63 protein-coding genes are annotated in these 94,744 nt (G+C 36.8%); 37 read left to right on the forward strand and 26 right to left on the reverse strand.

What is annotated here, in order from left to right:
* Positions 1–359 (forward strand): hypothetical protein (locus NK356_RS09385; RefSeq protein ID WP_253316825.1); only part of this gene is annotated, 359 nt, incomplete at its 5' end.
* Between the two features lie 104 nt (positions 360–463).
* Here the strand turns inward: NK356_RS09385 and NK356_RS09390 are convergent.
* The 12 genes from NK356_RS09390 to NK356_RS09445 form a co-directional block, all read right to left on the reverse strand.
* Complete coding sequence (locus NK356_RS09390) at positions 464–1,831, reverse strand: alginate export family protein (protein ID WP_253316826.1); 1,368 nt, start codon at positions 1,829–1,831, stop codon at positions 464–466.
* Complete coding sequence (locus NK356_RS09395; RefSeq protein WP_253316827.1) at positions 1,828–2,259, reverse strand: DoxX family protein; 432 nt, start codon at positions 2,257–2,259, stop codon at positions 1,828–1,830. The genes NK356_RS09390 and NK356_RS09395 overlap by 4 nt, the downstream gene beginning before the upstream one ends.
* A gap of 205 nt (positions 2,260–2,464) precedes the next feature.
* Positions 2,465–4,237, reverse strand: a complete 1,773-nt coding sequence (locus NK356_RS09400; RefSeq protein ID WP_253316828.1) for an amidohydrolase — start codon at positions 4,235–4,237, stop codon at positions 2,465–2,467.
* Between the two features lie 59 nt (positions 4,238–4,296).
* The gene (locus tag NK356_RS09405; protein WP_034696951.1) at positions 4,297–4,986 is read right to left on the reverse strand and encodes a hydrolase; all 690 of its coding nucleotides are present in this window, start codon (positions 4,984–4,986) and stop codon (positions 4,297–4,299) included.
* A 45-nt stretch (positions 4,987–5,031) separates the two neighbouring features.
* Positions 5,032–5,907 carry a pirin family protein gene (locus tag NK356_RS09410; RefSeq protein WP_034696950.1) on the reverse strand — a complete coding sequence of 292 codons (876 nt, stop codon included), beginning with the start codon at positions 5,905–5,907 and terminating at the stop codon, positions 5,032–5,034.
* A gap of 483 nt (positions 5,908–6,390) precedes the next feature.
* On the reverse strand, positions 6,391–6,975 hold the full coding sequence (locus tag NK356_RS09415) for a Crp/Fnr family transcriptional regulator (RefSeq protein WP_079242424.1): 585 nt from the start codon (positions 6,973–6,975) through the stop codon (positions 6,391–6,393).
* A gap of 10 nt (positions 6,976–6,985) precedes the next feature.
* A complete protein-coding gene (locus tag NK356_RS09420; protein WP_034696947.1) occupies positions 6,986–7,297 on the reverse strand; it encodes a hypothetical protein in 312 nt (103 codons plus the stop codon).
* 299 nt (positions 7,298–7,596) lie between these two features.
* Positions 7,597–9,207 (reverse strand): Na+/H+ antiporter, encoded by a 1,611-nt coding sequence (locus tag NK356_RS09425; RefSeq protein WP_034696945.1) that lies wholly within the window; start codon positions 9,205–9,207, stop codon positions 7,597–7,599.
* Positions 9,208–9,468: 261 nt separating this feature from the next.
* Complete coding sequence (locus NK356_RS09430; RefSeq protein ID WP_253316829.1) at positions 9,469–10,089, reverse strand: alpha/beta hydrolase; 621 nt, start codon at positions 10,087–10,089, stop codon at positions 9,469–9,471.
* A gap of 5 nt (positions 10,090–10,094) precedes the next feature.
* On the reverse strand, positions 10,095–11,048 hold the full coding sequence (locus tag NK356_RS09435) for a VOC family protein (RefSeq protein WP_253316830.1): 954 nt from the start codon (positions 11,046–11,048) through the stop codon (positions 10,095–10,097).
* A 210-nt stretch (positions 11,049–11,258) separates the two neighbouring features.
* Positions 11,259–11,555, reverse strand: coding sequence for a GNAT family N-acetyltransferase (locus NK356_RS09440; RefSeq protein WP_034696941.1), 297 nt, complete (start codon positions 11,553–11,555; stop codon positions 11,259–11,261).
* A gap of 201 nt (positions 11,556–11,756) precedes the next feature.
* Complete coding sequence (locus tag NK356_RS09445; protein WP_034696963.1) at positions 11,757–12,689, reverse strand: ring-cleaving dioxygenase; 933 nt, start codon at positions 12,687–12,689, stop codon at positions 11,757–11,759.
* A gap of 551 nt (positions 12,690–13,240) precedes the next feature.
* Here NK356_RS09445 and NK356_RS09450 point away from each other — a divergent pair.
* The 5 genes from NK356_RS09450 to NK356_RS09470 all read left to right on the forward strand — a co-directional run bounded on the left by NK356_RS09450 (position 13,241) and on the right by NK356_RS09470 (position 19,432).
* Positions 13,241–14,236, forward strand: coding sequence for an EamA family transporter (locus NK356_RS09450; protein WP_156106478.1), 996 nt, complete (start codon positions 13,241–13,243; stop codon positions 14,234–14,236).
* A gap of 16 nt (positions 14,237–14,252) precedes the next feature.
* Positions 14,253–15,281 carry a methionine ABC transporter ATP-binding protein gene (locus tag NK356_RS09455; RefSeq protein WP_253316831.1) on the forward strand — a complete coding sequence of 343 codons (1,029 nt, stop codon included), beginning with the start codon at positions 14,253–14,255 and terminating at the stop codon, positions 15,279–15,281.
* A complete protein-coding gene (gene metI, locus NK356_RS09460; RefSeq protein WP_114822506.1) occupies positions 15,274–15,930 on the forward strand; it encodes a methionine ABC transporter permease MetI in 657 nt (218 codons plus the stop codon). The genes NK356_RS09455 and metI overlap by 8 nt, the downstream gene beginning before the upstream one ends.
* Before the next feature lie 128 nt (positions 15,931–16,058).
* The gene (metQ, locus tag NK356_RS09465; RefSeq protein ID WP_253316832.1) at positions 16,059–16,868 is read left to right on the forward strand and encodes a methionine ABC transporter substrate-binding lipoprotein MetQ; all 810 of its coding nucleotides are present in this window, start codon (positions 16,059–16,061) and stop codon (positions 16,866–16,868) included.
* Between the two features lie 299 nt (positions 16,869–17,167).
* Positions 17,168–19,432, forward strand: coding sequence for a glycoside hydrolase family 3 C-terminal domain-containing protein (locus NK356_RS09470; RefSeq protein WP_253316833.1), 2,265 nt, complete (start codon positions 17,168–17,170; stop codon positions 19,430–19,432).
* 647 nt (positions 19,433–20,079) lie between these two features.
* On the opposite strand, the gene NK356_RS09475 is transcribed toward NK356_RS09470, so the two are convergent.
* The 8 genes from NK356_RS09475 to NK356_RS09510 form a co-directional block, all read right to left on the reverse strand.
* Entirely contained in the window at positions 20,080–22,266 is a 2,187-nt protein-coding gene (locus NK356_RS09475; protein ID WP_034696934.1) for a TonB-dependent receptor, read from the reverse strand.
* Positions 22,267–22,647: 381 nt separating this feature from the next.
* The gene (locus NK356_RS09480; RefSeq protein WP_034696933.1) at positions 22,648–23,199 is read right to left on the reverse strand and encodes a DUF2652 domain-containing protein; all 552 of its coding nucleotides are present in this window, start codon (positions 23,197–23,199) and stop codon (positions 22,648–22,650) included.
* 59 nt (positions 23,200–23,258) lie between these two features.
* On the reverse strand, positions 23,259–24,671 hold the full coding sequence (locus NK356_RS09485; protein WP_253316834.1) for an efflux transporter outer membrane subunit: 1,413 nt from the start codon (positions 24,669–24,671) through the stop codon (positions 23,259–23,261).
* Between the two features lie 17 nt (positions 24,672–24,688).
* On the reverse strand, positions 24,689–27,829 hold the full coding sequence (locus NK356_RS09490) for an efflux RND transporter permease subunit (protein WP_253316835.1): 3,141 nt from the start codon (positions 27,827–27,829) through the stop codon (positions 24,689–24,691).
* 9 nt (positions 27,830–27,838) lie between these two features.
* On the reverse strand, positions 27,839–28,984 hold the full coding sequence (locus NK356_RS09495; protein ID WP_253316836.1) for an efflux RND transporter periplasmic adaptor subunit: 1,146 nt from the start codon (positions 28,982–28,984) through the stop codon (positions 27,839–27,841).
* 216 nt (positions 28,985–29,200) lie between these two features.
* Complete coding sequence (locus tag NK356_RS09500; protein WP_253316837.1) at positions 29,201–30,115, reverse strand: AraC family transcriptional regulator; 915 nt, start codon at positions 30,113–30,115, stop codon at positions 29,201–29,203.
* A gap of 77 nt (positions 30,116–30,192) precedes the next feature.
* Positions 30,193–30,939 (reverse strand): metallophosphoesterase, encoded by a 747-nt coding sequence (locus NK356_RS09505; RefSeq protein WP_253316838.1) that lies wholly within the window; start codon positions 30,937–30,939, stop codon positions 30,193–30,195.
* A 120-nt stretch (positions 30,940–31,059) separates the two neighbouring features.
* A complete protein-coding gene (locus tag NK356_RS09510) occupies positions 31,060–32,448 on the reverse strand; it encodes an MFS transporter (RefSeq protein WP_253316839.1) in 1,389 nt (462 codons plus the stop codon).
* Between the two features lie 142 nt (positions 32,449–32,590).
* Here NK356_RS09510 and NK356_RS09515 point away from each other — a divergent pair, with 142 nt between their 5' ends.
* The gene (locus NK356_RS09515; protein ID WP_034696927.1) at positions 32,591–33,061 is read left to right on the forward strand and encodes an Lrp/AsnC family transcriptional regulator; all 471 of its coding nucleotides are present in this window, start codon (positions 32,591–32,593) and stop codon (positions 33,059–33,061) included.
* A gap of 330 nt (positions 33,062–33,391) precedes the next feature.
* Here the strand turns inward: NK356_RS09515 and NK356_RS09520 are convergent, their stop codons facing one another.
* Entirely contained in the window at positions 33,392–33,907 is a 516-nt protein-coding gene (locus NK356_RS09520; protein WP_253316840.1) for a hypothetical protein, read from the reverse strand.
* A gap of 17 nt (positions 33,908–33,924) precedes the next feature.
* The gene (locus NK356_RS09525; RefSeq protein WP_253316841.1) at positions 33,925–34,941 is read right to left on the reverse strand and encodes a hypothetical protein; all 1,017 of its coding nucleotides are present in this window, start codon (positions 34,939–34,941) and stop codon (positions 33,925–33,927) included.
* 480 nt (positions 34,942–35,421) lie between these two features.
* Between NK356_RS09525 and mnmE the strand changes: the two genes are divergently transcribed.
* The 7 genes from mnmE (at position 35,422) to NK356_RS09560 (ending at position 45,497) form a co-directional block, all read left to right on the forward strand.
* Positions 35,422–36,807: a tRNA uridine-5-carboxymethylaminomethyl(34) synthesis GTPase MnmE gene (gene mnmE / locus NK356_RS09530; protein ID WP_253316842.1), complete on the forward strand. Its 1,386-nt coding sequence runs from the start codon at positions 35,422–35,424 to the stop codon at positions 36,805–36,807.
* Positions 36,808–37,565: 758 nt separating this feature from the next.
* Positions 37,566–39,002 (forward strand): caspase family protein, encoded by a 1,437-nt coding sequence (locus NK356_RS09535; protein ID WP_253316843.1) that lies wholly within the window; start codon positions 37,566–37,568, stop codon positions 39,000–39,002.
* Positions 39,003–39,110: 108 nt separating this feature from the next.
* Complete coding sequence (locus NK356_RS09540; RefSeq protein WP_253316844.1) at positions 39,111–40,172, forward strand: DNA cytosine methyltransferase; 1,062 nt, start codon at positions 39,111–39,113, stop codon at positions 40,170–40,172.
* 6 nt (positions 40,173–40,178) lie between these two features.
* Positions 40,179–41,258, forward strand: coding sequence for a hypothetical protein (locus NK356_RS09545; protein ID WP_253316845.1), 1,080 nt, complete (start codon positions 40,179–40,181; stop codon positions 41,256–41,258).
* Positions 41,239–43,026, forward strand: a complete 1,788-nt coding sequence (locus NK356_RS09550; protein ID WP_253316846.1) for a hypothetical protein — start codon at positions 41,239–41,241, stop codon at positions 43,024–43,026. Before NK356_RS09545 ends, NK356_RS09550 begins: the two co-directional genes overlap by 20 nt.
* Positions 43,027–43,029: 3 nt before the next feature.
* Positions 43,030–43,989: a hypothetical protein gene (locus NK356_RS09555; protein ID WP_253316847.1), complete on the forward strand. Its 960-nt coding sequence runs from the start codon at positions 43,030–43,032 to the stop codon at positions 43,987–43,989.
* Positions 43,990–44,237: 248 nt separating this feature from the next.
* On the forward strand, positions 44,238–45,497 hold the full coding sequence (locus NK356_RS09560) for a hypothetical protein (RefSeq protein ID WP_253316848.1): 1,260 nt from the start codon (positions 44,238–44,240) through the stop codon (positions 45,495–45,497).
* Between the two features lie 65 nt (positions 45,498–45,562).
* Here NK356_RS09560 and NK356_RS09565 read toward each other — a convergent pair whose 3' ends face one another.
* Positions 45,563–46,153 (reverse strand): DUF4840 domain-containing protein, encoded by a 591-nt coding sequence (locus NK356_RS09565; protein ID WP_253316849.1) that lies wholly within the window; start codon positions 46,151–46,153, stop codon positions 45,563–45,565.
* Between the two features lie 221 nt (positions 46,154–46,374).
* On the opposite strand from NK356_RS09565, the gene NK356_RS09570 reads away from it, so the two are divergent.
* Positions 46,375–46,932, forward strand: coding sequence for a TetR/AcrR family transcriptional regulator (locus NK356_RS09570; protein ID WP_253316850.1), 558 nt, complete (start codon positions 46,375–46,377; stop codon positions 46,930–46,932).
* Entirely contained in the window at positions 46,932–47,780 is an 849-nt protein-coding gene (locus NK356_RS09575) for a sialate O-acetylesterase (RefSeq protein WP_253316851.1), read from the forward strand. Before NK356_RS09570 ends, NK356_RS09575 begins: the two co-directional genes overlap by 1 nt.
* A gap of 37 nt (positions 47,781–47,817) precedes the next feature.
* Here NK356_RS09575 and NK356_RS09580 read toward each other — a convergent pair whose 3' ends face one another.
* The 3 genes from NK356_RS09580 to NK356_RS09590 all read right to left on the reverse strand — a co-directional run bounded on the left by NK356_RS09580 (position 47,818) and on the right by NK356_RS09590 (position 55,473).
* Positions 47,818–48,516: a DUF1826 domain-containing protein gene (locus NK356_RS09580; RefSeq protein ID WP_253316852.1), complete on the reverse strand. Its 699-nt coding sequence runs from the start codon at positions 48,514–48,516 to the stop codon at positions 47,818–47,820.
* Between the two features lie 151 nt (positions 48,517–48,667).
* Entirely contained in the window at positions 48,668–50,533 is a 1,866-nt protein-coding gene (locus NK356_RS09585; RefSeq protein ID WP_253316853.1) for a T9SS type A sorting domain-containing protein, read from the reverse strand.
* Between the two features lie 71 nt (positions 50,534–50,604).
* Positions 50,605–55,473 carry a PKD domain-containing protein gene (locus NK356_RS09590; RefSeq protein ID WP_253316854.1) on the reverse strand — a complete coding sequence of 1,623 codons (4,869 nt, stop codon included), beginning with the start codon at positions 55,471–55,473 and terminating at the stop codon, positions 50,605–50,607.
* Positions 55,474–56,002: 529 nt separating this feature from the next.
* On the opposite strand from NK356_RS09590, the gene glsA reads away from it, so the two are divergent.
* The 21 genes from glsA to NK356_RS09695 all read left to right on the forward strand — a co-directional run bounded on the left by glsA (position 56,003) and on the right by NK356_RS09695 (position 94,507).
* Positions 56,003–57,016: a glutaminase A gene (gene glsA / locus NK356_RS09595; protein ID WP_253316855.1), complete on the forward strand. Its 1,014-nt coding sequence runs from the start codon at positions 56,003–56,005 to the stop codon at positions 57,014–57,016.
* Between the two features lie 1,309 nt (positions 57,017–58,325).
* The gene (locus NK356_RS09600) at positions 58,326–65,351 is read left to right on the forward strand and encodes a type I polyketide synthase (protein WP_253316856.1); all 7,026 of its coding nucleotides are present in this window, start codon (positions 58,326–58,328) and stop codon (positions 65,349–65,351) included.
* A 19-nt stretch (positions 65,352–65,370) separates the two neighbouring features.
* Positions 65,371–69,624, forward strand: a complete 4,254-nt coding sequence (locus NK356_RS09605) for a type I polyketide synthase (protein ID WP_253316857.1) — start codon at positions 65,371–65,373, stop codon at positions 69,622–69,624.
* Positions 69,612–69,911, forward strand: coding sequence for an acyl carrier protein (locus NK356_RS09610; protein ID WP_034696900.1), 300 nt, complete (start codon positions 69,612–69,614; stop codon positions 69,909–69,911). The genes NK356_RS09605 and NK356_RS09610 overlap by 13 nt, the downstream gene beginning before the upstream one ends.
* On the forward strand, positions 69,902–70,684 hold the full coding sequence (locus tag NK356_RS09615; protein WP_253316858.1) for an alpha/beta fold hydrolase: 783 nt from the start codon (positions 69,902–69,904) through the stop codon (positions 70,682–70,684). Before NK356_RS09610 ends, NK356_RS09615 begins: the two co-directional genes overlap by 10 nt.
* Complete coding sequence (locus NK356_RS09620; protein ID WP_253316859.1) at positions 70,677–73,079, forward strand: glycosyltransferase; 2,403 nt, start codon at positions 70,677–70,679, stop codon at positions 73,077–73,079. The genes NK356_RS09615 and NK356_RS09620 overlap by 8 nt, the downstream gene beginning before the upstream one ends.
* A gap of 3 nt (positions 73,080–73,082) precedes the next feature.
* Positions 73,083–74,366 (forward strand): condensation domain-containing protein, encoded by a 1,284-nt coding sequence (locus tag NK356_RS09625; RefSeq protein ID WP_253316860.1) that lies wholly within the window; start codon positions 73,083–73,085, stop codon positions 74,364–74,366.
* Positions 74,363–75,616 (forward strand): hypothetical protein, encoded by a 1,254-nt coding sequence (locus NK356_RS09630; protein WP_253316861.1) that lies wholly within the window; start codon positions 74,363–74,365, stop codon positions 75,614–75,616. The genes NK356_RS09625 and NK356_RS09630 overlap by 4 nt, the downstream gene beginning before the upstream one ends.
* Positions 75,613–76,161: a hypothetical protein gene (locus tag NK356_RS09635; protein WP_034696894.1), complete on the forward strand. Its 549-nt coding sequence runs from the start codon at positions 75,613–75,615 to the stop codon at positions 76,159–76,161. The genes NK356_RS09630 and NK356_RS09635 overlap by 4 nt, the downstream gene beginning before the upstream one ends.
* A gap of 207 nt (positions 76,162–76,368) precedes the next feature.
* Positions 76,369–77,199, forward strand: coding sequence for an AraC family transcriptional regulator (locus tag NK356_RS09640; protein WP_034696893.1), 831 nt, complete (start codon positions 76,369–76,371; stop codon positions 77,197–77,199).
* 46 nt (positions 77,200–77,245) lie between these two features.
* On the forward strand, positions 77,246–77,662 hold the full coding sequence (locus NK356_RS09645; RefSeq protein WP_156106475.1) for a hypothetical protein: 417 nt from the start codon (positions 77,246–77,248) through the stop codon (positions 77,660–77,662).
* Positions 77,663–77,976: 314 nt separating this feature from the next.
* Positions 77,977–78,498 (forward strand): hypothetical protein, encoded by a 522-nt coding sequence (locus tag NK356_RS09650; protein WP_253316862.1) that lies wholly within the window; start codon positions 77,977–77,979, stop codon positions 78,496–78,498.
* Between the two features lie 75 nt (positions 78,499–78,573).
* Positions 78,574–79,377, forward strand: coding sequence for a molecular chaperone (locus NK356_RS09655; protein WP_253316863.1), 804 nt, complete (start codon positions 78,574–78,576; stop codon positions 79,375–79,377).
* Entirely contained in the window at positions 79,370–80,398 is a 1,029-nt protein-coding gene (locus NK356_RS09660; protein ID WP_253316864.1) for a hypothetical protein, read from the forward strand. The genes NK356_RS09655 and NK356_RS09660 overlap by 8 nt, the downstream gene beginning before the upstream one ends.
* A gap of 41 nt (positions 80,399–80,439) precedes the next feature.
* A complete protein-coding gene (locus NK356_RS09665) occupies positions 80,440–83,196 on the forward strand; it encodes a hypothetical protein (RefSeq protein WP_253316865.1) in 2,757 nt (918 codons plus the stop codon).
* Positions 83,197–83,348: 152 nt separating this feature from the next.
* Positions 83,349–84,908 carry a type I restriction-modification system subunit M gene (locus tag NK356_RS09670; RefSeq protein ID WP_253316866.1) on the forward strand — a complete coding sequence of 520 codons (1,560 nt, stop codon included), beginning with the start codon at positions 83,349–83,351 and terminating at the stop codon, positions 84,906–84,908.
* The gene (locus NK356_RS09675) at positions 84,898–86,148 is read left to right on the forward strand and encodes a restriction endonuclease subunit S (RefSeq protein WP_253316867.1); all 1,251 of its coding nucleotides are present in this window, start codon (positions 84,898–84,900) and stop codon (positions 86,146–86,148) included. Before NK356_RS09670 ends, NK356_RS09675 begins: the two co-directional genes overlap by 11 nt.
* 388 nt (positions 86,149–86,536) lie before the next feature.
* The gene (locus NK356_RS09680) at positions 86,537–88,072 is read left to right on the forward strand and encodes a reverse transcriptase/maturase family protein (RefSeq protein WP_253316868.1); all 1,536 of its coding nucleotides are present in this window, start codon (positions 86,537–86,539) and stop codon (positions 88,070–88,072) included.
* 30 nt (positions 88,073–88,102) lie between these two features.
* Positions 88,103–91,237 (forward strand): type I restriction endonuclease subunit R, encoded by a 3,135-nt coding sequence (locus NK356_RS09685; protein ID WP_253316869.1) that lies wholly within the window; start codon positions 88,103–88,105, stop codon positions 91,235–91,237.
* 43 nt (positions 91,238–91,280) lie between these two features.
* The gene (locus NK356_RS09690; RefSeq protein ID WP_253316870.1) at positions 91,281–93,041 is read left to right on the forward strand and encodes an McrB family protein; all 1,761 of its coding nucleotides are present in this window, start codon (positions 91,281–91,283) and stop codon (positions 93,039–93,041) included.
* On the forward strand, positions 93,041–94,507 hold the full coding sequence (locus NK356_RS09695; RefSeq protein WP_253316871.1) for an McrC family protein: 1,467 nt from the start codon (positions 93,041–93,043) through the stop codon (positions 94,505–94,507). The genes NK356_RS09690 and NK356_RS09695 overlap by 1 nt, the downstream gene beginning before the upstream one ends.
* Positions 94,508–94,744 lie beyond the last annotated feature (237 nt).

The following is a 94,744-nucleotide window of genomic DNA, read 5'->3' on the forward strand; positions in this document are numbered from 1 at the left end:
TGCTCCAGCTATTTTTTATTTCTTTTCCAAAGTTTGTTGCGAGATGCGGGATTCGAGTTGCGGGTTATTTTTGTTGCGGGTTATTTTTGTTGCGGGTTTTAATTTTTGTTTGTTGGAATAACGCAAGGGCGCAAAGTTTTTTTAAGGTTAATGTTTTTAAGGCGCAAGTCGCTTTGCTCCAGCTATTTTTTATTTCTTTTCCAAAGTTTGTTGCGAGATGCGGGGTTCTGGTTGCGGGTTATTTTTGTTGCTTGTTATTTTTGTTGTGGGTTTTAATTTTTGTTTGTTGGAATAACGCAAGGGCGCAAAGTTTTTTTAAGGTTAATGTTGTTAAGGCGCAAGTCGCTTCGCTCTGGTGATTTATTTTTTCAAAGGTAGTTTCTGTGATGGAGAGGTGCATTGATGTGGGGTAATTGTTTAATTTATTTTCAAATGATCTCATTTTCAAATTCCCTGTATGTTTTTAAAATTTAAATACGATTCTGGAGTTGATGAAGAGTCCGTCTTTATGGTTGTCGATTACGTCGTTGATGAAAGCTCCGGTATTGAAATATTGTATTCCTGTGTTAAAGGTTAAAAATGGATTGATCTTATAATTGAAACTTCCTAAAAATGCAGTTCCGATGTATCTCTTTTTTGAGTTGGACGACGGCAGGTTCAATGTTCCGCTGGGTCTGTAAATTCCGTCCTGGGTAGAATATCTCCAGTTGAAAACTACGTCTGCCTGCACTGTTATTTTTTTACCTAAATCAATGGTTGCATAAGGATGGATATCAATTAAATTCACCGGACCGATCTGAGGATTAAATCCAAAATAGCCTCCTTTCGGATACAAAGGGTTGAATGTTCCCAATGTACCATCTCCTTTATTGCTGTCTCCTGAGATATAATCGTTTCTAAGGTTGATGGTCGGTTTTCCTTTTACATTTTCAAACATGTATCCGATGTCTGCAGAAGCCGTCCATGCGCTGATATTTCCTTTATTAAAGTTACCAAACTGATAGGCTGCTTCAAAATTGTAAATAAACCCTCCTCCATATTTCCAGAACCGCCCGCCAAAAGTGTGTCTGTTTTCATCGGAAAGTCCGTCTTCAAAACGTACATCTTTTCTATGGATTCCCAGATAATACAGCTCCAGATTTCCGCTTTTGGGAATAATCCATGTGTTGTAGCTTCCCCAAAGGTTGATTGATTTTGAAGATTTGTTATCAAAAGCTCCCGGGCTTATTTCACTGGCAGCCATCATAAAGGCATCAGATCTGAAGTTTCCTCTTTTGTACATGAATTTTAATCCATCAAAATAGAGTCTTAAATTCGGACCTTCTCTTACTGAGATCAGTCTTCCACTTCCATAATCAAGTTCCTGTCTTCCTGCACGCACCGTCAGTTTTTCTTTTTCATTTTTCAGAATATCAACATCAATGAAGAGATTCTGGATATTCAAATGGTCCTCATCAATAGGTCTTGGTCCATTTTTTCTTCCATTTTCCCATGCACTCCTCACCTGTCCGAAAATTCTCACTCTTGAGCCCAGATGCAGATCTGCATGTACATTGTATCTTTGAATCAGAAAAGGATTGCTTCCAATGTCCATTCTTCCCCAATCTTCATTGTTAAAGTCTACAAATTCCATTCTTGCTTCTCCTCCAAATGAAAGATAATTGTTGCTTTTTTCTGCAATCGGTATGTATTTGATAGAGTTGTAAAAAGTTTTTGCAGAGTCTTTATAGGAAGCATAATCTTCATCAAACCTCATCAGCTTGAACTGAGCAGAAAGCTGAGCCGGAATAAAAATCTGTAGCAACAGTACAATGGCAATCAGTTTTTTCATGATGATTTCTTTGTTAAATAATTGTCCACGGAATATTTTCCAGCTCCCATAAACAGTAAAAACAGGTAACACAAACTGTACATAAAGGGAGTGTCTTTTACCAGTAATGTATCATTCCAATGGAGAATAAAATATCCTGTAAGAGTCACAGCCAGGATTGGTAATACAGCAATTCTTGTAAAGAATCCAAAGATTACAAATACCGGAAATACCAGATTGGCAGCATCAGCGAAAAGACTGTTGAATGCTTCAGGAAGATGCAACGGGTTGGGTACCTGCTCTGCTTCTGAAACGCCCACTCCTATTTTTTTTAATCCGTGAGCTACGATTAATTCTACGGAAAGTAAAACTCTGAACACTAAAAGTGCTGCATCGGTTAATTTTCTTCCCGGATTGGTATTAGTGATGATATGGATTAACTTTTTCATGATTGGAATGAATTTTTAAGATGATTTTGTTTTTTTACCCGCAGATTGCACGGATTGACACGGATCATTGGTGGTATTTAATACTGTTGATGGCTTTGCGTGTAAGACCACCCCGTCAAAAATTCTTTGAATTTTTGCCACCCCTCCAAGGGAGGGGAATTTTCACCCCTTCAGTTGGAATGCTCGTGGATTTTGTGGTTTAAAATTATTTTGTCTGATAGCCTCCGTAATATTTTACAGGTGACCAGTCTGGAATGACTGGAAGTGGTGCTGGAGCTGCGGTTTTGTAGGTTTCATCTCCGTATACTACTTTTCCATCTACGATAGTCAGTTTTGAAGTGATATTTTTGATTTCTTCATCATTGACTGTGAAATAATCTTTATCCAAAATAGTAAGGTCTGCAAAATATCCTTTCTGGATTTTTCCTTTCTGATAGTCTTTGATGAGTTCATATCCTCCGTAGGTAGAAAGTGATAAGGCTGTTTTTCTGTCCAGCGTATTTTCTTTTCCCATCACCTGAGTTCCTCCTATTGTTTTCCCTGTGGTGATCCAGTATAAAGCAACCCATGGGTTATAACTTGCCACTCTTGTTCCGTCTGTTCCCAACCCCACCGGAATTCCCATTTCCAGCATTTTTTTCACCGGAGGAGATGCCAAAGCCGGCTTTTTACCATATCTGTGAATGAAACTTTCGCCCTGATATGCCATTCTGTGCTGTACTGCAATTCCTCCGCCCAAAGCTTTGATTCTTTTCATATTATCTTCGGTAACAGTTTCTGCATGATCAATAAACCATACTAATCCGTTCAAGGGAGTTTCTTTATTGACATCTTCAATAACATTTAAAAATCTTGTGATACTTTCATTGTACGTCGCGTGAATTCTGAAAGGCCATTTGTTTTTTACCAGAAGACTTACTACTTCTTTCATATTTTTCTCCATGGTAGCTGGAAGCTCAGGTCTTGGGAAAAGGAAATTTTCAAAATCGGCTCCGTCGGATACCAGGTTCTCCCCTCCTCCGTTGACATGATAATCGATTTCATTAAAATCATTGTGACCATGGTCGTCAATTTCTACCATTCCTATCCATTTGGTGTAATCTGCAAGTTCAGCTCCTTTTTTCTGGGCAAATAAGTAGTAAGGAAGACGAACAGTAATTTTCCCCTGTTTGTTCAGTTGATCTGTTGTTCCGTAATCGTCAGGAAAATTCTGGAAACCTCCACCTGCATCCATTACAGCAGTCACTCCTAATCTGTTAAGTTCAGTCATGTATTGAAGGGTAGAATTTACTTTTTCTTCTTCTTTCAGCTCTGGTAGTTTCGCCAATGTTGAATAAAGGATAAATGCATTGGGTTCTGCTACCAATAATCCTGTGGGATCACCGTTATTGTCTTTTTCAATTAAACCCTGTGCAGGATTTGGGGTATCTCCGTTGATATTCAGCTCTTTTAATCCGGCTTTATTTAACCATGCTTTTCCATAGAGATACATGACAAAAGTGGGTACATTTCCTGTAGCTTCATTAATTTCAGCCAGTGTAGGAAGTCTTTTTTCTTCAAACTGATATTCATTCCAGCCTCCGATGACTCTTACCCATTGCCCTTTCGGTGTTCTCTGGGCCTGTTCTTTCAACATTTCCAAGGCTCTTTTCAAAGATTTCACGCCATCCCAGCGAAGTTCTGTGTTATAAAATCTGCCTCCGCGAATCACATGCAAATGACTGTCAAACAATCCTGGAATCACTCTGTTTCCTTTGGCATCAATAACTTTTGTGTTTCCGTTTTTTAATTTTAAAATCTGGGCATTGGTTCCTACCTTTAAAATTTTGTGGTCTTTGATGGCAACAGCCTGTGCTTCAGGATTTTTATCATCCATTGTGGTAATCTTTCCGTTGGTGATGATCATGTCTGCTTTCTGAGCATGCATAATTCCTGTAGCCAAAACTGTGAAAAGTGTAAGTATATTCAGTAGTTTCATTATTTCAATATTTAAGTTTGAAGGTTTCGGCAGGCTTTCAGCCTGCCGAAACAGCCCCATTAGTGTTTTAACATTTCCTGAGCATACTGAATTCCAATACCATAAGCTCCACCATGTTTTTTCATTAGGTCATTAACCGGTTTGTATGTTTCTTTTCTTGCCCAGTCTCTCTGTAATTCCAATACATACTGAACTGATGTGATAGGATGTGCTCCTGCCTGAACCATACGGGTGATTGACTGATCGTGCGCTTCTTTAGAAATATCCCCTGAAGCATCTGTTACTACGTAAACATCATAACCTTCGTCAATCGCTGACAATACAGGACCTACAATACATACACTTGTCCATAATCCGGCAAAAACCAGTTTCTTTTTATTTTTTCCTGTAATGGCTTTGTGGGCATTAACGTCTTCCCATGTATTCATTGTAGTTCTGTCTACATATCCGCTTGTTGCTTCCGGATATACTTCTGAAATTTCCGGGAAAACAGGTCCGCTGAATGATTTTTCCGCCACTGTCGTTACTACTGTAGGAACATTGAATATTTTTGATCCACCTGCTACCAGTGCTACATTATTTCTTAATTCTTCCATGCTGATGCTTTTTGTGGCGAAAGCCATTTGTCCTTCGTGGTCTATAAGTACTACTGCATGATTGGTAGGATTTAATAATGATTTTCCAGGGTTTTGAGCTGTTGCTGTTAATGATAATAGGCCAGCTGCAAATGATAGGATTAATTTTTTCATAATAATTTAAAATTTAAGGGTTGTTATTTCTGTTGAATTTTTTATTTATAATGTCATAGGTACTTCCATCAAAAGGATTTCTGTACCTTCTTTAAGGGCTTTGATGTTAATTTCCTGAATATCCCAGACTCCGAATCCATCACGTTCTTCTATGATCTCTCCGCCTATTTCTGCGCTTCCTTTAAGGATGAAAGCATAGACTCCGTTTCCTTTTTTTCTGATCTGATATAAGGTTCCTTTATTCTGATCAAAAGTTCCCAGGTGAAACCATGCATCCTGATGAATCCATACACCTTCGTCATCTGCATTAGGAGAAAGAATCTGTTGAAATTGATTGTGACCTTTGGTTTTGTCTAAAGTGATCTGATCATATCTCGGCGTCACATTCCTTTTTTTCGGATAAATCCAGATTTGAAGGAATTTCACCAGTTGATCACTATTTTTGTTGAATTCGCTGTGCATAATTCCGGTTCCTGCACTCATTACCTGAATATCTCCGCTTCTGATTACTGCAGTATTTCCCATGCTGTCTTTGTGTTCAAGGTCACCTTCCAAAGGAATACTGATGATTTCCATATTGTCATGAGGGTGTGTCCCGAAGCCTCTTCCTGCTTCCACTTTATCATCATTCAGGACTCTTAATACTCCGAAGTGCATTCTTTCAGGGTTGTAATAATTGGCAAAGCTGAAAGTGTGCTGGCTCAGCAGCCATCCGTGATCTGCTTTCCCTCTTGAGTCTGCTCTGTGGATCACAGAGTTTTCTTTTATTTTTGATTCTGTATTGGGAAGATGATTGTATCCGATCGGTTCTAATGGTTCGATCTCGTCGATGTCATTTTTCATAGCGCTGGCCAAAGAAGCTGATGCTACAAACATTCCTGTTCCCAATAATCCTTTCTTTAAAAAATCTTTTCTGTCCATATCAGATTGTTATTTGTTCTTGTTTGATAGGACAAATTTAGAGAGACCGGAAACCCTGTACATTTAACTAGTTTAATAAATGGCTTTGCAGCAAAAAAAAAATGCCGGATACTTTTGTATTCGGCTGTATAACTATAATGGATTGCTGTTTTTTTTGGAAAGTACAAGAGTCTTTATTACTCTTAGGAACTATTTAATTTGAAAGAATGATTTAAAGAATAACTCTATTTAAATTCTACGGAATGACAAACTGTGTGGGTAAGGCCATCATTGCAATTGTTTCATTCCATAGGAACCTCTGTATGAATGACAAGCCAAAAAATAGTTGGAAAACGCAAAGACGCAAGTTGTTTTCTAAGCTAAATATTTTTATGACGCAAGGATTTTATCTCCGATAAAATGGGTGAATATAATTTCACAGAAATATTCACACCTATAAAGCCCATGCAAATCTCTGCAATCTGCAAGTATAAAAACTAAGATTTATTTTTCTTTTGAAGCGAGACGCTTTCTGATGGTACTGACAAATTCTTTTGAAACCCCAAGGTAAGAAGCGATGTAATACTGTGCTACTCTTTGTGGAATTGAAGGGTATACTTTGATGAACTCAAGGTATCTGTCTGATGCGGTTTTGGAAATGGTATTAACCAGTCGGCTCTGCAGGGTTGCCAGGTTTCTCTGAACCAGCATTCTGAAAACTCTTTCAAATTTAGGAACTTCCTGCAGTAATTTTTCTTTCGTTGAAGGGTTCAGCATATAGATTTCCGAATCTTCCAGCGTTTCAATATACACTTTAGAAGGTTTCTGCTCCTGAAATGAGGCAATATCACTGATCCACCAGTCTTCGATGGCAAACAACAGTGTTACTTCAGAACCATTATCATCCAAACAATACATTCTTACACATCCTTTATGAATATACCCTTCAAACTGGCAGATCTCTCCTTCTCTGAGCAAAACCGTTTTCTTTGGAAACGACTGGCAAACAAGCAGATCTGTAAAAGTTTTTTCTTCTTCCGGAGTGATTGAGATAAATCTTGTAATATTTTTGATGATATTTTCGAACATAATGTCAGGTTTATCCCTGCAAATTAGGAAAAAGACTGTAAACTTCATTCTTTAAAAGTCCACTTCCTCCTCCATAATGATCAATTACTTTAACATCCTTATCTAAACCGGCACAGAATATTTTTATATGTTTCTCAAAATCATCTTCTAAGCCAGAGCTTAAAAGGACAAGATCTACTTTATTATTTTTTATGTATTCATAGCAGAAATTTTCATCGCTTTGGATTTCTGCTGTCCAGCCTTCATTGTTTTCTATAATTCTTTTTAAAGTATCCAGAATTTCCTGGTTTTTTCCAATGACTAAAAAATGTAATGTTTTCATGTTGTTAAAAAGGTTTACTGTTTAAAATTCAAGGTTCAGAGTTTAATGTTCAATGTTTATATTGTTTGCGTAAAGGGTAAAATGACGATCTAGATTCCTATGGAATGACATAGTGTGTGGATAAATAAAGTGCTTAGTTTGTCCATTCATAGGAATGTAAAAACTTTTACTCCCAAATGCTCCCACTCCATAACCCGAATCTCGAAACCTACCTCCACACTAACAACTCTAATACTCTCAAACCCTCCGACTCTCTAACGTATTAACCCGAACCTCGAAACCCGCATCCAGTAACCAACTTACAAATGCTTATTACCTGTAATTTTCAACTCATTCAGATCCAGTTGAGATTCTGCTTTTCTAATCTCGTCATCACTGAAGAGTTTTTCACGTTTTATTGTAAACAGTTCTTTTCGCTGTAAGGCAAATATATCCAGCATTACTTTATGATATTCTGCCATATCATTTTGCCTGTTGGTACACATTTCAATAGAGCTTAAATGATTCTGGTGAAGTTTGATGTCGCTTTCCAGCGCCTTTTTAAGATTCTCCAGCAAACTATTACTGTTCACCGCTTCATTGTATTCGTTATCAAGTTTATGAACGGCAAGTTTATCCAGTCTCATCTGAATTCCGGCCTGTTGCTCATGAGAAGGAAGGATATGATCAATCTCTCCTATTTTGGTTAATTTAATCACTAAAGGCAAGGTAAGTCCCTGAAACACCAAGGTTACAAAAATGACAACGAATGTTATAAAAATGATCAGGTTTCTCATCGGGAATTCAGCTTGTGAATTCATCATAACCGGTATTGACAAAGCTGTTGCAAGGGAAACCACTCCCCTCATTCCTGCCCAGCCTATAATCAACGGATTTTTCCATCCCGGACTAGGATCACGGCGGGCTTTTTCACTGAACCATCTTGGAAGATGAGCCACAGGATAGATCCATAAAAGACGTACCACAATGACAATCAAACTTATAATCAAACCATATTTGATGCCTTCCATTACTGAAATATCACCTAATCCATTGATGATATCCGGAAGTTCAAGACCTATTAATACAAAAACCAAAGCATTCATCACAAAAATCAGCGTGTTCCAAACTCCTGTCATATTGATTCTTGTGGTTCCTGTTTTAAAAATCTCATGAGCACGGAAAGACATAAACAATCCTCCGCTCACCACAGCCATCACTCCTGAAAAATGAAAATGCTCTGCTGAAAGAAACAAAATATAGGGAGTCATTACAGTAAGTGCCGCATCAATAGCGGGTGTAGTGGGTAAAAAACGGTGAATGGCATAAAAAACATGAGCCCCTGCAATTCCTACAACAACACCCATTCCTGCTACCAGAAAAAACTGTCCGGTCGCTTCATGCATTGAAAAAGCCCCTGTCATTACTGCAGCCAGAGCAAATCTGAAAACAATCAGTGACGAAGCATCATTAATCAAACTTTCTCCTTCCAAGATAGCAATCGTACGTTTAGGAACTTTTAATCCTTTTAAAACCGTTGTGGCAGCCACAGCATCCGGCGGTGAAACAATTCCACCCAATAAAAACCCTAATGCCAAGGTAAACCCCGGAATCAACATTTGTGAAGTATAAGCTACTACCAGAGAAGTCAGAAATACCAATCCAAATGCCAATAAGCTGATGGGACGTTTCCATTTCCAGAAGTCGTTCCATGACGTATACCAAGCCGCTTCGTATAAAAGAGGAGGTAAAAAAATCAGAAATATAATCTCCGGATCCAGCTTTAAAACAGGAACTCCGGGAATAAGGCTGATTCCCAAACCGGCAAGTACCAGAAAGATAGGATAGGCAATTTTAATCCGCTGTGCCAGCATGACCAGCATCATAACGAGTAATAAAAGTCCAAGGATTAAAAGGAGTTGTTCGTGCATGTTTTTAGAAGTTAGAAATTAGAGGTTAGTTTTCAGGTTCGGATTATTTAGGTTTGGGCTAAAGCCAGTGATTTTTTGTTTTTTGTTTGGCGGGCTAAAGCCCACCGCTATTGAATGCTAATTGATGTATTGAGACTCCTACGGAGTGATAAATATTACGCTTTATCTATCCGTACACTTTGTCATTCCGTAGGAATCTCCACTTCACTTAAACACCTAAAGGATCATTAAAAATTATAAATACATTCAAAGTTAAAATACTTATTTAAATATAACTGAATTAGCGATTTCAATTTCTTCCTCGTTAATAGAGTGCCCGAAATTGGCATATACTTTTTCTGTTACCTCCGCATTCATTTCTCTTAAAATATTGGCTGTAGCATATACTCTTTCTATGGGAACATGAAAATCAGGATTACTGGTTCCCAGGAAAATTGGAGTTCCTGCAAAATCGCCTTTATAATTTTCACGGTTGATTTTATCTCCAATCACGCCACCAATAATGGCTGCTGCTCCACCAAACTTCTGAGCGTTTCGGGCTAAAAATTCAAGGGTAAGACAGGCTCCCTGGGAAAATCCGAAAAAGTAGATATTTTCAGGTTTAATTCCTGCATTGGCAGCTGCTTTTACCGTTTCTTCAACCATTTCAAGGGCTGATGATAACCATGGTTCATTTTGTTCTACCGGAGCTATAAATGAAAAAGGATACCAGGTATGATTCAAAGCCTGTGGGGCTAGCAATGCATAATCTTTCACATTCAAATGCTGGGATAAACTCAGAATATCCTGAGCACTTCCTCCGCGTCCGTGAACCATGATTAAAGCTTTTTCTGCCTTATTCAAGGGTATTCCTGCTGTTTTTATATTTAAAATATGACTCATTATTTTTATCTGAATTTTTCTGTTGGATAATCGATTTTGGGAAGAACTTCTTTCAAACGTTCTCTTCTTTTTTCAAACTGTAGCGGCAATTGCAGATCTTCTCCTAAAAATGCAGCTTCTTCATCTACATCGAATCCGGGACCTGAAGTTGCTATTTCAAACAAAACGCCTCCCGGTTCTTTAAAATATACAGAAGTAAAATATTTTCTGTCTTTCACTTCGGTATGCTCCAATCCGTATGCATTTAATCTTTTTACCATTTCAAGCTGGGATTCTGCATCGGGAGTGGCAAAAGCTACGTGGTGAACCGTTCCTCTTCCGGCTAGTCCTTTCAAAGCGTTGGGAGTAGAAAGCAGATCTACATATTTCCCCGGCATATTTTCTGTTCCTAATCTCAATCGGTCAGGACTTTCTTTAATGACTTTATGATCCATCTGAGTAGTAAGAAGCGCAGCCGTTCTTTCATAAGCATCCTGCCAGATTTCCACATGATGGATTCCTTTTATCGCATAATCTTTAGGAATATAGCCGTTGTAATATCCTTTTCTTTCGTCTTTATCATTAAAAACCAATTCCAGTCCCAATCCGTCAAAATCTTCCAGATAAATGAAAACTTCATCAGAAAATCTTTGCTGCGGCTGTTTGAAAGGAATATTGAATTGTTCCAGACGGTTCATCCAATAATCCAAAGCATCTAAAGAAACTGAAAAAGCAGTGGTATTGAGCATTCCTTTACCATGTCTGCCATTGATAAGGTCTTTGCCATAAGGAAAAGTAGTCATGATTGTTCCCGGTGTTCCGTATTCGTCACCGAAATAAAAATGGTAAACATCTGAGTAATCAAAATTGACTGTTTTTTTAACTAAACGAAGTCCTAAAACTCCGGTATAAAAGTCTATATTTTCCTGTGCATTGCCGGTAATTGCCGTAACGTGATGCAATCCTGTAATAAGTTTCATTGTGTTGAAATTGTTAATTGGTTATTATGATAACATGCGAGATTTCGAGATTCGGGGTTCGGGATCTGAGTTGATAAGCGCGAGAGAGCTTTATTCATCTTTTGTCTTTCACTTCTGTTTTTTAGCTCAAGACTCTCAAACCCTCTTACCCTCCGACTCTCAAACTCGAATCCCGAAAACCCGTATCCCGAAACCCGACTCTCAAACTCACTACAGTTCTTCCTTCAACCATACATCATTATATTCTTCCGGATGACGTTTGAACTGAGCGTGAACATAAGGACATAGCGGTAGAATTTTTAATTCGTTTTCTCTTGCGTAGGAAACCAGCCTTTCCAGTAAAATTTTGGCAAAGCCTTTTCCTTCATATTCCGGGTTCACTTCGGTATGGTAAACAGTCAGTTTTTTTCCAATAACTGAAATATCCATTTTACCTGCTTTATGATCGTCTGAGAAAAGCTGAATCTCTCCTTTTCTTCCTTCTAAAACTATTTCTGTTCTTTCCATTTTTTATTTTTTTAGTATTAAATCGTGTTTTTTTTAACGCAAAGATTTAATAATGATCCTTCATATTTTAAGTTGACTTAAGAATGAATCAACAAGTTGATTCGATCAAGCGTCCTGCTACAATTACCTAAAATAAGTTTATATTCTGGATGTTTAAATCTTTATTCAAAATTAGCATCTTTATAAAATATGACCGATGATCTATGATAAGTTCGGCAATACTCCTGCTATTTTTTCTCTCATTCCTTCGTATTGAACGGGTAGTTTAAGATTTGTTCCCAACTCATTCAAAGGTTCATCCACAGTGAATCCCGGATTATCGGTTGCTATTTCAAACAAAACACCGCCGGGTTCACGGAAGTACAGTGAGTAGAAATAATCTCTGTTGATTTTTGGAGTGATGCTTAGTCCTGCAGATAAGGCTTTCTCACGATATTCCATCAAAACATTATCATCTTTTACTCTGAATGCAATGTGGTGATTGGTTCCCGCAGCATTTCTTCCAGCTGGAATTGTCTCATTTTCAATAATATCAACAAGATTAGCCGTATCAATGGCATCAGTAGCCAATCTGTATCTTTCTCCCTCCTGTTTCTGTAAGTCATATCCTAAAATATCAGTCAGAACTTTGATGGTTGGATCCGCTTTTTTTAGTGTTAAAGTGACATTGTGAAAACCTTTTAATGCATTTTCATCTTTGATATCATCTGTTGTCCATACTTTTCTATTGTCTTCAACTGATGGTTCGATCAGCTGTAGCTGAAGGCCGTCCGGATCTTTAAAAGAAATCATCTTTTCTCCAAATATTTCACCATCTTCTGTTGTCACATTCAAGCTTTGTAAATGGTTTTTCCAGAATTCAAGACTTCCTTTCGGTACTGAATATCCAATATGAGTAGCCATTCCGCTACCATTGGTTCCTTTTCCTATTCCTTCCCATGGAAAGAATGTAAGAATTGTTCCCGGAGTTCCATTTTCATTTCCGAAATAGAAGTGATACGTTCCCGGATCGTCAAAATTTACAGTTTTCTTTACCAGTCTTACGCCTAAAACTTTGGTATAAAAATCTAAATTTCTTTTGGCGTTGTCTGCAATAGCAGTAATATGATGCAGACCTAAAATTCTATTGTCCATGTCTTTTAATTTTGATGCTAAATTACAGTGAACAGAAATCCTGTACATTTAACTAGTTTAATAAATGCAAAAGCTTCATTTCGGATAAGACCTTCAGTCAAACTTTACACAATTCTCAAAAAATTCAATTTATTTTATATTTTCCACAACCCCAATTACCAGTCAATTTCTATAGTATTTGAATTAAAAAGCATAAAATATTGATAAACAGATTCAAATAAGCAAAAAATAAAAACACATAAAATACTGATAAACAATAAATTAAATCATTAACGATAATTTAATATTCAAAAAGCCTACTTTTTTAGTGGACTAATAAAAATTATATTATATATTTGCAAACGTATTCAGGAAATAAGACAAAATGAAGGCAGAATTAAAATATAATTCAATTAAGAAACATACCATCAAAAATATGATGAAGGATATGTGTATGCCTATACATCAAGAATACTGTGGTTGACCTTACTTTTATTTAGATATATTTTCAAAGGCTTTACCACGTGGTAGAGCCTTTTTTCATTGAACACAACAACATTAAAAAAATAAAAATGAGCAATTCTAAAAACAAATGGTTGATTCCATTGGCGTTTACAAACATCTATGTGATATGGGGAATTACGTTTTTAGCTATTTCATTTGGCTTAAAAGGTTTTCCGCCATTCATTCTTTCGGGATTAAGATTTCTGGTAGCCGGGATTCTGATGATGGGATATCTTCTGTCTAAAGGAGAAAAAGCAAATTCTCTGATCAACTGGAAGAAAAATGCCATTACCGGTATTCTTATTCTTACCGGAGGAACCGGGCTTGTAGCCTGGGGAGAACAATATGTAACGGCTTCTGAGGCAGCCATTTCAATTGCAACGGGACCATTCTGGTTCATTGCTATCGATAAAAAGAACTGGAAATATTATTTTTCAGATAAATTCATTCCGATAGGATTGATTATCGGTTTTGTAGGATTAGTTATGTTTTTAAAAGGCAGCGTAAATTCTAATGCTCATGCGATCGCTGACGGAAACCTGCGTATTACGGCATTTATAGTATTAGGATTAAGCTCCATTGCATGGGTATTGGGTTCTTTATATTCAAAGAAAAATCCGGCATCCCAATCTACCTTTATGAATATTGCCCAACAGCTTATCGTAGCGGGATTAGCTTCTTTTCTCATCGCTTTTTTCAGAAAAGAATGGTCTGATTTTTCAGTTTCTGCTGTTCCGTTATCGGCATGGTTTGGAGTCCTATTTTTGATCTTCTTTGGATCGATAGTCGCTTATTTGTCGTACATTTGGCTTCTGTCCGTAAAACCCGCTGCCTTGGTAAGCACCCATACCTACATCAATCCTATTGTAACAGTGATTGCAGGCTGGATTGTTGCCAACCAAAGCATCAATGGAGGTCAGTTGTATGGTTTATTCATTATATTACTGGGAGTACTTCTAACAAATGTCACTAAGTATTTCAGACTTTCAAAACGGGCCAAGGTCAAAATCAGAAGAGTAAGGAGATTTTTTAACAGAGCAGGCAGACGATATCAGCCTATTTAAACAGTATAAAATCAGAATGATAGAAATCAGAAACATATCAAAAACATTTCATCAGAAAAAACAGTCTTTCAAAGCACTGGATAAGGTGAGTCTTAATATAGAGAAAGGAGATATCGTAGGAATCATAGGATTTTCGGGTGCAGGAAAAAGTACGCTGATCCGTACCGTTAATCTCCTGGAAAGACCGGATGAAGGGCAGATCATTATTAATGGAAAAGATTTCACCAAGCTGAGCTCCAAACAATTGGCTGAGGAACGTAAAAAAATCGGAATGATCTTCCAGCATTTCAATCTTCTTTCTTCAAGAACTGTTTTTGATAACGTAGCTCTTCCTCTGGAACTGGATCATACCAGTAAGGACGAAATCACCAGAAAAGTAAACGAATTACTGAAAATCGTAGGACTTGAGGACAAAGCCAATGATTATCCTAAAAGCCTTTCTGGAGGACAGAAACAAAGAGTTGCCATTGCCAGGGCTTTAGCCAATGATCCTCACCTTTTGCTTTGTGATGAAGCAACCAGCGCACTGGATCCGGCTACCACGCAGTCTATTCTGCAGCTTTTAAGAGATATCAATCAGAGACTGGGAATTACCATCCTTTTAATTACCCACGAAATGGAAGTCATCAAAGCGGTCTGCAACCACGTTGCTGTGATCGATAAAGGAAAATTATTAACAAAAGGAACGTTAAGCGAGATTATTTCGGATAAAGAAAACCCGATCATCCGCCAGTTCATAAATTCAGACATCATGACCCTGCCACAGGAACTCAGCAACAGACTACAGAAAGAGCCTAAAGAAGGCTTATTTCCGCTGGTCGAAATAGAACTTAACGAAAACATCAGTGTTGAACAGATTCTTTCAACACTATACAACCAATATAAAATCCCTTATAAATTGTTAAAGGCAGATGTAGAATATTTTGGAAATTCCAATTTTGGTAAACTACTTTTGCAACTTCAGGGTGAAGCTGAAGAAAACCAACAGGCGATCTATTATTTCAACCAAAATAAAATTCAAAATACAGTAAAAGGATATGCTTAGTGATACGGTAATTGCCCTTTTGGCAAAAGGAACCTGGGAAACGGTTTATATGACATTTTTATCCGGATTTTTTGGATTTGTACTTGGACTTCCGGTAGGAATCATGTTATTTTTAACCAGAAAAGGACAACTGCTGGAAAATGCAGCCTACCATAGAGGATTATCTATTTTGGTTAATATTTTCCGTGCCATTCCCTTCATTATTCTGATTGTATGGATGATTCCTTTCACCAGAATTCTTGCAGGAACTTCTATTGGAGTGAATGCCGCTTTGGTTCCTCTAAGTGTGGGAGCTGCCCCTTTTATTGCAAGACTTGTAGAGAACAGTCTTATTGAAGTTCCTCATGGCCTTATAGAAACAGCCAGAGCTTTGGGCGCTTCTCCATTACAGATCATCAGAAAAGTTTTGCTTCCTGAAGCACTTCCTTCATTAATCAATAATGCAACCATCACTTTGATTACCTTAGTAGGTTACTCTGCAATGGGTGGTGCTGTAGGAGCTGGAGGACTTGGACAGGTAGGTTACCAGTATGGTTATATCGGATATGATATTGTTATTATGAATACCGTTTTGATTCTGCTTGTTCTTTTAGTTTTTATCATCCAGTTTATGGGCGACAGATTGTCAAAAAAGTTTGATCACAGGTAGTTTTTGGGTGAGAGGGTTTGAGAGTCGGAGTGTTTGAGAGTGGGAGATTCGGGGTGCGAGCTTCGGGATATGGAAAAGATAAAAACTTTTTGCTCTTTTGCTTCAATAGTATTTAAATAAAAAATAGAATGAAAAAAATAAAGATTTTTGGTGTATTGGCTGCAGGAATTTTGTTATTCAGTGCCTGTTCGGGAAGAAAAGATGACCCGAACTTTATCCGCGTAGGAATTACTTACGGACCGGAACAGGAAATTGCCGAAGTGGCAAAAAAAGTTGCTAAAGATAAATATAATCTGGAAGTGGAACTGATACCTTTCAATGACTACGTAGTTCCCAATGAAGCTTTGACCAACGGAGATATTGATGCCAATGCTTTTCAGCATATTCCTTATTTAACAGAGCAATCAAAACAAAGAGGATATAACCTTGTGCCTGTAGGAAATACATTTGTGTATCCTATTGTTGCCTACTCCAAAAAGATTACGAATATCAACCAATTACAGGAAGGCAATACGATTGTTATACCCAACGATCCTACCAACGGAGGACGTTCTTTACTGCTTCTGCAAAAAAGTGGTCTGCTGAAATTGAAAGATGGCGTCGGACTTCTTCCCAAAGTAACGGATATTACAGAAAACCCGAAACAACTGAAAATCATGGAAATTGAAGGGGCTCAGATTCCACGAGTTCTGGAAGACAGAGATGTTGTTGTGGGAGTGATTAATAATAATTTTGCTGCTCAGGCAGGGTTGGATCAGGAAAAACAAGGTATTCTTGTGGAAGATAAAGACTCACCTTATGTGAATGTAGTCGTTGCCAGACCAGATAATAAAAACAGCCAGAAAGTAAAAAACTTTGTAAAAGCCTATCAGTCTCCTGAAGTGGAAAAGAAAGCCAAAGAAATTTTCAAAGGAGGCGCTGTGAAAGGATGGGATTGATGAGTGAGAGGGTTTAAATGTGGGAGAGTTTGAGGGCTTGAGAGTATTAGAGTTATAAGAGTGGATTCTAGATTCGGGATACGAGTTTCGAGTTATGGGATGCGAGGTTTCGGGATTTGGGTTTTCGCTTTTCACTCGCTAGATTCTCTACACTTTTTCCGCATTTACAAATACAATATTTAATAATAAGCTGTCTGCAAATTGGTAGACGGTTTTTTATTCGTTAAAATTTTATTTTCTCAATTTGAGATAATAAAAAATTTTCTTTATTTTTGCTGTAAATCAAATAGAAAGGCATTATGTTAAAGAAAACCGTCATTATAAGTTTACTCACCTTTATTTCTGCTTCTTATATGGCTCAGACAAGTAGTACTCTCCCCGCTTATTTAGATGAATCAAAACCTGTAGAACAGCGTATTCAGGATGCATTATCAAGAATGACACTGGAAGAAAAAGTGGCCATGCTTCATGCACAGTCGAAATTCAGTTCACCGGGTGTTCCGAGATTGGGAATTCCTGAATTCTGGACAACAGATGGGCCTCACGGGGTTCGTCCTGAAGTAATGTGGGACGAATGGGATCAGGCCGGATGGACCAATGACTCTATTATCGCCTACCCTGCCCTGACTGCTTTATCCGCAACATGGAACAAAAAAATGTCATGGAACTATGGAAAAGCGTTAGGTGAAGAAGCCCGCTACAGAAAAAAAGATATTCTTCTGGGACCTGGAGTTAATATTTACAGAACACCACTGAACGGAAGAAATTTCGAATATATGGGTGAAGATCCTTATCTGACTTCAAAGATGGTGGTTCCTTATATTAAAGGAGTGCAATCTAATGGTGTAGCCACTTCTGTAAAACATTTTGCCCTGAATAACCAGGAAATGTTCCGCCATACCAGTAATGTAAATGTAGATGACAGAGCGCTGTATGAAATTTATCTTCCTCCTTTCAAAGCAGCTGTAACAGAAGGTGATTCATGGACCATCATGGGAGCTTATGACATGTACAAAGGTCAGTATGCCAGCCAGAATCAGTATCTTTTAAACGATATTTTAAAGAAAGAATGGAATTATAAAGGTGTAGTGGTATCTGATTGGGGCGCTGTAAACAATACAGAACAAGCCATCCACAATGGTCTTGACCTTGAATTCGGGTCATGGACGAACGGACTTTCTGCAGGAACTAAAAATGCCTATGACAATTATTATCTGGCAAAGCCTTATCTTGATTTGATTAAAGCAGGAAAAGTAGGTACGAAAGAATTGGATGACAAAGTAACAAGATTACTTCGTCTTGCTTATAAAACAACAATGAACCGTAACAAACCTTTCGGAAATATTGCTTCTGAAGAGCATAAAGCGGTTGCTAAAGAAATCGGAGAAGAAGGAATTGTTTTATTAAAAAATCAGGGGAATATTCTTCCAATTGATATTAATAAAGCTAAAAAAATAGCAGTTATCGGAGAGAATGCTATTAAAATAATGACTGTTGGTGGAGGTTCTTCTTCATTAAAAGTAAAATATGAAACACTTCCGCTGGACGGAATCAAAACCAGATTTGGAAAACAGGCAGATGTACAGTATGCAAGAGGTTATGTAGGAGATATCGGAGGTGAATACAATGGAGTAAAATCCGGACAGGATTTAAAAGATTCCCGCTCTGAAGCCGAATTACTGAATGAAGCTGTAGAATTAGCTAAAAAATCGGATTACGTAATTTTCGTAGGAGGTTTGAACAAAGCAGACTTCCAGGACAGTGAAGGAAACGACAGAAAGAGCTATGGGCTTCCATACAGTCAGGATCAAGTGATTACTGCTCTTGCAAAGGCAAATAAAAATCTTGCTGTGGTCTTAGTTTCAGGAAATGCTGTGGCAATGCCGTGGATCAAAGAAGTTCCAACAGTTTTACAGGCCTGGTATCTGGGTTCTGAAGCCGGAAATTCTATTGCTGCCATTTTAGCCGGAGACGCCAACCCGTCAGGAAAGCTTCCGTTTACCTTCCCTTTAAAACTTGAAGACAACTCTGCCCATCAGCTTGGAGAATATCCGGGACAGAAAGATGAGTTCGCTGCAGGAAAAGGAAAAGATCAGAAAAATCCTATCAATATTACTTACAATGAAAGCATTTTTGTAGGCTACCGTTGGCATGACACTAAGAATATAAAACCTCTTTTCAGTTTCGGACATGGATTGAGTTATACCACTTTTGAATTCGGAAAAGTAAAAGCAGACCAGACTATTATTTCACAGGACGGTAAAATCACATTTACAGTAACCGTTAAAAATACAGGTAAAAAAGCAGGAGCAGAAGTGGCCCAGCTTTATATCAGTGATTTAAAATCTTCTGTACCACGCCCTGCAAAAGAGTTGAAAGGTTTTGAAAAAGTATATCTGAACCCGGGAGAGCAAAAAGAAGTGACTTTCACGATTGATAAAACAGCTCTAAGTTATTTTGATGCTCAAAAACACGATTGGGTAGCTGAACCGGGAGACTTTGAAGCACTGATCGGGAATTCTTCTGATGCTATTAAAACTAAAGTGAAGTTTACCCTGAAATAAACGGGAAATTCATTTGAGAATATGCTCTCAAAAAGAATATCTCACATTATATTAATTTATTTGGTTGAATGAAACAGATCCCGAATTGGGGTCTGTTTTTTTTTTATTCTCCAACAGATTTCTTAAGAGCTGCTGAAATTTTTTCAACCATTAAGGAGACTTAAGGTTTTAAGGAACATGAAGGTTCAAGTAAATTTGAATGAAGCAGTATACCTAAAAAATGTCTTTAGACATTCCCTTAATACTCTTAACAGCTTACTATTTTCTTAATGGTTTTAAAATTTGAATGTAGATATTTTCCCACAGATTAAAGAGATCTCACAGATTTCTCTTAAACCATTAAAGAGGTTTAAGTTTTTAAGGTACATTAAGTTTCAAGTAAATTTGAATGAAGCAGCCTCTATAAAAAATATCTTTAGACATTCCCTTAATACTCTTAACAGCTTACTATTTTCTTAATGGTTCAAAAATTACATATAGATTGTTTCTCGCAGATTTAGGAGATTTCGCAGATTTTTTTAAGACAAACATAAAGATCATCTTTCACGAGTTCCCGCTTCTTGCTTCTTGCTTCTAGCTTCCAGCCAAAAATAAAAAGCAGATTCCAATTTGAAACCTGCTTTCATTTTTATCTAACAAATCCTGAATTATTTTCCGCCGCCGCCGTTTTTCTCAACGTCGGTTTTTGTATTTTCTTTTACTTTCTGGTTTCCGAAACGTTTTACGAAAGTAAGGGAAACACCGTACCAGTCCCATTTTGAGTATTCTCTGAAAGTTCCGTCCGGGCTATAAGTCGTGTTATCACCATAAGGTCTTTTAAAGATATTCATCAGCTGCATGCTTAGTTCCATCTGAGTTTTCGGGAATATTTTCGTCACTGAAATATTATGGAAAACATTGGTATTGTTGGCATATGAATTTCCGTTATTCTGATTGGCCAATTCTACCCACGCACTTAGATTAATATTTTTATTGAAAAGATTCGTGTAGGATACGTTGGCAGAAGCTCCCCAATAACTGATATAATCTTTACCCCTTAGATCATTCTTTTGGTTGAAGTCCTTATTATTAATGTAATACCATCCGAATCCGGCATTCACATTCAGTTTATTTTTCAGGAAGTTCTGGTTGGTATTGGCAAACAGGTAATATTTTTCAACCTTTCCATCGAAGTTCCCTGGTAATGAAACTGTTCTTCCGTTTTCCGTAACATAAGTTGTCCAGTAATCCTGATTCGTATGCATATATCTTGCAGAGATAAAATACTTTTTCAGGATTCCTAATTTCAGATAAAGTCGGTCATTCGGATTGGGGTTCAGATAAAGATTTCCTCTGGAATAGGTTCCGTTAATTTCTGGAACGAGGAAAGGATTAAACTCAGAATACCAAGGTCTCCAGATGCTTCGGTTATAGGTAAGACTTAAGTCAAATTTTTCTGAAAAATTGTATTTCAGCAATAGATTGGGAAGAAAAGTTCCGTATGAATCTTTTCTCTCTGTCCCCGCAACATCCTGTCTTACTTTATAATCAATATATTCATAACGTACTCCGATTCTTGTTTCCAGTTTTTTGAAGAATGTCTTACTATAGTTGGCATATAAAGAGCTCAGATTGTCCTCATAATGAAAGGTATCATTTCTCGCAAGATTGTAATATTCTGAATGACTATCATTCATACTGAATCCATACAGGCTATTGGGAATAATATGATTGTTAATTTCCGTTTTCCCTCCTACTTCCATCGTACCGCCGGATTTCCCTAAAGGCTGTGTATAATCTACTTTAAGATAATAATTACGCATCTGATTTGAACTGATAACTCCTAGCTGCTGATTTGAGCTGCCAGTCTGATTATTAATTTGTTTATCAATTAAATTGTCATTGTCATTGCTGGAGTAATTGGTTCCTAAATTAATATCTAAAATTCTGTTCTTTTCTTTATCATAATATTTGTAGAAAGCATTGGTTCCCAGATTACGGTTAAATCCCCATGTATTCTGAGTCTGAAGGAAAGAGTCTCCAGGCTCTCCGTTATTGAAGATCATCCCATTAGATTCTGACAAAGACAAATTTCTGCTCTGTGAATATTCTGCTACAAATCCGATATTATTTTTATCATTCAGTTCAAATTCTGAAGTGGAAGAAATAGAGGGACTTTCGTTTCTCATCACGTTCTCCAAATTGAACTGAGTCAGTTTATTTGTTGCATAACGGTTATCCCATGTTTGAGTCTTTTGTACATAATTTCCGCTATTGTAACCTCCGATAAAGGTTTGGGTAAACTTTTTCTTATGATAGTTTAGGTTGAAGTTCGTGTATTGTGAGTTCTTTGTACTTTGTCTGTTGTTGAGAGAGATGCTTCCTTTTATTCCTTCATCATCTCTTTTTTTAAGGACAATATTGATAACGGATCCTGAAGTTTCATAACGGGAAGACGGGCTTGTAATCACTTCAATTTTCATCAGGTTATCAGCTGGAATTGTTTTAAGGTATTCTTTTAATTCCTTTCCTGTAAAAACCGATTTCCTGTCATTGATGTATACCGTTACCATTTGCCCTTCGGCTTTTACCTCATCATTGTTATCAATACTTACCAAAGGGGTCATTCTAAGAACATCCCATGTTGTATTTCCTGCCAGAATTGCACTATTGGCTACATTAAATACAGTTCTGTCTATTTTCGATTCTACTGTTGGTTTTCTGGCTACCAGTGTAACAGCTTCTATTTCTTTTGCATTTCCTTTTACAGTATCACTGGCTGCAGGAGCTGGAGCTTGCTGAGCCATTGCTAATGAGCCTGTTAATAGTGCTATTGGAAATAATAGTATTTTCATGTGAAATTATAGTTTTATCTATAAGACCACTATCTTGATAATTTCGTTACATCAAAAAAGAAAAAAATTAAAATAAATACTTAACTACCAACAAGATATAAGTACCCAACTTAAACATAAATTCAAAAAAAACTACACATTATTCAATAAAAAGACACAATATAAATCACTTTCATAATAAATATTCTTAAAAAAGCTTTTTACACATAATTTAAATTTAGCGTAAAAAAGTTTTAAAATCCATGATAATTATATGAATATTTTACTTCCAGTTTATATAAATCAATTTTATTCAAAAGGTATTCCCATAAAAAAAGCCCGGATCTCACCCGGGCCGCTAGCAATAGCAAATTTACAAGGAATAATATTAAAAAATATATGCTAGTTTAAATTTTCAAAATAATGGATAACGCCTACTTCTGGTAAACGAAGCGGATCTTTATTAAAATCAGACTCCTTATTTTTACTGCTTTCCAGGAAAGAATTACTGAAAAGTGCATAAGAAGGCTGTTCTGCCACTCCGTTTTTTAAAAGCTGATGAGCTTCCACAATCGTTTTTCCATATAATTTTCTGAAGTTTCCAATATTGTACTGTGAGAAGGATCCGTAATGAACAATAAATTTAAGCGCCAGATCAATTTTTGTGCTTAAACTTTTACTTAACTCCTCTATCTTCCTGTTGAAGGCACTTCTCATCTTCCACAACATGGTTGAAATACTCTGGTAGGATGGATTTTCATCATAACGGTAAAATAAAATGGCATCTCCCTCAATCTCGGAAATTTCAAAATACTGATCGTTCACATCAATCAGTGTAGACAATAATTGCCGCACAATATACTCGCCTGTATACAATTTTGTATTGAACACAAATTCGGTAAATCCGCTGAAATCCGGAATGAGAATGATCCCCTCTTGTATATTTGTCTTCATAATGATAATGGATTAAAAACCTGCTTCGTCATTAGAGACGAAGCAGATTCAATTTTACTTTATTGCCATCCGCCTCCTACAGAACGGTACAGCGCTGTAATGGCATTCAACCTCTGAGTTTTCAGAGAAGCCAGTTCCAGTTCTGCCTGAAGTTTATTCGTTTGTGCGATAATCACTTCTACATACGTTGCTGAATTATATTTAAATAATAAATCAGCTTTCTTCACTGCTTCACCAGATTTTACGGCCAAACCTTCTGCAATCTTCTGCTGTTCTTCCAGCTTTTGAATCTGTACCAATGCATCAGAAACTTCGCCTACCGCTTTTAAAACAGACTGCTTAAAGTTGATTTCCGCCTGATCAGCCAATACTTTAGACTGCTCATACTGTGTTTTCAACTGTTTTCCATTCAAAATAGGCTGTGCGACAGCTCCTGCCACCATTCCGAAAAGTGATCCCGGAACACTGAACCATTTGCTGATCTGGAAGGCATTCACTCCGCCCTGTGCCGTAATATTTAAGGAAGGATACATGCTCATTTTTGCCACATGAATGGCTGCTGCACTTTTTCTGACTTCAAATTCTGCCGTTTTAATATCCGGTCTGTAGCTTAATAATTCAGAAGGAATCCCTGCAGCCATCTGATCCGGAGACTGTACATTGTTCAGGCTTGCACTTCTTTCAATTTTTCCGGGCATAGATCCCGTTAACAGGCTCAAAGCATTTTCCTGGGTGGTCACAGAACTTTCAATGGCCGGAATTGATTTCAGAATCTGATCTTTTACAATTTCCTGCTGCTGTACCGCCAAAGCTGTTGTCAAACCAAGTTCCTGCTGTTTGGTCAAAAACTTCAAAGTATTATCCGCATACGCCAGATTGGATTTTGTAATTTCCAGCTGAGTATCCAGCATTAGTAAATTATAATATCCTTGTACAACAGCAGATACAACTTGTGTTTTTACCGCTTTTGCCGCTTCCTGTGTTTTAAGGTATTCTACCAAAGCCTGTTCTTTTCTGCCTTTGATTTTACCCCAGATATCAGCTTCCCATGAGAAACTCAGAGAAGTTGTATAATCTTCCATATACCTTTTTCCCATAAACTGTCCGGCCATCATCCCGTTCATACTGTTGTCTGAAGGACGGTTGATATTGGCATTGGCAGAAGCACTGATCGTGGGAATATTTGCCCATTTGCTCTGATTGTAAGCCAGCGAGGCAAATTCTATCTGTTTTAAAGCCACCTGAAGATCATTATTCTGCACCATTGCTTTATCAATCAATCCTACCAGAACAGGATCTTTGAAAAAATCTTTATAACTTATTTTAGCAATATTCTCCTGAGAATCCACCACAATACTGTCTGCTCTGAAAGCTTCCGGCATTTTTATTTCAGGCTGTTCATATTTCTGAACCTTACAGGAGATTGCTGTTCCGGAAATGAATGCGATATATGCTATATTTTTAATTTTCATTTTTAAAATCATTTGAATTAATATTCCCAATCTGCATCGGTTACTACTCTTCCGTTGATTCTTTCATGCAATGCCTGGAATACCACAAAAAGAACAGGAACTACAAAAATCCCCAGAATAGTTCCGAAAAGCATCCCTGAAATGGCTGCATATCCGATGGAATGGTTCCCCATCGCTGAAGGACCTACCACGAACAACAATGGAAGTAATCCTGTTATAAATGCAAGAGAAGTCATTAAAATAGGTCGTAAACGAGCTTTTGCTCCTTCTACTGCAGATGCGATAAGGCTTTTCCCTGCTCTACGTCTCTGAATGGCAAATTCTACGATCAGAATACCATTTTTTGCCAGCAATCCGATCAGCATCACCAAAGCAATCTGTACATAAATATTATTGGAAAGCTCCGCAAACGTAATTCCTACAAACACTCCGGAAAGTCCTACCGGAATCGCAATCAATACTGCCAATGGAAGAATATAACTTTCATATTGAGCAGATAAAAGGAAGAAAACAAACACAATACATAATCCGAAGATCATGACAGATTGTGAGCTTGAACCTGCTTCTTCACGGCTCATTCCTTTGTAATCATAAGTATATCCCGGAGGAAGCACCTGCTTACTCACTTCTTCAATAGCTGCCATAGCCTGTCCGGTACTGTATCCCGGTGCTGCCATAACCGTTAAGTTTGATGAGTTGAATAGATTGAAACGGTCTACTACTTCAGCGCCTGTCACCTGTTTCAGACTTACCAATGTATTGATAGGAACCATCTGACCCAGATTATTTTTAACGAAAATTCCGTTCAGGGATTCTTTATCCTGTCTTGTTTCCGGCGTAGACTGCACCAATACTCTGTAATATTTCCCGAATCGGTTGAAATCAGAAGCCTGAATACTTCCATAATAGCCCTGCATTACTCCCAAGACATCGGAAACGTTTACTCCAAGCTGAGCAGATTTCACCTCATCTACAAGCACTTCAAACTGTGGATAAGTAACATCAAACGTAGTAAATGCTACCGCTACCTCAGGTCTCTGCATTAAAGCGCCCATCATTCCGTAAGAAATATTTCCTAAATTCTGAAGTTCTCCGTTGGTGCGGTCCTGAAGCACAAGTTCCATTCCACTGGTATTTCCGAAACCATCTACCGTTGGCGTATTAATCACAAGGAAATTGGCTCTTTTGTCCTGAGAAAGCATTCCCTGTGTTTGTCCTATGATGTCGTTGATATTATTGACAGGGCCTCTCTCACCTCCTTTTTTTAATTTAACAAAAATAGAAGCAGCCGAAGATGACATGGAACCACTGAATAAGTTCAATCCGTCTACTGAAATTACTTTATCCACTGCCGGATTTTTCATCAATAAATCTTCCGTATCAGAAACCACTTTAGAGGTTCTGTCCTTTGAAGCTCCGGGAGCAAGGTTAGCCGTTACAATAATGAAACTCTGGTCTTCATCCGGAATAAAACCTTTAGGCGTTGTCATAGACATCCATGCAAACAATCCTCCGAAAGCTACAATAATAACCAAAGCCACCCATTTTCTTTTTAATAGGAACAATACAGCTTTTCCATAACGGAAAGTCAGTTTATTGAAACTTGCATTGAAACCTGCAAAGAATCGGTCTTTAAAATTCATTTTTTCATGCGTTCCCGGATGGTGTTGTTTTAAGAATAAAGCACACAAAGCCGGACTCAACGTCAATGCATTGACTGCTGAAATCACAATGGCAATCGCCAGCGTCAGTGCAAACTGCTGATAAAACAACCCTGTAGAACCACTCATAAAGGCTACCGGAACGAATACTGCAGACATAATCAACGTGATGGAAACAATCGCTCCTGTGATTTCACTCATTGCCGACATGGTAGCAGCTCTCGGATTAAGTTTTTTATGTTCCATTTTAGCATGAACAGCTTCTACGACTACAATCGCATCATCCACCACGATACCAATGGCGAGTACTAATGCAAACAAGGTCAGAATATTGATAGAGAATCCGAAAACCTTCATAAAGAAGAATGTTCCCACAATCGATACCGGAACTGCAATTGCCGGAATCAGCGTAGAGCGGAAATCCTGAAGGAAGATATACACCACAATAAATACCAGAATAAAGGCTTCTATCAGGGTATGAATTACCTGTTCTATGGATTGATCCAGGGCATCTTTTGTAGCATAAGGAATTTCATAATCCATTCCTGCCGGAAAAGATTTTTCCAGCTCCTTCATTCTCTCCTGAAGCGCAATCTGTACTTCATTGGCATTGGATCCTGCCATCTGGAAGATCGCCATCGTTACGGATGCTTTTTTATTATAATTCGAAGAAACTGTATAACTGTACGCTCCGAATTCTACTTTGGCGATATCTTTTAATTTTAAAACAGAACCATCGTTCAACGCTTTGATCGTGATATTTTCATATTGTTCAGGCTCTGTAAATTTTCCCTTGTAACGAAGCACATATTCCATCACTTCTTTACTTCTTTCTCCTAATCTTCCGGGTGCTGCTTCAAGGTTTTGGGTCTGAATAGCACGGGAAACATCAGATGGCGTAAGATTATACGAAGTCAGTTTATTCGGATCCAGCCAGATACGCATAGAATAATCTTTATTTCCGTATACCATGGCATCTCCTACCCCTTTTACCCTTTTTAATTCCGGAACGATATTGATTTTCGCATAGTTTTCAAGGAAAAGATCACTCATCGTACCATCTTTACTGGTCAAAGAGACCATGGCAATCATACTGTTCTGTCTTTTCACCGTAGTGATTCCAGCCTGAATTACCTCAGCAGGAAGCTGGTTGGTTACCTGAGCCACTCTGTTCTGAACGTTAATGGCTGCCTGATCAGGATCTGTTCCCAATTTGAAAATAACCGTAATACTCAACGTACCATCATTACTCGCCGTGGAAGTAATATAATCCATATTCTCCACTCCATTGATGGCATTTTCCAATGGTGGCGCTACAGACCTGGCAATGGTTTCAGCATTAGCTCCCGGATAAGCAGCTGTCACCATAACGGTAGGAGGCGCAATGTCCGGAAATTTTGTAATCGGAAGGCTTACCATCCCGACGATCCCCAGAATAACAAGCAATACGGAGATAACCGTTGCCAGTACGGGTCTTTTTATAATTTTCTTTAACATGATTTCTTCTTAGGATTTTTTCTGTTGAGCATTTTTCTTTTGTGCCACGACAGGAGTTCCCGGATGTAGACGGTCAAAACCGCTGGTGATATATTCATCTCCAGCCTTAAGTCCTTTGGCTACAATGAAATTGTCCCCGGCTTTTCCATTCACTTCTACAGGTAGCATGGCTGCTTTCCCACCCTGAATGGTAAATACAAAAACTTTATCCTGAATGGTTCTGGTAGAGGCAATCGGAAGTAAAACAACATTGCTGTAGAACTGATCCAGTACAATTTTCCCGGTGTTTCCGCTTCTCAAAAGATTGTTGGGATTGTTGAATTTTGCTCTTAGCGTGATAGATCCGGTTGTTTTATTAAACTGACCTTCCACCGCATCAATCTTTCCTGTCTCTGCATATTTTTCACCTCCTGAAAGCAATAATGAAACTGCCGGAGTATTTTTGATCACCTCATCAATACTGCTTCCGGTGTACTGTTTCTGGAAATTATTAAAATCATTTTCACTCAGACTGAAATACGTATATACCTGATGAATATCTGACAATAAAGTAATCGCCTCCTGATTACCCGGCGTCATCAAACTTCCCAGACGATAGTTGAATCTTCCGATAAATCCGCTTACCGGAGCTTTAATGGTAGAGAAGTTTAAATTAATTTTTGCAGATTCAATGGTTGAGGTAGATTGACTTACCGCTCCTCGTGCCGCATTATAAGCTGCCTCAGCTTCTTTTACCTGAATTTCTGAAACCATTTTGTTCCTGAACAGTTCTTTTTTTCTGTCCAGATCAATTTTAGAAGTGGAAAGATTCGCCTGAGCGGTAATCAAAGATGCCTGAGCACTTTTCAGCTGCTCACGGAAAACCTGATCTTCAATTTTGAACAACGGTTGACCTGCTCTTACAAAATCACCTTCATCTACAAAAATTTTGCTTAAATATCCTGTTACCTGAGGTCTTATTTCCACATTGGAAACACCCTCAATAGATGCTGCATATTCTCTGGAAACAGAAGCGTCTCCCTGTGTTACTTTTGCCACAGGTAATTCCGGCGCCTGCTGCTGATAGCCCTGGTTTTGATTATTTTTCCTGCACCCTGCCAATACGATCAGTGAGAGGAAAAGTAGAGTTGATTTTTGAATAAAAAATCTTTGCATAACAATAGTCCTTTTAAATTTCCGCACAAAAATCGAACGAAAAAAATTCAATAGGATTATTCGAAAAACTCCTTGTTTTGTCAAAAAGACTCCTTATTTAAAGAAACATGAGAAATATCATTTATAGGCAATATAAATAACAATATTTACTATTTTCAATCATATTACAATATAATTTTGGTGAAAAGACACCTTAAAACCACAAACCATTGATTATCAATACAAATCATCTTTCCTGTATTCCAATGGAGATTTCCCGGTGTGTTTTTTGAAGAATTTACTGAAAGAAGCCTGATCTGAAAAGCTAAGTTGTGAAGCGACCTCACTGATATTGAGGTTGGGATTTTTCAGCAAAAGCCTGGCTTCAACGGCTAAAACCTGATGAATAATATCTCTTGGTGATTTAAAAATCGCTTTATTAATCACTTTTGTAAGATATTTGCGGCTTATAAAGAGCTTATCTGCATAAAACTGCACATTATGTTCGTCTTTAAAATGTTCCTGAACAAGCTTGAAGAAACTGGTTGAAAGCTCATCTTCTCTATGAGTTACCACATGGGGTTTTTCTATCTTTTTAAAATGATTATCAATCTCAAAGATTACCAAAGAAAAGTGATGCCAAATCATTTCATTGAAATAATAATTATCTTTTTCTTTATTATTCAATGCCTTAAGTTCATCGAGATGAAAATTCAATTTTCTGTATACATCCGGTTCCTTTCTGATGATGTGAGTAGGATCTGAAGACAGGCTTTTGAGAACATTATTTGATTTATAATTAAAACCTGCGTCAGAAATGAAATCCAGTGAAAAGAAAATATATTTTGCCTGGTAATCATCAGCAATTCTATTCACCCAAAACGTTTCTGAAATAGGACAAAATATAATATCGCCCTTAGAAACTTCATAGCTTTTATCATCCAGCGTAAATCCCACATTTCCTTCCTGTACCATAAAAATACAGAAATAATCTGCCCGGTAAGGCATATTAGGTTGTATGATATAGTTTGCCTTATCAATTTCCATCACCACAAATTCCTTGATTCTAAGATCAAACTCCACTTGCTGAAGCACTTCATCAAAAGCCAGCTGTGAAACAAAATCAGGTTTTGGTTGGGATTTTTTAGGCATTGGAAAGAAAATTAAACACGAAGGTAGTGGAAAAAGAGCCAAAAAGCCCAATAATCGATTTCACTTTTTATTGTTTGCTAAACAACAATAAGCAATTCCTTATCATATCCGTTATATTTTTCATCAATATAGCCATGAGGATTACAAATCACTTCTGTTTCGTCGATCTTATATCTGCATGGCGTATGAATATGCCCATGAATCCAGTATAAGGGTTGGTATTCTTTAATTACATCTTCCAAATCTGAAGCATAGGCCGCTGTTAACGGATCTTCTTTGTAATGTTCAGGAACTGATTGTATGCCTGGTGCATGATGGGTAACGACAATATTTTTAAGTCCTTTTGAGTCTTCAAGACTTTCTTTTAACCATTGTTTTGAAAGCTGATGAATTTTAAAGGTATCCAAAGTTCTCATTTTCGAATAAGAAGGATCTCTTTTGATCATTTTATAATCGTTCATTTTGGGCTGACAAAGCATTCCGTACTGAACAGGATTTCCAAAGATTGAAAAATCCGTCCATAAGGTTGCCCCATGAAAACGAATTCCATCAATATCTACAAATGTATTTTCCAGCACATGAACATTGGTATCCAACGCTGCGTCCTTAATTTTATTGAGTGTTTTAGGGTAAGAACCTTTATAGTATTCATGATTGCCCAAAACATAGATTACAGGTTTATTGGATATTGTTTCTTTAATCCATTCTATTCCTTTGATTCCCAGATTGACATCGCCTGCCAACACCACCACATCCGCTTGATCAAAACATAATTCCGTACTTCCAAATTCCCGATGAAGATCGCTGATGACCCGTATTTTCATGATATATAGTAAACAGCAAAGGTAATGAAGGGAAACAGAATAACAAAAATCAAAAAAAAGAACCGACACCTAAGCACCGATTCTTTCCTCATATAGTTTGTGTATTTTTAAGGCCGCTTGTTATAAAACGGCTACTTCTGTCTGCTTCACTTTTACGCTTTTCAATATAAAATAAAATAACATTCCGAGCGCCAATAAAGCATAGCTGATCAAAATAATCAGATTCAGGCTTCCGACTGAAAGTTCTGATGGAAAGATCTGACTCATCAACGTCATGAATGACAATCCAATACCTGCTCCCAGAAAGTAACTAGTAGAGCTCAAACTTGATGCCAACCCGTAATGCGCAGGTTCCACGTCCTGAATTCCCATCACTGAAAGTGCGGTAAAACAAAATGTCATTCCTACTCCGGAAATACATGCAGCTCCCAATAAGACCATTGTTAACGGATGTCCGGTATAAACAGAAATCAAGAGTAACAAACCTCCAGTCAGCATGAAAGACCATCCTAAAACTCCCATCTGGGAAGAGCTCAGGCGTTTTGATACGTGTGGCAGAATAAATTTAGCCGTCAAAGCAGAAAGAATACTGAACGGAACAAGCATTAATCCTGCAGAAGCAGCACTATATCCCATATCTTTCTGAAGCATCAGTGAAATCAGGAATAAAAACCCGATAAAAAACGCTCCCAAGGTAAAGAATACCGCATTGGAAACCACTAAAGATCTATGTTTAAACAATTTTAAATCTACCAAAGGCTCAGCAACAGATTTTAAACGGTAGTACACCATAACAAGCAGTACTAATGCTAAAACCAAAGAACCTACTACCAGGAAAGGCTGTTCTTTAATATGAATCAATTCATGAGTTCCGTAAGTCAGACTTAAAAGACCTAATACCATCAATATTCCTGAAACCATATCTGTTTTCTGAGCGGTTTCGCTTTTTTCATCTTTTGGCAGATAATAGTATGATAATATCAATGTAATTAAAAGAATAGGAACGTTAATCAGGAAAACCCAATGCCAGCTTAAATAAGTACTGATAATTCCTCCTACGGAAAGTCCGCTTCCGGAACCAATAGCTGCAAATGAACTGAAAATTCCGATAGCACGGTTTCTTTCCTGTTCTCCTCTGAAGGTATTGGTCACAATCGATAATGCAGAAGGCATCACTAATGCAGCTCCCAATCCCTGCAAAGCACGGAATATAGCCAGCACTTCAAAGTTTTGAGATAATCCTGCTCCTAATGAAGTCAGCATAAAAATCAGTGCTCCAATCAGAAACATTTTCTTTCTTCCGATCTGATCTGAAAGCTTTCCTCCAATGATCAGAAATCCTCCAAAGAATAACACATAAAGCGTCTGCAACCACTGAACGGTCTCTGCTCCGATCTGAAACTGCTGTTGAATGGAAGGAATGGTTAAATTAATAATGGCAATATCCAACGCCTCTACAAATGTTCCTACCGATGCTAAAATTAATATTAAATTCTTCCTTGTATCCATGTTTCAAATTTCCTGCAAAATTAAAATTAACAGAACGTATTTAAAAATTTAACCTTAAATTTGGAACAATGTTAAATATTTAAAATATTTAAAAGAACAAATCACCTGATCTATCAGAAAAAAACTATAAAAACAGAACAAAATGGCAACTGAAAATTATATTCCTGATGAAAAAGACTTATCCATCCTCCGTCTGCTTCAGAAAGATGCGAAGATGAGTGTCCGTGATATTTCGGCAAGGATCAATTTGAGTCCTACGCCTACGCATGAGCGTATCAAACGTATGGAAAAACAGGGGATTATTAAAGAATATACTGCTGTGGTAGATCGTAAAAAGGTCAATAAAGGGATGATGGTAATTTGTATGATCGCCTTGAATGTCCACAATAAAAAAACTGCGGGAAAATTTATTGAGGAGGTTGGAAAACTGAAGGAAGTGGTAGAGTTTTACAATATCAGTGGAGATTTCGATTTTATGCTGAAAATCCTGGCTCCCAATATGGATGAATTTCATGAGTTTTTTGTCAACAAATTGTCAGAAATTGAGGGAATTGGGCAGACTAAAAGTATTTTTGTGATGAACAGCATCAAGGAGAGTGCTCAGATTGTTTAAGCTGAAAAGGCTGCAATGTGATTCAGAAATAAGTAAGGAATGTTACACATTAGATTTCTATGAGATTCTTCCTATGTCAGAAATCAAAGATTCAACGTAGTCAATAAACTTGTTTAAATTTTTTTGAACCATTAAGATTGCATTAAGGTGTTTAGAATATTAAGATGAGCTTCGCTTTAAGCTTAAAAATCAGGATGATTTATCTTAACTAGACTTTATTTCTTAAATCCTTCTTAATGGTTCAATATATATATTGAGCATTTTGATAAGTTTAAACAACTCCAATGACAAGAGCCAAATAATTTGGCTCTTGTGACATTCTATTTTAACTTATTTCCAGTAATTCCAGACTGAGCCGTCAAATACTGCCAATGTCTTACTGGTCGTATCATAGCAAAGCATTCCCGGATAAGGATTTTTTACATTAAGATGTGGTGCAGCTATTTGGGGAAGAATCATCGCTTTATTCTGAGATTCCAGAACCAATACGCCATCTGCCGTACTTGTAGCTTCTCCCATAATGACTCCTTTCCCTGTTTCTGCAGAATTATTAGCAGCAATTGCACCTGAACTTCCGGCATCTGATAAGGATTTCCAGACATCGTTTTCGTAGACTTTTACTTTGTTGTCTGTCATATCAAAGATAAATGTTCCGTTCACCAAAGATCCTGTAGGAAATCCAGCTGTGGCAGGAAGAATTAATCCTTTAGTATTTCCGGACACATTATTAAAATCCAATACTGTACTGTTTCCATCTACCGTCTGTTTACCAATGGCTACCTGAGCAAAAATTGAATTGAAAACAACCAAAGCAACTGTTATACTTATATTTCTTATATTTTTCATACTATTTATCGGTTAGATTAATCATTGCAGCTTCTTTGTACACATCTCCATTCGGTTCCGTTGTAAAGCTTTATACATTTATCCTGAATATCGTATAGAAGCATTCCCTCTTTCGGTTCTGCGATGGCATCTCCAGGTTGTGGAGTCTGGCTTACATGCTGAACTCTGGTAATAACAAAACCTTGACTTTTTGATTCCATAGCCAGGAATCCATTGGGTATATTTTCCGGCCAGGAATCGCTTTTCTGCTGTACAGTAATTCCGAATTTGGTAAAACCATCAGGCGTTCCTGAAATGCCGGGTTTTGTACAGAATCCGTCGATTTCATCAATAATAAGAGGAGCATTTCCACAACTAGATTTATCTTCAGACAGTCCTTCAGGCCAAAGAGAAGGACACATTGCTTTGGTTGCATTCGGTCCACAGAAACTGGAATTCCCCATTCCTAATCCTGTTACAGATCCCATGACAATAGCTACGATCTGGCTGTCATCACTGATAATGGAAGCTCCACCTCCACCACTTACGTCTGCTTTTGCAATACAATACGCTCTTCCGGTAGGAATACCTACATATTCAACAGAAGGATAAGTTGTAGACTGCTGGGTAAATGTTCCACAAATTTCTACTACACTGCTTGTACCCATTTCAATAACAGAAGTTGTTCCGGGATAAAAACCGCCAAAGGTTGGATCTTCCTGAACTACTGATCCTACAAGGGATAAGAAGGATTTAGCTCCTAATTTAATTTTTGAATTTTTCTGAGATCCGAAAGTTCCTACTTTCACTGTTCCTGTAGATTTAACACTTGCTCCGTCACCAATTTCCAATACTCCATCTACCTGAATGCTATTGGATTGCAATTGTCCGGATTGAATGATTAGTGATGCTCCGTTGGGGATGCTGATATTTGTACTTACACTAAGGGTTCCGTTGAGGCAATAGGTATTTCCGCTTGTCATCGCCTGTCCGGTATAAGGAATGCATTGTGCATAGCCCAAAATACTAAAGACGAACATCAATAAAAAAGACATTTTTTTATTAATGCTTAAAAAAAATAAGTTATTCATGTATATTTATAATATTTTAACAGATTATCATCGTTTTAATGAAAAATATTTAAATTTTCAACATCATCGACGGACTATTAAACAATTAACATACCAAACAGGTGTTTAATTTTTTTACATTTATATGATATTTAAACACTATATATGACTGCCAAGGTTATCAAAAAACACTTATAATTGTTACACCACAACAAATTATACTCTTCGCATGGCACTTATATTCGACAGAATTATTTTCTAGATTTTATATTTCAAATGGTGTTTTCTTTACATGTTTAATAGAAATAATTCTGCATTTATTGATAGAGTAAGTACATCTTTCATACAACATCCTCAAAACATAGCCTGTTTTAAACCTTAGCTGTTTTTAACTGAATAAGACAATAGATAATCTGAATAACAGACCTGAATGCAAATTCACATTAAAAAACGTAAATTTGCAGCATGAATAACGATACGATATGTGCACTGGCTACGGCCAATGGAATAGGTGCTTTAGGCATCATCCGTGTTTCAGGAAATGAAGCTTTATCTGTAGTTCAGAAAAGTTTTCCGGCCAAAAATCTGGAAAAACAGAAATCCCACACCATTCATTACGGTTATTTTATGGATGAGGAGGAAGCTATTGACGAGGTAATGCTTTCTATCTTTCTGGCTCCGAAAAGTTTCACCACTGAGAATTCTGTGGAGATTGCTTTTCACGGCTCTCCGCATATCGGAAAACGTATTCTTGAAACCCTGATCAAAAACGGGGCGAGAATGGCCAAAGCAGGAGAATTTACTCTCCGCGCATTCATCAACGGCAGAATTGACCTTTCCCAGGCGGAAGCTATTGCTGATGTGATTGCATCTGAAAATGAGGCTTCCAGAAAAGTAGCCATCAACCAGCTGAAAGGAGGAATTACCAACGAAATATCTGTATTAAGAACTGATCTTTTAAATTTTGTTTCTTTAATTGAACTGGAACTTGATTTTGCAGAAGAAGATGTGGAATTTGCTGACAGAAGTGCCTTAAGCGGATTATTGGATAAAATTGAAATCAAATTAAGCTCTCTGATTGAAAGTTTCCAATACGGAAATGCCATTAAAAACGGAACTGCTGTTGCCATCATCGGAAAACCGAATGCCGGAAAATCTACACTACTGAACTCCCTTTTGAAGGAAGAAAGAGCGATTGTGAGTAATATTGCAGGAACAACGAGAGATACGATTGAAGAAGTTCTTCATATTAAAGGTCATGCTTTCCGATTGATTGACACTGCCGGACTTCGTGAAACAGTGGATGAAATTGAAGCAATCGGGGTAAAAAAAGCTAAAGAAAAGGTAGAAAACGCCAACATCTTGGTGTATCTGGCAGATGCGGCTACCGAGGATTTTTCTGAGGATATTGACATGATTCAATCCTTGTTAAGAGAAGATCTGAAACTGATTATCTGTGCGACAAAAATTGATGAAGTCATTCCTACCAAATACGAAACAGTAGAAGATATTTTCAGAAACGCTATTTCTCATGATTTTGATTTCATTAAAATATCAGCAGTTGAAAATCAAAATATTCAGGATCTGAAAAATGAACTCTCCTCGTATGTGGAACATTTAAAAACTGAAGAAAATAACGTTGTCATCACGAATCAACGACACTTTGAAGCCTTAAGAAAATCCATGGATGCCGTTGATAAAGTGAAAGAAGCTATTTCTATTCAGATCTCTACGGAATTACTGGCGTATGAGCTTAGAAATGCCCTGGAACATCTTGGAGAAATCTCCGGAGAGGTGACCAATGATGAGGTATTGGGGAATATTTTTTCTAAGTTTTGTATCGGGAAATAACCTCAGTTTGCATTATTATCTTTCAAGAATTTCTAATTCAAAATATAAAACAGCCTTTTTTGAGGCTGTTTTTTTGTTTAGTGAAGTCTTTTGTTTGAGATTTTCGAACTTGGGAGCTTATTACTGGCTCAAAGTCAGGAGACTTTGCGGAGCGGGGGTATTCGCCGTAATAGAAAGACAAACTCCTTATATTAATACTTATAAATTTGCATCTTAAATTTTAACAATTTTTATTTGCTTAGTGTCATAGAATGCGGAGCGGGAGACTTTGGGTAGCAGGAAATACCAAAAAATTAATTTTTAATAACCAACCTCCAATTTCTAGATCATTACGGAAACCCGTAAAATTAGATATTAAATTTGTGATATTTTTATGGCAACATTAGTAAATTTTCTAAATATCTAATATTTTAAGACAAACAATATTACAAAAAAACAAAATTAGTATGAATGAAACATTTTTTTAAAATTTAGGCAAGACCATACTAGAATAAACTTCATAAATAATCAATTGGTTTAATATATATTACTAAAGCCTATAAGATCTATGGTAAGTATTTAAAAAAATAATGAAAAACCGACACTATATTCATTTTACACAAGATTTTTACGGGATGTTGCACTGAACACCAAGACAGAGCAGGATAAAATCGAGATATTTCTATAATTGAAAGAAAGTAATTTCTTTATTATTCTATATCTAAAATTTTATATTAATTTTAGTAAAAAATAATACTTTTATGCATTAATTAAAAACTATGAAAACTTTGGCAATTGTTATTGGTAATAATAACTATCATGAGAGCGCTGTTTTAAATAATGCTGTAAATGATGCTACGGCAATTTCGGAAACATTTAAACGATTAGGGTTTGATGTAAATTTTTTAACAGATATTGCAGCTGCTAATATTCCACACATACTACATTATCTTGAAACCAATATTAAAAACTATGATGCAACAATATTTTATTTTGCAGGACATGGATTTGAACTAGATGGAGAGAACTATTTAACATCAATAACTTGTCAAATTCCTCCAGCTAATAAATTTTCTGCAGGAATGGACTCAATAAAGGTTTCAGAAATTTTGTCTATTTATTCAAATTACCCAAATAAGGTTAATTTAATGATTATTGATGCATGCCGAAGAACCTTTCAAAGAGGAGGAGGCTTAGGGTCTTCATCGATTCAATCACCTCGTGGAACATTGATTGCATTTTCTACATCTCCTAATGACGGAGCTAGTGATGGGGGATATAAAGGACATAGTTATTATACTGGTGTGCTTTTAGATTATTTAGGTAGAGAAAGACTATCAGTTGAAGAACTATTTAAAAAAGTAAGAAAATCTGTTTACTCATTAACTAATGGTAGCCAAACAACATGGGAACATACTTCTTTAATACGTGATTATTATTTTAATACAGGACAACTTGTGTTTTCATTAGAAATTCCATATAATGAATCTGTAGTAATGGATCAAAAATTTTCAGAAGATTCTGATTTTGGTAAAATTATAGATAAGTTTAAGAGTTATAATTTTACTACACAAAATCATGGATTAGAGGAAGTTTTAAAAATTCCACCTGAAACCCTTGATAAAAATCAAAAATTTGTACTAGGAAGAAATATTTTACAAGCCGCTAATGGCGGAGCTTGGGAATGTATAAATTTCATTAAAGAGTTAAAAAACAATTTGGTCGCTTATCAAGAAAGAAATGGAGATAATCACCTTTTGAACGGTATTCTCTTTGAAGTTTATTTTGATTCTAATGGAAATTATAGAAAAGATAAAAAAAACAGATTGTTACAAGAAATTTTTAAAGTTAGAAAAAAAGAAGAACTAAAAAACTCCTTTGATTTCATTAAAAACCTTTTGATTGAACAACAAGATAATAAGATTTATTTACCAGACTCTAAGGATGTAATTTATGATATTGATATTGTTGCAACAGATAAAATAACAAAAACAGAATGGAGAACCGAAACAAGACAAATGATTTCTAAAATTTCATTGAATAATATAGATATTACGGAAGCTATATCTCGTTATAATCTATATGGGGAAAATGAAGAAGCTCTAATAGATTACTTAAGTGATTATTTATGTATACCTAAGGAATTAATAAAAATCAATTGTCTGATAAAACTTGAGAAAATTTATTTTGATAGAAAGGCTCAAACCACTTGGTAAACGTTTGTGTTTAAAATTATTAATATCAGCATTTTATTTTATTTACATTAAAGAAAATATTAAATTTGTACTTTTGTGTTTTTTTGTAGATAAAAGATATTATTACTAATGGCCAATAAAAAATACAATGGAATTGATATATTTAGTGGAGCAGGTGGAATGAGCTTAGGGGCACAAATGGCAGGTATTGAAATTTCTTTAGCAATTGATCATAATAAAGATGCTATTGAAACTTTTAAATTCAACCATCCTAAAGCTGAAGCACTATGTGGAGATATTAAAGATATTAGTTTTGAAAATTATAAAAATGATTATTTTATTTTGATGGGGGGACCTCCTTGTCAAGGTTTTTCAGTTTCCAATACTAAGACAAGAAATGATCAAAATACTAATAATTCATTATTTCATCAATTTATTAGAGCTGTAAAAGAACTAAATCCAAAGTGGTTTGTATTTGAGAATGTTGAAGGGATTACTTTGTTCAAAAAAGGTGAAGTATTAAAGATTCTACGTGATACAATGTCAGAGTTGGGATATGTCACTAAAGAAAAAGTTTTAACTGCATCTGATTATGGAGTACCACAAAATAGAAATAGATTCTTTATGGTAGGTAATAGAATTGGGGTTGATTTTGATTTTCCTAAACCAAACGAGAATAAAATTTCTGTAGCTGAAGCAATTGCAGATTTACCAGAGCTAAAAAATGGGAGTAATTTTGAAGAGTTACCTTATCGGGATAAGCCAAGTAAATATGCTAAGCTTATGAGACAAAATTCTACAAAATCATTTCAGAATATTGTTTCGACTAACAAAGATTATGTCATTGAACGATACAAATATATAAAGCAGGGAGAAAATTGGCAAGCTATTCCTAAAAACTTAATGACTAATTATAAAGATTTAAATAATTGCCATAGTGGTATCTATAGGAGACTAAAAGCAGATAAACCTTCCGTTGTAATAGCTAATTATAGAAAAAACATGCTTATTCATCCTTTTCAAGACAGAGGACTTTCGGTAAGAGAAGCAGCTAGATTACAAAGTTTTCCTGACGATTTTATTTTTAAAGGAAGTCTTATGAATAAACAACAACAAATTGGAAATGCTGTTCCTCCATTGTTAGCAAAAGCAATTATAAATCAAATTATAAAAACAAATAACGACTATTAAAATAAAGTGGCAGGTAATATTAAAAATATAGAAAACGAATTCATTTCTTTAAAGGACAGGTTAGATGATTTTCCTTTGGGGAAAAATTATATTAATAAGTATGAAGAATTCAAAGATAAGTTTAAAGACGAGATACATCCTGAAATTAAAACAAGAATTTTAGAAATTGAAAAGGAGGGTTATTACAATGATCATGGTATAGACCATATAAATATGGTCATTGAAAGAGCTACAAGATTATTGAATAACCTTAATATTACATTTATAAGAGATGAGGAAGGTTTTTATTTATCGCCTTATGAGTTATTTATTTTACTGATGGCAATTCAGTTGCATGATGCGGGTCATTTAATTGCGACCAGATCTGAGCATGCAGAGAAAGGAAAAGAGCTGTTGGCAAAGTTTGATTCAGGAAGATCTTTATCGACTGCCGAAAGGATGCATATAGGTAATATTGCCAAAGCACATGGGGGGAAAAAAGACCCTATAGGAGCATTACCTTTACAAGAAAATATTTCTCATCAGAAAATCAGGCCTCAGTTTTTAGCTGCAATTTTAAGGTTAGCTGACGAACTTGCAGAAGATAAAAGTAGAGCTTCTAACTTTTTATTAAATATTGGAGCAATTACACCAACAAGTGAAATTTTTCATAGATATTCCGCAGCTTTAGAAAGTATAACTATATCTGGAGGAGAGCTAAAATTAGATTTTTATATTCAAGATGAATTTTTGTTAAAGATGTTTCCCATAAAAACTAAAAGTGGTATTATTGATAAATACCTTCTTGATGAAATTTATGATAGAACATTTAAAACTTTTACTGAAGCTTTATATTGTAGTAGATTTTTACCTGAAAAAGCACGGATTACTATTGTAAAAGTAAATATTCATATCCTAAAAAGTAAAAATGATGATGAGATTAAAAATATTTATTATGAATTAAAAGAAACAGGTTATCCTTTTATTTCAGATCAAGATATTTACGATCTATGTGAGTCTCTTAAAGAAAATGAATTAAAAATTAATGGTGAGTTTATTAAAAATTTTATAGAACAACTATCTGACTATGAATCCATTCGAAGTTAAAACCCCTGAAGATGTAACCGCAAGTGAAGTTCACGAACTTTTTGTAGATGTTTTTACAGATTTTTACCAAGTAAGAGAAGTTGGGCATACATTTTTAAATGGACCGAGAGGATCAGGTAAAAGTATGATGTTTAGGTATATGATGCCTGATTGTCAAATGATAGATAAAAATTGTTCTATTAGTGGTTTAGATTACTTTAGCTTATATGTACCAATCAAATTAACAGATATTAATTATCCTGAACTTGAGAGATTAAAAAGTAATTCTAATACATTTTTTAATGAACATTTATTGACAACCCATGTTGCAAGTAAATGTTTTAATTATTTATTGACTTTTAGAGACGAAATTAATGATCATAAAGACGAAATTGAAAAATTTTACAAAAGTGTATTCCTATGGTATGTTGATTTGTCTGGAGGAATAATTGATAATTTTGAAACAGAATTTACCTCTTCAGTTGAATGTGTTGAAAGTATGGTGAAAATTATTGATAAAATGCAGTTAGAATGTAAAGGATATTGTAAAAGAATTGCAATGAACCCTAATTCTCTTGAAGAATATAAGGGGTCTTTATGTAATTACTTAGATTTTTTATATCCAATATTGTTAAAATTAAAAGAACTAACTTTTCTACCTAAAGATAAAGCTCTTTTTTTATTAATAGATGATGCGGGGTATCTAAATATAACCCAAACAAAAATTTTAAATACTTGGGTTTCATATAGAACTTCAAAATTTGTTAGTCTAAAAATTTCAACACAACTAGATTACAAAAGCTATAATACTGTAAACGATAAGACAATTGATTATCCTCATGATTATTCTCAGATAAATATTGCAACTATCTATACATCATCTGGAAAAAATTATTATCAAAGAATTGAAAGTATTGTAACGAAGAGGATTCAAAAATATTTAGGCAAAGAAATTGATCCGAAAGCTTTTTTTCCAAATGATACAAATCAAGAAAATGCAATAAATAAAAAGTACAACGAAATAAAAGAGAAGTTTGAAAATGAAGACAAGAGTTATGCGGGTACAGATGCAGCTAGAAGATATGCAACATCCGAATATGTAAAAAGTTTAATTACGGGAAGATCAGGAGGGACATTTAATTATGCTGGTTTTGATAATTTAGTAAATATTTCTTCAGGAATTATACGGTATTTTTTAGAACCTGCATCAACCATGTTTTCGGAGCATTTATCAAGAGATAATAAAAATATAAATGATGTTGACTTTATCCCAGTCAGAATCCAAAATGAAGTCATTAATGATTTTTCTCAAAAATTTTTGGAAGATGAGTTTAAAAAGGTGATAGAACAGCATGGTGATGTATCAAGTACTGAAAGATTAAGCAAGGCAGATAAGTTGTATAATTTGATAACAGGCTTAGGAGGTATGTTTCGTAAAATATTTGTTAGTGAGAGAACTGAACGAGTTGTCTTTTCTGTCGGATTAAATGATTTACCAGATGATGAATTAAGAGAAATTTTAGATCTGGCTATTCATTATGGATATTTACATCAAAGTACAATTGGTAATAAAAAAGGTACAGGAAGAAGTAAATTATTCATTTTAAGTAGAACTTTAGCTCCTTTTTTTAAACTTGATCCAACTGGATTTAAAGGATATAAATTTATGAACAGCAGTGTCCTAAAAACATGTTTGACAAATCCTCAATCATTTATAGAAACTACTACAAAGAGCTTCACTGCAGGTGATAATTTGCAACCGACTTTATTTGATAATTTAGATGATTAAAATATGAAAGTACAATTTTCTAATTTATATTCAGTAATAAATAATATTGATTTATTTATTTGTTCATCAGGGTTTGAAACTAGATCAAAATCCTTTCCTTTGGCACTAGATGTGGATCGTGTAAAAAATGGATTTATTTTTCATATTGATGAGAATTATACTGTATCTTATGAAAATCTTAAAGAGTTAGAAAATAGGATGCCATATTTAAAAACAATTCAGCATCCTAAAAATAATCCGCTTGAAACATATGATATTATATTAGAAAAACTGACTGGTTTTTATAAAGATCAGAACCCTCATGAAAAACTCAATATAATTATTGACATAACAACTTTCACAAGAGAAGTTTTACTAATACTATTAAAAGCCCTGAATAATGAGTGGTATTTAAACAGATCTAATATTCAGTTAGTATATACACCAGCAGAAAATTATCCATGTGAATGGTTAACAAGAGGTATTCGTTATATACGATCTATTTTTGGCTATTCAGGTATGATATTACCAAGTAAAAAATTAATGTTGGTAATTTTGAATGGTTTTGAGAATGAAAGAACAGAAGAAATAATTAATTCTTTTGAACCAAATGCTATTCTTCTTGGTAGACCTTCATATGAAGAATCTATTAATGAACAATTAAGTAATAGAGGAAAAGCAAATTTTGATGAGATTAAACAAAAATATCAGTCTAATATAATTGGAGAATTTGAATTTTCTTGTATGGAGATTGAAAAAACAATAAAAGTTGTTGAAAATCTTATTAAAACACATGGTGAAGAATATAATATTATTTTATCTCCTCTGAATAATAAAATTTCAACAATAGCTGTGGCATTTGTTGCATTGAAAAATGAGAATATTCAGATTTGTTATGCTTCTGCAAATCAATACAACATTAATGAATATTCTACACCAAGTGATTATTTTTTATTTTTTGATATGAATAGTTTTTTAACATAATTACAAAAGTTGTTTCCATAGCGCTTCTATTATTTATAATTTATTGATAATTAAGATTCACTACTTCTGTATCGGAAAGTAATTGTAACTGCAATTTCTTTTATCATCTTGCAAGAATTTTGAATTCAAAATATAAAACAGCTCTTTTCAAGGCTGTTTTTTCATTTATTAAAACCTCATCAAAAATAGCGAAAAAGGGTAATTTCCTTATAATGGTCTACATGGTAACTTTATCAAAAAAAAGTACCATGGACACAATTATTAAAAAACTATCAATTTTAAGTGTGCTGATTTCACTGATGAGTTTCTGTACCTTCCTGTTTGCGCAGGTTTATCCAATCGGACAGATGTTTTTGACTACTTATCGTCAGTCTTTTACCATGTACAATACAGGAGTGATTGTTCAGGATGGTAATCCGGGAAATGCCGGCCAGGCCGTATATGATCAGACCGGAATTAATTATTTACTCTTGCCGTCTGCCGTTCCTTACCAAAAGGCTTTTTTTCTGGATTTTAATAAAAATATTATAGAGTTGGATTACAGATATGGATACCGTGTCGTTGGCTATTCCAATATTCCTGTTCCGCCGCCGCCAGTTATGTATCTGCCAAAGCCTATCTATGATAATCAAATAGGAATTGAAACCGCTGACGGATTGAGACCGCTACCCACACAAATTGTGGATGAGGAAAACCCTTTTGGAGATGTGATGATGACAAGCGAGCAAAAGGCAGTAGACTGTTATAAGAATTCTTTGAATTTTGACGGATCATTAAATCAGATGAAATTCGGGGACTGTATGGTAACGAATATGGCTGGTCAGAAAGAACTTGAAATTTATAAATGTGCCAAAAACTCGGCAACCATGGAGGAGCAGAGTCTTTGTATGCTCAGTATTTTAGGAGGCTCAAAAGAAAAGCAGATTACCCAGGATATGCTGAAATGCTATAAAGAATATGGCGGCAATTACGAAATGTATCCTCTTTGTTTCGCTGATAAAGTAAATGATCCTGAACTCAAGCAATTAGTTTCCTGCTTTAAAGATCAGGCCAACAGTGGTGAAATATCTTTCATGGGAACTGCAGTATGTTATGGAGCGAGTAAACTTAATCTGAATACAGAAGCCCAGATAGCCGTTGAGTGCGCAGTAAGCACCGGAGGTCAGCCGTATGCATTTGCAGGATGTGCGGGAGGCCAATTAACCTACCGGGAATTAAATAAATGTTTAACAAACGGTGTTGGCGGTAACAACGGATGTTTCGGAAAAAATAACACGATCGTTAAAGGGCTAAATCAAATTGGAGACGCCCTAAAAGGACAGTTTGGACCTAATAATGATATTGTCAAAACATGGAATACAACAGTTCATGATTTACAATACGGCCCTGGGAAAAATCATGAAGCGGTAAAAGTGGTCAGAAACATAAGCAACGAATTAGGGAAAGCAGGAACTAATGTAGCCAAAGAAATAAAAAAAGTAGTTCCCAAAATAAAAATCAAATGGTAATGAATCCGTTACATAAAAACAGATGCACTTGGGTAAGTGCATCTGTATAATATTCCTTACTGCGACTACTTCTTCAGCATTTGAAAATTATATTTTATAGGATTGAAAGGATTAACCGCTGTTCCTTCAACGGTTATTTTACTTGCAAGCAGTTCAAAATTCATATTCTGTGTGTTCTGTTTGGTAAACAACCCTTTTTTTGAAGCTGTGAATGTTATGACAACCTTCTTGCTTACCCCATCCACAGGAATCTGAACAGTTAATTCTTTAGGAAGAAGATTAAGCTCTATTTCCTTTTTATACTGGTATAAAACTGCTGTATAATCCAGGTCATATTTTATTTTTCCGATGGCTGTTAAGGCTTGATTGGCTTTTGCAGGATCAGAAATTACAGAGTACACAATCTCTTTCATAGGAAATTCTGAATAGGAAATCAGGTTTTTCTTGGCTGAAAAGGTAACCGCAGTTTCTCCGTTCACAGTTCCCTGAGATATACTTGCTTTTCCTGTGTATTCACCGTTAAGATCATCAAAACTGATGGTTATGGGATCAGGTTTTGGAGCATCATCATCATTACTGCAGCTTGCCAGAGCAAAAGGAATAGCCAGTAAGATCACAAGCATGGATATCAATTTTACATGATTGATTTTTTTCATTTTGATTTTGAATTAATTATTTTGATTAAAAAAATATTTTACTGAGTACTCATCTATATAAATACAGAATTTCCATATCCTTGCTTGGGATTTTAAAAAATAAATTCAATCAATTGATTTACTGTGTATTATTTTTAAAACCTGTTTCTATTTATTCCTATTCTTAAAATAAATGTCTCAAAATTGAGACATTTATCGTAAATTTGAGCTAATTAAAAATAATGAATACCCAACAAAAAATTATCGATACAGCTATAGCGGTCTTCAATGAGAATTTTTCGGCAACATTTGAAGAGATTGCAGTACACTGTAGCCTCAACCGCAGAACATTGCACCGGTATTTTAAAAACCGGAACGAATTACTGGAAGCCTGTAATCAAAATATGATGGAAGCGTGGGAAGAAGCTGCCATTAAAGCCTGTAACAGTTCCTCTGATCCTTTGGTACAGCTTGAAAATTTATTATATGCGGGAATTGACAGCGGAACAAAGTATGCTTTTTTAATAAAGCTCAACGAAATTGAACCTACCTACAAAACTGAAACCAGTAAGGAATATTTAAAAGCAAGAACCGACTTATTCGATGCCTTGCAAAAACTGCAGAAAGAACAGTTAATAGATAGTCAGTTGCCTCTACCCTGGATAAAAATTCTTTTCACCAATAGTATCACAGCAACCATCACAGCGTACAGATCCGGAGATATTGCGCCTAATGAAATAAAGAAACTGGCCTGGAAATCATTCAGCAGAAGCATTGGCCTACAATTAAATAAACAATAATGACACATTCTTTTTTAATGATAGGTCAATCCAATATGGCCGGGCGTGGTTACGCTAAAGAAGTCCCTCCTATTTTTGATGAACATATTAAAATGCAGAGAAACGGATTATGGCAGATTATGGCTGAACCGATTAATTATGACCGTCCCAGTTCAGGTGTAGGGCTCGCATCATCATTTGCAGCTTCCTGGAGATTGGATAATAAGCAGGATGAAATCGGATTGATTCCCTGTGCTGACGGAGGAACCAGCCTGGATGACTGGGCTGTAGGCGGTGCACTCTTTGAAAATGCTGTATCACAAGCCAGACTTGCCCAGCGAACAAGTGAAATTAAAGGAATTTTATGGCATCAGGGTGAAAGCGACTGTTCTCCTCAAAAGGCAGAAAAATACCAGGAAAAGTTCTCTGAAATTATTAATGCTTTGCGTCAGAAACTCAATATTCCTGAAGTTCCTCTCATCATTGGAGGTTTGGGAGATTTTTTACCCAAAGGAATATTGGGGCAGTATTTTATCCATTATTCCTTGGTTAATCGTGAATTGAAACATTTTGCCCAATCTCATGAAAACTGTTATTTTGTTACAGCAAAAGATCTTGACTCCAATCCTGACGGCATTCACTTCAATGCTCATTCACAGAGATTACTTGGAATCAGATATTATCAGGCTTATCGTGATCTTAAGGATATTTTCAACCCTATCGCTGATGAAGAAAATACATTGAATACAATCTATAACCGTCCTTATACGAGGACAGAAAAAATTAAACTACTGGAACACGAGTTTGCGATCGGGAATATTGAAAGTAAAGATTACTTAAACAAAATAACCGCATTAAGTCAAGAGTAAAAGAATGCTTCAAGTTGATTTTTATTCAAAAAAATCATCAGCAAATTAAAAGTAAACGATATTCCCCGTCATTTTCTACAGGCGCTCTGTGAACACAAGGTAAAGCTTCCTGATCAGGATGATCTACAGCGATTCTCCAAAGATGACCAACTCCTAAATTGACAGGTTCTGCATTGGACTTAGGCTGATAATGGAGATCAAAGAAATACTCTTTCAGGAAGTCTTCAAATTCGTCCTCATTACCGTCATGCAATTTTTTAAGTTGCTCACGGATTTCAGGAATTAAAATTTTCTGTTCCACCTGATCATTAGCTATGATATCACTTGCCGTCCCATGATAAGTGCATAGAAAAGTGTCTGTCCCTACAGGTGAACGGTCCACATGATAGGAATATACATCTGTTGAAATAAAACCGAGCTCTTCATCACGTTCATAACATTTAAGCAAATTAAGAACCGGAGATGCTCCAAAATCTGTCAATAACTGCAAGTCATTTAAAATAATTTCTCTCGCCATACTTCCCTCTTCTGATAATTCCAATGCTAAAAGATCTTCACCGGAAACTTCTGTAATATCATCTTTCAACTGAAGCTTTGTCACGATTTCTTTAAAGTCACCCATCAGATTTCTATGCCAGCAAATGGCATTCATAGCGCCTTGAAAACGGGTATTCACAAGTTCAGAAAAAGAAGAAACCACACCTACTTGATGATGGTCAGAAAACGTATTGCTCATAGGTTGAAATGAAAAGTTTTACTGCTTAATTCTGTGCAAAAATACGGAATAGGTTATTCAATTCCATCAGAAGACAACGATAAAAAAACAGCATCCTCTTTTGGAGAACACTGTTTTATATATAAGGTTATTAATTTTCAGTTTTGTTTTTTTACTTCTTCAATATTTTTTCTGTTACTGTTGAAGATTTTGTTTTAAGTTTAATGTAATATACTCCTGTCTGAAGCGAAGATAATACGATCTGTTCCTGCATCATATTCAAATTTCCCTGCTTGACCAGTTGTCCTGTTGCTCCAAAAATTTCATAAGAAACCAAAGGCTCTTTACTTTTGATCGTTAATACATCCTGAACCGGATTAGGATATAATTGCATTCCTGCCTGAGCAGCCGTTTCTTCTACTGACATCTGACTGCACGCTGATTTAGCAAATTTTGTAAAAAAAGACTGAGATTTTCCTCCCGCTACATTAACCGCCATTGTATTGACGTTATCATTGGTGTCTGTAAATAATTGATCATGAAAAAAACCTCCCACTACATAGTTGCCATCGTTATCTGCAGCAACCGCCGTAAATTCATCTATAACATAATAGTTACTGCGGATTTCTCCTGTTCCCAAGACTTCTCCGGTATCTTTGTTAAGTCTCACCAATAAAGGATCTGATCGATCTCCATCAGGACGTACCATTGCATAGCTTCCCCAGACATCAGACCAGCTTCCTTTAGCAAAGGCTATTTCATTTCCATTTATAGCAATTGTTCCTTTGGTAAAACGATAACCAAACTGAAGACCAGACATTGCTTCCGGAGTTCTTGCCCATTGTACTGTACCTGAAGCATTCATCTTCATCACAAACGGAACGGCTTCCACATAACTTCTCAGAGGAAATGTATAAGTTCCGAAAGTTGCAGGCACTGTTATTCCGTTAAAATAACGTCCAGAAATATAAATGTCTGAAGTTGCCGGATCTTTTATAATAGAATGAATTTCATCATCAGTACTTGTTGTACCATTATTAAGTTCTTTTCTCCATACCTCAGCTCCGGTAGTACCATCAAAAGCAAATACATAAGCCGCTTTCGTAAATGGAACATTATTATAGGAAAGATCAACCAGATTACTGAATCCCGGATCCATCCTTTTACCAGCAATATAATAACGATTCAAACTTTCATCATATACTACATTCACTTTTCCCTCTCTTCCTACAATATTTATTGCACCTCCTGTAACAGGAAGAAGCAAAGGAGTCGCTGGTGTCATATTCCCATTATCATAATTGAATTTAACGGCATAATACTGATAAGTTGATGTAAAGGTTGAAGGCACCGTAATCATTCCATTTAAGTGTGTTCCTGCTCTGAATCCCATTATAGCGTGAATATTTTTAGATGCATCCATATACATCATCTGAACATCGCACATTCGCGTGGAATAACTAACATCTCCCTGTAAAGATTTGCTCCATGCCAATGTACCGTCTGAAGTATTATATTTTAGGAGAAAAGCAGCTTTATGGGCTGGTTCTATCGTTTGGTCATAATAGGTATACAAAGGCTGTGTATGAGTATCATCAAAGTGCATAGGAACAGCATTAGGATCTCCTACATATGAATTGTTATAAAGGGTTGCCAACACGTATAATCCTCCGTTATTATCTACTTTAATATGCCATGCATTTTCTCCATCTCCTGAACCACCTATTGGCCTGGTCCATCTTATATTTCCTGCACAGTCTGCAGAGAACAGAAAAAGATCACTCAGACCGTAATTGGTTACAGAAGCTCCATTCAGGTTTTGATCCTGTTCACGCATCGTGGCAAGATAATAGGTATTATTGTTATTATCCACTACAATATCCCTTATAGATTCATCAAATACATAATGAAACCCCGGATCAGCAGAACCTGTTAATCCTCCTGCCTGTTTTCCCCATTGCCATTGGTAGGCCTGGCTAAAAGATAATCCTGGTACTATCAGAAGTAATCCCCAAAGTTTGTTTTTTAATCGTATCATAAAAATTCATTTAATTATCACATCCTATAAAAAAACAGTGCTCTCCGAAGAGAACACTGCTTTATAAGCTACTAATTTTTAATTAGTTTTCCTTGTAATGAGGTGTCTCCCGTTTGTACGATAACAATATAAACACCCTGCAGCCAGCTGGTAACATCCACGTCTGCCTCTCCGGAAGCCGTTTTCAGTTCCTTACGGAATTTGACATTGCCCATGGCGTCAAAAACTGTAACCTGTTTTGCCAGTAATTTTTCATTGCCCGTATTATACGAGATTTTCACTTTTTCCTTAGCAGGATTTGGGATCATTTTCAGAGAAGAAACTGAAGTCGCTATTACACTTCTTTCTGCACTTTTCATACCCATCCAGTTTGGATCTACCGCTTTGGTAGTAAACTTACATGTTTCATTAGAGAATAAAATCTCATCTGTACCCTGGAAGCCTGAGTTTGGATAGAATGCCAATGGATTAGCGTTCATATCATACACTCCACCAGCAGGAATCGTAATAATAGATGGAAGATAAATTCCAAATCCATTAAGACTTGAAACGGTAAGACTTATCGGCTGGCTTCCGGTATTGAAGATTACTCCATACACATTATAATGGTCACCAACCCATTTCATATTTTTGATATCTGCTTCCAGTTTACATTCTGTTTCGAATCCACATTCTTTACCTGGATAGTAATTCATGGTTCCGGAAGTAAACTGACATCCCAGATGATCGATTTGCAGCTGATAGGTTCCTGCAACATTAATATACAGCGGATAGATATAATTATTGTTTCCGCTCTGAATACTGTTTCCGAACAACAGCCAATCATGATGATCGAAGACTCCTTTTGGTCCTAAAACATAATTCTTTCTAAGACATTCATCATAGCATCCTGTTGGGAATACCCACATCAGACTTTCAAGGCTTAATGGAACCTGTGTATTACCTACAACTTTACATCCACTTGGTGCCGTGTAAATAACCTGATAAGCACCGCCTTCATTCACTGTAATAGACTGGCCAGTCATTCCGTTGCTCCAGTTATAAACTCCTGCAGACGGTCCAGATGCTGTTAACATCACCTGATAAGGCTGGCAGTTTACCATATTATAGGTTACTGAAATCGGTGCCGGTGGACTATTTACAGTAACTGTAAAGCTTTTGCTGCTTGTACATCCTGAGGTACCCGGAGTTCTTACTTCCAGCGTATACACATAAGTACCGGCAGATAATGGCCCTGTACTTATAGCAATAGGATAAGGAGAAGAAGCCCATGGTACAATCACAGAATTTCCTTTTTTCCACTGATATTCCAATGTGTTATCCGTTACAATACCTGTAAGTACTGTTGAAGATCCTTCGCAGATATTCGCTGTTCCCGATATGTTAACATATGGAGGATTTTTAAGCGTTACCGGTATTGCTTTAGTACTCATAATACTTGTTGTACATCCGTCTGATGATACCAGCACAGGCCAGTAGTTACCAGATTGTGTTGGTGTGAATACAGGAGAATTTGGTGCTCCTGAAACAGGTTGAGAACCATTCATCCAGATATACTGAGTAGGAGACCCTAGTGTACTGCTGAATATAATATTAGGAGCACTTCCTATACAAGCAACAAGTGTAGGAGGCGCCAAATCTCCATCGAGAGTGGCCTCTTTTACATCAACACCAATTACAGGAGAAAGATATTCACATCCCATAGGAGTTTTAATTTTCAACTGAATTGTTTTTGTTCCTGCTGTATTATACGTTATTGTAGCACCTGATCCTGTCGTAACATAAGATGTACCATCAAAAATCCATGTGTAGGTATTTCCGGGAACATAATTTATTGGACTGAACGTTATAGGCGAACGTGCACATAACCAGGCAGGAACCAAGAAAGAGGTATCAGGGATCGGAGCTAATGTAATAGTCTGCGTAGTGGTACATATTGGCTTCCCTGGTGCAGATACCGTCATTGTAAAGGTATAAGTCCCTGGCGCCAGATTATAAGTAGCTGACTGCCCTGTTTGGGTAGGCTGTCCCGGTGAAGTGAATGTGTAAGTAATAGACGCCGGATTGATTTCAAATATTGTAGAAGTATTGAAAAGTGTTACACTGTAACCATTTCCACTACATACTGTACTGATATTGAATTTAGGCTCATAATTCTTTCTCACTTCTACCCCTTTGCTGTACCAGCATGATCCGTATCTCAGACGTACAAAAACAAGATGTGCTCCTGCAAGATTAGTCTGATATACCGGTGAAGCAGTTCCCTGACCGGAAACCAAAGTAAGCATAGGATCTGACAACCATTGGATTTCATCCGGAGTTCCATTGTATGTTAAACCAGAAACCGTAATATTGTTACAAGCAGACCATGCCGGAACAAAGTTAATCTGAGGATTTGCTGTACAACTTCCACTGCTCGGACAAGACTGAGTCACATTAATATTCTGTGAAGAAACCACACAACCGTTAATATCTACAGCCTGTACTCTATACGTTCCAAAAGCACCTGCCCCTGAAATCGTAAACGAGTTTGTAGTTGCACCTGGTATAATACCATTATCTTTATACCACTGCCAGGACATGATATTGGTAAGTCCTGTAGAGCTGTTAGCCGTAATAGTATACGGTGTCATTGTGGTAGGATCACAAACTGCAATATTATATACCGGAGAAACTGTAATAATGGTTTCAGGATATACAATAAAGTTAGCACTTGCAGTAGGCCTATAGTTACATCCGTTAGTACCTGCATAAGTTACAGTAACTGTGTGTGAAACATTGTTTCCTGAATTATTCTGGATATATCCGTTATTCGGGAAGCTGTAAATTCCAGTCGGATTAAAGGCTGTCGTAAACGTTCCGCCAGCAAAAGTGAAAGTAACACTTGTGGCTGAAGTAATAGTTCCCTGATTTACTGTAAAAGTAAGATTTGATCCTAAACAAATTCCACCAACATTGGTAAAGCTTACTACCGGAAGCGTTATTAAAGATACCGGCATAGTGATGATTTTCGTCACTCCACATTTTACTACTTTCAAGATCAGATTGGTAGTATTTGTTGAAGAAATTTCATTGAAGTTTACCGTAATATTAGCTGTACCTTGTCCTCCTACTACACTTCCAAAGTTTGAACTGGCAAATGACCATTCCATAAAATCAGGAACAATACCGTTCAGGTTTGCACTGAAAGTTTGAGTACTACTCGGACAGAAAGGTCCTGAGTTTGGATTAATAACAATTGTGCTAAGATCCAGCTTCGTTACATTGAATGATTTTGGAGCTGAAAGACATGCTGCACTGCTGATCGATTTATTCTGTGCAGACACTGTATATGATGAAGCACCAGCATTAAATATCACCGTAACAGATTGCCCTGCGTTACTTCCCTGAATAGTTCCGTTGGTAACACTCCAAACCGGCACCATTCCAGGATCCACTGTACTGATGGTGTAAACATAAGGTTTTCCTGGACACACTTTTGTGTCTCCGGAAATGGTTCCGTTAGGTGCCTGTGGAATTGGTAATACCTTAATAATTCTTCCATTACTTTCACAACCTCCACCTTGCTTGGTAGCCGTCACAGTATATGTTCCTGCTGTTGCAAAGGTGTAGTTGAATATTCCCGTCATTGGCAGGGAAGTATAGGTAGATGTCCCCGTTGTTACTTTCCAGATAACCGGCACGTTAGGAGAAGCTGTAAATCCCTGGCTTGTTCCAGCACAGATTTCATCCACACCTCCGCTTACCAATACAGGAGCCTCTACTACGATATCTATAGAAGCCTGTCCTTCACATGTCAGTAAAGTATTGAAATAATTGGCTGTAAGGTGATAAGTCCCTGGCTGATTTGCGGAGAAAACAATTTCGTTTCTCTGTTGAGTATTCGTCAGCAGGCCTCCCGCAGGACCAGAAACATTCCAGTTAACTTTGGTTGTTGGCCACTGAGGAATTGAATAGGTATACTGTCTGCCAGTACATATCACTTCCTGTCCTTTAATTTTTGCATTTTTTAAAACGACAGGAATTTTAATTGTCGTCCACTCAGGACAAGCACATTCTGACATATACATTACATATCCAAAGCCGTCAGACGGATCTACCTGATCCCAAACCACTTCAATTTCGTTACCGTTAATGTTGACAATTGACCCTCCGATAACTTTCCATTGTCCTTTGTTGCATCCATCCTGTACATTGTATTTTTCAGTACTGCCTTCACATACTACGGAAGCACAGTTGATCTGTACAGGGTCAGCTTTTAATACCTTGATCTGTTTTTTAATTCTATCCTGACAGCCGCACTTGTTGGTTACCGTCAGACTGATCGTATAATTTCCGGGATTAGCATACAAATGAGACGGCTCAAAAGCGGTAGAAGTTGTACCATCGCCAAATTCCCAGAAGTAGTTAATGATATCCGATCCACCGTTCTGTTCAGAAAGATTATCAAAATAGATCGTCGTATTTCTACATACTGTATCTGTCAGGTTTAACATTTCGAATTTAGCAATCGGTCTGTTAATCTTTTCGATACAAATGGTCTGGGTTTCCACAGTTCCGTCATTGTAGGTGATAACCGCCTGTAAAGATCCGTTCCCCGCTGCTCCCCAGCTTACATTCGCTATGGTATTCGCAGGTCCTGAAATGGCTGCAGTACCTCCTGAAACCGTCCATTGGACATTGGAAACATTCGGTCCCTGAATCTCGTATTTTACAGTTGATTTCTCACATACCCGGAGACATTGGGATGAATTGATGTAGGAATAAGCGATTCCGTTGTCAGGGATCTGACCTTCTTTTTCGCCACGGAATTCCTGGCATCCGACCTGAGCGGTCCATGTAATTCGAGCTTGAGCTTGTAGTACCCAGGGTACCAGAAGCCAACATAGCAGGAGCCATCTGAAGATGTGCTGCCTACCAAAATAGGTGTTGTTTTTCATAGTTATTAAAAAAGTGTTATTAATTTTTTGTCAAATTAATAAAAATAATAATACAAAAATCATTTAATCGTGAAAAAATAACATTATTTCACAGTTGAATTTCAACAATATAGATAAATTCATACTTATATGTTATTTCACCAACATATTAATTATATAAAAAAATCCTCTTTTTTTTAATTTCGGGATCACAAAGCCATTTTAAATCAAATAAAATCCTAAATTTTTAATCAATAAACCCCAAAATCAATAGACAAAATTCAATTAAGTTTATTTTTTACTAAGCAATATCAATTTATATTAAAATTAATCATATTCAAAACAGATATAATAACTAGCTTTTTATCTATCTCTTAATTCTTAAAAAACCTATGTGTATTTCACCAACTCAATCTTCACCTGTAAGCTTTTCCTATCCATACCTATATCAATATCAGTAAGAATAATCATTAGAATTGCCGACAAGATTAAAATAATTTATCTTTGTTTTTCAAGGCTTATCATAAATATTATATTCAATAACTCCTATATGAGAAACAAAAATTTTTTATTTTCCGCTAAAGGAATCTGTACTGCAGCGTTTCTTTCCTTAAATACAATTGTTTATGCACAGAAGGCGGCAGATATCTCAACACTTTCAGAAAAAACATTAAACACCATTCTGGAAAAAAACAGAGCTTATTATACTCAGGGAAAAGTAGCAGATTACATTCCTGAACTAGGGAAAATGGATGCTAAAGCAATTGCCTTTTCAGTGGTTGATAAAAATGGGAAAGTATTCAATACCGGTGATGTAAGTAAGAAATTTACCATGCAAAGCATTTCCAAAATCATATCCTTAATGGTAGCTGTAAATGAAAAAGGAGAAACTCATATTTTTGATAAAATGGGATACTTTGGATCAGACAAACCCTTCAACCATTTCTCAAACCTTGAAACCACAGGAAAACCGCTTAATCCAATGATGAATGCCGGAGCTATCCTTACCACTTCACTGATCTCAGGAGATGGGGAAAAACCATTCCTTAAAATCCTGGATATGGTGAGATACATTACCAAAAACCCATCAATAGAATATAATAAGTCTGTTTACGAATCGGAAAAGTCAACAGGACACCGTAACCGTGGAATGTTTTACATCATGAAAAACAGTGGACTGATTTCAGGAAATGAAGACCAGCTGGACAACTATTTCAAACAATGCTCTATTGAACTTACTGCTGAAGATCTCGCAAAAATAGGATACTTCTTTGCCAACCAGTGCGTGAGATTTGACGGAGATACCACCTATAAAAACGCAGATATAGCAAAATTAGTAGAATCACAGATGCTTACTGCCGGAATGTATGAATTCAGTGGGGAATATTCCAGAACTGTTGGTTTGCCTAGTAAATCTGGTGTAGGAGGAGGAATTACAGTAAGTGTTCCGGGAAAAATAGGAATCGGGGTATTCAGCCCTGCTCTAGATCAACACGGAAATTCTCTGGCCGGATATCATATGATTTTAGATCTGGCGAAGCAGTATGGATTAAGTATATTTTAACACTATTAAAGATTCAAGAACAATGAATTCAATAAAAGAATATTAATCTCCATTAATTCTTTTAAAACAGACTAACAACAAAAATCAAACAACATAAATCCGTTGAAATATTTCATTTCAACGGATTTTTTTATTTTCCAAACTTCACCTTTTCAACAATTTAACATCTACATAATTATATCTTACCGCCTACACTTAAGTAGTATTATTATATTATCTCAACGGCTTATATCTACAGGATATTTTTTTAAAACATGGTTGAATAATATACTTTTACAAAAAGAAAATTCATCTTTATAATTCTCACACCAGGATAAAATACAAACACATGATAAAAATTAAACCAACACTTACATGGTTATTTCCTTTATTAAGAATTACTTCTATTACCACTCAGGCAAATGACAGCTAACTTTAAATAGAAGTTTAAATATTTTTTTACGATTCACCGAAGACTATCTTTTTCTTTATTTTGAAGAAGAGGAAAAAGTCATAAATCTCATTTCATTTTTTTTATTAACATTACTGTTTTATGAATTTCGAAATAATATTAATTTATTCTTAAAAATACCTATCTGTTTATTTATCAAAAAGATAGAAAAAATTCACAAATAATTCAAATTAAATCACAATATATTGATTAATTTTGTTTAAATTCGCTTTGCTATTTTATCAGATTGATAAAGGTAATTCTTACATTTTAGAACCTTATTCATTGTATATTATCTTTTTGTAACATACCTAAAAACAAATCTCTTGTTTTTGAAATATTTTATTTTTTATTCCTATATTTGCTTAACATTTTTTTAACTATAACTATTTATAGTTAAAATTTATAAGATTGTACCGGCCATATTTCTAAGAATAAGGAAACAATAAATATACTTTAATAGCATTTGAACAATTGATATTTTTATATTAAAAAATCATTATCAAATAACATTTATAATTGAAGATATACTATTGTTTTATTATTTTTATTTCCTCATAACATCAAATTGTTATTTATACGAATAACATTAGTGTTTTGCTATGAGATATCATTAACTCTTTCTATACCGTAAATGCTATGAAAAACTTGACCAAAATCAGGCTGATGTCCTTTGAAAAGCCGGATATAATTACTACAACCCAAAATCTATCCAAAACCGATAGATTATTAAACAATTATCACAAAACAACACATATTGTTAACGATTTAACAAAAACAATTTTTACTATATCGTAGCAAAAAGTAATGGTCTTATCGAAAGACCTTGCATTCTGTTATGAAACTCTTGCTATCATTCAATAATTCAATTAACACGCCATGAAAAAATTAACCATTATTGGACTGACGCCTTTTGAAAAGCCGGACGTTACTCTTATATCCCGATTGCACCAGGCGGGTGCATTCCCCGTACTAAGTTTAGGAAATGAGCTAACGAAAGCCCAGGAAGCGTTACATCAACTTGACGAGATAGACGTACCATCGTATGGTATTTATTTTTCTAATGACAATTTCACCACTCTACAGATTCCGGAAAAAGTAAGATTTGCAATCCTTCCGTTCGGAATGTCTAAACCATTCAATGTACCTGCTATTTATCAGGTAACCAGTTTGGAAGAGGCCAGACAGGCTGAAGAATCAGGAGCACAAGGAATCATTATCAAAGGAAATGAAGCGGGTGGATTAGTAGGCTATGAATCCACGTTTGTATTATTCCAGCGTGTGATCAAAGAAATCCAGAGCATTCCGGTGTGGGTACAGGGAGGAATAGGTCTCCATACCGCCGCTGCCTCAAAAGCTTTGGGAGCAACAGGAATTGTTCTGGACAGCCAGCTTGCTCTGTTCCCGGAAAGTTCGGTTCCTCAGGATCTGAAAGAAGTATGCTCAAAACTGAATGGTACAGAAACCAAGGTGATCGCTAACCATCGTGTATTGGTAAGACCCAACTCACCTGCTTTACCTGAAAATGCAACCGCTGAAGATCTGAAACAATACTTTACTGGTTTCGACCTTAGCACATGCTATATCCCTATGGGACAAGACATTTCGTTAGCCACAGATCTGTATGAAGACTTCAAAACGCTGAAAAAACTTATTTTCGGTCTCAAAGAAGCCATGTATGGACACCTGAAACAGGCCAAAGCACTTAAAGTAATTGATAAAAACAACGCTTTAGCCAAGGAATTGGGATTACAATATCCTATCGCTCAGGGACCAATGACCCGTGTGAGTGATGTACCTTCTTTTGCTAATGCAGTAGCAGATGCCGGAGCATTACCATTTGTTGCCCTATCTTTATTGAAAGGAGAATCTGCAAAATCTCTGGTAATGGATACCAAAAAACTGGCTGGTGAAAAAACATGGGGTGTCGGAATTTTAGGATTTGCACCACAGGAATTAAGAGATGAACAGACATCATATATATTAGAAGCAAAACCTCCAGTGGTTTTGATAGCCGGAGGAAGACCTGCACAGGCTAAAGTATTTGAAAAAGCAGGAATAAAATCATTTTTACACGTTCCTTCCCCTGCCCTTCTGGATATTTTCCTGAAAGAAGGAGCTAAAAACTTCATTTTTGAAGGACGTGAGTGTGGAGGTCACGTAGGGCCTCTGTCCAGTACCGTTCTTTGGGAAAAACAAATTGAACGTATTTTAAAAGAAGATCATCCTGAAAACATCAGTGTCTTTTTTGCTGGAGGAATTCATAACGCCTTTTCAACTGCATTTGTTTCCATCATGGCTGCACCATTGGCTGCAAGAGGAGTGAAAATCGGGGTATTGATGGGTACAGCATATCTGTATACCCACGAAGCAGTAGAAACCGGAGCTATTCAGGAAGAATTCCAGTCTCAGGCAATGCAGGCGAAGGATACCGTTTTACTGGAAACAGCTCCCGGACATGAAACCCGTTGCTTAAATACAGCTTTTGCCCACCATTTCAATACAGAAAAAACAAAACTTTTGGCTGCCGGAATGGATAAAAAACAGGTATGGGAACAACTTGAAAAATTAAATGTAGGCCGTTTACGTATTGCGGCTAAAGGTATAGAACGTCAGGGTGATAAATTGGTTAATATTCCTAAAGATGATCAACTGGACTTAGGAATGTATATGATCGGACAGGTTGCTACGATGCATAACCGCGTGATCTCATTAGCCGCCCTTCATCAGAGTGTGGTAGATAATTACGAACATATTCAGGATGCAGCATTGCCGGAAGAACCGGTTTCTGTAGAAAAACCTCTGGACATCGCTATTGTAGGAATGGAATGTATTTTCCCGGGTGCTAAAAATCTTGATGAATACTGGAGAAATATCATTTTAGGAAAAGACAGTGTTACCGAAGTACCGGATGAAAGATGGAATAAAGAACTTTATTACAAACCGGATTCCAACGAATCGGATGTATCTCATTCAAAATGGGGAGGATTTATTCCTAAAATTGATTTCGACCCATTGGCATTTGGGATTCCGCCACAATCACTTGCTGCCATTGAACCTACGCAACTTTTAACCTTATTGGTTGCTAAACGTGCAATGGAAGATGCTGGATATGGTGAAAAACACATCAACAGAGAAAACATTTCTGTTATTATAGGTGCTGAAGGAGGTAATGACCTTGCCAACAGCTATAGTTTCAGAGGATATTATAAGCAGGTTTTCGGAGAACTTCATGAAGAAGTAAAAGAAGCCTTCCCACATACTACTGAAGATTCTTTCCCAGGTATTCTGGCGAATGTAATTGCAGGTAGAATTACGAACAGATTAGACCTTGGCGGTAGAAACTTTACCGTTGATGCAGCATGTGCTTCTTCTTTAGCAGCCATTGATCTGGCTTGTCAGGAACTTGTCTTAGGAAAATCTGATATGGTTCTTGCGGGAGGAGCAGATTTACATAATGGAATTAATGATTATCTGATGTTCTCCAGCACGCATGCCTTATCCAGAAAAGGGAGATGTGCCACATTCGATGGTGATGCAGACGGTATTGCCCTAGGAGAAGGTATTGCCATCCTTGTGTTAAAAAGATACGAAGATGCTGTACGCGATGGTGACAGAATTTATTCAGTAATCAAAGGAGTTGGAGGATCCAGTGACGGTAAAGCGTTAGGCTTAACTGCTCCTAGAAAAATAGGTCAGGTAAGAGCATTAGAACGTGCTTATTCTCAAGCAGGGATAAGTCCTGCTTCTGTAGGCCTTGTAGAAGCGCACGGTACCGGAACGGTAGTAGGTGACAAAACTGAATTAAGTGCACTGACTAATTTATTCAGCCGCTCAGGAGCTTTACCTGGACAGACGCATTTAGGTTCTGTGAAAACACAGATCGGACATACCAAGTGTGCAGCTGGATTAGCTGGATTAATCAAAGCTTCGCTTGCTGTATATCACGGAGTAAAGCCACCTACGCTTCACCTTCAGCAGCCTAATGCGTATTATAATGCAGAAACCAGTCCATTTGCATTCCACGCAGAAAGTGGATTATGGGGAGAGAAGAACCGTTATGCAGGAATCAGTGCATTTGGATTTGGAGGAACAAATTTCCATACCGTTATTGCGAATCATCCAAAACACGATAATTCAATCGCCATGCAGTCGTGGCCTTCAGAATTGTTTGTTTTCCGTGGAGATACGTATGACGAAGCCAAAGGAGAATCAAGCAAGATTAAAGCTTTATTAGAAATTAATGATGGAATTCCATTAAAAGATATTGCTTACAGTTTAAGCATCAGCTCAGAAAAGCCAATTCAGTTCAGCATTGTAGCAGACACCGCTGAAGACCTGATGATGAAGCTCGAGCTAGTACTGCTAGGGATTGAGACAAAAGACACTTTTACGGTTAATAAAAAAGAAGGTAAAGTAGCGTTCACCTTCCCGGGACAAGGCAGCCAGAGAATCAATATGGCTCGTGACTTATTTGTAGTTTTCCCGGCTATGCGTAAGATTATTGATGAGTATCCTGAACTTGAAAAAGTAGTTTTCCCATCGAAAACGTTTAATGAAGCTGATTTAAAACAACAGAAAGAAACCATTAAAGACACCCGTTTAGCACAACCGCTTCTAGGAATTGTAGATCTTGCCTTAGCAAAATTCTTAGAATCATTAGGTATTATCCCTGATATGCTTGCAGGTCACAGCTATGGTGAAATACCGGCTTTATGTTTTGCAGGAGTATTTGGAGAGGATAAACTGGTTGACTTAAGTGTTCAGAGAGCGCAGTCTATTTTAAATTCAGTAGAAGGCGGAGATCCGGGTTCAATGCTGGCAGCAAGTGCCACTGCGGAACGTTTAAAGCCTATTATTGATAAAGTAGAAGGATGCTATCCTGTAAACTTCAATGCTCCTACACAATGTGTAATTGCAGGAAGTACAGAGGCTATCAATAAATTACTGGAAGTGCTTAAACAGGAAGGTATTTCTGCTAAAAAACTGGAGGTTGCCTGCGCATTCCACAGCCCATTATTAGCGAAATCCAAAGGTTTGTATGCTGAAGTCTTAAAAGACGTTCCTTTCCAGGAAATGCAGATTCCTGTGTGGTCTAATACTACAGCAGAAGTATATCCTTCAAATCCATCAGAAATAAAAGAAAGACTTACTGATCATCTTGTACATCCTGTGAGATTTGTAGAACAGCTTCAAGCCATGTACAATGATGGTGCAAGAATCTTCATCGAAGTAGGGCCAGGAAAAGTTCTTACCGGATTAACCAAGTCTTGTCTGGAAAAAGATCAGCTTACACTATATGTTGAAGACAACAGCCGTAATAAATTCAGTCACCTGCTTTGCATGCTGGCACAATATTTAGGAACTGGCAGAAGCTTTAACATTGATAAACTTTTTGACGGCAGAAGCGTTACGATCATTGATCTTAACCAACCTGAGCTTTACAAGAAAAGCCCTGCAATCTGGCGTGTTAACGGGCAGACTGCCCACCCAACCACCGGTAATCTGCCATCTAATGGTGCATTACCACTTATAAACCCTATTCCCATGAACAATTTTACGAATAACCCACAGGCACCCGCAACGGAAGCTCAGTCTACTGCTGAACGCATGTTGCAGGAATATTTGAACAGCATGAAATTAATGATACAGGCACAGCGTGATGTGATGCTTTCCTTTATGGGACAGAATCCTCAGGCGTTCCCTGCTCCTGTATACCATTCACCTGCACCAGCTGCTGCACACCAACCTATATCTACCATTCCGGTTCAGCCTGTTCAGCAGGAAAGACCTGTAGCTGTAGCTCCCGTAAAACAAGCTCCTTCAAGAGATATTAAATCCTTATTACTACAGGTAGTAAGTGACAAAACAGGATATCCTCAGGAAATGCTGGGTATGGAAATGGACCTGGAAGCGGATTTAAGTATTGATTCTATTAAAAGAGTAGAAATCATCGGAACACTTCGTAACGAACTGGGAACTCTGGGTAACGGAAATACCAGTGAAGATACTGTTATGGAACAGCTTGCAGGAATAAAAACATTAAGCGGATTAGTTTCATGGCTTACTGAATTTTCAGGAACTGAATCAACTGCTGCTCCTGAGAAAAACGGATCAGCCACTGAACCAACAAGTTCAAAACCACAAGCTCAGCCGGCATTCTCTCTTGAAGACCTTCAAAATGCAATCCTGAATATCGTTAGTGAAAAAACAGGATATCCAAAAGAAATGTTGGGTCTTGATCTTGATCTGGAAGCAGATTTAAGCATAGATTCCATCAAACGTATGGAAATCATCGGTGATCTTAAAACTAAGATCGGATTTGGTCAAAACCTTGAACAGGCGGATGATGTCATGGAAAAACTGGCTGCTATTAAAACCCTTCGCGGTCTGGCAAGCTGGATCAGCGAAATGAATGGGGAGACCAGCGAAACTGCTCAGGAAGCACAAGAAACGAACACCGCAGAGCCAGCTCAAAATGTACTTTCACGTCTTCGTTTTGACATCACTCCTACTGATGCCTCTTTAGTACAAAATACAGAAGTATTACAGGGAAAACGCTTTGCCATTACACAAGATGACAGCCAGCAAACCTCAGCCATCAAAGATGCATTAGAAAAACATGGTGCCATCATAGAATTAGTAGATACAGACAAAGATCTTTCGACTATTGATGGATTAATTATGCTGGATTTATTCTCAGCAGCTGACAAACCAAGCATCATCGATCACGTAGATCTGATCAAAAAACTTGATTTTGATAAAGCAAAATGGGTCTATTTGATCTCTGATATTCCTGCGCACCTTCAGGAAATTACAGATGCCAGCATATTACGCCATCATCAGGGATATCCGGGCCTTTTCAAAAGTCTGGCAAGAGAATTTGATAATACAACCTGCAGACTGATCAGCCTGAGTACTCCTCAGGAAGTAGATCAGATTGCTGAAATTGCTTTAAAAGAGATCCTTACCAACGATAAACCTGCTGAAGTTATTTATAAAAATGATCAGAGACACAAAGTAAACATCATCCCTTCTCCATTGTCAACAAGCTTGAATGAAGCTCATATCCAGTTAGATCAGAAATCTGTGGTATTGGTATTGGGAGGCGCACAGGGAATCACTGCCGAGTTGGTAAAACATATGTCTCAGGCCTATCCTTGTACTTATATTCTGGTAGGAAGATCTGCTGATCCAAGAAAAGAGATTTCTGCGAAAGACTTCGAAGGCATGAAAACCAAAGAAGAAATCAGAGGTTTCTTAATCAAGTCAGGTCAATTCACTTCTCCGGCAGAAATAGAAAAAGAAACGACGAAGATTTTCAAAAACAATCAGATCCTGCGCACGATCCGTGATATGGAAGCCCTTGGAAATACCATCATTTACCAATCACTGGATCTTTGCGACGAACAAGGTTTAAGCAATCTGATCAGCAGTATCTATGAAAAATACAACCGCCTGGATGGAGTAATCCACGGAGCAGGTCTTTTAGAGGATAAATTATTCAAACAAAAGACGACAAGCTCTTTCGGACGTGTATTTGATACCAAAGTGAAACCGCTTCGTGTATTGGCAGAACAGCTTCGTTCAGACTGTCAGTTTGTAGTATTATTCTCAAGTATTGCTTCCGTATACGGTAACAAAGGCCAGACAGATTATGCTGCAGCCAACAGTGTACTGGATGATTACGCGAATGCTTTAAATAAAAGATTAAAAGGAAAAGTAATCTCTATCAACTGGGGACCATGGAAAGGTGCCGGAATGGTTTCTTCCACCCTTGAATCTGAGTACGAACGCAGAGGTATTTCCATGATTCCATTGGATGAAGGAAAAGAAATCTTCCTTAACGAGATTAAATACGGAACGGAAAGCCAGGTGCTGATCATGTCAGGAAATAATTGGTAAAACGCTGCATAAATTCAATATGAAAAAAACAGATGTTGCTGTAATTGGTCTATCCTGTGTCTTTCCCGGGGCACAGGATGCCAACACTTTTTGGCAGAATATTGTCAATAAAGTTGATTCTACCGAGCTCGCTCCGGCAGATCGGATAGATCCTGTTCATTTCAGTGATGCCACAAGTCCCGTTGACCGTTTTTACTGTCAGCGTGGAGGATTTATCCCTGATTACACTTTCGATCCTACCGCGTTTGGTATTCTGCCATTAGCCGTTGAAGGAACGGAACCTGACCATTTGCTTACCCTTGATCTGGTACAGAAAGCACTGGAAGATGCAGGCGTATTTCAGAAAAATATTTCCCTTGAAAAAACAGGGATCATTATCGGCAAAGGAAACTACACCGGACCAGGAGCTACCCGAGCGATTGAAATTGTAAGAACCGGAGAACAGATTTCTTCATTATTACAAGAGTTGTTGCCTCAGGTTTCTTCTGCAGATATTGAAAAAGTAAAACACGCTTTTCAACAACGTAAAGGACGTTTTGCAGCCGATACCGCCATGGGATTAATTCCCAATCTTGTTGCTTCTCTTGTTGCTAACCGCTTCAATTTAGGAGGCGCTGCATTTACAGTAGATGCCGCTTGTGCCTCTGCTTTGATTGCTGTAGATCATGCTGTACAGGAACTTCAGAGAGGTCGTTCCGATATCATGATCGCAGGAGGCGTACACACAGGGCAGAACGCTGCTTTCTGGAGTATTTTTGCCCAGCTGGGAGCTATGTCCCGCCAACAACAGATCAAGCCGTTCAGTATGGATGCAGATGGTCTGTTAATTGGGGAAGGTTGTGGTTTTGTAGTCTTAAAAAGACTGGAAGATGCCGTTCGTGATCAGGATAAAATCTATGCCGTGATCAAAGGTGTAGGCGTAAGCAGCGATGGCACCGGAACCAGCGTGATGAGCCCATCCGTAAAAGGTCAGTTAAAGGCTTTAGAACAGGCGTGGATCAACGCAGATTTAGATAAAAATAAAGTGGGATATCTTGAGGCTCATGGCACAGGAACACCCCTTGGAGATAAAACAGAACTTCAGACCTTAGCTCAGTTCTTCGGAAAAGAAGAAACAGCTCAGGCTGCGGGTATCGGATCTGTAAAGTCTAATATCGGGCATGCTATGCCAGCAGCAGGAATTGCAGGATTAATTAAAACTTGTCTTGCCTTACATCATGATACTTTACCACCAACCTTATATTGCGAAAATCCAACTTCGGAGATGCAGAATACAAGGTTTGAGCCTGTACAGGAAGCCAAAAACTGGTCAAAAACAGGACTGCCAAAAGTAGCTGCAGTGAATGCCTTCGGATTTGGAGGAATCAATGCTCACGTTGTTCTTGAAGGCTATGATATGCCGAAAAAAGATCAGGTATTGATCTTGGCAAGACCTACCCATGAAGCATTGCTTTCAGCATTACAAAATAATGAAACAGCAATTGGTGAAGGAGATTTCAGGGTTGCTATATTCGATCCAACGCCTGCAAGACTGGAAAAAGCTATTAAAATTGTTTCCAAAAATATCACATGGAAAAACAAACAGGATATCTGGTACACTTCTACCCCATTATTAAAAGATGGTGGTAAAGTAGCCTTTGTATTTCCTGGATTAGATGGTCTGGCAAAAGGTGAGGTAGAAACGGTAAGCCGTTATTTCGGATTATCAGCGCCTATAGAAACAGAAGGTGAAGGACTTTTAACCGATGCTTTAAACATTTTCAACAACTGCAGTATCCTTGATAATTCACTGAAAAAACTGGGAATTATTCCGGATATGAACGCAGGACACAGCTTAGGAGAATGGCTGGCAGGTTATTCATCCGAACTGGCAGAAGCGAATTCTGTAAAAGCTTTAATTGATGTACTGAATCCTGAAACTTTTGAATTAAAAGATTCGAAATTCATCGCTATAGGAGCCGGAATTGAGGTGATAAAACCTTTTATTACAGAGATTTCAAACCTTTATGTTTCCAACGACAACTGCCCTAATCAGGTGATTCTTTGCGGAAGCAATGCAGCGCTGGATGAATTGGTTCCTTTATTAAAAGCAAAACAGATCTTCCATCAGGTATTGCCGTTCCAGTCCGGATTCCACTCTCCTTTTATCGCGGATAAACTGGATGTGATCCTTGCGGGAATGGAAAAAGCACAGTTCCAGCAGACGAAAATTCCATTGTGGTCTGCTACCACATTAGAACCTTATCCTGCAGATCAGGCAGCGATCAGAAAACTCAGTGCCGAGCATTTGGTAGAACCTGTTCGTTTCCGTGAACTGACAGACAAATTATATGAAGAAGGTGCCAGAGTCTTCATTCAAGTCGGAACTGGCGGTCTGATTGGATTTATTGATGATACTTTGAAAGGAAAAGCTTTCAGTACCATCGCTTCCAGCGTTCCTACCCGTTCAGCATTAGCTCAGTTACAGCGTGTAGTCGCTTCTTTATTTGTAGAAGGGAAAATAATTGCTCTTGACTTTTTAGAAATTCAGAATCATTCGAAAAGAGCTTCTGGAAAAGGCATTAAATTGGAATTAGGTTCACCTATTGTACGTAATTTTAAAGAAGTAAAAGCGTTAGCTCAATCTTTTGACACGCCAAAACAATATACAGCGACAGCTTCAGCTATTGCCACAAAAAGTGGTCATCCACTGGTACAGGCATTCCAGGATAACGTTGCCGATATGATCCGTATGCAGGAAGAAGTATTGACTTTATTCCAGAATCGTCCGGAAATCACCATCCAAAGACCTGCACCTGTAGCTCCGGCAGCTCCACAACCCGTAAGAAGTACAACCTTCACAAAAGATCTGTACGTAACACTGGAAAGTCATCCTTACCTGATCGATCACAGTTTATTGAGACAGCCAAAAGGATGGGCTCATGTAGCAGATATGGAACCGGTCATTCCGATGACGATGATCTTTGAACAGCTTGCAGAAATTGCAGAAGCGGAAATCCCAGGAACACTGGTTCATAAAATCATGAATGTAAGCGTATTCCAATGGATGAACGTCGCCAAACCTTTCGAAAAAACCGTAAAAGGAGAATGGCGTTCAACTAATCACGCTTATCTCGATATTGAAAACTTTGCCAACGCAGAAGTAATCTTAAAATCTGCTCCTGTTCCAACTCCTGATTTCAATCTTTCCATCGGTAATCTTTTACCTATCGAAAGAACACCTGAAGAAATCTATGACATGCACATGTTCCATGGAGATAAATATCAGGGAATTACCGAAGTTTCAGCTGTAGGTGACAAAGGAATTATCGGAAAAATAAAAGGAAACGGTGGTAAAGGTTCTTTGCTTGATAATGCAGGACAGCTATTCGGGCTTTGGCTTCAGCTTACGTTGGTGAAAGACCGTATTGCATTCCCTGTAAAAATCAGAGATATTGAATTCTTCGGAGATATGCATGATCAGGAAGGTATTTTTGAATGCACCTGTATGCTGACCGAGCTTAATGATGAATTCGCCATCGCCGATATCATCCTGAAAAAAGACGGAAAAGTATGGTGTGCCATTACTGGCTGGCAAAACAGAAGACTGGAAATTGATGCCGCTTTATGGAATGTTTCCATGTCACCGCTCCACAACCGCCTTTCTGAAGAGATTGCTCCTGAAGTTTTCTTTTTCCACCAGGCCTATACAAGAGTCGCTTCCTGGGATTTTATCCTGAAAAGATATTTCAACCAAACGGAAAAACAGCATCATCAGCAATTGTTACCTAACAAAAAGAAAAACTGGATGGTAAGCCGTGTAGCGGTGAAAGATGCTGTCAGAAATCTTCTTCGTCAGGAAAAAAATCATGCCTGCTTCCCGATCACGTTTGAAATCCGTTCCGATGAAGTGGGGAAACCTTACCTCATCAGTGATTTTACAGAGGATATCCATATTTCTTTAGCTCACAAAGGAAAAGAAGCCGTTGGGATTGCGAGATATGGAAAATCTGTAGGAATCGATATGGAACTGATGGAAGAACGCAGTTCAGGATTCTACGACATGGTATTTACCGACAAAGAATTAACCCTATTAAAAGACAGAGATCAGGCAGAATGGACCACCCGTTTCTGGGTAGCCAAGGAAGCTTACGGAAAGTTCCTGGGAACAGGACTCAAAGGAAATCCTAAAGCCTTCGAAGTCGAGCTTATAAAAGATGATCACTTGTGGATCAACAACATTGAAATCAAAACTATTAAACATAAAAATTATATTATCGGATGGACACTGTAAACGCAACATTAAAAATGAACCACGAAGAACTTTTTACTTTATTAAAAGGTTTTATTACTGAAGTGATAGGTGCTGAATTTGTAGAAGAGATGGATATTACTCCTGAAAGTTCATTCACCAGAGATCTTGAAATGGACAGCATTGAGATTGTCTCTTTCTCTGAAAAGATCAAAGCGCATTTTGGCGATCAGATCGACTTTACAGGTTGGTTATCATCTATGGATCTTGACCAGCTGATTAATCTTGACCTTAGTATGATCATCAATTATATCTACGAATGCCAATAATCACTGTCAATAACAGACAAGTTCATATACAGGAACTCAACAAAGGAGCCGAACAAACCGTGGTACTCATCCACGGTATGTTCAGTAACCTGTCCATTTATTATTTTAATATTGCCCCGGTGCTGGCCAAGCATTTCCATGTGGTGATGTACGATCTGAAAAGCCACGGTATGAGTGAACGCTTTTTGGATGGCTACGATCTTGACAACATGTCATCCGATTTAATAGGTTTAATAGATCACCTTCAACTGGAAAAAGTACACCTTGTAGGCTATAGCTTCGGAGGACTTATTGCGCTGAAGACAGCTTTAGAATATCCTGACCGCGTGAATCAGCTTGTAGTGACGGAAGCTCCGGATCCTCAGGACGAAAAAGCCCGTAACATCATTGATGAATACAGCAAAGAATTTCTTGAGCACTATGTAGCCAACTTTACAGACACCACCAAAGTACAGATGGGTAAAAGACAAATGGAGAAGAACCATCGTATGTATGAATTTCTGTTTAATCAGACCAGCATTAAAGCAGATATGATTAAGGAAAAACATTTCCTGGGTGAAACCGACTTCAATAAACTGACGGCTTCTACTCTATTGCTTTATGGCGCTGATTCCAACTGCAGACCTACCGGTGAGTGGCTGCAATCTCAAATCAGCCAGTCTGAACTTGAATTAATTCCGGGCGATCACAATATTCCTATTCAGGAACCACAGCTCATTGCTGAAACGATCGCTCAATTTTTATCTAAAATTTTAACACAAAACCATGGCTAAATTTGCATTTATAGTTCCACCATTGACAGGACATGTCAATCCTACCTTAAGCATCGGTGCTACTCTTTTGGAAAGAGGACATGAAGTAGCCTGGATCAGCCTTGACCCTACTTTAGAGGCTAAACTTCCCGAAGGAGGAAAATTATTACTGATCCAATATGATCAGACCGACGAAGAAAAGAAAGAAAGTGAACAATATCTCGATATTATCTCCAAAAAAGTAGTGTATGGTATAGACAGCGTTAAGTTCCTGTACGAAGAGGTTCTTATCCCGTTGAACAGACATTGCTATAATGGTATTGTTTCTTTATTAAAAATAGAGCAGCCCGATTTGATTATCGGGGATCATCAGTTATTTGCAGCTCCGGTTGCAGCCAAAACTCTTGGCATTCCTTACACCACTTCCGTTACCGCTCCGGCAGCCATCAAAATCATGAATGAGCTTCCAAAAGTACACGAATGGGAAGTGAATCAAATTATCGACCTGCAGAAAGAACTCGGTTTCCAGGAAGAACGTTCTCTTGCGACTTCAGATTTGCTGACACTTGTTCTTACTTCCAGTTATTTCTTTGGTGAAATGGATGATCTGCCGTCTCAATACCAATTCACAGGTCCGGTTCTTACAGAAAGACGTGTTTCATGTGAATTCGACTGGGAGAAATTAAAAAGCAAAGACAATAAAAAGATCCTGGTAAGTATCGGTACTACCTTCGATCACGATCATAAAAAAGCATTTTTCCAAAAGGTAATCGATGCTTTTAAAGATGAAGATTTAACCGTTGTAGTCGTTTCTGATCCACAGCTTTTCGAGCAATGGCCTGACAACTTTATGATATATCAACAGGTTCCTCAGCTGGATCTGCTGCCTCATCTGGATGGTGTAGTTTGCCATGGTGGCCATAATACCGTTTCTGAAACATTATCCAACGGTATTCCTTTGGTTGTGATTCCGATTGCCTATGATCAATCGCATGTTGCAGGACGTGTGGTGCGTACAGAAGCAGGTGAGCGTCTTAATTTTAACAGATTTAAAGCCAATCACCTGAGAGAAGCTGTACAACAGATTTTAAATACTCCGAGCTACCGCGAAGCAGCCCAGAAAGTAGGACAGTCTTTTGTGGAAGCAGGAGGTGCAGCTACAGCAGCTAATCTATTGGAACAAGCTATCTCAAAGGCTTCAAAACCTGAAAAACCATCTAAATTTTTATTCGTTGTCCCTCCGTTTTTCGGACATGTAAGCCCTACTTTAAGCGTGGGAGCAAGTCTGATTGCCCGCGGACATGAAGTAAAATGGTTCGGAATTACCCCTTTAGACAGCAAACATATTCCTGAAGGAGGCTCTTATTTCTATCCTGAAGAAGATCTTATTCCGTATCAGGAGGAAATTGCCCGTATTTTAAAAAGACAGGATGACGGACCCGCATGCTCCGGACCTGAAGTAATGAAACTGGCACTGGAAGAAACCTATGTTCCTTTCGCTAAAATGATGATGCCGGGATTAACCAGACTCACAGAAAGCTGGATGCCGGATGTTATCGTGAACGACTGTATCACTTTCGGAGGCGCTCTTTTCGCTCATAAACATCATATTCCTTGTGTAACAACAACGCCGGTTCCACCGGATGTGATGGGAGATACGGAAAAAAGTGCTCCAAAAATCTGGGAATGGCAGCAAAACCTCATCAAAGACCTTCAGAAAGAAGTAGGCATTCATGAGGAAGGTATTTACATCCATTCTCACAAACTGAATATGGTGTTTACATCTCAGGCTTTTGCTGGTTTTGAAACCGTTCCGCCTCATATGAAATTTGTAGGTCCGGTAAAAGGCCGTCCGAACGATGCTCCATTTGACTGGGATAAACTGAATGCTTCTACTACTCCAAAGATCTTTGTATCATTAGGAACGCTGTTGGTAGACATCAGAAAAGCTTTCTTTGAAAAGATCATCGCTGCATTTAAAGACCAACCCGTTACAGTGATTGCCGCTACTCCACCGGAAATTTTTGAAGAATGGCCGGACAATTTCATTGTGAACAGCTTTGTTCCTCAATCGGCAGTAATGCAGCAAATGGATATGGTAATTTGCCACGGTGGTTTCAATACCGTAAACGATACTTTCCGTAATGGTTTACCAATGTTAATCACACCCATCGCTTATGATCATTTCCACATCGCAAAACTGATTGAGCAGGCAGGCTGCGGAATCAGCATCCGATACAAAAGACTGCGTGTGGATGCTCTTCGTGAAACCGTTTTTGAATTATTGGAAAACCCTAAATACAGAACCGCCGCTCAGGAAGTCCGCAATACATTCACGCTTGCCGGAGGAAATGACAAAGCCGTAGAACTATTAGAAAATTTTGTACACGAACATTCAATATTAGCTTCAGTGTAGCCTATGAATCAACCTATAAAAAGAAGATTGCTATTTGGAGAACGTATGCTGTTAGGGGACGGAACAGAACCTTTTAACGCAGTTATTCCGTTCAGACTGAGAGGTACCTTTACATTAAAAGATATCCAGCAGGCCCTGACACAAATCCAAAATAAACACCCATGGCTGAGAGCATTGATCAGCCATGATGAAAAAAATATTCCTTGGTTTAACGTTCCTGAAAAACCTGTTTCTATCCCTGTAAGAATCATCACCAGACAAAGTGAAGATCAGTGGCAGGAAGAATCCAGGAGAGAATGGAATACCACCTTTAACTACGAAAAATTTCCCCTGATCCGCTTTATCTGGATCAAAGGAGAAGACGTTTCTGACATGCTATTTGCGTTCCACCATTGTCTTTGCGATGGTGGTTCTGCAATGGCCTTTTTAAAAGAATTTCTAATCGTACTGGATAATCCGGCTACCGATATCGGTACAGAAAATCCAATATTAGGAATCCAGGATGTGGTTCCATCTCATATTCTGAACAGTCGCAGACAAAAATTGAAAGCCAGATTTATTGGAAGATTGGCTGCTACAGCAATCAAATGGCTTCCGGTAAACAAAAAACCTGTTGAAAGACAGAATGACTATCTGATCCATGGAAAACTGGATGAAGAGACAAGCCAGCAAGTCATCGCTTATTGCAAATCCCAGGAAGTTACCGTTAACACATTTTTGAGTGTAACGCTATTACACGCATTTAGAAAAGTGAGAGGTAAAAAATCTTTCAACAAAGTTTCCTGTCCGGTAGATATCAGGCGTTTCGCCAAGCAGATTAAAGCAGATCACATTTTCGCTTTCGGGCTGATGATTGTGATTTCTTTGGATGAAAAACTAAACTTTACAGAGAATCTTCGTGCCATGCAGAAGTCTGTGGAACAAAAAGCCTCAAAACTGGATCCTTATATCACCATGATGGTGATGGAATCCGGACATGATGCGCTGAAAAGTTTTACAAGGCTGTTAAAGAACGGAAAATCTTCTAATGACTGCATGTTTTCTAATCTGGGACCTCTTCAGATTCCCCATGAATATAAAGAATTCACAGTAGAGACTATCTTCAGTCCATCAGTCATTGGTCCGCTGGGAAATACCACTACCCTTGTGGTTTCTACTTACCGTGGAAGAATGGATTTTTCAATCATGGGAAGCGAAGGTTATTTGCCTTATACTGAAGTAGTAGCCATCCGTGATGAAGTAATGAGAACGATTCATTCACAAATAAAACCAGCAACCGTATCATGATCAAAAGACCTCTAATGATGGTGGAAAGGATCATGTATGTAGATCCTGAAACGCCTTTAAACTGTATTTATACCGCAAGAATTAACGGAGAGATTCCTGAAGAAAATTTTAAAACAGCTTTAATAAGAATCCAGCAGAAGCATCCTATTCTGAGAACTAATATTGATCATAACAAAGGGCGCTACCCCTTTTTTATGGGACAAAGAGATATTGAACCTATTCCCCTTCGCATTGTAGAGCGTAAAACAGACGAAGATTGGTTTAAAGAATCTGAAAAAGGATGGTTTAAACTTTTTGAAACGCCAAAAAAACCACTGGCCGAAGTAGTATGGGTAAAAGGACAAGGTACTTCCGAAATTCTTTGGATTATGCCTCATTGCATTTCAGACGGAACAACCGGAGTTACTTTACTACGTGAACTTCTAAGTTTACTGGACAATCCTTATGGTCCATTAATTCCTTATGTTGCTTTTGAATCTGTAGACGATTTCCTGCCTTCGGATTTTAACACAGGAATAAAAAAATATAAGGCCAGTCTTTATCTGCTCTTCGCTAAAATATTCTTTTCTATCCAACGGAAAAGTAAAAAGAGAAATCAGGGAAAAAACTACGCTATTCACTGGAAAATGACTCCGGAGGACACCAAACTTATTACTGAAAAATGTAAAGCCAACGGTATCTCCGTACATGCTTTGCTGTGTTCTTCGGTGATGCAGGCCTTCCGTGATATTCAGGGAGACCGTGCCAAAGGTAAAGTGATCAGCCCTGTAGATGTGCGCCATTTTATTCCGGAAATTAAAGAAGATCATTTATTTGCGTTTGCACCAACAGTAGAACTTTCTGTGAAAAAGAACAGTAAGAATGTGATGAGCAATGCTAAAGAGATTAAAAAAGATCTTATTGAGAAAATCAGTAAACTGGAAGCCCGGGAACTCTTGTGGATGGGAGAACATATGCACCCTATTGTGGAACGTATGATCAGTATGCTAAAGTCCAGCGAAGGCGGACATGATGTGACCTTATCCAATATGGGAAAGATCAATATACCGAATGATTATAAAAATTTCAACCTGGAAACAGTCTTTAGTCCTACTGTCGCTTTTCCATGGCTGAACTCAAACACTTTAGTAGCCAGCACTTACAACCAACAGATGGACTTCACCTTCATGTCCAATGAAAATTTTCTTCCCAAAGAGGAAGCCCATCAGATAAAAGATAAAGCCATTGAGCTATTGACCACCTCTCTATGAAATTTAAAATAAAACCTCCGAAGCCTAAACCTATAAAGAAAACCACCCTCAAACGCTTTCTCATTAAGCGTACGATTTATTATGTCCTTCCGAATGTATTTTTTAATTTCATTATTGCTTATGCCAGTTTCAAAGAATTAGGCTACACGCATTTTTTCTCAGGAACCCAAAACCTGGCCCGTCTTACCCTGCCAATGGCCATTTTCCTTCCGGTGGTCCTTACCATTGATATCATCAAAAGAGTAACGGATGCCGCCAGTCAGGAGGCGATAGAGTTTACAGTAGATGAACAGTTGAATATTAAAAAACTCATGACCAGGCTCAGCATTGTACACGGTTTGATTACAGGACTATTGGTATTATCCCTGCTCTTTATCGGGCAGTATAATTTCTCAAAAGATTATAAGCTGGACGCAACAGCAATGGCTGTGGTGGTAGGAACATTGGCAGGAATTCTGTCTGTGATTTTTGTATATCTGCCGGTCTGGAGGTTGAGAAGATGGATGTGCAAAGCAACATCAGTACCTGCAGAGGCAAACCCATGATTTTTAAACAAAAGCAGCTATAACACTGTATATCATTTAATTAAAATCAAAAAAAGATAACAATACCCGGATGATCATGATATCACCGGGTATTTTCATGCACAGACTGTCTTAATTTTTTTCTTTAAAACTGGATATTTGGTAAATTTTTTATATTTATATCAAAAATTTGCAAGAATTTTTCTTGGACAGAATGACTAACAATGTATGTACAAAATAACGGATCAGCTAAAAAATATAGGATTCAGTATCAATCGTTTAGATTATCTTATCAACAGAAATAAAAACAAAAGAGAATTCAACACCTTAGAATATTTTTGTATCTATATCATTCTGGAAGATATCCAGTTAACGATAGACAATGTTCCCTACCCACTAAAAGGGGGAAATATTGCCTTTGTTGGACCACAAAAGAAAATCGTTTTTGGAGAAACCAAAAGATCGGATGTGTATTCCATTGCATTTTCATCCAGTTTTTATGAAAGATCAACCAAAGACAGCCTTTTTATCAATTCGCAGCTTTTTTATAATTATAATTCTGAAATATTTATCGCTCCTTTCTTCAATGCAGAACAGATGAGAATGATATTCCTGGAACGTATGGAAAGTTTCCGGAAAAAGGACGAAAGCCTGTATATATCTGCTGCCCATAATGCCATAGAAAGACTGATGCTGGATGCCCTTTTACATATTCCCACCGAAGAAATCAAAAAGGACATCAAATTTGACTATATGTACTATGTCAACCGGTTCAAAATTCTGCTGCAAAGAGATTACAAAAAGGCAAAGAAAGTGGCTTACTATGCGGAAGAGCTTAATATCTCTTCAAGGAAACTTACCGAGATGACAGAGTATGTACTGGGCAAAACAGCCAAGCATATCATCATTGAAAAACTCATTATTGAATGCAGAAAAGCACTGAATTTTTCAAATTCCACCATCTCTGAAATATCTTATGATCTGGGTTTCAGCAATGAAGGAAATTTCACCAATTTTATTAAAAAACATACCGGAAAAAATCCCTCAGAAATGAAATAATTTGTATATTTACATAAGTAACCTTTTGGGGAAAAATACAGGTTATATGCTTGCAAAGTACATTATATTCATTTTGTTCTATTTTGCTATTACAAAATCATTTGCCCAGGCAGCAGACGGTTTAAGGCTTAACGTAAGGCTTTATCCGGTACAGATGCTCGCTATAGGCTCAGGATTTTCGGACGATGGAAACGTGTCTTCCTTCCGGGAGGTTCAGTCTGTAACCATCTCAAGTCCGACAGGGTTTCAGCTGAATGCAAAATATGATGAATATCACGGTACAATCGGTAATTCCGAAAGCAACAGAGAAAAGTTTGAAGAATATCCTCTTATTAACCATTCTAAAGGAGTGGTTCAGGAGCAATATCCTATCCAACATGAGATTGAAAATGCTATGGAAAATTTAAGCGTCAACAGAAGTGACGACGAAAATTTTTTAATAATAACTCTAATTTCTCAGTAAAAAATTAAGCAAGGTCTAAAAAAATAACTATGCACTGAATAACAATCTTGCAATTTATTCATTCCCTATATATTAAGTAAAATTAATGTTTAAGATTAATAAAGCATTCTTTTTACTTTATGGTGATTTTATCAGCATTTAAAAGATACTTTTTATGTAATTACTCATAAAAGGTATTGTTTGGTGCGCGCCTATTTCTTCGTAAAAATTCACAAATAATAAGTATCTTTTCACAAAGGTCCTGATGTTCTTTGTATTTACCTTTGCATCCGCAATTTTAAAAAAAATTAATACAAAAAAACGTCTTTAACCTTATGAAAAATTTTATTTTAGCATCTTTTGCTATCCTTGGATTCTCAACATTACAAGCACAAAGTGTAACGCTAAATGTCAGACTTAAGCCTATCCAGACTCTTGTTGTTAACAACGCTCAAAAAGTCGTTAATTTAGACTACATCACTAAAGATGACTATGCCAATGGTGTATCTTCTGTAAACGCAGATCACTTAAGCATTTACAGCACAGGAGGATTCCAGGTAAAAGTAAGAGGTGGTAACGATGTATTAGAGTATGGAGGTAAAAACATCCAGGCTAACACCATCCAGATTAAAGCAAGCGCAGGTTCTGACACTGTAAACGGTGCTCAATATGCTCAGAATGTACAATTATCAACTAACGAAGCTACTTTGGTAACTTCTTCTACCGGAGGGGTAGACAAAAAAATTAACATTGAATACAAAGGAGCCGGAGATAATAAGTACCTGAACAATTATATTGCCGGACAAGATCCTACAGTATACACTACTGAACTTACGTATACCATTATTTCTCAATAATAGACATCATTTTGTAATGATAAAGTGTTGTACCTACCACAGCACTTTATCAACACTTAAAAACTAATCTCCGTCATGAGCAGACTTTCTCTTCTCCTTTTCAGTCTTCTTTTCCTGTCATCTTTTCACGGATATGCACAAACAGGGGTTTCGGTTTCACCACCAAGACTGTACTTTGAGTCAGGAAACGGAAACAGCAATACCCAGACAATAACGGTAACTAATGTAAGTGCCAAGAATTCTCTGGATCTTGCTGTAAGTTTAGGAGACTGGGAATATGACGGCAAAGGTGAGAATGTAACATATCCCGCCAATACCCTTCCCACTTCCTGTGCAAGTTGGGTTTCGGTCAAAAAAGAAGAGAATTACTTTACTTTGGCTCCGGGAGAAAAAAAAGATATTGAGGTTACCATTACGGTTCCGAATGCGCTTTCCAATCAACTGCCAACTCATACAGCCGTTTTGTATGTCAGCCAGATGAATCCGGTAGATGATGTGGATCATAAAGGTGCCAACATCAAGGTAAGCATCCGCTCAGGAATCAAATTATTCCACAAGCTGCCTGCCGCCAAAACTAAAAAACTTGAAATCCAGAATCTGGTATACGGAAAAACAACCAATACAGTCAACCTCTTTTTTGAAAATCAGGGCGATATATGGGGTGACGGAAAAATATACACTGACTTTGTGAATACCCAAACCGGAAAAAAAGTGTCCCTGGATCCGGTTATCTTTTACTCCATGCCCGGAAACAAAAGAGAGATGAATATCCCTCTTCCGGCAAGCCTTGAAAAAGGAAAGTATACCGCTTCTGTAATGATTGATTATGGAGACAACAACAATCTGGAATTAGGAGAATTAAGTTTCAGCTATGAATAGTAAAAAGTTCTTTTATTTCTTTCTGTTGATTTCCCTGAACTGCTTCTCACAGGTCAATTACAACTCATGGGTGAACAGTTATCTGCAGATTAATTCTTACAGCGGAAATACCAATCCTGATGCTTATACATTTACCCTGGCTGGTAATGGAGCGTTTAATATTCCTTACTGGAAAATATCCATGAAGCTGAAACAGCCTGTCACATCTACTGACGGAAATTATACGATGCCTGCCAACAAAATATCATTTCAGCCCGTTTCCACTTCAGGACAGGCCTATCCGGGACCCGTACCCACGATTCCTCAGATCGGAATGCCACTGAATACTTTTCTTCAGGCAAACCAGGAAGTCTTTTTAATTCCTCAATCCAATGCAGCGTTGTACAATCAGCCGCCACAGCCCAACGGCTACTATAACCTACAGGTAAAATACAGCCTGACCGTTATGGGAGGATCTTATCTGGGGAGCTACCCTTCCTGGACCAGATTTAATGCTCCTGTACAGTTTACAGCGTATGATCAATACAACAATATTATTGGCAGAGGAGATCACATTTTTCAGTTCCATATCGGGCCACTCAGCGGAAGTCCGACAGATGTACCCGAAATGTCGCTTCAATTTTCCGCAAAAGCGGTCAACGGATCACTGGAATTTAAAAGTATGTCAGATTATGTCAACGGAGTAAGTGTCACTTATTCCAATGGACTGATTGTAAAAAGCAATACCAATTATCAGATCAAATTACGTTCTCTTCAGGGGCAGTTCAGCTCTCCAGCCGGAAACTACATTCCTTTAGGAACCGTAAAAATGAATCTCATCCCCGTTTCAGGAAACAATGGGAATGTATATCCTATCCTGCTGAGTGCTTCTCCGCAGCTTATCGCGACAGGAGGCTCAACCGGAAGTTCCAGCCTGTATTATGATATCCGATATTCCACCAAAGCCAATGATGAAAGACTGATTAATGCCAAATCGGAAGAATATTCCACCACCCTTCAATACGAGATTATCCCCCAATAACCATGCTTCAAGACCTGTTCAAAAAAATCTTTTTCATTTTTTTGATTTCGTTTCAGATATGGATTCCGGCACAAAGCAGTTCCGGGGTAAGTCTTGATATCCGTAATGAATCCAGAACAGATAAAACAGGGATTCTGGATCTGATCATCGTCCTTGACAATCAAAGCACCAATGATTTTAAAGGAAAAGTAAACATTACAATTCCTCAAGGTTTCAGAAATATTTCAGGCAACAGTCTTCAGGTCGAAATGAAATCCGGGGAGCATCTTTTCCTTCCGGTAAAGATCGTGGTCAGCAATAATGCCGTTTCAGGAGAATCCCGTCTGGGTTTCCGTCTTTCGGACCAGCAGAATAAAACAATGGCGGAAAAAGAAATACCATACACCGTCACTGAAAATAATGCCATGCGCATCACGGCAGAAAACCCACTGATCTATGTGAATAAAGCCACCGATTCAGTAGAAGTAAGGGCAAGGGTTTCCAATCTTGGGAACAGAAAGCAGTATGTAACGGTTGTATTTAAAATTCCGGAAGCTGAGCAGGGAAATGCTTTTATAGAGAAAAAAGGAAGTATGGGTGTACAGAAAGATTCAGTCTTTGTGTTCCGGTTTCTGCCTTCCAGAATCAGATCCCGAAGCACTCAGATTTCCGTCAATATCGCAGGTTTCAGAGAGCCGGACAGAGAAATATTCGGCAACACCAGTGTTTCTATCCAGAATGTCTCTTCGGTACAGCGTTATGAGGATATGGAATCCACAGCATTTTTCAACTTTACCAAGAACACCATCACGGCAAGCTACAGACATGCCGGAGAAAACCTGGAGATGTATCAATTGGTAGGTTCCGGAGGTTTCAACCTTCCTTCAGGATATATTTTCATCCGGGGGAATATCTATACCATGACGAATCAGAGCGATCCTATTGTCAATAATACCTATCTGACCTATCACAGGGAAAACAGTGAATTCACGATCGGAAATATCAATAAATTACTGGAACTTTCCATGTTCGGAAGAGGGTTGGAATATGCCTACACATCTCCGGATAAAGACAAAAAAATTGAAGCAGGTTTCGTAGACCAGACCTACAGCCTGATCGAAAGAAATTCTTTTCTGAAATATGGTTATGGATTTTATACCCGGGGAACTCTTGGCGCTCAAAACGCTTCCCGAAATATCTCCGGAACTTATATTTTCAGGGATGATCCTTACGAAAAAGCCAGACATCATGTAGCCGGAACAGATCTTCAGTATGCTTTCGGTAAAGACTGGAAAACGAATACCAAAGTGTATGGCGGACTGAGTTTCTACGAAAACAACCAGCCCTCCAAGCCTTCATTAGCTTTGGAATCCCAATATTCAGGAATGATTAAAAAGGTCAATCTGAACGGAAACTATTTCTACAGCACAGATTATTATCCCGGAAACAGAAGAGGAATTTTGCAGATTCAGCAGAATTTCTCTACCATGATTTTCAAAGACCATTATGTGTATGCCAACATTGTGGCTTCGCATTTTTCGCCTAAGTTCTACTTTTACGACAACACCCTGAATTCAAGCAATATAAGACTGGATACGGGAATCAATTTCCCAAAAAAAGGGAATTTCGGGATGGGACTCGGATATCAGTATCAGGAAGAAAACTCCAACTCTTATAATAATTTCTTCAATGCCCAGCCTTATGAGAACACGAAACAGCTGAAAGCACAACGTTTTACAGAATATCTTACCTGGCTGAGTCCTGATAAGCAACACACCTCCATCTTAAGCATGGAAACAGGATTGGCACAATATCCGGACAACGACAAACAGCAGTTCCAGATGAAAGTAAGCGGAACTTACAGCTACAAATGGCTGACCGTGAACGGGATCTATCAGCATGGAAGCTATTTCCTTTCCGAATATGCTTTTTCAAAAATGATGAACCAAAGCACTCCCTACGAAAAGCTTTCCCTTTCTGCTTTTGTGAATAAAAATTTCTTCAACCGTCAGCTGAATGTCACTTCAGGTGTTTCTTATACTGATGATGTTCTGTATGGAAAATCGCCTTCCGGTTTTTTGAACCTGAAATATTCAAGAGAAAAATATGCCCTGTACCTGAACTCTTCCTACTTCAGCTATACTGCAGGAAGTTTCACCAATAATCTGTTGACCGTGGAAGCCGGTGTAACCGTCAACCTTAGAAACAGCACCCTGGATCCGGGTAAAAAAGGTGATATCAAAGCATTTGTCTATTATGACCTGAACGAAAATAGTATCTATGATGAAGGCGACAAAGAAGCGGCAGGCTATCTCATTATGCTCAACAATATTTCATTTAAAACCGATCCGTCAGGTTCTATCAGCTACCGTTCTATCCCTTATGGAAAGTATGCCCTGAAACAGGTGATCCAGCAAGGCTGGTATTATGATGAAACCGAATTTACCGTAGACAAGCACCACTACTCTTTTGAGATCCCTCTTCATCAAAACGGAACTACCCAGGGAAAGATAACCTATGATTTTGACACCAAAACCGCAGTAGATTTCACGCCCAAAGTAGGAGGTATTCTTTTCAATATTTACCGCAACGAACAGTTAGTACATCATATCATCACCGATGACAACGGGGAATTTGCCTCCTTCCTGCCCTCCGGAAATTACAGGATTGAATTGAACAAAAACTCTCTGCCTTCCAACACCTATTGCGAACGCTCTACTGATACTTTCAAAGTAGAAGCCGGGAAAATAGTACAACTTGAGCCTTTTGTGATTAAGGTAAGGGAGAAGGTGATTAGGGTGAAGAAGTTTGGGGGTTAAAAAATAATATTTGAAGATTAGCCATTCAATCCTCTATTTCTATCTATAAACACAGTAACTTATGGTTTACCGTAATCTTTTTTCTCTTGTTTTATTTTTCTTTGCATTTTAATATCATTATTTTTACGGCAAATACTATTTTTCTTTCAATAATGGCTAAAAAAGTCCAGACAAAATCCACTGAAGAAATTCTGTGGGACTCTGCAAATAAATTACGTGGTTCTGTGGAACCATCAGAATATAAACACGTCGTTCTAAGTTTGATATTTCTCAAATTTGCGAATGATAAATTTTTAAGAAGAAGACAAGGGCTTATCAACGAGCACAAAGACGCATTTCTTGAAATTCCAGAATTCTATCAGGCTGAAAATATCTTTTATCTACCGGAAGAATCACGATGGACATACATTATAGAAAATGCTAAACAGGAAGACATTACTTTAAAAGTAGATTCTGCACTGAAAACAATAGAGCGCACCAATAAATCTTTAGAAGGAGCCTTACCAGATAATTATTTTTCCCGTCTTGGATTGGATCAGTCTAAATTCTCTGCTCTATTAGATAGCATCAACAATATTGACACCTTGAAAGATGAAGCCCATGATATTGTAGGGCGTGTCTATGAATATTTCTTAAGTAAATTTGCTATCGCAGAAGGCAAAGGAAAAGGAGAATTCTATACTCCAAAATCTATTGTTAATCTGCTTGCAGAAATGATAGAGCCTTACAAAGGGAAAATCTATGATCCATCTTGTGGCTCTGGTGGTATGTTTGTACAATCTCTTAAATTTATTGAAAAGCATAAAGGAAACAAAAAGGATGTTTCTATTTATGGACAAGAATTAACTAACACGACCTATAAACTGGCTAAAATGAACTTAGCTATCCGTGGTATTGCGTCTAATCTTGGAAGTAAGGCTGCAGATACCTTTGCAGATGACCAGCATAAAGATCTGAAAGCCGATTACATTATGGCCAACCCACCTTTTAATTTAAAGGATTGGCGAGCCGAAAATGAATTGACGGATGACCAGCGATGGGCAGGCTATGAAGTACCTCCAAAATCCAATGCCAATTACGGATGGATTTTGAATATGATCTCCAAACTATCTCAGAATGGTGTTGCCGGGTTTATTTTGGCAAATGGTGCTTTATCTGGTGGTGGTGAAGAATATAAAATCAGAAAACAGATTATTGAAAATGATTTGGTAGAAGCTATTGTCATTCTACCAAGAGCGATGTTTTATTCTACAGACATTTCTGTGACTTTATGGATTTTGAATCGTAACAAAAAAGAAAGAACTCTGCACGTAAATGATGGTACTAAAAACTATCGCAGCCGTGAAAACGAGGTTCTTTTTATGGATCTTCGTCAAAAGGGAGAACCTTTTGAAAAGAAATTCATCCAGTTTGGCGAAGAAGAAATAACAACAATTGCTGGGCACTATCATAATTGGCAGCAGATTGATTGGGAAGAAACGTATCAAAATATTCCTGAATACTCTTATAGTGCAACTTTAGAAGAAATTCGTAAAAAAGATTACTCATTAGTACCAAGCAAATATATTGAGTTTGTAAACCGTGATGAAAGCCTGGATTATGATGAACAGATGCAAATTTTGCAGACTGATTTGAAAGATTTGTTTCAGCAGGAAAGTCAGTTGAAGGAAGAGGTTTCCAATGTTTTTAAAACTTTGGGCTATGAGTTATAAAAGATTAGGAAATTACATTACATTAATAGATAATAGAAATAGAGACTTATCGGATTATCCATTATTAGGAGTTTCTGTACAAAAACGTTTTATACCTTCCATAGCTAATATTATTGGGTCAGATATGTCAAAGTATAAAATTATTGAGAAAAATAACTTTACATATATAGCAGATACATCGAGAAGAGGGGATAAAATAGGTATAGCACTACTAAAAGAATTTGAAAAAGCGATAGTTTCTCAGGCTTACACGAGCTTTAAAATTATTGATGAAAATGAATTGTCTCCAGATTATTTAATGATGTGGTTTTCACGACCTGAATTTGATCGTTATGCAAGATATCATTCAATAGGTAGTGTTAGGGAAGTTTTTGACTGGAAAGATATGTGTGACGTTGAATTACCTATCCCTTCTATTGAAGAACAAAATGAAATTGTTGCTCAATATCAAAGTATAGAGAACAAAATAAAAGTTAATGAGCAAATTTGTGAAAAACTAGAAGCTACTGCACAGGCTTTGTATAAACATTGGTTTGTGGATTTTGAATTTCCTGATGAAAATGGAAAACCATATAAATCTTCTGGTGGTAAAATGGTTTGGAATGAAGAGCTTGGAAAGGAAATTCCTGAGGGTTGGGGTACAGACCTTTTAAAAAATTATTGCTCTATTAAAGGTGGTAAGAGATTACCTAAAGATAATGAATTAAATAATTACCAAGAAGGAAGGCCATACATAAGAGTTGCTGACATGAATAAAAATAAATTTATAGCATTGAATTCTAAATTTCAGTATATAAATGATGAAATACAAAAATTTATTTCAAAATATATTGTTGCAAAAGATAATGTATTAATTTCAATTGTTGGAACTATTGGATTAGTAAATATTATACATAAGTCCTTACATCAAGCCAATCTAACAGAAAATTGCTTTAAATTAACTAATTTTAAAATAATTAACTCAGATTATTTATATCATTTCTTAACTTCAAACGATGGTCAAAGAGAAATTGAGATGAAAACAGTAGGTGGTGTTCAAGCTAAGCTACCCATGTATAATGTAGAATTATTGGATCTTATGATTCCTTCAGAAAATATTTTAAAACACTTCAAAGCCATTTGTATCAAATTGAATGACCTTTTACTAAATAAAAAACTAGAACTAGATAGACTCACACAACTACAAAGCTTGTTGTTGTCGCAGTTATCAGTTGGAGGGAAAGTGGAAAATGTATTATGAGAAAATAAGAAAAGTATAATAAAAACTATGGAGTAGTGAAGAACCGAAGTAGACGTATTAGGGCAAAAGGCGAAAGTCTACCTAACTTGAAAAACGGTTAGAGTCTGTAAATTTCATATAGACAAATAACTAAGAGAATATCTTGGGAAACTTGTCCGAAGAGACCTATCTGAATCAATTTCAGTGAGGTTGGAATCATACCAGAGATGAATGTTATCAATTTGTTCATACTATTTGAATTTAGTTGTAAATATACGTCAATTATTTAGCTACCCAGCGTATAGTCGGAGCGATGAGCAATCATCGAGAGAGCATGTCTACTTCAGGGAAATGTGTAATTTCCTAAAGGATTGCTTCGCACTGGGTCTTCGCTACTCCTTTTATAATCATGGAAATAAAAGATTGGTTTAAAATTAAGAGATATCCTCATATAGGTTTTCCTATAGAGAGCAGAATGCGATTGCAATGGATTGAAAAATATATCACTAATCCTGACCAAGTGGCTAAACATGGTTTTTTACCCTTCATTCATAAAACTAATTATCAGAGAAAGTTTAGAAAAAAATATGACGAAAATACGGGAAAGAAAATAGTGTTTTATGAAGATGAAAAGTTAATTTCCAGATATAAAAAAGAAAAGAAAAGAGAAATATTCTATGCAAGTCACATCGATGCATTAATTTATAGCTATTATGCTACAATACTTAATGTAGAATATGAAAAATGTATTGAAAAACATAATATTGGAGAAGTAATTAATGCTTATCGATCGATTCCTTTAAATCCTACAGATCCTAATTCAAGTAATAAATGTAATGTCGATTTCGCTAATGATGTATTTAAATACATACTGGATTATAATCAAACAGAGTTTTCAGTAATAGCATTTGATATTTCCAGTTTCTTTGACAATTTAGATCATAAGTTATTAAGAGATATTTGGATGGAAGTTTTAGATGTAAAATCACTTCCACCAGATCATTTTAATATTTATAAAAATATTACAAGATTTTCTTTTATTGATCTTGTAGATATCTTTAATCTTTTTCAGAATCAAATTTTCACACGACGAAAAAATAAAGATGGTACTAATCTGCCAATAAAAAGGCGTAAAGTAGCAAAAATTAAATTTTTAAAAAGTCAAAATGCCATTGCTTTTTGTACAAAAAAAGAGTTTTATGCCAATAAGGGAAAACTACTTAAACCCTCAAAAACTTTTAAAAATAAAGATGGAAGCATAACTTATAAAAACTTTGGCATTCCCCAAGGTTCTCCTATTAGTGCTACTTTAGCAAACATGTATTTATTACACTTTGATAAAATCATTAATGATGTAATATGTAAGTTTGGAGGAATCTACCGTCGTTATTCTGATGATATGGTTGTAATATGCCCTCTCAACAAAAAAACAGAAATTTCTGAATTGGTCTATACCGAGATTGAAAAATATAAATTAGAAATTCAAAGAGAAAAAACACAAATCTTTAGATTCAAAAAGGAAAATGACAGATTGATCTGTGGTCAAGAATTTATTAAGCAAATTAATTGGGATAAAAACTTTATTTATTTAGGATTTGAATTTGATGGAAAATATACTACAATTAAGTCTGGAAGCATTTCCAACTATTATAGAAAAATGAAAAGAAGCATCCGGCGGGCAAAGCACTACTCTTCTAAAAAAGGAAAATTCAAAAATGAAATATTTAAAAGAAGATTGTATAAAATGTTTACCTATAAAGGAGCAAAAAGATTTAAAAAATATAAATGGGATAACAGTCAAAATAAATTTATTAAATCGGAAGATTATAACTGGGGAAATTTTTTATCTTATGTCTATAAATCTTCAAAAGTAATGGTAAATAATAAAATAAAAGGACAAATTAAAAACCATTGGAAGGTTTTCCATGACGAATTAAATTCGTAAAAATAATTTTATTACATTTAAGCTAATATCATGAAATACACCGAATCTCAACTAGAAAAATCATTCATTCACTTACTTCAAGAAGAAGGTTATGAACATGTGAATGGTAAAAAATTATTTCGGACCTCTAATCAAGAAGTATTAATTAGAGAAGATCTAAGTGATTTTCTAATGCAGCAATATCCAGATCTGGAAGCTATAGAATTGGAAACCATTATTAATGAAATAGCCTATCAACCTGCATCTAATCTATATGAAAGTAATAAGCATATTGGAAAGCTTTTAGCAGACGGATGGATTTTCAAAAGAAATAATCCTGCTAAAAAAGATCTGCACATTCGTTACATTGATATTGATGAAAACAGTCTTTTACAAACCAGCCGTTTTAAAATTGTCAATCAACTAGAAATTCAGGGGAAGGAACTTCGTATTCCGGATTTGATTCTTTATATTAATGGTATCCCAGTAGTTATTTTTGAATTTAAAACAGCAATCGAAGAAGAGATAACAATATACGATGCATACAAACAATTGAGTATACGATACCGGAGAGACATTCCGGAACTGATGAAATACAATGCATTTTGCATCATTAGTGATGGTGTGAATAATAAAGCTGGTTCTTTGTTTGCTCCTTATGATTTCTTCTATGGCTGGCATAAAATTACCGGAGAAGAAAAGAAAGCTTTAACAGGGATTCATACTGTAACGTCTATCGTTTATGGAATGCTTAATAAACAAAGGCTTTGTGATATTCTACATCATTTTATTCTGTTTCCTGACACTTCTAAAAAAGAAGACAAAATACTTTGTCGTTATCCTCAATATTATGCTGCAAACAAACTTTTTGATAATATATTAAAGCACCGTAAACCTGAAGGTGATGGTAAAGGTGGAACCTATTTTGGAGCTACAGGATGTGGAAAAAGTTTCACCATGCTATTCTTGTCCAGATTACTGATGCGTTCGACAAAATTTTCGAGTCCAACGATCATTATTATTTCAGACCGTACCGATCTTGATGATCAACTTTCCAGAGATTTCACCAACGCCAAAGACTTCATTGGAGATGAAAATATTATCAATATAGAATCCAGAGAAGATCTGAGAACAAGACTAAAAGGGAGAGAAAGCGGGGGCGTTTTTTTGACAACTGTTCAAAAATTTGCAGAAGATGATAAAATTCTGTCTGACAGAAATAATATTATCTGTATCTCAGATGAGGCCCATCGCTCACAGGTCAATCTTGATCTGAAAATTCGTATTGATGAAGAAAAAGGAGTTAAGAAATCTTACGGTTTTGCAAAATATCTGCATGATTCTTTACCCAATGCAACCTATGTTGGATTTACTGGAACACATATTGATAAAACACTTGACGTTTTCGGTGAAATAGTAGATTCTTACACAATGTTAGAGTCAGTTGCAGATGAAATTACAGTAAGATTGGTGTATGAAGGTCGTGCTGCCAGAGTGAATCTCGATCATTCTAAAGTAGTCGAGATTGAAAAATATTATGACAATGCAGTTGCTGAAGGAGCTTCCGAATATCATGTTGAAGCCAGCCAGAAAGCTATTGCTAAAATGGAATCTGTATTAGGAGACCCTGACCGCATCAAAGCTATTGCACAAGATTTTATTCAGCATTATGAAAGCCGTGTAGCAGAAAAAGCTACTGTTGCTGGCAAGGTCATGTTTGTATGTGCATCTCGTGAAATTGCCTATAAACTGTTTTTAGAAATTATTGCACTTCGTCCGGAATGGAATGAAATTAAAATTGCAGATCATCTTACCGAAAAAGAACAGAAAGAAATAAAGCCTATTGAATGTATCAAAATGGTTATGACCAGAAACAAAGATGATCATGAATCTCTTTGGAACCTTTTGGGAACGAAAGATGACCGCAAGGAGCTGGATCGCCAATTTAAACAAATCTATTCCAATTTTAAGATAGCTATTGTGGTAGACATGTGGCTGACGGGATTTGATGTCCCTTTTCTTGATACAATCTATATTGATAAGCCGCTGCAAACCCATAATTTGATACAAACTATTTCACGTGTAAACAGAAAGTTTGAAGGAAAAGAAAAAGGTTTGGTAGTAGATTATATAGGAATTAAAAAAAATCTGAATCACGCTTTGGGATTATTCAATAATCAAACCGCCACTGATGATTTTGAGGATTTGGATAAAGCCGTGATTATTGTAAAAGATCAGCTTGAGTTATTACGACAGTTTTTCTACCAGTTTGACACCACAGATTATTTTACAGGTTCACCTGTAGAACAGTTACAATGTTTAAACAGAGCATCAGAACTGGTTTTACAAACGGAAAAATCTGAACAGTTTTTTGTAGAGGTAACCAAAAAATTAAAAGCAGCATATAATCTGACCTGTGGTTCTGAAATATTCAACAGCAACCAAATAGATGAAATACACTTCTATTTTGCTATCAAATCTATAGTAGTAAAACTAACCAAAGGTGAGGCACCAGACACTGCACAGATGAATGCTAAAGTGAGCAAAATGGTAGAAGATGCTATTGTTTCGGAAGGTGTTGAAGAAATTTTTAAGCTGGATGATAATAAGGCAAATGCTATTGATCTGTTCAATGATAAATTTCTTGAAAAAATTAATAATCTTGAATTACCGAATACCAAAATTAAAATTTTAGAGCGCCTTTTAAAGCAGACAATTTCAGATTTCAAAAAAGTAAATAAAGTAAAAGGAATTGAGTTTTCTGAGCGCCTACAAAGTATAGTCAACCGTTATAACGAAAGAAGCGAACTTGACATTCTGGACTATAATGATATTCGAGAAAGTACATCAGAACAAATCCTTGATCTGATTCTAAATCTTCGTACCGAAATGGCTTCTTATCAGGATTTAGGAATCGACTACGAAGAAAAAGCCTTTTATGATATACTAGATTCAATTTGTAAACAATATGGATTTGAATTCGAAAAAGCTAAAATGCTGGAATTGGCTCAGGAAATAAAAAAGATTGTAGATAATACAACAGAATACCCTGATTGGAGTGATAGAGAAGACATCAAAGCAAAACTAAAAATGGATATTATTGTGAAACTTCATGAATATGGGTATCCACCGATTACACAAGATGATGTTTACAAAAATGTACTGGAACAGGCAGAAAATTTTTAAAAAAATAGGTAACGAACAACCTTAGAAACTAATAAATATTACTATGGAGCTAATTACAAGAGAGGACTTGAACATGATCACTTCTTCTGGAGGAGAGGAAGTAAACAACGATGATCATAACAAACTAAAAATTGTTTATGCCAAACTAAAACATATATGCAGTCTTCTTGAAGCAAAAGGTTACACTTTTGAAATAAGACAAGATCCTAGAAGACAAGCTGGTCCTGGAAAATTCGTATTTCAGGATTATCAATGGGCTAAAATATATCCCAAAGAGTACTATGAATATGCACGTGACAAATTTGCTTATATTGTTGGATTTTCTGACACTGTGCATTTTCATTTAATGGGTATTAAAGAATATCAACATATGGTTCCTTCAACAAATGCCAGTAAATCGTGCTGGACAGAAATAGCTTTCGAAGGTAAAAACTATGACAATATAGTTAATGAATTTTTAGATTTTGACAACCGTTTTAGAAACCTTTTTATTAAAACAGGTGCAGATCTAGGCATAAATGATTTTACAAAAATACTATTACAAATGAAAAATGAAAAAATAAAAGATCTGTTGTTGTATAAAAAGCAGATCATTCTACAAGGTCCTCCGGGAACAGGAAAAACCAGACAGGCAAAGGAACTAGCTATTCAATTACTGGGATTACCTTCAACCGAAGAATTAAAAGACAATCCACAATTTAAAATTATCCAGTTTCACCCAAGTTATACCTATGAAGATTTTGTAAGAGGTATTGTTTCTCAACCTAATGAAGACGGAGACGGAATACTTTTCAAAGCTGAGAACAGAGTGTTAGCTGATATGGCCCACGTAGCATTACAAAATTACAAGGCATCACAAAATACACCGGATACAATAATCTCAAAAGATACTTTTGAGATATTCATTGAAAAAGTAAAAGATGAAATGGCAGAAAACGAACTGCATCAATATCCGATTACCAATTCTGTGTATTTGTTTTCTGCAGATGAAACCAAATTCAAATATAAAGGAGATAATTGGGATGCTCATAAAAACGGCTTAAATATGAAGTTTTCAGAATTGAAACTTATTATTGAATACGGAGCAAAAGAAAGACAGGACATTAAAAAAATGTCTGATGTTGAAGAAAAAACCAGGCAACATGCAACCTATTTTATGAAGGTTGTTGAAAAGTACTATGAATTTGAAAAAAACTATCAACCTGAAACAATTTGGGCTGAAAAAGTTCAGTTAAAAAATTATGTACTTGTTATTGATGAAATTAACCGGGCCAATCTATCTTCCGTTTTAGGTGAGTTGATCTATGCTCTGGAATACCGAGGAAAAGCCGTTGAAAGTATGTATGCTCTTGAAGATGCAACCAATGAAAGTAAAAATAAATTAATCCTTCCTCCCAACCTTTACATCATCGGCACTATGAATACCGCAGACCGCAGTGTAGGTCATATTGATTATGCGATACGAAGACGCTTTGCTTTTGTTGATGTGTTACCTGAACCTCTGGAGGATGACGAGCATATTCATTTTAATAATGAAGGTTTCAAAAAAGTTTCGGAGTTATTCAAAAATGGAAATGTAAGTGGTGAATTTGATGCGAAGGACGTTCAGTTGGGGCATAGTTATTTTATTGCCAAAAAAGAAGATATCGAGGATGGTCAGACAAAGGAGGAAATTTTCAGAATAAAAATGAATTATGAAGTAGTTCCTATTCTTCTTGAGTATGTGAAAGATGGTGTTCTTATCGGAAGCCATGACGGAAAAGATATTAAAGACTATATCAATACCTTGAAAATAAATAATTAATGGGAATTTTACTTTCGGAACATAAAAGTTTTCTGATCAAACGAGTTACTACTGAAGAGTCTTTTACCAATATAGCAGACGAACTGCTACATCTTGATGACGACTCTTTTCAGCTGTTTGCGGCTTTGGAAAGTAAAAAGTTCAACCATCAGTCTTATTCTTTTTCGGTGGTAAAAAGAGAAAATCATTGTGAGATTAAGGCAGATTATTTTGTAGGTATTGACTGGCTGGGAAATACCGGCAGAACCATTTATGTAGAACCCAAGATCAATGCTGGTTTGTCGCAGTACTTCCGGAACTGCCTCAATGAAGAAGAAAATTCTGTTCCTCTCCCTGAAACATATGATAGTAAGGAAAAGATAGAGACTAAAGAAGTCAATTATCTTAAAATTCTTTTGGATGTCATGGCTTTGCCACAAACCGCACACTATTCAAAAGATGTTATCCAAATAGACTGGGATGCAAAATATATTGAAATAGATCATAAAGATGATCGTTTGACCCCTTTTCTTATTATACAGTTTTTACAGCATTTGAAAATAATTGTAAGAAAAGGATTGAAAAAGGCATATTATAAAGTCCAGGAAAATCTTAATAGTAGAGTAAAGGGCAAAGTATTAATAGGTCCGCATATAAAGAAGAATGTTTTTAAAAATAAACCTACCTCTGCTTTTTGTGAATTTCAGGTTTTTGGTGAAGATTATTTTGAAAACAGGTTTCTAAAGAAAGTATTGGTGTTTGCAACCAGCTATATTGAGAACAATCCTTCACTATTTTCTTCCAATATAGAATCTGTTCAACATATTTTAAATTATTGCAAGCCAGCATTTGAACATATCAGTACCGATGTTGATGGACTTCAATTAAAACATAGTAAAAAAAATGCGTTCTTCAATGAATATGGAGAGGCTTTACGAATAGGACAGTTTATTCTGAAACGGTTCTCGTATACGATTACGAAAACGACGCAGAAAAAAATAAAAACACCACCATTCTGGATTGATATGCCCAGACTGTTTGAGCTTTATTTTTATTATCAATTGATCAAAGCTAATCCTGAAGATGCTCATCATATTCATTATCAATTCAAAACCTACGGAAATCATCTGGATTTTCTGATCAGTAAACCAGGCTATGAAATGGTCATTGATACTAAGTATAAATTAAAATATACTAAAAGTCATATCCACAAAGACATCCGCCAGGTTTCAGGATACTCCCGTTTAAAGAAGGTTATCAACGAAATGAAAAGTAAAAATAAAGATTGGAAAGAAGATCAGATATTGGATTGTCTGATTATTTACCCTCATCTTCACCAGCCTGATAATGAGAATTCTAATAATCCTCCCTCATTATTGCATAACTTTTCAATTGAAAACATAAAAAGACAGTTTGATAATGCTGATAATCAAATCACTGCTTATCATAAAATTTTTAAACTGGGAATAAATTTACCGGTAAGCTAATAAAGAAGCTTAATGACAATGAAGGTGTAAAATAATGTGAATACATTTAGATTCCTACGGAATGACAAGGTGGGTGTTTCTGTGTGCGTGCATAGCCACTTACTTGCTTCAGACATAATACAAACTATTCACTTAGACTATCCACTCTGTTTGTCATTCTGTAGGAATCCAGACACAGAAAGCTTGTGATAATGAATGAGGATAAAATAAGAGTTTAGATTCCTGCGGAATGACAAG

This window comes from Chryseobacterium sp. S0630, from assembly GCF_024158915.1.
Taxonomy (GTDB): Bacteria; Bacteroidota; Bacteroidia; order Flavobacteriales; family Weeksellaceae; genus Chryseobacterium.

What these genes read in the sequence shown, in the direction of transcription:
- NK356_RS09390 (WP_253316826.1), bottom strand. Translation starts at nt 1,831, where the DNA reads ATGAAAAAACTGATTGCCATTGTACTGTTGCTACAGATTTTTATTCCG.
- NK356_RS09395 (WP_253316827.1), bottom strand. Translation starts at nt 2,259, where the DNA reads ATGAAAAAGTTAATCCATATCATCACTAATACCAATCCGGGAAGAAAA.
- NK356_RS09400 (WP_253316828.1), bottom strand. Translation starts at nt 4,237, where the DNA reads ATGAAACTACTGAATATACTTACACTTTTCACAGTTTTGGCTACAGGA.
- NK356_RS09405 (WP_034696951.1), bottom strand. Translation starts at nt 4,986, where the DNA reads ATGAAAAAATTAATCCTATCATTTGCAGCTGGCCTATTATCATTAACA.
- NK356_RS09410 (WP_034696950.1), bottom strand. Translation starts at nt 5,907, where the DNA reads ATGGACAGAAAAGATTTTTTAAAGAAAGGATTATTGGGAACAGGAATG.
- NK356_RS09415 (WP_079242424.1), bottom strand. Translation starts at nt 6,975, where the DNA reads ATGTTCGAAAATATCATCAAAAATATTACAAGATTTATCTCAATCACT.
- NK356_RS09420 (WP_034696947.1), bottom strand. Translation starts at nt 7,297, where the DNA reads ATGAAAACATTACATTTTTTAGTCATTGGAAAAAACCAGGAAATTCTG.
- NK356_RS09425 (WP_034696945.1), bottom strand. Translation starts at nt 9,207, where the DNA reads ATGCACGAACAACTCCTTTTAATCCTTGGACTTTTATTACTCGTTATG.
- NK356_RS09430 (WP_253316829.1), bottom strand. Translation starts at nt 10,089, where the DNA reads ATGAGTCATATTTTAAATATAAAAACAGCAGGAATACCCTTGAATAAG.
- NK356_RS09435 (WP_253316830.1), bottom strand. Translation starts at nt 11,048, where the DNA reads ATGAAACTTATTACAGGATTGCATCACGTTACGGCAATTACCGGCAAT.
- NK356_RS09440 (WP_034696941.1), bottom strand. Translation starts at nt 11,555, where the DNA reads ATGGAAAGAACAGAAATAGTTTTAGAAGGAAGAAAAGGAGAGATTCAG.
- NK356_RS09445 (WP_034696963.1), bottom strand. Translation starts at nt 12,689, where the DNA reads ATGGACAATAGAATTTTAGGTCTGCATCATATTACTGCTATTGCAGAC.
- NK356_RS09450 (WP_156106478.1), top strand. Translation starts at nt 13,241, where the DNA reads ATGAGCAATTCTAAAAACAAATGGTTGATTCCATTGGCGTTTACAAAC.
- NK356_RS09455 (WP_253316831.1), top strand. Translation starts at nt 14,253, where the DNA reads ATGATAGAAATCAGAAACATATCAAAAACATTTCATCAGAAAAAACAG.
- metI (WP_114822506.1), top strand. Translation starts at nt 15,274, where the DNA reads ATGCTTAGTGATACGGTAATTGCCCTTTTGGCAAAAGGAACCTGGGAA.
- metQ (WP_253316832.1), top strand. Translation starts at nt 16,059, where the DNA reads ATGAAAAAAATAAAGATTTTTGGTGTATTGGCTGCAGGAATTTTGTTA.
- NK356_RS09470 (WP_253316833.1), top strand. Translation starts at nt 17,168, where the DNA reads ATGTTAAAGAAAACCGTCATTATAAGTTTACTCACCTTTATTTCTGCT.
- NK356_RS09475 (WP_034696934.1), bottom strand. Translation starts at nt 22,266, where the DNA reads ATGAAAATACTATTATTTCCAATAGCACTATTAACAGGCTCATTAGCA.
- NK356_RS09480 (WP_034696933.1), bottom strand. Translation starts at nt 23,199, where the DNA reads ATGAAGACAAATATACAAGAGGGGATCATTCTCATTCCGGATTTCAGC.
- NK356_RS09485 (WP_253316834.1), bottom strand. Translation starts at nt 24,671, where the DNA reads ATGAAAATTAAAAATATAGCATATATCGCATTCATTTCCGGAACAGCA.
- NK356_RS09490 (WP_253316835.1), bottom strand. Translation starts at nt 27,829, where the DNA reads ATGTTAAAGAAAATTATAAAAAGACCCGTACTGGCAACGGTTATCTCC.
- NK356_RS09495 (WP_253316836.1), bottom strand. Translation starts at nt 28,984, where the DNA reads ATGCAAAGATTTTTTATTCAAAAATCAACTCTACTTTTCCTCTCACTG.
- NK356_RS09500 (WP_253316837.1), bottom strand. Translation starts at nt 30,115, where the DNA reads ATGCCTAAAAAATCCCAACCAAAACCTGATTTTGTTTCACAGCTGGCT.
- NK356_RS09505 (WP_253316838.1), bottom strand. Translation starts at nt 30,939, where the DNA reads ATGAAAATACGGGTCATCAGCGATCTTCATCGGGAATTTGGAAGTACG.
- NK356_RS09510 (WP_253316839.1), bottom strand. Translation starts at nt 32,448, where the DNA reads ATGGATACAAGGAAGAATTTAATATTAATTTTAGCATCGGTAGGAACA.
- NK356_RS09515 (WP_034696927.1), top strand. Translation starts at nt 32,591, where the DNA reads ATGGCAACTGAAAATTATATTCCTGATGAAAAAGACTTATCCATCCTC.
- NK356_RS09520 (WP_253316840.1), bottom strand. Translation starts at nt 33,907, where the DNA reads ATGAAAAATATAAGAAATATAAGTATAACAGTTGCTTTGGTTGTTTTC.
- NK356_RS09525 (WP_253316841.1), bottom strand. Translation starts at nt 34,941, where the DNA reads ATGTCTTTTTTATTGATGTTCGTCTTTAGTATTTTGGGCTATGCACAA.
- mnmE (WP_253316842.1), top strand. Translation starts at nt 35,422, where the DNA reads ATGAATAACGATACGATATGTGCACTGGCTACGGCCAATGGAATAGGT.
- NK356_RS09535 (WP_253316843.1), top strand. Translation starts at nt 37,566, where the DNA reads ATGAAAACTTTGGCAATTGTTATTGGTAATAATAACTATCATGAGAGC.
- NK356_RS09540 (WP_253316844.1), top strand. Translation starts at nt 39,111, where the DNA reads ATGGCCAATAAAAAATACAATGGAATTGATATATTTAGTGGAGCAGGT.
- NK356_RS09550 (WP_253316846.1), top strand. Translation starts at nt 41,239, where the DNA reads ATGAATCCATTCGAAGTTAAAACCCCTGAAGATGTAACCGCAAGTGAA.
- NK356_RS09555 (WP_253316847.1), top strand. Translation starts at nt 43,030, where the DNA reads ATGAAAGTACAATTTTCTAATTTATATTCAGTAATAAATAATATTGAT.
- NK356_RS09560 (WP_253316848.1), top strand. Translation starts at nt 44,238, where the DNA reads ATGGACACAATTATTAAAAAACTATCAATTTTAAGTGTGCTGATTTCA.
- NK356_RS09565 (WP_253316849.1), bottom strand. Translation starts at nt 46,153, where the DNA reads ATGAAAAAAATCAATCATGTAAAATTGATATCCATGCTTGTGATCTTA.
- NK356_RS09570 (WP_253316850.1), top strand. Translation starts at nt 46,375, where the DNA reads ATGAATACCCAACAAAAAATTATCGATACAGCTATAGCGGTCTTCAAT.
- NK356_RS09575 (WP_253316851.1), top strand. Translation starts at nt 46,932, where the DNA reads ATGACACATTCTTTTTTAATGATAGGTCAATCCAATATGGCCGGGCGT.
- NK356_RS09580 (WP_253316852.1), bottom strand. Translation starts at nt 48,516, where the DNA reads ATGAGCAATACGTTTTCTGACCATCATCAAGTAGGTGTGGTTTCTTCT.
- NK356_RS09585 (WP_253316853.1), bottom strand. Translation starts at nt 50,533, where the DNA reads ATGATACGATTAAAAAACAAACTTTGGGGATTACTTCTGATAGTACCA.
- NK356_RS09590 (WP_253316854.1), bottom strand. Translation starts at nt 55,473, where the DNA reads ATGAAAAACAACACCTATTTTGGTAGGCAGCACATCTTCAGATGGCTC.
- glsA (WP_253316855.1), top strand. Translation starts at nt 56,003, where the DNA reads ATGAGAAACAAAAATTTTTTATTTTCCGCTAAAGGAATCTGTACTGCA.
- NK356_RS09600 (WP_253316856.1), top strand. Translation starts at nt 58,326, where the DNA reads ATGAAAAAATTAACCATTATTGGACTGACGCCTTTTGAAAAGCCGGAC.
- NK356_RS09605 (WP_253316857.1), top strand. Translation starts at nt 65,371, where the DNA reads ATGAAAAAAACAGATGTTGCTGTAATTGGTCTATCCTGTGTCTTTCCC.
- NK356_RS09610 (WP_034696900.1), top strand. Translation starts at nt 69,612, where the DNA reads ATGGACACTGTAAACGCAACATTAAAAATGAACCACGAAGAACTTTTT.
- NK356_RS09615 (WP_253316858.1), top strand. Translation starts at nt 69,902, where the DNA reads ATGCCAATAATCACTGTCAATAACAGACAAGTTCATATACAGGAACTC.
- NK356_RS09620 (WP_253316859.1), top strand. Translation starts at nt 70,677, where the DNA reads ATGGCTAAATTTGCATTTATAGTTCCACCATTGACAGGACATGTCAAT.
- NK356_RS09625 (WP_253316860.1), top strand. Translation starts at nt 73,083, where the DNA reads ATGAATCAACCTATAAAAAGAAGATTGCTATTTGGAGAACGTATGCTG.
- NK356_RS09630 (WP_253316861.1), top strand. Translation starts at nt 74,363, where the DNA reads ATGATCAAAAGACCTCTAATGATGGTGGAAAGGATCATGTATGTAGAT.
- NK356_RS09635 (WP_034696894.1), top strand. Translation starts at nt 75,613, where the DNA reads ATGAAATTTAAAATAAAACCTCCGAAGCCTAAACCTATAAAGAAAACC.
- NK356_RS09640 (WP_034696893.1), top strand. Translation starts at nt 76,369, where the DNA reads ATGTACAAAATAACGGATCAGCTAAAAAATATAGGATTCAGTATCAAT.
- NK356_RS09645 (WP_156106475.1), top strand. Translation starts at nt 77,246, where the DNA reads ATGCTTGCAAAGTACATTATATTCATTTTGTTCTATTTTGCTATTACA.
- NK356_RS09650 (WP_253316862.1), top strand. Translation starts at nt 77,977, where the DNA reads ATGAAAAATTTTATTTTAGCATCTTTTGCTATCCTTGGATTCTCAACA.
- NK356_RS09655 (WP_253316863.1), top strand. Translation starts at nt 78,574, where the DNA reads ATGAGCAGACTTTCTCTTCTCCTTTTCAGTCTTCTTTTCCTGTCATCT.
- NK356_RS09660 (WP_253316864.1), top strand. Translation starts at nt 79,370, where the DNA reads ATGAATAGTAAAAAGTTCTTTTATTTCTTTCTGTTGATTTCCCTGAAC.
- NK356_RS09670 (WP_253316866.1), top strand. Translation starts at nt 83,349, where the DNA reads ATGGCTAAAAAAGTCCAGACAAAATCCACTGAAGAAATTCTGTGGGAC.
- NK356_RS09675 (WP_253316867.1), top strand. Translation starts at nt 84,898, where the DNA reads ATGAGTTATAAAAGATTAGGAAATTACATTACATTAATAGATAATAGA.
- NK356_RS09680 (WP_253316868.1), top strand. Translation starts at nt 86,537, where the DNA reads ATGGAAATAAAAGATTGGTTTAAAATTAAGAGATATCCTCATATAGGT.
- NK356_RS09685 (WP_253316869.1), top strand. Translation starts at nt 88,103, where the DNA reads ATGAAATACACCGAATCTCAACTAGAAAAATCATTCATTCACTTACTT.
- NK356_RS09690 (WP_253316870.1), top strand. Translation starts at nt 91,281, where the DNA reads ATGGAGCTAATTACAAGAGAGGACTTGAACATGATCACTTCTTCTGGA.
- NK356_RS09695 (WP_253316871.1), top strand. Translation starts at nt 93,041, where the DNA reads ATGGGAATTTTACTTTCGGAACATAAAAGTTTTCTGATCAAACGAGTT.